Annotated in this window: 113 protein-coding genes, 1 tRNA gene and 2 pseudogenes (1 of these 116 cut by a window edge); 47 read left to right on the forward strand and 69 right to left on the reverse strand. The window is 62.1% G+C overall.

Annotated features, from left to right (window positions below; genetic code table 11):
* Positions 1–111: 111 nt before the first annotated feature.
* The gene (locus tag Q4G32_RS00475; protein WP_303348424.1) at positions 112–630 is read right to left on the reverse strand and encodes a ferritin; all 519 of its coding nucleotides are present in this window, start codon (positions 628–630) and stop codon (positions 112–114) included.
* A gap of 122 nt (positions 631–752) precedes the next feature.
* Between Q4G32_RS00475 and Q4G32_RS00480 the strand changes: the two genes are divergently transcribed.
* The 3 genes from Q4G32_RS00480 to Q4G32_RS00490 all read left to right on the forward strand — a co-directional run bounded on the left by Q4G32_RS00480 (position 753) and on the right by Q4G32_RS00490 (position 2,566).
* Positions 753–1,652, forward strand: a complete 900-nt coding sequence (locus tag Q4G32_RS00480; protein WP_303348425.1) for a CHAD domain-containing protein — start codon at positions 753–755, stop codon at positions 1,650–1,652.
* Entirely contained in the window at positions 1,649–2,110 is a 462-nt protein-coding gene (locus tag Q4G32_RS00485) for a phage tail protein (RefSeq protein WP_303348426.1), read from the forward strand. The genes Q4G32_RS00480 and Q4G32_RS00485 overlap by 4 nt, the downstream gene beginning before the upstream one ends.
* A gap of 90 nt (positions 2,111–2,200) precedes the next feature.
* Positions 2,201–2,566 (forward strand): GntR family transcriptional regulator, encoded by a 366-nt coding sequence (locus Q4G32_RS00490; RefSeq protein WP_303348427.1) that lies wholly within the window; start codon positions 2,201–2,203, stop codon positions 2,564–2,566.
* A 34-nt stretch (positions 2,567–2,600) separates the two neighbouring features.
* Here the strand turns inward: Q4G32_RS00490 and Q4G32_RS00495 are convergent, their stop codons facing one another.
* Positions 2,601–3,005: a winged helix-turn-helix transcriptional regulator gene (locus Q4G32_RS00495; RefSeq protein WP_303348428.1), complete on the reverse strand. Its 405-nt coding sequence runs from the start codon at positions 3,003–3,005 to the stop codon at positions 2,601–2,603.
* A 95-nt stretch (positions 3,006–3,100) separates the two neighbouring features.
* Between Q4G32_RS00495 and Q4G32_RS00500 the strand changes: the two genes are divergently transcribed.
* Positions 3,101–3,718: an NAD(P)-dependent oxidoreductase gene (locus tag Q4G32_RS00500; RefSeq protein WP_303348429.1), complete on the forward strand. Its 618-nt coding sequence runs from the start codon at positions 3,101–3,103 to the stop codon at positions 3,716–3,718.
* A 118-nt stretch (positions 3,719–3,836) separates the two neighbouring features.
* Here Q4G32_RS00500 and Q4G32_RS00505 read toward each other — a convergent pair whose 3' ends face one another.
* Complete coding sequence (locus Q4G32_RS00505; RefSeq protein WP_303348430.1) at positions 3,837–4,568, reverse strand: hypothetical protein; 732 nt, start codon at positions 4,566–4,568, stop codon at positions 3,837–3,839.
* Positions 4,569–5,076: 508 nt separating this feature from the next.
* Here Q4G32_RS00505 and Q4G32_RS00510 point away from each other — a divergent pair.
* Positions 5,077–5,436 (forward strand): SbtR family transcriptional regulator, encoded by a 360-nt coding sequence (locus tag Q4G32_RS00510; protein WP_303348431.1) that lies wholly within the window; start codon positions 5,077–5,079, stop codon positions 5,434–5,436.
* A gap of 44 nt (positions 5,437–5,480) precedes the next feature.
* Here Q4G32_RS00510 and Q4G32_RS00515 read toward each other — a convergent pair whose 3' ends face one another.
* Entirely contained in the window at positions 5,481–5,999 is a 519-nt protein-coding gene (locus tag Q4G32_RS00515; protein WP_303348432.1) for a phosphoribosyltransferase, read from the reverse strand.
* A gap of 110 nt (positions 6,000–6,109) precedes the next feature.
* Between Q4G32_RS00515 and Q4G32_RS13885 the strand changes: the two genes are divergently transcribed.
* Positions 6,110–6,307: a GNAT family N-acetyltransferase gene (locus tag Q4G32_RS13885; protein ID WP_368660349.1), complete on the forward strand. Its 198-nt coding sequence runs from the start codon at positions 6,110–6,112 to the stop codon at positions 6,305–6,307.
* 104 nt (positions 6,308–6,411) lie between these two features.
* Here the strand turns inward: Q4G32_RS13885 and Q4G32_RS00520 are convergent, their stop codons facing one another.
* The 3 genes from Q4G32_RS00520 to Q4G32_RS00530 form a co-directional block, all read right to left on the reverse strand.
* A complete protein-coding gene (locus Q4G32_RS00520; RefSeq protein WP_303348433.1) occupies positions 6,412–6,783 on the reverse strand; it encodes a nuclear transport factor 2 family protein in 372 nt (123 codons plus the stop codon).
* Between the two features lie 122 nt (positions 6,784–6,905).
* Positions 6,906–7,394 carry a GNAT family N-acetyltransferase gene (locus tag Q4G32_RS00525; protein WP_303348434.1) on the reverse strand — a complete coding sequence of 163 codons (489 nt, stop codon included), beginning with the start codon at positions 7,392–7,394 and terminating at the stop codon, positions 6,906–6,908.
* Positions 7,395–7,435: 41 nt separating this feature from the next.
* On the reverse strand, positions 7,436–7,615 hold the full coding sequence (locus Q4G32_RS00530) for a hypothetical protein (protein ID WP_303348435.1): 180 nt from the start codon (positions 7,613–7,615) through the stop codon (positions 7,436–7,438).
* 165 nt (positions 7,616–7,780) lie between these two features.
* On the opposite strand from Q4G32_RS00530, the pseudogene Q4G32_RS00535 reads away from it, so the two are divergent.
* Positions 7,781–8,228, forward strand: a pseudogene (locus Q4G32_RS00535) (GNAT family N-acetyltransferase).
* Between the two features lie 184 nt (positions 8,229–8,412).
* Here Q4G32_RS00535 and Q4G32_RS00540 read toward each other — a convergent pair.
* Positions 8,413–8,751, reverse strand: coding sequence for a putative quinol monooxygenase (locus tag Q4G32_RS00540; RefSeq protein WP_368660342.1), 339 nt, complete (start codon positions 8,749–8,751; stop codon positions 8,413–8,415).
* A 120-nt stretch (positions 8,752–8,871) separates the two neighbouring features.
* Here Q4G32_RS00540 and Q4G32_RS00545 point away from each other — a divergent pair, with 120 nt between their 5' ends.
* The gene (locus Q4G32_RS00545; RefSeq protein ID WP_303348437.1) at positions 8,872–9,267 is read left to right on the forward strand and encodes a hypothetical protein; all 396 of its coding nucleotides are present in this window, start codon (positions 8,872–8,874) and stop codon (positions 9,265–9,267) included.
* Between the two features lie 119 nt (positions 9,268–9,386).
* Here Q4G32_RS00545 and Q4G32_RS00550 read toward each other — a convergent pair whose 3' ends face one another.
* Positions 9,387–9,944, reverse strand: a complete 558-nt coding sequence (locus tag Q4G32_RS00550) for a hypothetical protein (RefSeq protein WP_303348438.1) — start codon at positions 9,942–9,944, stop codon at positions 9,387–9,389.
* 199 nt (positions 9,945–10,143) lie between these two features.
* Here Q4G32_RS00550 and Q4G32_RS00555 point away from each other — a divergent pair, with 199 nt between their 5' ends.
* The 4 genes from Q4G32_RS00555 to Q4G32_RS00570 all read left to right on the forward strand — a co-directional run bounded on the left by Q4G32_RS00555 (position 10,144) and on the right by Q4G32_RS00570 (position 12,292).
* On the forward strand, positions 10,144–10,782 hold the full coding sequence (locus tag Q4G32_RS00555; RefSeq protein ID WP_303348439.1) for a class I SAM-dependent methyltransferase: 639 nt from the start codon (positions 10,144–10,146) through the stop codon (positions 10,780–10,782).
* A 391-nt stretch (positions 10,783–11,173) separates the two neighbouring features.
* A complete protein-coding gene (locus Q4G32_RS00560; protein ID WP_303348440.1) occupies positions 11,174–11,650 on the forward strand; it encodes a GNAT family N-acetyltransferase in 477 nt (158 codons plus the stop codon).
* Between the two features lie 115 nt (positions 11,651–11,765).
* Entirely contained in the window at positions 11,766–11,978 is a 213-nt protein-coding gene (gene relB / locus Q4G32_RS00565) for a type II toxin-antitoxin system RelB family antitoxin (protein ID WP_303348441.1), read from the forward strand.
* The gene (locus tag Q4G32_RS00570; RefSeq protein WP_303348442.1) at positions 11,978–12,292 is read left to right on the forward strand and encodes a type II toxin-antitoxin system RelE family toxin; all 315 of its coding nucleotides are present in this window, start codon (positions 11,978–11,980) and stop codon (positions 12,290–12,292) included. Before relB ends, Q4G32_RS00570 begins: the two co-directional genes overlap by 1 nt.
* 157 nt (positions 12,293–12,449) lie before the next feature.
* Here the strand turns inward: Q4G32_RS00570 and Q4G32_RS00575 are convergent, their stop codons facing one another.
* From Q4G32_RS00575 to Q4G32_RS00590, 4 genes are all read right to left on the reverse strand, one after another.
* On the reverse strand, positions 12,450–12,770 hold the full coding sequence (locus Q4G32_RS00575) for a HigA family addiction module antitoxin (protein ID WP_303348443.1): 321 nt from the start codon (positions 12,768–12,770) through the stop codon (positions 12,450–12,452).
* On the reverse strand, positions 12,745–12,951 hold the full coding sequence (locus tag Q4G32_RS00580; RefSeq protein WP_303348444.1) for a type II toxin-antitoxin system RelE/ParE family toxin: 207 nt from the start codon (positions 12,949–12,951) through the stop codon (positions 12,745–12,747). Before Q4G32_RS00580 ends, Q4G32_RS00575 begins: the two co-directional genes overlap by 26 nt.
* A 138-nt stretch (positions 12,952–13,089) precedes the next feature.
* On the reverse strand, positions 13,090–14,892 hold the full coding sequence (locus Q4G32_RS00585) for a DUF262 domain-containing protein (RefSeq protein WP_303348446.1): 1,803 nt from the start codon (positions 14,890–14,892) through the stop codon (positions 13,090–13,092).
* Between the two features lie 57 nt (positions 14,893–14,949).
* Positions 14,950–15,408, reverse strand: coding sequence for a hypothetical protein (locus Q4G32_RS00590; RefSeq protein WP_303348447.1), 459 nt, complete (start codon positions 15,406–15,408; stop codon positions 14,950–14,952).
* A 529-nt stretch (positions 15,409–15,937) separates the two neighbouring features.
* Between Q4G32_RS00590 and Q4G32_RS00595 the strand changes: the two genes are divergently transcribed.
* The 7 genes from Q4G32_RS00595 to Q4G32_RS00625 all read left to right on the forward strand — a co-directional run bounded on the left by Q4G32_RS00595 (position 15,938) and on the right by Q4G32_RS00625 (position 22,897).
* Positions 15,938–16,234, forward strand: a complete 297-nt coding sequence (locus Q4G32_RS00595; protein ID WP_303348448.1) for an excisionase family DNA-binding protein — start codon at positions 15,938–15,940, stop codon at positions 16,232–16,234.
* A 428-nt stretch (positions 16,235–16,662) separates the two neighbouring features.
* The gene (locus Q4G32_RS00600) at positions 16,663–19,224 is read left to right on the forward strand and encodes a hypothetical protein (RefSeq protein ID WP_303348449.1); all 2,562 of its coding nucleotides are present in this window, start codon (positions 16,663–16,665) and stop codon (positions 19,222–19,224) included.
* A gap of 195 nt (positions 19,225–19,419) precedes the next feature.
* Positions 19,420–20,025 carry a recombinase family protein gene (locus Q4G32_RS00605; RefSeq protein ID WP_303348453.1) on the forward strand — a complete coding sequence of 202 codons (606 nt, stop codon included), beginning with the start codon at positions 19,420–19,422 and terminating at the stop codon, positions 20,023–20,025.
* Positions 20,026–20,213: 188 nt separating this feature from the next.
* Positions 20,214–20,558 (forward strand): hypothetical protein, encoded by a 345-nt coding sequence (locus Q4G32_RS00610; protein WP_303348455.1) that lies wholly within the window; start codon positions 20,214–20,216, stop codon positions 20,556–20,558.
* Positions 20,559–20,728: 170 nt separating this feature from the next.
* Complete coding sequence (locus Q4G32_RS00615; protein ID WP_303348456.1) at positions 20,729–21,139, forward strand: hypothetical protein; 411 nt, start codon at positions 20,729–20,731, stop codon at positions 21,137–21,139.
* The gene (locus tag Q4G32_RS00620; RefSeq protein WP_303348458.1) at positions 21,136–22,341 is read left to right on the forward strand and encodes a relaxase/mobilization nuclease domain-containing protein; all 1,206 of its coding nucleotides are present in this window, start codon (positions 21,136–21,138) and stop codon (positions 22,339–22,341) included. Before Q4G32_RS00615 ends, Q4G32_RS00620 begins: the two co-directional genes overlap by 4 nt.
* Positions 22,313–22,897, forward strand: coding sequence for a hypothetical protein (locus Q4G32_RS00625; protein ID WP_303348460.1), 585 nt, complete (start codon positions 22,313–22,315; stop codon positions 22,895–22,897). Before Q4G32_RS00620 ends, Q4G32_RS00625 begins: the two co-directional genes overlap by 29 nt.
* Before the next feature lie 67 nt (positions 22,898–22,964).
* On the opposite strand, the gene Q4G32_RS00630 is transcribed toward Q4G32_RS00625, so the two are convergent.
* A complete protein-coding gene (locus tag Q4G32_RS00630; protein ID WP_303348462.1) occupies positions 22,965–23,717 on the reverse strand; it encodes a hypothetical protein in 753 nt (250 codons plus the stop codon).
* Between the two features lie 110 nt (positions 23,718–23,827).
* Between Q4G32_RS00630 and Q4G32_RS00635 the strand changes: the two genes are divergently transcribed.
* On the forward strand, positions 23,828–24,124 hold the full coding sequence (locus Q4G32_RS00635) for a helix-turn-helix domain-containing protein (RefSeq protein ID WP_303348464.1): 297 nt from the start codon (positions 23,828–23,830) through the stop codon (positions 24,122–24,124).
* A 180-nt stretch (positions 24,125–24,304) separates the two neighbouring features.
* Here Q4G32_RS00635 and Q4G32_RS00640 read toward each other — a convergent pair whose 3' ends face one another.
* The 3 genes from Q4G32_RS00640 to Q4G32_RS00650 form a co-directional block, all read right to left on the reverse strand.
* Positions 24,305–24,496, reverse strand: coding sequence for a hypothetical protein (locus tag Q4G32_RS00640; protein WP_303348466.1), 192 nt, complete (start codon positions 24,494–24,496; stop codon positions 24,305–24,307).
* An 18-nt stretch (positions 24,497–24,514) separates the two neighbouring features.
* The gene (locus Q4G32_RS00645; RefSeq protein WP_303348469.1) at positions 24,515–25,063 is read right to left on the reverse strand and encodes an antirestriction protein ArdA; all 549 of its coding nucleotides are present in this window, start codon (positions 25,061–25,063) and stop codon (positions 24,515–24,517) included.
* 126 nt (positions 25,064–25,189) lie between these two features.
* Positions 25,190–26,764, reverse strand: coding sequence for a recombinase family protein (locus Q4G32_RS00650; RefSeq protein WP_303348471.1), 1,575 nt, complete (start codon positions 26,762–26,764; stop codon positions 25,190–25,192).
* Between the two features lie 119 nt (positions 26,765–26,883).
* Here Q4G32_RS00650 and Q4G32_RS00655 point away from each other — a divergent pair, with 119 nt between their 5' ends.
* Both Q4G32_RS00655 and Q4G32_RS00660 read left to right on the forward strand, forming a co-directional pair.
* Positions 26,884–27,309 (forward strand): hypothetical protein, encoded by a 426-nt coding sequence (locus tag Q4G32_RS00655; RefSeq protein ID WP_303348473.1) that lies wholly within the window; start codon positions 26,884–26,886, stop codon positions 27,307–27,309.
* Positions 27,310–27,333: 24 nt separating this feature from the next.
* Positions 27,334–28,023, forward strand: coding sequence for an AbiV family abortive infection protein (locus tag Q4G32_RS00660; protein ID WP_303348936.1), 690 nt, complete (start codon positions 27,334–27,336; stop codon positions 28,021–28,023).
* A gap of 6 nt (positions 28,024–28,029) precedes the next feature.
* Here Q4G32_RS00660 and Q4G32_RS00665 read toward each other — a convergent pair whose 3' ends face one another.
* The 5 genes from Q4G32_RS00665 to ychF all read right to left on the reverse strand — a co-directional run bounded on the left by Q4G32_RS00665 (position 28,030) and on the right by ychF (position 33,275).
* Positions 28,030–29,151: a hypothetical protein gene (locus tag Q4G32_RS00665; RefSeq protein WP_303348475.1), complete on the reverse strand. Its 1,122-nt coding sequence runs from the start codon at positions 29,149–29,151 to the stop codon at positions 28,030–28,032.
* Positions 29,148–29,921, reverse strand: a complete 774-nt coding sequence (locus tag Q4G32_RS00670; RefSeq protein WP_303348476.1) for a TIGR02391 family protein — start codon at positions 29,919–29,921, stop codon at positions 29,148–29,150. The genes Q4G32_RS00665 and Q4G32_RS00670 overlap by 4 nt, the downstream gene beginning before the upstream one ends.
* Positions 29,922–29,989: 68 nt before the next feature.
* Positions 29,990–31,147, reverse strand: a complete 1,158-nt coding sequence (locus tag Q4G32_RS00675) for a DNA methyltransferase (protein ID WP_303348477.1) — start codon at positions 31,145–31,147, stop codon at positions 29,990–29,992.
* Between the two features lie 50 nt (positions 31,148–31,197).
* Positions 31,198–32,178, reverse strand: a complete 981-nt coding sequence (locus tag Q4G32_RS00680) for a Bpu10I family restriction endonuclease (protein WP_303348478.1) — start codon at positions 32,176–32,178, stop codon at positions 31,198–31,200.
* Entirely contained in the window at positions 32,178–33,275 is a 1,098-nt protein-coding gene (gene ychF, locus Q4G32_RS00685) for a redox-regulated ATPase YchF (RefSeq protein WP_303348479.1), read from the reverse strand. Before ychF ends, Q4G32_RS00680 begins: the two co-directional genes overlap by 1 nt.
* Positions 33,276–33,374: 99 nt before the next feature.
* Between ychF and Q4G32_RS00690 the strand changes: the two genes are divergently transcribed.
* The 5 genes from Q4G32_RS00690 to rmuC all read left to right on the forward strand — a co-directional run bounded on the left by Q4G32_RS00690 (position 33,375) and on the right by rmuC (position 38,305).
* Positions 33,375–34,346: an ABC transporter ATP-binding protein gene (locus Q4G32_RS00690; protein WP_303348480.1), complete on the forward strand. Its 972-nt coding sequence runs from the start codon at positions 33,375–33,377 to the stop codon at positions 34,344–34,346.
* A gap of 78 nt (positions 34,347–34,424) precedes the next feature.
* On the forward strand, positions 34,425–35,195 hold the full coding sequence (locus Q4G32_RS00695) for an ABC transporter permease (protein WP_303348481.1): 771 nt from the start codon (positions 34,425–34,427) through the stop codon (positions 35,193–35,195).
* A complete protein-coding gene (locus Q4G32_RS00700; RefSeq protein WP_303348483.1) occupies positions 35,192–36,316 on the forward strand; it encodes a sensor histidine kinase in 1,125 nt (374 codons plus the stop codon). The genes Q4G32_RS00695 and Q4G32_RS00700 overlap by 4 nt, the downstream gene beginning before the upstream one ends.
* Entirely contained in the window at positions 36,313–36,927 is a 615-nt protein-coding gene (locus Q4G32_RS00705; protein ID WP_303348484.1) for a response regulator transcription factor, read from the forward strand. Before Q4G32_RS00700 ends, Q4G32_RS00705 begins: the two co-directional genes overlap by 4 nt.
* Before the next feature lie 73 nt (positions 36,928–37,000).
* Entirely contained in the window at positions 37,001–38,305 is a 1,305-nt protein-coding gene (gene rmuC, locus Q4G32_RS00710) for a DNA recombination protein RmuC (RefSeq protein WP_303348485.1), read from the forward strand.
* An 85-nt stretch (positions 38,306–38,390) separates the two neighbouring features.
* Here rmuC and Q4G32_RS00715 read toward each other — a convergent pair whose 3' ends face one another.
* Complete coding sequence (locus Q4G32_RS00715) at positions 38,391–39,473, reverse strand: 4-hydroxy-3-methylbut-2-enyl diphosphate reductase (RefSeq protein ID WP_303348486.1); 1,083 nt, start codon at positions 39,471–39,473, stop codon at positions 38,391–38,393.
* A gap of 148 nt (positions 39,474–39,621) precedes the next feature.
* The gene (locus tag Q4G32_RS00720) at positions 39,622–40,695 is read right to left on the reverse strand and encodes a hypothetical protein (RefSeq protein ID WP_303348487.1); all 1,074 of its coding nucleotides are present in this window, start codon (positions 40,693–40,695) and stop codon (positions 39,622–39,624) included.
* A gap of 226 nt (positions 40,696–40,921) precedes the next feature.
* On the opposite strand from Q4G32_RS00720, the gene xseA reads away from it, so the two are divergent.
* Both xseA and Q4G32_RS00730 read left to right on the forward strand, forming a co-directional pair.
* The gene (gene xseA, locus Q4G32_RS00725) at positions 40,922–42,208 is read left to right on the forward strand and encodes an exodeoxyribonuclease VII large subunit (protein WP_441327434.1); all 1,287 of its coding nucleotides are present in this window, start codon (positions 40,922–40,924) and stop codon (positions 42,206–42,208) included.
* Between the two features lie 140 nt (positions 42,209–42,348).
* The gene (locus Q4G32_RS00730; RefSeq protein WP_303348488.1) at positions 42,349–42,615 is read left to right on the forward strand and encodes an exodeoxyribonuclease VII small subunit; all 267 of its coding nucleotides are present in this window, start codon (positions 42,349–42,351) and stop codon (positions 42,613–42,615) included.
* A gap of 37 nt (positions 42,616–42,652) precedes the next feature.
* Here Q4G32_RS00730 and Q4G32_RS00735 read toward each other — a convergent pair whose 3' ends face one another.
* Positions 42,653–43,192: a TetR/AcrR family transcriptional regulator gene (locus Q4G32_RS00735; protein WP_303348489.1), complete on the reverse strand. Its 540-nt coding sequence runs from the start codon at positions 43,190–43,192 to the stop codon at positions 42,653–42,655.
* 285 nt (positions 43,193–43,477) lie between these two features.
* Here Q4G32_RS00735 and Q4G32_RS00740 point away from each other — a divergent pair, with 285 nt between their 5' ends.
* Complete coding sequence (locus Q4G32_RS00740; protein ID WP_303348490.1) at positions 43,478–45,082, forward strand: MFS transporter; 1,605 nt, start codon at positions 43,478–43,480, stop codon at positions 45,080–45,082.
* Positions 45,083–45,177: 95 nt separating this feature from the next.
* On the opposite strand, the gene Q4G32_RS00745 is transcribed toward Q4G32_RS00740, so the two are convergent.
* The 3 genes from Q4G32_RS00745 to Q4G32_RS00755 are packed head-to-tail and all read right to left on the reverse strand — an operon-like array spanning position 45,178 to position 48,002.
* The gene (locus Q4G32_RS00745; RefSeq protein WP_303348491.1) at positions 45,178–46,404 is read right to left on the reverse strand and encodes a pyridoxal phosphate-dependent aminotransferase; all 1,227 of its coding nucleotides are present in this window, start codon (positions 46,402–46,404) and stop codon (positions 45,178–45,180) included.
* A gap of 60 nt (positions 46,405–46,464) precedes the next feature.
* Entirely contained in the window at positions 46,465–47,472 is a 1,008-nt protein-coding gene (locus tag Q4G32_RS00750; RefSeq protein WP_303348494.1) for a glycine betaine ABC transporter substrate-binding protein, read from the reverse strand.
* Entirely contained in the window at positions 47,469–48,002 is a 534-nt protein-coding gene (locus Q4G32_RS00755) for an NUDIX hydrolase (RefSeq protein WP_303348495.1), read from the reverse strand. Before Q4G32_RS00755 ends, Q4G32_RS00750 begins: the two co-directional genes overlap by 4 nt.
* Before the next feature lie 148 nt (positions 48,003–48,150).
* Between Q4G32_RS00755 and Q4G32_RS00760 the strand changes: the two genes are divergently transcribed.
* Complete coding sequence (locus Q4G32_RS00760) at positions 48,151–49,227, forward strand: magnesium and cobalt transport protein CorA (protein WP_303348496.1); 1,077 nt, start codon at positions 48,151–48,153, stop codon at positions 49,225–49,227.
* On the opposite strand, the gene Q4G32_RS00765 is transcribed toward Q4G32_RS00760, so the two are convergent.
* Positions 49,228–50,010: a DedA family protein gene (locus Q4G32_RS00765; RefSeq protein WP_368660343.1), complete on the reverse strand. Its 783-nt coding sequence runs from the start codon at positions 50,008–50,010 to the stop codon at positions 49,228–49,230.
* Between the two features lie 100 nt (positions 50,011–50,110).
* Between Q4G32_RS00765 and Q4G32_RS00770 the strand changes: the two genes are divergently transcribed.
* Positions 50,111–51,088, forward strand: a complete 978-nt coding sequence (locus tag Q4G32_RS00770; RefSeq protein ID WP_303348498.1) for a mechanosensitive ion channel family protein — start codon at positions 50,111–50,113, stop codon at positions 51,086–51,088.
* 67 nt (positions 51,089–51,155) lie between these two features.
* Here Q4G32_RS00770 and Q4G32_RS00775 read toward each other — a convergent pair whose 3' ends face one another.
* Together Q4G32_RS00775 and Q4G32_RS00780 are read right to left on the reverse strand one after the other, a co-directional pair.
* Positions 51,156–52,061, reverse strand: coding sequence for a hypothetical protein (locus tag Q4G32_RS00775; RefSeq protein WP_303348500.1), 906 nt, complete (start codon positions 52,059–52,061; stop codon positions 51,156–51,158).
* A gap of 214 nt (positions 52,062–52,275) precedes the next feature.
* Positions 52,276–53,256 carry a LysR substrate-binding domain-containing protein gene (locus Q4G32_RS00780; RefSeq protein ID WP_303348502.1) on the reverse strand — a complete coding sequence of 327 codons (981 nt, stop codon included), beginning with the start codon at positions 53,254–53,256 and terminating at the stop codon, positions 52,276–52,278.
* Between the two features lie 132 nt (positions 53,257–53,388).
* Between Q4G32_RS00780 and Q4G32_RS00785 the strand changes: the two genes are divergently transcribed.
* Positions 53,389–53,461: transfer RNA gene (locus Q4G32_RS00785), tRNA-Ala, on the forward strand.
* Between the two features lie 102 nt (positions 53,462–53,563).
* On the opposite strand, the gene Q4G32_RS00790 is transcribed toward Q4G32_RS00785, so the two are convergent.
* A complete protein-coding gene (locus tag Q4G32_RS00790) occupies positions 53,564–53,833 on the reverse strand; it encodes a ribbon-helix-helix domain-containing protein (protein WP_303348504.1) in 270 nt (89 codons plus the stop codon).
* Positions 53,834–54,095: 262 nt separating this feature from the next.
* On the opposite strand from Q4G32_RS00790, the gene Q4G32_RS00795 reads away from it, so the two are divergent.
* Positions 54,096–55,769, forward strand: coding sequence for an ABC-F family ATP-binding cassette domain-containing protein (locus Q4G32_RS00795; protein ID WP_303348506.1), 1,674 nt, complete (start codon positions 54,096–54,098; stop codon positions 55,767–55,769).
* Between the two features lie 94 nt (positions 55,770–55,863).
* Here Q4G32_RS00795 and Q4G32_RS00800 read toward each other — a convergent pair whose 3' ends face one another.
* The 8 genes from Q4G32_RS00800 to Q4G32_RS00835 all read right to left on the reverse strand — a co-directional run bounded on the left by Q4G32_RS00800 (position 55,864) and on the right by Q4G32_RS00835 (position 65,574).
* Positions 55,864–56,718: a hypothetical protein gene (locus Q4G32_RS00800; RefSeq protein ID WP_303348508.1), complete on the reverse strand. Its 855-nt coding sequence runs from the start codon at positions 56,716–56,718 to the stop codon at positions 55,864–55,866.
* 233 nt (positions 56,719–56,951) lie between these two features.
* The gene (locus tag Q4G32_RS00805; RefSeq protein WP_303348509.1) at positions 56,952–57,590 is read right to left on the reverse strand and encodes a DUF6318 family protein; all 639 of its coding nucleotides are present in this window, start codon (positions 57,588–57,590) and stop codon (positions 56,952–56,954) included.
* Positions 57,591–57,808: 218 nt separating this feature from the next.
* Positions 57,809–59,395 (reverse strand): Na+/H+ antiporter, encoded by a 1,587-nt coding sequence (locus Q4G32_RS00810; RefSeq protein WP_303348510.1) that lies wholly within the window; start codon positions 59,393–59,395, stop codon positions 57,809–57,811.
* A 311-nt stretch (positions 59,396–59,706) separates the two neighbouring features.
* Positions 59,707–60,570 (reverse strand): helix-turn-helix domain-containing protein, encoded by an 864-nt coding sequence (locus Q4G32_RS00815; RefSeq protein ID WP_303348511.1) that lies wholly within the window; start codon positions 60,568–60,570, stop codon positions 59,707–59,709.
* Positions 60,571–60,706: 136 nt separating this feature from the next.
* Positions 60,707–61,180, reverse strand: coding sequence for a type 1 glutamine amidotransferase domain-containing protein (locus tag Q4G32_RS00820; RefSeq protein WP_303348513.1), 474 nt, complete (start codon positions 61,178–61,180; stop codon positions 60,707–60,709).
* A gap of 305 nt (positions 61,181–61,485) precedes the next feature.
* Entirely contained in the window at positions 61,486–61,887 is a 402-nt protein-coding gene (locus Q4G32_RS00825) for a nuclear transport factor 2 family protein (RefSeq protein WP_303348515.1), read from the reverse strand.
* 124 nt (positions 61,888–62,011) lie between these two features.
* Positions 62,012–64,435 carry a transketolase-like TK C-terminal-containing protein gene (locus tag Q4G32_RS00830; protein ID WP_303348516.1) on the reverse strand — a complete coding sequence of 808 codons (2,424 nt, stop codon included), beginning with the start codon at positions 64,433–64,435 and terminating at the stop codon, positions 62,012–62,014.
* 116 nt (positions 64,436–64,551) lie between these two features.
* Positions 64,552–65,574 carry a 1-aminocyclopropane-1-carboxylate deaminase gene (locus Q4G32_RS00835; RefSeq protein ID WP_303348518.1) on the reverse strand — a complete coding sequence of 341 codons (1,023 nt, stop codon included), beginning with the start codon at positions 65,572–65,574 and terminating at the stop codon, positions 64,552–64,554.
* 105 nt (positions 65,575–65,679) lie between these two features.
* Here Q4G32_RS00835 and Q4G32_RS00840 point away from each other — a divergent pair, with 105 nt between their 5' ends.
* Positions 65,680–66,384 carry a GntR family transcriptional regulator gene (locus Q4G32_RS00840; RefSeq protein WP_303348520.1) on the forward strand — a complete coding sequence of 235 codons (705 nt, stop codon included), beginning with the start codon at positions 65,680–65,682 and terminating at the stop codon, positions 66,382–66,384.
* Positions 66,385–66,436: 52 nt separating this feature from the next.
* On the opposite strand, the gene Q4G32_RS00845 is transcribed toward Q4G32_RS00840, so the two are convergent.
* From Q4G32_RS00845 to galU, 6 genes are all read right to left on the reverse strand, one after another.
* The gene (locus Q4G32_RS00845; RefSeq protein ID WP_441327435.1) at positions 66,437–67,369 is read right to left on the reverse strand and encodes a dihydrodipicolinate synthase family protein; all 933 of its coding nucleotides are present in this window, start codon (positions 67,367–67,369) and stop codon (positions 66,437–66,439) included.
* Positions 67,348–68,808 carry a TIGR01777 family oxidoreductase gene (locus tag Q4G32_RS00850; RefSeq protein ID WP_303348524.1) on the reverse strand — a complete coding sequence of 487 codons (1,461 nt, stop codon included), beginning with the start codon at positions 68,806–68,808 and terminating at the stop codon, positions 67,348–67,350. Before Q4G32_RS00850 ends, Q4G32_RS00845 begins: the two co-directional genes overlap by 22 nt.
* A gap of 19 nt (positions 68,809–68,827) precedes the next feature.
* Complete coding sequence (locus Q4G32_RS00855) at positions 68,828–70,609, reverse strand: CYTH and CHAD domain-containing protein (protein WP_303348526.1); 1,782 nt, start codon at positions 70,607–70,609, stop codon at positions 68,828–68,830.
* A 21-nt stretch (positions 70,610–70,630) separates the two neighbouring features.
* Complete coding sequence (locus Q4G32_RS00860) at positions 70,631–71,455, reverse strand: hypothetical protein (protein WP_303348528.1); 825 nt, start codon at positions 71,453–71,455, stop codon at positions 70,631–70,633.
* 283 nt (positions 71,456–71,738) lie between these two features.
* The gene (locus Q4G32_RS00865; protein ID WP_441327436.1) at positions 71,739–72,347 is read right to left on the reverse strand and encodes a GNAT family N-acetyltransferase; all 609 of its coding nucleotides are present in this window, start codon (positions 72,345–72,347) and stop codon (positions 71,739–71,741) included.
* Positions 72,348–72,373: 26 nt separating this feature from the next.
* A complete protein-coding gene (gene galU, locus Q4G32_RS00870; protein ID WP_303348532.1) occupies positions 72,374–73,288 on the reverse strand; it encodes a UTP--glucose-1-phosphate uridylyltransferase GalU in 915 nt (304 codons plus the stop codon).
* Positions 73,289–73,504: 216 nt separating this feature from the next.
* On the opposite strand from galU, the gene Q4G32_RS00875 reads away from it, so the two are divergent.
* Both Q4G32_RS00875 and Q4G32_RS13890 read left to right on the forward strand, forming a co-directional pair.
* Positions 73,505–74,137, forward strand: coding sequence for a 5-formyltetrahydrofolate cyclo-ligase (locus Q4G32_RS00875; protein ID WP_303348534.1), 633 nt, complete (start codon positions 73,505–73,507; stop codon positions 74,135–74,137).
* Positions 74,138–74,180: 43 nt separating this feature from the next.
* A pseudogene (locus Q4G32_RS13890) lies at positions 74,181–74,378 on the forward strand (FmdB family zinc ribbon protein); the annotation flags it as partial.
* A 62-nt stretch (positions 74,379–74,440) separates the two neighbouring features.
* Here the strand turns inward: Q4G32_RS13890 and Q4G32_RS13895 are convergent.
* Positions 74,441–74,722 (reverse strand): hypothetical protein, encoded by a 282-nt coding sequence (locus Q4G32_RS13895; RefSeq protein ID WP_368660352.1) that lies wholly within the window; start codon positions 74,720–74,722, stop codon positions 74,441–74,443.
* A gap of 194 nt (positions 74,723–74,916) precedes the next feature.
* Here Q4G32_RS13895 and Q4G32_RS00885 point away from each other — a divergent pair, with 194 nt between their 5' ends.
* Entirely contained in the window at positions 74,917–75,651 is a 735-nt protein-coding gene (locus tag Q4G32_RS00885; RefSeq protein ID WP_303348537.1) for an SAF domain-containing protein, read from the forward strand.
* 351 nt (positions 75,652–76,002) lie between these two features.
* Here Q4G32_RS00885 and Q4G32_RS00890 read toward each other — a convergent pair whose 3' ends face one another.
* The 9 genes from Q4G32_RS00890 to groES all read right to left on the reverse strand — a co-directional run bounded on the left by Q4G32_RS00890 (position 76,003) and on the right by groES (position 90,716).
* Positions 76,003–80,232, reverse strand: a complete 4,230-nt coding sequence (locus tag Q4G32_RS00890) for a hypothetical protein (RefSeq protein WP_303348539.1) — start codon at positions 80,230–80,232, stop codon at positions 76,003–76,005.
* A gap of 55 nt (positions 80,233–80,287) precedes the next feature.
* Positions 80,288–81,928, reverse strand: coding sequence for a glutamine-hydrolyzing GMP synthase (gene guaA, locus Q4G32_RS00895; RefSeq protein WP_303348939.1), 1,641 nt, complete (start codon positions 81,926–81,928; stop codon positions 80,288–80,290).
* Between the two features lie 96 nt (positions 81,929–82,024).
* Positions 82,025–82,627 (reverse strand): DUF3817 domain-containing protein, encoded by a 603-nt coding sequence (locus Q4G32_RS00900; protein ID WP_303348540.1) that lies wholly within the window; start codon positions 82,625–82,627, stop codon positions 82,025–82,027.
* Positions 82,624–83,601, reverse strand: a complete 978-nt coding sequence (locus Q4G32_RS00905) for an SURF1 family cytochrome oxidase biogenesis protein (protein ID WP_303348541.1) — start codon at positions 83,599–83,601, stop codon at positions 82,624–82,626. Before Q4G32_RS00905 ends, Q4G32_RS00900 begins: the two co-directional genes overlap by 4 nt.
* A gap of 36 nt (positions 83,602–83,637) precedes the next feature.
* On the reverse strand, positions 83,638–84,759 hold the full coding sequence (locus Q4G32_RS00910; RefSeq protein WP_303348941.1) for a GuaB3 family IMP dehydrogenase-related protein: 1,122 nt from the start codon (positions 84,757–84,759) through the stop codon (positions 83,638–83,640).
* A 62-nt stretch (positions 84,760–84,821) separates the two neighbouring features.
* Entirely contained in the window at positions 84,822–86,363 is a 1,542-nt protein-coding gene (guaB, locus tag Q4G32_RS00915) for an IMP dehydrogenase (protein WP_303348542.1), read from the reverse strand.
* Between the two features lie 63 nt (positions 86,364–86,426).
* Positions 86,427–88,634 (reverse strand): acyltransferase family protein, encoded by a 2,208-nt coding sequence (locus Q4G32_RS00920; protein WP_303348544.1) that lies wholly within the window; start codon positions 88,632–88,634, stop codon positions 86,427–86,429.
* A gap of 166 nt (positions 88,635–88,800) precedes the next feature.
* A complete protein-coding gene (groL, locus tag Q4G32_RS00925) occupies positions 88,801–90,402 on the reverse strand; it encodes a chaperonin GroEL (RefSeq protein ID WP_303348547.1) in 1,602 nt (533 codons plus the stop codon).
* Between the two features lie 17 nt (positions 90,403–90,419).
* Entirely contained in the window at positions 90,420–90,716 is a 297-nt protein-coding gene (gene groES, locus Q4G32_RS00930; RefSeq protein ID WP_047689510.1) for a co-chaperone GroES, read from the reverse strand.
* 523 nt (positions 90,717–91,239) lie between these two features.
* Between groES and Q4G32_RS00935 the strand changes: the two genes are divergently transcribed.
* From Q4G32_RS00935 to Q4G32_RS00955, 5 genes are all read left to right on the forward strand, one after another.
* Complete coding sequence (locus Q4G32_RS00935; protein WP_303348555.1) at positions 91,240–92,220, forward strand: siderophore ABC transporter substrate-binding protein; 981 nt, start codon at positions 91,240–91,242, stop codon at positions 92,218–92,220.
* 8 nt (positions 92,221–92,228) lie between these two features.
* Positions 92,229–93,260: an ABC transporter permease gene (locus Q4G32_RS00940; protein WP_303348557.1), complete on the forward strand. Its 1,032-nt coding sequence runs from the start codon at positions 92,229–92,231 to the stop codon at positions 93,258–93,260.
* A 25-nt stretch (positions 93,261–93,285) separates the two neighbouring features.
* Positions 93,286–94,332, forward strand: coding sequence for an iron chelate uptake ABC transporter family permease subunit (locus Q4G32_RS00945; RefSeq protein ID WP_303348559.1), 1,047 nt, complete (start codon positions 93,286–93,288; stop codon positions 94,330–94,332).
* Positions 94,329–95,084, forward strand: coding sequence for an iron ABC transporter ATP-binding protein (locus Q4G32_RS00950; protein WP_303348560.1), 756 nt, complete (start codon positions 94,329–94,331; stop codon positions 95,082–95,084). The genes Q4G32_RS00945 and Q4G32_RS00950 overlap by 4 nt, the downstream gene beginning before the upstream one ends.
* 110 nt (positions 95,085–95,194) lie before the next feature.
* Positions 95,195–96,511 (forward strand): THUMP-like domain-containing protein, encoded by a 1,317-nt coding sequence (locus Q4G32_RS00955; protein ID WP_303348943.1) that lies wholly within the window; start codon positions 95,195–95,197, stop codon positions 96,509–96,511.
* A 69-nt stretch (positions 96,512–96,580) separates the two neighbouring features.
* On the opposite strand, the gene Q4G32_RS00960 is transcribed toward Q4G32_RS00955, so the two are convergent.
* Together Q4G32_RS00960 and Q4G32_RS00965 are read right to left on the reverse strand one after the other, a co-directional pair.
* Complete coding sequence (locus Q4G32_RS00960; protein ID WP_303348561.1) at positions 96,581–96,844, reverse strand: hypothetical protein; 264 nt, start codon at positions 96,842–96,844, stop codon at positions 96,581–96,583.
* Between the two features lie 1,117 nt (positions 96,845–97,961).
* Positions 97,962–99,428: a glycoside hydrolase family 3 protein gene (locus Q4G32_RS00965; RefSeq protein WP_303348562.1), complete on the reverse strand. Its 1,467-nt coding sequence runs from the start codon at positions 99,426–99,428 to the stop codon at positions 97,962–97,964.
* A 118-nt stretch (positions 99,429–99,546) separates the two neighbouring features.
* Here Q4G32_RS00965 and Q4G32_RS00970 point away from each other — a divergent pair, with 118 nt between their 5' ends.
* The gene (locus Q4G32_RS00970) at positions 99,547–100,692 is read left to right on the forward strand and encodes a glutamate--cysteine ligase (protein ID WP_303348564.1); all 1,146 of its coding nucleotides are present in this window, start codon (positions 99,547–99,549) and stop codon (positions 100,690–100,692) included.
* Between the two features lie 150 nt (positions 100,693–100,842).
* Here Q4G32_RS00970 and aceB read toward each other — a convergent pair whose 3' ends face one another.
* Both aceB and aceA read right to left on the reverse strand, forming a co-directional pair.
* The gene (aceB, locus tag Q4G32_RS00975) at positions 100,843–102,579 is read right to left on the reverse strand and encodes a malate synthase A (RefSeq protein ID WP_303348566.1); all 1,737 of its coding nucleotides are present in this window, start codon (positions 102,577–102,579) and stop codon (positions 100,843–100,845) included.
* A gap of 131 nt (positions 102,580–102,710) precedes the next feature.
* Positions 102,711–104,009, reverse strand: a complete 1,299-nt coding sequence (gene aceA, locus Q4G32_RS00980) for an isocitrate lyase (protein ID WP_303348567.1) — start codon at positions 104,007–104,009, stop codon at positions 102,711–102,713.
* A 261-nt stretch (positions 104,010–104,270) separates the two neighbouring features.
* Between aceA and Q4G32_RS00985 the strand changes: the two genes are divergently transcribed.
* Positions 104,271–105,809 (forward strand): helix-turn-helix domain-containing protein, encoded by a 1,539-nt coding sequence (locus tag Q4G32_RS00985; protein WP_441327437.1) that lies wholly within the window; start codon positions 104,271–104,273, stop codon positions 105,807–105,809.
* On the opposite strand, the gene Q4G32_RS00990 is transcribed toward Q4G32_RS00985, so the two are convergent.
* From Q4G32_RS00990 to alr, 8 genes are all read right to left on the reverse strand, one after another.
* Positions 105,810–106,028 (reverse strand): hypothetical protein, encoded by a 219-nt coding sequence (locus Q4G32_RS00990; RefSeq protein ID WP_303348571.1) that lies wholly within the window; start codon positions 106,026–106,028, stop codon positions 105,810–105,812.
* 27 nt (positions 106,029–106,055) lie between these two features.
* The gene (locus Q4G32_RS00995; protein ID WP_303348573.1) at positions 106,056–106,889 is read right to left on the reverse strand and encodes a GAF domain-containing protein; all 834 of its coding nucleotides are present in this window, start codon (positions 106,887–106,889) and stop codon (positions 106,056–106,058) included.
* Positions 106,890–106,943: 54 nt separating this feature from the next.
* On the reverse strand, positions 106,944–108,071 hold the full coding sequence (gene tsaD, locus Q4G32_RS01000) for a tRNA (adenosine(37)-N6)-threonylcarbamoyltransferase complex transferase subunit TsaD (RefSeq protein ID WP_303348575.1): 1,128 nt from the start codon (positions 108,069–108,071) through the stop codon (positions 106,944–106,946).
* Positions 108,061–108,606 (reverse strand): ribosomal protein S18-alanine N-acetyltransferase, encoded by a 546-nt coding sequence (rimI, locus tag Q4G32_RS01005; protein ID WP_303348578.1) that lies wholly within the window; start codon positions 108,604–108,606, stop codon positions 108,061–108,063. The genes tsaD and rimI overlap by 11 nt, the downstream gene beginning before the upstream one ends.
* On the reverse strand, positions 108,603–109,364 hold the full coding sequence (gene tsaB, locus Q4G32_RS01010; protein WP_303348580.1) for a tRNA (adenosine(37)-N6)-threonylcarbamoyltransferase complex dimerization subunit type 1 TsaB: 762 nt from the start codon (positions 109,362–109,364) through the stop codon (positions 108,603–108,605). Before tsaB ends, rimI begins: the two co-directional genes overlap by 4 nt.
* A 178-nt stretch (positions 109,365–109,542) precedes the next feature.
* Positions 109,543–109,827 carry a hypothetical protein gene (locus tag Q4G32_RS01015; protein ID WP_303348582.1) on the reverse strand — a complete coding sequence of 95 codons (285 nt, stop codon included), beginning with the start codon at positions 109,825–109,827 and terminating at the stop codon, positions 109,543–109,545.
* Positions 109,828–109,892: 65 nt separating this feature from the next.
* Complete coding sequence (locus Q4G32_RS01020; RefSeq protein ID WP_303348584.1) at positions 109,893–110,426, reverse strand: hypothetical protein; 534 nt, start codon at positions 110,424–110,426, stop codon at positions 109,893–109,895.
* Entirely contained in the window at positions 110,416–112,290 is a 1,875-nt protein-coding gene (alr, locus tag Q4G32_RS01025; RefSeq protein WP_303348586.1) for an alanine racemase, read from the reverse strand. The genes Q4G32_RS01020 and alr overlap by 11 nt, the downstream gene beginning before the upstream one ends.
* 152 nt (positions 112,291–112,442) lie before the next feature.
* On the opposite strand from alr, the gene Q4G32_RS01030 reads away from it, so the two are divergent.
* Positions 112,443–113,753 carry a glycosyltransferase gene (locus Q4G32_RS01030; RefSeq protein WP_303348587.1) on the forward strand — a complete coding sequence of 437 codons (1,311 nt, stop codon included), beginning with the start codon at positions 112,443–112,445 and terminating at the stop codon, positions 113,751–113,753.
* Positions 113,750–114,583 carry a phosphatase gene (locus Q4G32_RS01035; protein ID WP_303348588.1) on the forward strand — a complete coding sequence of 278 codons (834 nt, stop codon included), beginning with the start codon at positions 113,750–113,752 and terminating at the stop codon, positions 114,581–114,583. Before Q4G32_RS01030 ends, Q4G32_RS01035 begins: the two co-directional genes overlap by 4 nt.
* Before the next feature lie 80 nt (positions 114,584–114,663).
* Here Q4G32_RS01035 and mgrA read toward each other — a convergent pair whose 3' ends face one another.
* A protein-coding gene (mgrA, locus tag Q4G32_RS01040) for an L-glyceraldehyde 3-phosphate reductase (RefSeq protein WP_303348589.1) crosses the window boundary here: on the reverse strand, positions 114,664–114,679 show its final stretch. 1,082 nt of this gene lie beyond the right edge of the window; the window shows 16 of its 1,098 coding nt (coding positions 1,083–1,098); its start codon lies off the right edge, out of view; its stop codon occupies positions 114,664–114,666.

Consider the following 114,679-nt stretch of genomic DNA (forward strand, 5'->3'; position numbering starts at 1 on the left):
GGGGGGCGGGCGCCGGCGGGGGGGCCCCCCCCCCGGGGGGGGGGCCCCCCCCCCCCCCCCCCCCCCCCCCCCCACCTCTCTGCTTGCTCCGTTTTGCGTTCTCCGTGCGGGTCAGTGGTCGTTCTCGGTGGTGGCCACTGGACGAGCGCCCAGCTCATCATCCAGACGCAGGAGGCCGGCGCCGTCGTCGCCAGCGCGTTCCAAGCGGCCCACAATTTCACTCACCGTGGCCTCTTCTTCAATCTGTTCATCCAGGAACCAGTTGAGCAAGGGGCGGGAATCCAGGTCACCGGCAGATTCGCAAGCCCGGTAGAGCTCACGGATGGATTCGGAGACCTTCTGTTCGTGTGCCAAGGCGGCCTTGAAGATTTCCACGGCCGTGGGGGCCTGCGGCACCTGCGGCGCAGCAATTCCACCGATGGTGGCGTGCCCGTCCCGGTCCGTGACGTGGTCAATGAACTTGTTGGCGTGCACAATCTCTTCATCTGCCTGATGGCGCAGCCAGGCAGCCATTCCCACCAGATCCTGCACATCAGCTTCAACAGCCAACTGGCGATAGACCAGCGAAGCCTCAAACTCCATGGTGATTTGTTCGTTGAACTTGGTTTCGAGTTCCGGTGTCAGCTTCATGTTTCCACTGTACCGAAGGCGCCACCGGACCCGGGACAAGTACCGGCCCTCCCCTCCTCACCGCAGTACATCCCCCGATACATTGGAGGGCAGAGGTGTGGTTTCCAAGGAGTGTGATGGGCATGGGCGCGCAGCTTCCAACTGCCGGGGATGTGATCAGCGACTATCTCAAGGCGCAGGTGGATGCGATTCACTCACGCCAGGACGCCTTACGCGCCGATCAACCTGACGCGGTTCACAAGACTCGTGTGGCCACTCGCCGATTGCGCAGCACACTGCGCAGCTTCCGCACAATCTTCCATGAAGACGCCACGGACCCCCTCCGCGCCGAACTGAAGTGGTACGGGGAGGTTCTGGGCGGCCCCCGGGATGCCGAGGTTCTCAGGCAGCGCCTTGTGGAGACCCTTGGCACCTTGCCCCACGACGCCGTCGTAGGTCCGGTCCGCGAGCGCTTGAAGTCCGAGCTGGACGCTTGGCACACCCGGGCTCATGCGGAGCTGGTGAAAGCCATGAACTCCACCCGCCACCGGGAGTTGCTGAATGCACTGACCGAGCTGGCGACTGCCCCTCCCACACGGCCGGTGGCCGATGAACCTTTCCGCAGAGTCTTGGACCCACTGCTCAAGAAAGCCACCCAACGGGTGGTGAAGCGGTGGCGGGCCACGCAGGCGGCTGAGCCGGGAGCTCAGATGGAGTTGGCGCACGAAACTCGAAAGAAAGCCAAAGCTGCGCGCTATGCTTTCGAGGCCCTTGCCAAGACCAATCAACGCTATGTGACTGGCGCCAAAGCCTGGGAACAGGTCACGGAAGCTCTGGGCACAGCACAGGATTCCGTGGTGGCTTGCACCCACTTGAAGGAACTGGCAATGGCTGCTCGGTCTGCCGGAGAGCCCAGTTTCACCTATGGTGCCTTGTACATGCGTGAATTGACGCAACAGGGAGATGCCCATGACACTGCAACTCTTGCCATCAGCAAGGCGCAGGAAGCATCACGGGCAGCGCTGGCAGAGGAGAAACCGTGAGCACAGCCGTTGATTTCAAAGACGTTTCCACGCAAGGCCTGGAATCTTCACCGGTTGCCGAAGCCCTGGCGGGCTTACGGGCCAACGAGGCCCGCTACTTTGCCAACAAGTACAAGCATTCGTATGAGGTCACACCGGCTACTGAAGCTGCGGACACCCTGGAATGGGTGACGCGTATCCTGCGGGAGGAGCGCGACATTGTGATTGGCGCCCGCCCGCTGGAGGTGAGCGTCAACGACGTCGAAGACATCCACTGGGTGCATGTGTTCTACGAATCCGGGCTGAGCATCAATGTCCTGTGGGGCCGGGAGGCCGGCAGCAAGCGAGCCGTTGGCTTCAAGCTCTCGGAGGGCATGGACGTTCCGACGGAGCTGTCGAATTTCAAGTTCGCGCGGCAAAAGTCCAAGCTGGCGGGGACAATTCGCGGTTCGTACTTTGTGATCAAGGGTGACTACTGACCAGCCGCTTTCGGAAAACGGTGGACAACACCTGGTCAAGGCCCCGGATTGTTAGAGTCAACTCACAACTGGCTCCCGGAGTGAGGCCCCATGTTCCAGATCAACCAGCTCTCCACCGTCCCGCCGTTTGAGCAGATCAAACAGCAGATCACTGCTGCGCGGGAGTCCGGGGAATTACCTGCCGGTCATCACCTGCCACCGGTGCGAAAATTGGCGGAGCAGCTGAGCCTGGCCCCCAACACGGTGGCCCGTGCCTACAAGGAACTGGAGGTCGAGGGAGTACTTGAAACCCGAGGTCGGCACGGGTCATTCGTGACCGGAACGGCAGAGTCCGCTGACCGGGCCGCAGCCCATGCCGCCCGTCAATTTGCGGCGCAGATTCGCAGACTCGGAGTGGATGACACCGTGGCTGTGGAGTTGGTCAAGGTGGCCTTGGCCGCACAGCGCCAGAGTTGAACATCCATCCGCCCACGGGGAGTTGGGTCCGTTGTCATCGGAGTTCCCGGGCGTCGTCGTAGCGGTTCCGGTTTTCCTGCACTGCATCGACGTGCTGCTCAGCCCATGATCGCAAGGCTGCCAGCGGTCCCACAGTTGATGCCCCCAGTTCAGTCAACTGATAGTCAACACGCGGCGGCACACTGGCTGTGACCTGCCTCAGCACCAAACCGTCACGTTCCATGGAGCGCAGTGTTTCCGTGAGCACTTTGGGAGAAACGCCCTGGATGGTGCGCCGCAACTCGGTGAAACGGACAGGCTCACCATGGGCCAGGACTGTCACGATCATGGGAGTCCAGCGATCCGTCAAATGACGCAGAACCGTTCGTGACGGGCAGTCCTGATTCAACACATCAGCAGGGAGCTCCGCGCGATCCAGAACAACTGTTGCATCTGTCACAATCGTGCATCCTTCCATTAGTTACATTGAGGTAATCAGTTACCAATCCATACTATTGATTCAGTTGGTCAAAGCCAAACACTCAGGAGGACATCGTGAAGATCGCAGTCATCGGCGCAGCAGGCATGGTCGGTTCTGAAATGGTGGCGGAAGCCGCCGCTCGCGGACACCAGGTCCACGGGTACACCCGCAGCGGTCGCAGCGTGGGTGATACGCCCACGCAGAGCCTTGATTTCAACAACACGGATGCCGTGATGGAGGTCATCAATTCTTCCGAAGCCACCGTGATCTCCGTGGCGGGACGCGACGATTACGACGCCGTCGTCAACGCTCACCAACGCCTGATCGCCGCCGCACCAGCGGGCCGCTTATTGGTGGTTGGCGGCGCAGGCGCTCTCCAGGCCGGCGACGGACTATTGCTGGACTCCCCCGATTTCCCAGCCGAATACCTGCCGGAAGCCAAGTCCTTTGCCCAGGTGTTCGCCGACTACTCCGCGTCGAACAGCGCGCAGTGGACCATGATCGCCCCGTCTCCTGAGATCGCCCCGGGTGTGCGCACGGGCAAATATCTGATCGCCGAGAACACCCCCGCCGGCGGATTCGTGTCCACCCAGGACTTTGCCGTGGCCGCACTGGACGAGATCGAGAACCCGGCGCACCGGGGAGCACGCTTTACCGTAGCTTCGGCTGACGAAACCGCAGCCCGCGGCTGACAGCCTGAGAGCCCCGCCTCACCAGTCGGCCACCTTCCGTTGCTGGTTGAGGTGTTGCTGGTTGAGGTGGGGCTCCGCCGTCGCCCGGGGCAAAAGATGGCTTCTACCCAGAAGCGCATCACCCCAGAGTGGGGGCCGTGTAAACGGGGACGTAGCCAGCCGGGTAGCTCACACTGGGGATGGTGCCGTACTGCCGATAGAACACGGACGTATCCAGAGTTCGGTTGTCCCACAGGCTCCATCGGCCCACCATGGGCTCCGTGCGCACCCACACGGAGCTTCGATTGGCCATCAGAACGTCGTTGCCCGAATTGTCGTCGGCCGTCTCTCCAGTGGGGGACGGTAGGCGCTGGGTGATCTCAAAGGTGTATTGCCACGTCCCATTTACTCCATTGCGATCTGGCCAGTTGATCTGAAAATCTGCTGACCCCGCGGAAGTAAAACCGGCGGGCAATGTGATGGTCTGCTGCCAGGTGTTCACCGCACGTGGGGAAGTTTGCGCAGCCCCTCCGCGGTAACCCGTGTCCGTGGTTCGGATTGGCGCCCCCAGGGTCAAGACGGAGCTACTGGTTTGCAGCATGGGAGTAACCCCGGCGGCATTGAGCGCCCTGTAAATCTCATACGCCCTCAGGGTGATCACCAGACCGGAGGTAGGCCGATTTGAGCTACCCACCCACGCCAGCCGGAAAGTGTCAGCACCTGCAGCAGCAGGCAAATGGTGGTTGGTCTGCCATAAAGCCAAGTCCATAGACTGGGAGGCTGCGTAAGCCGGTGCCGCCGTGGCAACAGCGACGGCCGGAACCGCCCATGCAGCGTGCCCCAGCACGGCCCTGCGGTCGATTGAGCTCATCGTCGCATCCACTCGTAGACATCAAATCGATGCGAATGTATCAAAGGTTCGATTCTTGAACTACATCAGCATCCATGACACGTCCGTGGGGACCATCACCAGAAACACAGCGCCCCTGCCTGTGGCGTGTTCAAGATCAGGCAACTACTAGGGTCAGTGCACCGTTCACAGCAGGAGTGGGTTCGTGTTCACCATAGAATCATCGCCCACTACCCCGCCATTCGAGCAGATCAAACGGCAGAGCAGTTGGGGCTGGCTGCCATCATAGTGGCTCGCGCGTACCCGGAGCTTGAAGGCGCCGTCGTGATGAGACCCATGGGCGGCAGGGGCTTGGGAACGCGATTGATCACCTTCAGTCCGTCTCAATCATTCCTTGCTCACACCGCCGCACGCACGGATTCTTGAATCGAACGCAACGGGCGGCCCACCAACTCAGCCAAAGCCTGAGATTCCGTGTGCATTTCACCGGCGCGAATGGAGGCATCCACACCAACCCACAAGCCCGCAGTTGGAGGCGGAAGTCGACCGAGCGCGGGTCAGTGCTGAAGCTGATGATTCCTGGCAAGCCCTGATGGACTACCTGGAGGAGAGCATGCGCCTCCAGGCTGGGAACAAGGGCTTGCGGGCCCTCATGTGCCCAGCGGGGTCGGTTTTTGACTCCGTCCGCGAGTGCAAAGCAGTGATGAATCCGTTGATCGAACAATTGGTAACCAACGCCCACTCGCAAGGCACATTGCGCCAAGACTGTACGGCGCGGGACATTGCATTGCTGCAACTTGCTCTGGTGGGAATCATGGACGCCACCCCCCAAGAGCCGGAGGCTTATCGGCGGCATCTGGAGCTGTTCCTGGATGGCGTACGGGCTTAACTCGGCCGATCATCGCCGGTGGCCGGATATTTCGGCAGGGAAGCTCAGGCGTCAGGCGTCAGCTTGGCCACGTACGGCAGGTTGCGCAATTTGTCTTGCCAGGGCAACCCAAAGCCAACCAGCATGTCATCGCTGGCCATCTCACGAGCAAAGTACTGACGGACCGGTATCTCAACCCGTCCGGGTTTCACAAAAAGGGTTGCCACAGAAATCGACGCCGGATTAAATCCGGCAATGTGCTCCACCAAGCGCTTCATGGTTCCGCCTGATTCAATGGCGTCATCAATCAAAAGGACGTCGCGGCCCTCAATCTGCACGTTCTGGTAATAGACAATCGGTGAGGCATTCTGGCGTTCACCAGGTGTGTGCGGGCAAGAAATCCAGTCCATGGCCACGTCAAAGGTCAATTGCCGCACCAGATCTGCCGTGACCAGAATTCCGCCCGGTACCACTGTGATCACCACCGCTGAGTCAAAATCGGCATTGAGACGGGCAGCGACGTCGTCGAGCCCAGCCTTGATCTCCTCTGCGGTGAGTACTGTTTCGCCGATGTTCTGGCTCATGTCCCATCCCCTCTCCAACGATCTACTGCAACGCTACTCGCATGAGGTGACTCAGCAACGTTGCCGAACCAGTACCTGGGCCGAATCCCGTCAACTGGGATGTATGGGTCATCGGTAAACCTTGGCAGGGGCGCGACCACGCGACCTGCGCGGCGCAACAGCTTGTCCGACATCTCCGTGCGCAAGGCATCAGCCATTTGGTGGCCCGCATTCGCCCCGAGCACTACGCCTCACAGGCAATCGCGCGGAAGTTGGGCATGACACCAACGGATGCGACCGTTGACGGGGAAACTCAATGGGAGACCTGATGTGCACACCATGATTGGGTTAAATGAGACATTTAACCCAGAACACTCGTTGGGGTTGCAAGCTGTCAGCTCAGGCCAAGAGTGGGCGCCTCAGCTGCGACAGATCAGTGTGTTGCAGTCGTCTGGGTATACAGGGCGAGGCGTGGAGCCCCATCTACCGTGACGTAAACACTCGTCATGGCCGCGTCGAAAGGCAGATCACCCGCCCGGTGAGCTCTTGCCCTGTATACCAGCGCGGCCGATTCAGATCCCAGTTCCACGCGGCGAGGATCACTGATCTCGTAGCGGTCCCACCCCGGCGCTTGGTCAAGGGACTGCACGACCTCAGTTTTGTCCATCACCAAACCGTTCACTAGTACCATCACAGCGTCCTCGGTCATCAATGCCCCGTAGAAGGAGGCGCCAGACTGACGGCAAAGCGCGTCCCAGCCTTGGCGCTCCAGTGCCATCAACTCGTCCATGGTCATCACATCCATGGCATCAGGCTAGCGCGGACATCAGCCTCACAGTGCGGCTACCACCTCGGCCACATGTCCTCCCGCAGCACACTCATCCGCAGCTTGGAGGACGTCGTGATTGTTCGGGCAGACTGGGCGCCTCAAAATCGGTACAGGTCTTCAACACCAGGCGTTCCGCCTGCAGGATCGCGGTGCATACCTAATGTGAGTGCCAGACGCACCGATGCTGCGTTTGAAGGGTCGATCACCGCAACGATGGGCCGCTTGGCACTGACCCCCTCAGCCCATGCGAGGACAGCTCGCGTCGCCTCTGCGGCATAGCCGTGCCCCTGAGCACGGGGCGCGAAACGGTAATAGAGGTTCAACACTGCCTCGTCCTTCTCCACGGATCGCCTCGCTCCAGCAAAGCCAATCCGGTCGCCCGCCAACGTGGACACCACGAAATAGCCGATCCCATCAGCGGTCCAGTCAGCTTGCCACCCTTCAATAAGCGCTACAGCTTGCGCTCGTGAGCGCATCACAAGGTCAGGACGGTGCCTAGAGGTCCGCAAATCCGAATGAATCTCGAAAACCGCGTCCACATCAGCGTCCTGCGGCACAGTGAGCCGCAATCGGTCAGTCGTGATCACCGGCTCCGCGCCGTTAGAGGAAAGATTCTGCGCACGGTAAGTCAAAGCGCTAGCACCAGACGCAACGCTGCATCGACGGCGCGTTGTTCGTCGAACCCCAAGTAGTTCCCCACCCGGTCACCGAACCGGCTGGGGTCAACGGCTGCATCCTGGTTGACCAGCACGCGCGTGTGGTTGCCATCGAGGTTGATGGCTGGTCGGAAAGTGATTGTGGAAGCCATACCCCAATGTCTCACAGGCGGTAAGACAAGGGAACAATTTAGAGCTGACGCCCGTAGTCACCCTGTTCGGGGCGGGTACTTAGAATAAATTAGGTAACTCCGATTCTCACCGAACGCCTCCGCTTCCGCTGTATGGGCCCCGCCGACATCGATCTCATGGCAAGCATGTTGGGAGACCCAGAAGTCATGCGCTTCTACCCTGCGCCAAAGACTCGCGAGCAGACAGCCGCATGGATCGCCTGGAACGAAAAAAAATTATGCGGACCATGGATACGGCCTCTGGATCGTGGAAACCCACGACGGCGATTTCATCGGGGATTGCGGACTCACCTGGCAGAAGGTGAATGGAATACCAAAATTGGAGGTCGGGTATCACATCGTCACCCGGGCCCAGGGCAATGGATACGCAACAGAAGCTGCCATGGCATGCCGCGACTACGCACGCGATGTTGTGGGTGCTACAGAACTCGTGGCGATCATTCACCCCGACAACACGGCATCTGAGCGCGTCGCCCGAAAGCTCGGCATGCAGCAACTCGAAGATGATTACGGCGGCAACATCCCCGTACGAACGGTCCTTGGAATGGCATTTGATGTCTCTCCTAAGCGGTAACGATCTCACCATTCCGGTGAATTTTCCACTCAGCCGTTGCAATCACAAACGTCAGCGGAGTCGCCCCGGAGATGGGCGACGACGTACTGCCCTGTGATCAGGTTCTGAGTCGTGTATCTATATCATCTCGTCCGAAACTGGCCACAAAACGGCAGCACCGAAACCCGCGATAGATTCCGGAGACTCAGGCCTGAGAATCGAGGCCCACGACTTCTATGACGTAGTCCCTCTTGATATGTGCAGTCACTCGACCCCATTCACTTGATCGTACGCGCTCCTGGTGTGCGTCGAGGGATTGCTGATCCTCAAAACGTTCGGAGACCTGCCAGACATAGTGTTCATCTGCCGGCTCAACGCTGAAATACAGACATCCAGGCTCGGCACGAGTCAGGTTTACGTGCCGATCAAGATGGCGGCGGACCATAGAGGCTTCTTCTGCGTTCGCACAGATCAACCTACCCCTGAGCACGACCACACCCATGTGGCCTCCATCAGCTCGATCACTTCGTTCAAGGCCCACCATGAGCCAGATCGTAGCGGAGCTACAGCTCTTGCGCTAAACCACCAAAGATGACAAAGTTAGCGCATGTTTGCACTCGCACATTAGGTCGGATTGGTCGGCCACAACTTGGAGAGACGAACCATGAGCCAACCCTATGACCAGACCGGCCCTCACAATCCCTACGGTCAGTCGCCCCGCAATCGTAATCAAGAGCCCAAGAGTGCTTGGGGCAAGATTCCCGTTGGTCTTTGGGTGGGACTTGCCGCCAGCCTGGTGGGCTTCTTCCTGCGGCTCTCCATGTATTCAAGAACCACCACCAACGGTGTCGTAACGCAGTGCACGTATTTCGATATCGGCGCAATGATGATCGCTGTCATTTGCTTCGTGAGCGCCGTCATAGGGGTAGTGGCCTGGTCGCGCCGCCCCCGGGAAACACGCATGACTCCCGCCCTGATCGTGCCACTGACTGCACTGATCGGTTTGTTGGGTGCGGTGCATGTGTTACGTGGGTTTGGAATCATCGGCGGCCTCTGCTGAGTGGGCTGCCGGCCAGCGCTTAAACCTTCTGGGTTAGACCGGTCTCACACCGAAGAAGCCCCGCCACCATCAATAGCATGACTGCCTGGCCATGAGTGTCGCGGAGTCTTACACGCACGCTAGATACGCTGATAAATTCCTGCCCAACGACCAGGAAAGCGCTCTCGTAATGCATCGCGGAGGTTGTCCCGTACATCCCACAGCTCTATGGTGACAGCCAGAGTCCCGACGGCGACTCCGCTGTCCAGGCCCCAATAGTCCATGGGGATCGTTGTTCCGCATGCAGGACAAGTCAGCTCCGGGGCAACGCGGGTGCGCATCCACTCATCGCCCAATTCATAGAGATCCCAGTCGTCGTCGCTCACCATAAAGTTACAGCGCAGGCAGATGACACCTTCTAGAGCCTGAGCGCCGTCGTACATCTCCCAGGAGTCATACACAGTCAGAGTTTCGTCGTCGTAATAGTCCATATCCAGACTCCGAGCCAGATCCTTCATGCGCGGTCCGTAACGGTCCGCTGGAATCGCCCCACTACTCGGCGAGAGCCAATCGGACAGCCCTTCCGCTTCGATGGACCAGCCTTCAGAACGCAACCACTCGCGCAGTTCTTGGGACAGGCGCCCAACGTTCTCGGACGTCGCTTCTAGATAAACCAGGTGGTAGCGCTGATCGCTCATGTTTGTAGATTGTACCTAGTGAGCCGGATGTTCAATTGAATAGCGCGCAACCTGCTAGCGTTCAGCGGCACGAACGCTGGCGCCCCTGTCGAAGCTCACGGTGATGGTCATGACTTGAGTCTCCCATGATACGAACGGCACTGGACCGAGCGTCGTCGTGCTTACCGTGACGAACACGTTGCACTGACACACTGTGTGGATGACCTTGAACGAGCACGCGGCATCTCAGTCGGGCGCACACACCCGAGAACACTGGGACGAGCGGTATTCCGGTGAACAGGTGTGGAGCGGGCAACCGAACGGCACCTTGATCAGTGAAGTGGCCGATCTTCCGGTGGGGCGCGCCTTGGACGTGGAGTGCGGAGAGGGCGCCGACTCCGTCTGGCTTGCGGAACAAGGGTGGGAGGTGACTGCCCTGGACATTTCTTCACAGGCGATCGGGCGGACCCTCACCGCAGCTTCGACGGCCGGAGTGAGCATCACGGGTGTTGCCCAGGGGCTGCTTGAATCCAAGCTCCCATCTGGCGCCTTTGACCTTGTCAGTGGCCAGTACCCCGTGCTTCCCAGAACGTCGCAACAGGTGGCCGAACGCCGCTTACTCGACCTGGTTGCGCCGGGCGGAACGCTGTTGGTGGTGCATCACGACGTCGACTGTGAGCACGCCCAGGCGCACGGTTTCAATTCGGACGAATTCATCACGCCGGGTCACGTCAGGGATTACGCGGTAGCTACGGGCGAATGGAAGGTGGTCACAGACGATCGCCGCGAGCGCGACGTGGCCGGTGGCGCTGGGGCTCACCATTCCCACGATGTGGTAGTCCGGTTGAGGCGAGTCTGAGGTGCGGTGACATCGACCCTATGGACACAGTTACACCGGAGGAACGACTACCGATCGTCAGCATGATGCCGCCGGTGAAGCGCTCCCCAGCAGGTCGCGCAGCTGCACGAGCTCGCGGAAGTCCTTGCCAGGAGCCCGCTCGCTGGCGTTGACATCGAAGGCGACGACCCGACCGTCGTCGTTACTCGACGACGGTCTCCAGCAAATGTGAGCGATCTAAACCGACAAAACGAGCGGCATTGGCGCGAAGTTGAAATCCGTATGGGGGACGGGGAGCTCGGTCTCCGCGCAGGCCGCCGCAGCGGTCCGTACATCGAGCTGACCCTCCAACGCCTGAGCGGCACAGGGAGCTCTGGTTGCCGTACAACAGTGCCAATGGTCCACTGTCCCTATGCCAAATACCGTGACACTGCGCCCCATCACGATCCAAGACGCCGAGGTGATGGTTGGGGTGTTGTCAGACCCCACGCTCTACCAATTCATGGGTGGCGAACCGCCGACCGTCGCGGAGCTCGAACAGCGCTACACAATTCAGACCCGAGGCCAATCACCAGATCGGTCCGCGGAATGGATCAACATGGCAGTTGTCCTTGATCCCGGCCAAAAGCTCATCGGCTATGTGCAGGCAACGGTGCCCCACGACGGCGGACCGACCGAGATTGCATGGGTCATCGGACGGCCCTGGCAGGGTCAGGGTCATGCATCCCGTGCAGCGGAACTGCTCTTTCAATATCTTCGCCAGCGAGGCGTCTGCAATCTGGTGGCCCACGTTCACCCGGAGCACGCTGCCTCCCAGGCAATCGCATCAAAACTAGGTATGACACCGACCGAAGTCCTGGTTGATGGCGAAACTCGATGGGAAACCTGAGTCCACTCGCGCGGGTCAGGTCAGCCACTCCCGGCACCGCCCACGCCAGTGGCGGCACACTTGCCTCCACACAACCTGGTGAATACAGTGTATTCAAGTGATGCAAGGGGGAACGATGAGCACCATGACAGTGCGCATGAACGAGCAGGACGCCGAACTCGTCCGCAAGTTCGCCAAGTTCGAGGGGGTCACGATCTCCGACTTCGCCCGTACGGCGATCTTGGAGAAGATCGAGGACTCCTACGACCTCCAAGAGCTACGCGAGGCCATCGCGCAAGACTCCGGCGAGCGCTACAGCATCGACGAAGTCCTCGCCGAAATCGCCTGATGACCGCGCGGGTCGGCACCTACCGCGTCGAGCTCACCGCCCGAGCCCGCAAGCAGCTCAGGAAACTGGATCGATTCGACGCAAAGATTTTGGCGACGTGGATCAAGAACAACCTCGATGGATGCGCCGACCCTCGCGCCTGTGGCAAGGGCCTGACCGCTAACCGCTCAGGCGAATGGCGCTACCGCGTGGGCTCCTACCGGATCCTCGCCCTCATCCACGATGACGTAGTCACGATTGAAGTATTCTCCATCGGTCGCCGCGACAAGGTCTACGACGACTCAAAACGAGGTAGTGTCAACCGATCCACTTGAAGTAGCGCGTAACGGACCAGCGTTCGCACCCGGCACAGGTTCCCTCACGCCTACGAAAACGGGCCTCACGACCGCAGAGCGACGTCTAGCGCAGCGTCCCTATGGGCCGAGTCATAGCGGACGATCGACTGGCCCCATTCCGGCTGACGAGGATCGGTCATGCCCGCTGTAGCGGTGCAATGGCTTCGATCTGTGCCTGAAGAAGGCGCCTCTCCAGCCGCAGTTCGTAGTTCGACTGCAAGTTCATCCAGAACTCTTCGGATGTCCCGAAGTATCGGGCGAGCCGGATCGCCGTGTCCGCCGTGATGCCTCGCTTGCCATGCACTATCTCGTTGATCCGCCGCGGCGGAACACCGATGGAGACAGCCAGCTTGTTCTGGGTGATCCCAAAGCCCTCAATGAAATCCTCCATGAGGATCTCACCAGGGTGAATCGGCTCGATCCGGTCCACGTCAGTGGTAGTCGACGAGTTCGACATCCTCTGCACCCCCATCCCTCCAGACGAAACAGATGCGCCATTGCGCATTGACGCGGATGCTGTGCTGCCCCACACGATCGCCCTTGAGTGCTTCCAGCCTGTTCCCTGGTGGCACTCTGAGTGACTTCAGATAGCGGGCAGCTTTGGGCTGCGACAGCTTACGGATCGTAGTGTTCTGCACCCGGGGATCAATGACGCACCCTTCCCTTCATCGAAGGCCACTTGAAAGCGCTCGGTCGATTCAATCCCGCGATCCCCACCTAGGTGAAGGATGCCCGCTAATGCGGACTCTAGTTTGCCCCTTCGCGACGTCCCGGTGTCATGGACGTGAGGTATTCCCAACTCCAAGAAGTGGGAAGCGTGCCATCACCCGTTCCGCTAGTTCGTTCGTGCGGTTCTCGATGTTCTCGGCGGTCCAAGACTCTCTTGCGGCCAGTTCTTCATTGAGCGAAAGGCCGTTGCGATATCCAATATGCCGCCCCTTGGAGTCTTTACGGTCGCGTTTCTCGACAAAGGACTTGTTACCTAGATTGCTGTTGTACGCAGTGATCGTCAGGTTCCCGAGCGTGTGCCTATGCTCCTCCTGCACCTGGGCAGCATGATCTGCACCTCCGAGCATCTCCTGCCACGCAGTAGGGAGATTCTCGCCCTGTGGAAGGATGTGCTCAATCGTCCAGACGAAGTGGTTCTTCTCCTGACGCCAAAGGTCAACCTTGGTTTCTTTGGTCATAGCGTCTTCAGCCAGTGTCGCCAGAATAAACCTCGCAATGTCAGTGTTCTCCTCGTAGATGCGACCCAGGAGGCGTGCCCGGAACTCCTCGTCGGACGCCGAGACGGCGTTCAGTCTCGCGTTGATGATCTCCGGCACCCCAGCCCCACGGGAATCACCCACGGCATCGATGGTCGTCATGAATAACTTCGACAGAGCGTATGTCGGCGGGTGCCCGGTCAAGTTGCGGCGCACGAAGAAGCTGGTTAGGTGATCCACGATGGCCTCAAGCTGCACTTCACTCAACTGAAGCTGTTGTTGCTTCGCCATGAGCCACATCAAGAGAACGTAGGACGGCGCGCCCTGAGCATGCATCAGCCGCTGGAAGGCACTGTCGAGCGATATCGCATCATCAAGTTCAGACACGCAGTTGATGCGTCCGTATATCTTGCTCGCTTCAATGAGATCATCGACGATTCGCTTGAGGTCCTGCTCTAGGAGAGTCTCGTATATCCGAATCAGACTTGACTTGGTGGCGACGGGCGCATTGGGAACATCCGGCAGTTCTGACTTGAACGCGTTGTAGTAGTGCCGCAGAAATCGCTCCTGAGTGGAGTAACTATCACCAAGGCTGGTCAGCATGTTGTTCCAGTGCTTGAACGCCTGATCGACGTTCATGACCTGCTTCTTCTCAGACTGCGCGAGAAGGTTGTTCTTGATCAAGTCCACCGGTGAGAGGGGCATACCCCGGTTATTGAGTGATTCGAAGAGCACGAACGCATCAGCGTGGCTAGCCACCTCGATCTTCACTATGACGGCCTTGAGCGCTGCCTCGTGCACTTTCAGAGCCGCTTTTGGCTCCGTGAGAGCTTCGGCCTCGGCCAGCTTCAGAATGGCCAAGCGAAAGTAGCGGTAGCACTTTGCGATCCTACGGCTGGGGTAGTATGCCTTCCACTCACCCTCAACCGGGAGCCCCGCACCTTCAAGTACCTTGCGGTAGTCAAAGAGGTTTTGCCCCTGCCTCTGCGGGGTCACCCGAAGTTCATGATCAGACTTGCGCACTAGCAGACGACCGAGGTTGGTGACGTCTGTTCGGGTGTCGTCATCAAGTTCGTCTATGTGCTCCTTGAGCACCGAATAGACGGCCGCAAGTAGAAGCGTCAGTGTTGTAAGACGCTGCTGGCCATCAACTACCTGAAGGATGCTTCCTTCAAGTGCGTCCTTGGTCTGATCTAAAGTTATGATCGTGCCCAAGAAGTGTGCACCGTCGGCTTCCACCAGGTCCTCGAAGAGATCCTCCCATTGAGCCTTGTACCAGGAATACTCCCGCTGGTACGGCGGAATCCGGTACAGCACGTTCCCCTCGTGACTGAAAAGCGTGTGGACGGGGTACTGGTTCGCGGACTTGATCACCGGTAGTCTCCAAGATCGATGAGGGGCGGCTCACTTCTTATCTCCTGCACGTTAAACCTAAACTCCACCACGTCGCCGGTTCACGGCCGACTTGCCCTGCGGGCGGCGTTCCATTCGGAGGTTGTAAGGTCGGTCCAGGTCGCACGCGGGCAGCCCAAGCTCACGCCTCAGGCTCGAACGAAGAGCCATGATGACCTCGTTGAGGTTCGCCTCTCCACTCTCAGCCATCCCCACCATGAACCGGCGCGCGGCTTCCACTTCTTGGGTCTCGCCCAGAAGCATGACGTCCGATAGTGAAGCCTCCAGCCCGGCGATCTGCTCGTCTGTCGGGCCGCCAGGACGGTTAGCCGCGTCGATCAGACGGCGATAGGCATGGACAAGGTAATCAGTCCGCTGCGCCCTACGCGCGCCCCGAACTTCGCGAACCGACGCGAGGTGGTGGACTAGAAACCCTCCGACTAAAGCCCCGAGACTCGCCGAAAGAAGGGGAACGAGGACATCCAGCCAATCGGTCACTTCTCACCTCTCACACGTTAAACCTAAACTCCACCGCGTTCCGAACAAGACTTACGTATCTTTCGCTGGGTCTTACGCTCTCAACTGCCAACACGCGCCCCACCTTGCTACACTTGATAGCCTAGTCGAACGTCGACTACTACCCCGACCGGAGCAGTGCTCATCCGGCGGAAAAGCTGAAGACCCCGGCACGAGCACACCGGGGTAAGAAGGACTGGCGGGCGACCCACCACCTTCGGATAACAGGGCAGGGTCGCGTGCCGGATGCCAGGGATGGGCTCCTCCGACTGCCACTGATGACCCACACTCGCGGGACCGGTGTGACTCCCGGCGCGAGAACAGAGGCCAGAGTCACGGGTTCCGAGCGAGATGGACGCGCGCGGGTAGACCGGCCGATTGCGAACCACACTCGTCGGTCCTGGTGCTCCAGCGACGAGGACAGAGGCCAGAGCGCAACCGCCCTCATCGGTAGGTGAGGGACCCAAGAGGCGGCCACGAGTACACGGGTACTGACTCCTAGGGAGTCCCTGTGTCCTCGGCACCTCACGTCCAACCTACTTTTCTCACCCTCCAGCAGGCAGCCGCCGATGGCTATGCCGCGTACTCCACACTTCGGAAGTACATCGCTGACGGCCGGTTGCCCGCCGTCAAGGTCGGTTCCCGCGTCAAGGTGCTGCGCACCGACCTCGACGCTCTCGCGGTGGCCGTCAGGCCTGCGACCTTCGAGGAGATCGAGGCCGCCGCACGACGGCTCGCCGCTACCGCTCCCCCACTGAGCGACGCCCAGGTTCGTCGCCTCAGCACGATCTTCGGCGATGCGTCATGAGGGCCGCGGCTCCCGGTTGGGAGCGTCACGAGATCACCGATGGCGCACGGCACGGCATCGTCTTCGAGGTGCTCGTGCGGCGCCGTGCCCGAGCAACGGTCAGCGGGGGCGTGAACGTGCCCAACAACGCCTCGACCGGCGGGGCAGCAGGGTCTCAGCCTCACGTCACCGGGTGTGACAGTTCCGAGCTGTCACACTCTTTCGACCCCTCCGAGACCACTGTTTCCCCTGGTCAGGAGGCAGATTGTCGGGCACGGTCATTAGCCCCTATGGGGAGCCCCGCGTTACGACCGTATGACCGTGGTTCCGTCACCGGCTCGACGACGTCCTCGCCGAGCTGTGTCGGTGGGGGCGCGCCTGTGCCTACGACCGCGTTCCGCGACCTTCCGTCGGTGAGGGCGATGGGGACGGGTCGGCTCGGGATCATCGTGGGCTTCGACACTGAGTTCACGACCATCGACGTGGAACGGGTGATCGACTCGTACCAATTCGCGGTGCCTGACCCACTCGATCCGTCGGTAGTCGTCGAGGTCGTCATTCTGCCTCCGCTGGGCTCTGATGCTCGCATCTCATTGCACACGGCGCTGTGGACCGTGGTGGTGGCCGCTGAACTGTGGCGCTCCCCGCTGGTGCCAGACGAGGTCGGTCCGCGTGGCGTGTCGCGCGGTGCGTTCTGGTCGGATGACTGGTGGGAGCGCCGGGAGGCGCTGGCGAAGCTGCGCGTGCCCATCGTCCTCGCTTGCCACTACGGGGCAGCGGATCTCACGGCCTTCCGCTCAGGTGGGCAGGCTCGGGAACTGGACGCCCTGGTCCGCCTGACTTCAGCTGCCGGTGGTCTCGTGACGCTGCTGCCGTTCCGCTCGCAACGCGGTAACGAGAACGGGTATTGGTGGGAGAGTCTCTCGGTGTCCGTCCGCGACACGATGTCGCAGGCCCCTGCCGGGAAGAAGTCGCTCGCTGTGCTTGGCAAGGCGTGCGGGGTGGCGAAACTCGACGTTCCGGAGGGTTGGGTCTCCCGGATGACCGAGTACCGGCGCGAGCATCTGGCCGAGTTCCTGGAGTACGGGGTCAACGACGCCTACATCGTCCTGGAGTACCTCGCGAGGCTCTGGGGCGATGGCGTGGTGCCTCCCATCACGCTGAGCGGAGGTGCCGCCGCTGCCCTCGTGGACTCGGGAAGCGCTTACCTCGGCGCGTCGAGCCCGGCAGAGTTCCGACGGAAGTTCGCTGGCCTCGTAGACGAAGATAACGGCGTAGAGGCCGTCGAGGAGGGAGACCGGCTGAGCTTCTACGCGAAGCGAGGCCGCAACCCGCTTGATGGTTCGGCGGCGCAGCTGTCGTCGGCATTCGCCCGCGCCTATCACGGTGGGCTCAACTCGTGCCCGATGCCGGGCTACTACCCGATCCCCACCGTGGACATCGACGCGCAAAATGCCTACCCCACCGCGATGGCGCTGGTGCGCGATCTCGACTGGGAGGCCGGTGCCATCGAGGAGGTCGTGCACGAGCGTTTCCTCACCATCGACGACCTGCCGACTGCGTCGACCCCGTTCGTCGGGTTTGTGTCCTTCGAGTTTCCTGCCGAGGTCGCTCACCCGTGCCTGCCTATCGTCGCCGACGGCACACTTGTCTACCCGCGCACCTCCGAGGGCGTGGCGGGTTCGTGGTCGGGTGGCCCCGAGGTGTGTCTCGCGCTCCGCCTCGGCGCCGAGGTCTATTGCCAGATCGGCTTCTTCGGGCGCGAACTGAGGCGGGACGGGAGGCCGAGCTTGTCCCTGCGTAACGGCGTGAAGCAGCTCATCGACGATCGGAACGCCGCCAAGGCGCTCTTCGGCAAGGGTTCTCTGGAGGAACAGACCCTCAAGACCGGTGTCAACTCCGTGTATGGGAAGACCGCGCAGGACGTGGCTGAGCAGCGGTCCTGGGATGCTCTTTCGCAGGAGATGGACAACGTCGGGGGTTCGGCGATTTCCAGCCCCTACCATGCGGCTACCACCACGTCCTTTGTGCGGGCACAGCTCCTGGCGACTATGAATCAGATCGTCGATCGGGGTGGGTGCGTCTACTCGGTGACCACGGACGGGTTCATCACCGATCTCTCAGTTGACGAGGTCGCTTCTCTCGACCTGTACGGACTTGCGGAGCCGCTCCGCGAGTCGCGCACTGCCCTGACGGGCGACCCGTCCATCTGGGAGACCAAGCACCAGCAGGACGATCTGGTGAATTTCACGACACGGGGCAATGCTTCGTTGTCCTTTGGCGGGGTGTGCGCTCACAACGGTCTCAAGGTCCCGAAGGGGGTCGTTGAGGATAGCGCTGAAGACCGGGAATACCTGCTGCGCGCTGTCGTCACCCGCGAAGGCCGGGTCCCGAATGGCTATACACGGTTCCCGTCCTTCCAGGAGCTGTCGCGGACGGAAAACCGCAGGGACTTCATTCCGTCCCGCGTTGAGCGGTCCGTTTCGATGGACTACGACCTCAAGCGCAAGCCAGTCATGTCGTCGATGACTCCTGAGTTTGTACCGCTTCCCGACGGAACGATGCATGAGGTGGCGACCTTCACCACCGAGCCCTGGGAGACCGTCGAGGAGTGCCTGCGGGCTCGACAGATCGCCCGCGAGATGGCGCAGACCAGCTGTCTGCGCACTGTGGCGCAGTGGCGCGACTGGGATGTGCGGTATTCCCATGGCAAGGGACGTCGCATCGTCACACCGCAGCGCGCTGTTCTCATGTCGATCGTCATGGCCCACCGGCAGGGCGTGGTGGAGATCCCAACTCTGGCAGAGGGCGCGCTGAGCGTGCAGCAGCGCCTCGACTGGCTCGCCGAGTGGGGGCTCGGGACGGTATCCCGTGGGGACTGGGACAACGCGCGCCGACCGGAGAGGACCTCACAGATGCTGCCTCGGGAGACGTTGGAACCGTACCTGAGTCGTATGCGGCAGATGCCGTCCGGCGAGCATCCCGGCCCGGCCGACCGGCTGCCGCTGTAATGCTTCCTCGATACCTAGCCGTCGAGCCCATCGGCTCATCTCCCCACCGGCCCCCAGCACAGCGATGTTCGCGACAAGGGCATTCCCGCGAGCGTCCATCAGGGTCTACCCCGTCGGACAACTCAGGACACCTCTGATTCGCCGTTCAACGAGGTCCATCAGCAACTCATTAAACACATTCGTAGGAGGGTCCAAATGTCATCGAACACTACTGGGCAGGTGGTCGGCTACGTGCGCGTGAGCGCCGCCGACCAGAACGAAGCGCGGCAGCTCGAAGCGGTCGGCGACGTCGACCGGCTGTTCTCCGAGAAGGTCTCTGGGAAGAACACCGCTGACCGCGAGCAGCTCCAGGAGATGCTCGCGTACGTCCGTGCGGGCGACAAGGTGCGGGTGAAGTCGCCGGACCGGCTCGCTCGCTCGACGACGGATCTGCTCTCAATCGTCCGGGGCCTCGCCGCGAAGGGCGTCGCCGTCGAGTTCGTCGACAACCCGGCGCTCAACACCGACACGCCTCATGGTGAGTTCATGCTGACGATCCTCGCGGCCGTCGCCGAGTTGGAGCGGGCCACGATCCGAGAGCGGCAGGCCGAGGGCATCGCGATCGCTAAGCGACGAGGTGTGTATGACCGGGGACCGAAGTTGTCGGTTAAGCAGATCGATTCTGCTCGGGAGCAGGTCCGGGGTGGGGTGGCGAAGGCGGTCGTTGCCCGTGATCTGGGCGTGAGTCGGTCGACGCAGTATGACGCGCTGAACGGCAGGGGCCGCTATGCGAGGCGGTGGCTCCCTCTCCCTGAATGTTGACGCCGCCGTGTCAACAGTTTGCAGCGGTGCGGTGGTCGCGCCGTTCGTGGGGTGGGCGGCCAGGGACCGCCCCGGGTGAGGGGGTGAGAGGAAAGCAAACATGAACGGCGCTCTGAGCAATCCGAACATTGCAGTCCAGCAGCGTTCACAAGAGCACCGGCATCGCCGGGTGAAGAGAGGAGACCAGCATGGCGAACCAGACGAAGGCACAGCGGATCGAGGCGAAGGTCGACAGCGGCTTGTCGCATATCGAGGCGGAGATCGAGGTCGAACAGGAGGACGCCGCTGCTCGTATCGCTCGGCTGCGGAAGCGGCAGGAGAAGGAGGACGCGAAGGTCCGTGGGATCGTCGTCGACCTCTTGGAGGAGGAGCACTCGGAGGTTTTCGAGCGTCTCCAGGCCAAGGCGCGGGAGCGGCTGGTCGGTGAGGCTCAGCGTCGTCGGGAGCGTGCGAAGCGGGCGGCGCGTTCGCCTCGGGTCGCGGCACCGGTTGGCGAGGAGACCGAGCAGTCGGTGTATTCCACCGGGGCGTGAGGCCGGTGGTCAGGAGGGGTCGAGGGGAGGGCGCAGCCCTCCCCCGCAAGCTCCTTTGAGGAAGACGAGCGCCTGCGATGTCTGACGAAAAGGTTGCTTGCACCTCATGTGTCTGGGTCACCGGGCAGAGCAGGCATTTGAAGCACGACGACGAAGGAGGAGGGATTCACATGGCAAGCAACAACCCAGACACGCGGCCACCGAGTAAGGGTAAGCGACTCACCGTGCGGTTCGACGAAGGAGAACTCGCACGCGTGAGGCGGCGCGCCCTTGCGATGGGGGTCGCTCCGTCGGCACTGGTCCGGGCCTCCGTCCTCGACGTTATCGGGGCCGGGGCTGTGCCGACGGCGATCGCGGCAGCGATCGCGGACCCCGAAGGGGTCACTGCGGACACTTCTGCTCTGCGAGAGCTGCGCATCGAAGTGAACCGCATCGGCGTGAACTTCAACCAGCTGGTGCGCAAGGTCAACCAGCACGGGACTGCGGCGTTCAGTCCAACTGCGTTGGCGGTGCTCGCGCAGCTGACAGACGCGCTGCGTCGGGTCGAGGACGAGCTGGGCGGGACGAGGCGGGCGGCATGAGCGTCACCAACTCCAAGCGCATCGCCAAGACCCGGCCCAAGGTCGAGTACGAGTTGTACGGGGCCAAGGGCACCGAGAAGTACCGGCGCAACAAGGCCGAGGGCACCGACCGGGTGGCAGCGCTGCGTGTGGACGCCGAGAGCCCTGATGAGTTCATCGAGCGCGCCGACGCACTGGCGAGGGCGCACGGCCGCCGGATCGAGGCTCGCTCCTTGATCCAGAGCTTCGAGCGCAGCGAGTTCGACCCGAACGATCCCGAGGCTGTGCAGCAGGTCAACGACTTGGGCTACGAGTTCGCCAAGACGCTGCACCCGAACAGCGACGTGCTGGTGATCACGCACGTCGACGGTGCGGGCGGTCACCCGCACAACCACATCACGGTCATCAACCACGACAACGTCACCGGCCGTGCACTTCAGGGCAACAACATGCACTGGCACGTGGCAAAGCAGAACGACGAACTGATGCGGGAGTACGGGCTGCGTGTGGCCGAGCGCGGTTCGCGCAACGTGGATCAGCGCTCGCTGTGGGAGCACCGGCGTGAAGGCGAGGCTGTCTCGGAGTTCGACCGACAGCTCGGCGACCTGATCGAGGAATCGCTTGCCGATCGGCGCTCGGTCGACCTCGAAAGCTTCCGGCAAGTGCTCGCGGAGAAGGGCATGGAGCTGGAGCAGAAGGTCCACAAGATCAAGGCCAGCGCCGACGGATCGGCCCAGGACCGCGAGTCGATCGGGTGGACCTACAAGGCCGTCGATACCACGGGTGAGAAGCCGAGGAAACGACGCAGGAAAGCCTCGTCGCTCTCGGATGAGTTCACCTATCAGGGTGTTCAACAGTTTTTCAATTACAACCAGGAAAGGACGGTGCGTCATGAGCACTTGGGACAAGATTGCACAGCAGGAATTCGAGGAGTCCAGGAACAGGCAGGAGGAGCTGTCGAGCACGAGTCACTCGATCGAACCGCAGAACGACGCCGCACAGGCGGCGGAGCCGGTGAACAGCTCGGTGGGCTCAAGTCAGAGTTCGGCTCCGGGGGCCGACGGGTCGCCGATGAGCAGGCAGGAGGTCGTGGCTCTGGTGACGACGTTGCTCGGCGCGTCCAACGTGAAGCAGCTCGGCGAAGGCTCATCGAAGATCTCCAACGAGGAGATTCTGACCAGGATCGAGAAGCTCATGGAGCAGAACGAGGGCCTTCGCTCTGATCTGAACCTCCTCAAGGAGGAGGTTCATGCCAAGGCACGTGCAAACATCGATCACAATCAGCTTGCCGAGCGTATCGGAGACTATCTTGCACCTCAGCTGGAGAGGCGTCTTAGCCCCCAGTTTGATGCTAGTGAAAAGCGTATGGCAGCGGCTTTCAAGGCTCAGGAGCGCCACCTCGAAGAGCTGGGCCGTACGAAGACTGCCGAGATGAGGGAGACGCTTCAGGACTTCACCAAGGGCCTGGACAGGGGCGAGAGGATCGTGGCGGGGCTCAAGAGCGCACTGACCTGGGCAGGTATCGGGAAGATCGCTGTAGCGTTGCTGCCGTTTGTATTTGCCGCAATGGTATGGGGGATGCTTGTGGGCATCGTCGCGCAGATGTTCGGTATTCCCCAGATCTTCCACTGGGCCTGGACGTCATTCCTGGAGGCAGAGGCGTGGTGGTCGAAGTTGCTCATTTTCCTCGCCACGACTGGTAGTGCTTTCGGTTTCTGCTGGCTCGTCTACTGGTCCGGCAATAGGGCGGCAAAGAGTCTTTCCCGGATGATGACCTGATGCATCGAGAAAGCAGCAACCCCGCAGCCATTCGGCTGCGGGGTTGCTGCTCTTATTGGTCTCCTGATCAGTCCTTGATCCAGTTGCCGGAGCTGTCGCGCATCCAGTCGCCGGTATCCACCGAGGCAACCGAGACGCTGCCGTCGGTCATGACGGCGAGGTTCGCAGTGGCGAAGTTCTTGTAGATCTCATGCGAGCCGCCGAGAGAGTTTCGCGTTCCGAGGTAGCTGAAGCCGAGAGTGATGTCGGCGTCGTCGTCCTGGGGCGAGGATGCGCAGTCAGCGACCTGGACGATCTGCGAACCGTCATCAGAGGCGTAGATGCCTTCCTCCGGGTCGGTTACATCGAGTTCGTCGAGTGTGGCGATCTCGCCCCGGTACAGGGTGGCGTGGGCGATCTTCTGCCCCTCTGTGTCGTCTCCGTGGTTCTCCAACGTGCTGTAGAAGTCCAGGAGCTCCGTCTTCGCTTGGTCAGAGACGAGTTCAACGCGGATGTCCACGGCGCAGTACTCGGCCGTTTGCAGGTCGTGGGAGGAGACGGTGAAGCTCTTGACCACGACGCTGCTGGCTTCCTCACCCGCGGCCTGCTTGAGGTCGTCAGGCAGGACCACGGTCAGCTGCTCGCCCTTGCCCACGGGCTCCATGCCGTTGAGCGGGAAGTCGTAGACGGCGGCCGACTGTCCCTGCGAGGAGTCCTCGCCGGTCGAGCTGGAGCTGTTCGTGTCGTCCCCCGTGGGTGAAGACGAGCAGCCGACCAGCATCAAGGCTGTGATGGCAGCGGCTGTGGTGAGGGCGGTGGACAGGGTCTTGCGGCGTGGCATATGGGCTCTCTTTCTCGTCTCTAGTCTGGTGTTCCGCTCGAACGGGCACAGGTCTACCGGGTATCAGAATACCCTGGTATAAGGCAGGAATCGGGCTGACTCTTGAAAGAGTGCCTAAAGATGAACGTCCCAATGCGGAGCGAGTCGACCTCCCCGTCCTCGCCCGCCCCCTCCAGGAGTACGTAGGCCGCAACCTCCGCGCCTACCGCAGGCACAAGGGCATCACCCAGGAGCGCGCTGCCGAGCTGCTCGGCTTCGACGTCCGCTACCTCCGGCGCATCGAGACCGGGCAGATGAACCTCCAGCTCCAGACGATCGACCACATCGCCCGGACCCTGGAGGTCGACCCGCTGGAGTTCTTCACTGGCGGCCCCTGGGATGAGGACGCAGTCACGGATCAGGGCTGATGCCCAGCTCCTCGTCGGTGTCGTAATACCCGAGCAGGTCACGCTGATCGCGGATCAGCTCGACCGTCGCCCTGTGCAGCGCCAGCAGGTCGTGCAGGCGCGCCTACTCGTCGGTGAGCTTGGGGCAGCCGCGCCACCAGTTGAATGCCAGGGCATGGCTGCTCGCGTTGGACTCTGCACTCATTGCTGTCCCCTCCTCCGGGCACGGATAGCGCGCATGTCGACCACGACGGCGATCGACAGCGGCCCGTGCACCGGGCAGTAGTAGACCCGGCTCACGCTCATGTCCTCAGACATGACGAGCGCCCGCTTGGCAATATTTGGCAGCTCACACTGCACGCACACGCGCAGCTCCCAATCCTCATCAGTCATCAGCACAACTCCTTCCCGTCACAGGTTGCGGAAGACGAACACGCCGCCTCCCGGCGCGTCCTCGACCGTGTAGTCGAACGCGAGATCACGGGTCCACGCCGCCCAGTCGAAGTACCGAGCAACGTCCTCCGGTACTCCTGACAACAGGCCGGTGCTGTCAGCCAGCTCCTCTGCGTACTCACGGAACGACTCCCACTCGCCGCAGTAGCGGTCCTCGAAATCGGGGATGCTCGGCAGGTCACCCGTGCCCTCAGCTACGTAGTCACCGCTCCTCACCCACGCGCACAACGCCTCGCGCTGGTGCTCCGGAACCGACGCCAGGGAGCTACCCCACTCAGTAGCCTCGTGCGGGCTCATCTCGCCGCGCACGGGCAGATTCTCGTGGTCGAAGCACCACAGCTCCTCGCAACCGGCGCTGCTACCGCCCGCGCCCCGGTGCACGTCGGTCAGGGTGACCTCGTCGGCATCGACCGCGTCGAACCACTCACCGACGAGGCGTCCGGTGTTGTAGCAGTGCAGGCAGCCGACCCACACTCGGGGCGCGCTGTCCAAGGTGCTCGTGTCCATGGATCTCCTCCTCATGTCGAGGAGAGCGGCGAACGCGACCGGCAGTCAGGCTCTGATGAAATGACGCGCTTACGCCGCGTCAACCGCTCTCAGGAGACACCCCGGGTCCGCCTGCGGCGGACCTAGTCATTTCCAGACGATTTCGACGGATGCTGGATCAAAGCCTTTTCGCCCTCGGGGCTGCGGCAACAGCAAAACAGTTGCCAGAACATCAATTATCTGACGCCGCAATTCGAGCGAAGCGTGCTCAAAAGCGGCAGCGGGGTTGTCGACCCCGAGGATCGGTAGAAGAGCGCCCGTACGACTTTGGAGCATCTTTTGGGCTTCCAGTTCTTGGATGCGCGTGCCGGCGGCATCACGGACACGTTTGAGGTCGTGTCCTTCGATGATCTCTGCATCGTAGTCGTGCTGTGCACGGGTTATCCTCGCGCGCTGGTCGCTTATCGCGGCGTCAATAGACTTAGTCTTGGGCGTATCTACAGGCGTTATGATCTTCTTCACGGCATCTTTTTTGGCGAGACGGACACTGATGACCCGCGTCACAAAATCGTCAATGGCTGGACCTGATCGGACCATGTGACCTGGGCACGTGTACCCGCGAGGCGCGCCTGTAACCTTCTTGCCGCACGCCTGACCAGTCTCGGAATCGACGAGTCCGCAACGGTACAGCCCACTCCCGAGGCGCTTGCGTTTGGTAGCGCCACTGGTGTTGGTGACGCGCTTCTTATCGTCGAGGATCTCCTGAACTTTCCACCATATTTCGTCGTCCACGATCGCGTCCCACTGACCCCGGATAGGCTCCCCGGCCTCATCACGAATGATCTGGGCTCGCCAAGTTCGTCGACGGTTACCGTCCTTCTGGTATTCCTTGGGCGTGTACGTCGACAAGGCCGCATATCGCGGGTTGCGGAGGATGCCGAGCACCGTCGAAGGTGACCAGGGGCCGTCAGGTTTGGGTTCTCGCGGCTCGTACGGCCGATTCTCGTCCTCGGCCCGGATCTTCCGCGCTTGCTCGCGTTCCATTGACACCGTGTGGGTATGTTTCGGGAGCGCGGGCAACTCTTTGATGACCTCGGTGCCGCTGAGGGCTCGAGCTAGCGAGCGCAGCGACTCCGGATGTTCTGGTTTGCTGAATAGTGCATAGATTGCTCTCACCGCGTCGGCCTCGTGCTTGATCACGTCGCCGTTAACTGCGTACCCGAGCGGTCGCATACCCTTCGGCGCGCGGCCCATCTTGGCTCGCTGCTGCTGCGCCTTGGACTGCCGCTTGCCCTTGCGCACAACCTCTGCGCGCGCCACCTGGATCTTGATCCCGGCGATCAGCAGCCCGTTTTCGTTCGTCAGGTCCACATCACCGGACACTGACTTAAGCAAAAGCCCGCGGAACCGAGCGGCGTCAACCCAGTCCTCCATCTGCCGGGGCTGACGAGTGAGTCGGTCTAGGTCCCAACACACGATCGCGTCGAATGCACCGGTTTCATAGTCAGAGACCATGCGGTCGTAGTCAGGTCGAGACTTAGTGGCGTCTGTGGCGCTGATCGACTGGTCGATGTATGTCTCCACAACGGTCCACCCTTCGCGCTCAGCGAGCCGTTCGCAATCCTCACGTTGACGCTCAATGGCGAGCCCGTCCATCTCGCGGTCGAGGGATATGCGTAGGTAGATGGCAGCACGACGAGGGGCGGCTGACGGCATCTTCATGAATCCAGTCTACCAACAACACGTAAGACGTGTACGAACTTCTTTTCAGTGTCCGTCCGACTGCAAGTGGTACTCTCAAATTGTTCGCCCGTCGTCACAACGTGCCACAGGAGCCTGCCATGCCGCAGATAACCCTTCGAGTCCCAGATCTGGTTGAGTGCACGCACCGAGTCCATCCCGACTTGGGGAGCGTAGTTGAGGAATTCTGCGACGCCGACCAGAACAATCTTGCAGAGGCGGCATCTCTATGTCAGAAGTGGATTGCTCCCGAGTTCATGAAGCTCCTCAACGAGCTTGAGCTCGATGGGCGCCTCCCTGACATCGACTTCGACATCGACGCTACCGATGCTTCTAAGCGCGTACTGACGTTTAGAGCGCATGAGGGCACGACGACTGAGGATGTTCGCGGCCTCGTCCAACGCGCATGGAAAGCAACACTCAACACCTATGCGGATGCCCTGTACTATCGCGCGCAAGAGTTGGCGACCGGACACTCCACACCGGATTGGACCCCCGACAAGGCCGTGGGTTCCCCGACGCTCTAGGTGTAGGAGAATCGTCGTGTGAAGATGCATCCGAACACGGCGCGCACGTTCTGGAAGGCCCTCATGGACAATGCCTCCGGGCTCATCGCTGACGCCCACACTCTGCTCGAGCGCGGGTCGTTCGGTCGCGCCCGATCGCTCGCCGTCCTCGCTCAGGAGGAGCTGGGCAAGGCGCTGTGGATCTATGAGACGTTCGAGCATGACTGGAGTACCGGGACCGAGCGCGCGTGCGATGTGCCACGGCTGACGTCAGACGGCCGTCGACATGCGATCAAGTACATGGAAGCCTTCGTTTTCGGACAGGAACTCGCTGCGTTCTGGGGCGACTACGAGTCCTACGAACTACCGGAGGACGAATCCCCAGAAGGCTGGAAGACTTACTTCGCGAAGAAGAGAGACGAAGCACAGGCCGCGGGTAAGCGAGCCAACGAGGAGAAGATGGCCGGGTTTTACGTCGACCTTAGTGACAAGGAGGTCCGCTCTCCCGCCGACATTTCCGCGGGAACGATCAATGCCGACCTCCAGACAGCGGCACAGGTCGTCGAGATGCTGCTCATCAAGGACCACAGCCGGATGAAGCTCGAGGCCACGACGCCTTACGACAGCACGCACGCGCAGCAGCACCGACTCCTGCCGATCTCGCACCCCGAGGACTGGGCTGCAGCGTCGCAGGAGTTCCGAGACGGTGACTACCTCAAGGGCAAGGAGGTTTGAGCAGCGCTATCCGGCCCCTCGGGCCAGCCGGTCGGCGTAGCCGATGAGGCTCGTGACGAGCATAAGCACTTGGATGCAGTTGCGCTTGCTGAACTGACGCGAGGAGACGCCGTGGACGCTGGCGTGGCGGGAGTAATAGTGCGGTGCCTTGTCGCCCTTGTGACTCCAGAACTCCTCGTGCGCGTTCCAGATCGGCAGCCACACGAACGCTTCGCGGACGCCCATCTCATCAATCTCCTCGGGGACGTCCGCTCCTCTCTTGCGGTTCGTGATAGCCCCGCGGGCCTTCCGGTCGGGGTAGAAGCGGTAGATCAGTGTGTCCAGCGTGACGGTGAACATGGCCTGGGCCGAACGGGCATGGCCGGCGCGCATCGCGCCGAGACCGTCGAGCGCGAAACCGAGCTCGTCGCTGACCGCGGCGTGGTCTGCCCGCTCCAGCACCGCCGCGCAGTCCTCCATGAGCGACTCATAGCAATCGCTGAGCACCCGTCGTCGCCCGGCGCGGTCCTTCGCTCGCAGCAGCCGCAGGGCCGTCCGGCCACGCGGCACGAGGTAGAGCGGGATGCCCTCCTGCTCGACGAACTCGTGGACCTGACTGGCCCTGATCTCGTCCGCATGATCTTTGAGGTTGGGCGGCAGCAGGGCGCGGTTGAGACCACGGAGTGCCTCGGGTTCGAAGAGGGGCCCGAGAGACCTTCGCAGGCCTTCCATTGCCTGCGCCTGCTGCTCCGAAATCCGCTTGAGCATCTCCTGGGTCGCGGGATCGAGGACCGGTCCCTTCCGCGCGGACAGGTCGAACGGCGGCATCGAGAAGGTGGGAACGCTCGCGGCGGTCGACGCCATCTGCTCCCGGAGCCGCTCGTTCATCGGCGCGAGGGCCTCGCGGACTATGGCGCTGTAGTCGGGCATCGACGAGCGGATCCGCTCCTGCAGGGGCGCGAGGACGCTGGCAACGAGATCGTCCATGTTCGGCAGCAGCGACCGCGAGAACCCCGCTGGCATGCGGAAGCCGACCCTTCGATCCTTCTGATCGCCCTCGGACGGCTCTTCCAACTCCGACGCTCCTTCCCCGGCACGGGAGGCGTCCTCGTCTTCAGGTTCGACCCCGTGGCCGTCGTCATCGTTCACGGCGAACTTCCGTTGGACGCCGACACGCCGTCAAGTCTTCGATGGACCGTGGAGACCATCGTCAGCACTTCGAGCAGCTCGTCGTCGCTGATCGTGCGGCTCAGCCGCGGGTCGTGAGCTGTCGGGTTCCGGTAGAGGCCGTTCAAACCCTTCACGAGATTCGCGAGCCCGGTCTGCTCGTCCTTCTCGGTCTGCGTCCGCAGCGAGTTGATCGCGAGCATCGGGACGCCAGACTTGCCGAGCGCCAGAGCGGCGTCGATAAGGGCGGCTCCGTCGCCCGACGCTCCGGTCAGGCTACGTAGACGATCGAAGATACTCTTGGTCGCTTCGAGGCAGGCATGAAAGTGCGCCTGCTTTAGCACCTCCATGGAGCAGTACCGGAGCACTTCCGGATGGCACTTGCGGCGGCGAAGCTCGTCGCGGAGCGACGTGGCGATGCGTGAGGCTTCATCCAGGGACTGGGCGACTGCACCCTTGGCAACCTTGCCCTCGTCGTTGACCCGCAGCCCGACGAACGCGAGATGCTCGTTGAGGCCGTCCTGGCGGAGGGAGAACAGCTCCGGCTGGCTCCGATAACGCACTGGCTCCATCGCCGTGACGATGAAAGTAATGATGCGCTTCGGACTCCCGAATCGGTTCTGCGCCACGACGAAGGCCTCGGCGAGGCGAACCCGCTTGGTCGCGCCAGGAAGCGGGTCCTGCATGTCAAGGCGCGCCAACAGGTCTTGGATCTCACTCCCGGTCAGTCCATCCTCAGTATCGGCGAGCACTGCCGCGACCGACTGCAGGACCGAGTACGACCACGGCGGTAGCGGCGGCTTAGACGCGGTCCCTTCTGTCAACGATCCAAGCACCGCTGACCGGAAACCCGTCCGTGATCTGGTAGAGCAGAGGGATTCACTTTGTCGGCCAGACTCACCGCTTCGGCAATCTCGGACTCGGTCTCATCGCTTGAAGCAATAAGCCCTCCAAGGACGGCGCATCCGACCTCCCTGCCCAGCAGCGTTGGGTTGACTCCCTCAATAGCGCGAGCGACGTGCCTGAAGACGAGAATGTCTTCATAAACGAGCGCCCCATAACGACTCCGGAACTTACGCTCATGCTTTCCGACTAGTTCTAGGCCACCGCTACCAGTTGCCATTTCATACACTATCTGCGGGTTCGGAACTGCAGACCCGCGGACGCTAGACTCGCGTCCAACCACCCAAACAGAAACGCCGCCATTTCTCACCGCACGCAAACTCTCGCGCAGAGTCTCCCCAATGTCTTGCGCGTACTGAATGATCGTTAGGAAGCGATTCTGTCGATGCTTCCTGTTCGACCCGAACTCCGCCCGGGCCGCGGGCAGAACCCCGTAACCAAGCAGCTCCACAGCCTTGCGATAATTTTGGTGGTAGTTGAAGACGTTCACGTACGGTGGAGACGTCAAAACCATCCCTGCTTGACCGTCCGGGACAAAAATTGATCGGGAGTCACCTAGTTGGATAGAAAGCTCAGGCCCGGCATCGGGCAAGCTCTCCACCAGATCTGATACAAGTCTGAGCGCGCGATCAAGATTCCTCCTCAAAACCGTGTCACCATTCTTTAGAGCAAGAAGGAACACAGCATTGGCGACGAGAGACTCAAGCGGTTCGTCGGACTCCTGCACCACTCTGAGAAGGGAACCCGTGTCGCTACTGGCAGCGCGATCGGCAGCGAACCTCGTGAACACGCGATTGAGTGCTTTTTCTCTTTCACTCGGGTGGAAATTGACCAGCAGATAGAGACTGGCAAGAATCTGCGCCGCGGGATTCACCTCTACCCCATGGCTGGGAAGTCCAGCGCGCGCAGCCTCGATCATCGTAGTGCCGCTCCCGCAGAAGGGATCGACCACCAAGCCACCTTCAGAGTATGTCTGGAGGAGTACCTCGACCAACCCCGGGCTAAACTGCCCTCGCCATGGGAGCGAGTTGACGCGCCTTCCGGGCTCGATATCGAGGCGACTCTGCGGGATCACGTCGCGAGAGTACGCAATTTCTGAGTAGGACACAGCTTCAGCCACAACCATCAGAAATAGCCCCGCTCCACAGCATCAGAAAGGTCGGTCGTCTGATTCTGAAGGATAGCCCGGACCCTGTGGACGAATCGCAAGACGACATCGGTCCTTACCGGAGTATTTCGGAGACGTGCAACGTACGCCTGGCGATTCTCACGCCGATAACGGGCATTACTATAGTTCTTCCGGTCTTGAGAGCCTGTTCGTTTGCCCCGCAAGACAAGCACTTCGGAGATGTCTGTGCCAGCCGAACTGATAGGCGTCATATCCAGATACTCGCAAATCAAGAAATAGTGAGACCCGGGAGCCGCAATAGTCAGATCATGGCTTGTAGCCGAGGCTTCCTGAAACATCGTTTTGTCGAGATTCGTCTTAAGTTCCGCGGCAATATAAGCCACATACGTCGAAACTTCGTCAGTCATCGACGAGTCGAAAGAAGAACTAAACGACGCCTTCATATATGCCGGCCGACCAATCGTGAAGTCTTGGTCCTTGCTCCGCACGACCAATCCTGGGCGGCCCGTCCCATCAGTTAGCGCTGACTGGAACCGAGCCGCAGCGAACGCCTTCGCCGGCCCGACGACCAAGTCGATATCGCCAAGTTCAGGCATAATGACCGGATCGACGAGCCACGGGAACCATTCTTCGAGCACCGAATTGTCGAGCTTCAACTGTCCTTTTTGCCTATAGAGGAACGATTCATCGCTATCCCAGATGAGATCGACTTCGATCTTCTCCTTGTAGGCGTTGAGAAGGCCCACAAGGTCTTCAACCTTTGCATCGCCAGTTGAAGTCAAGTTGGACATGTCTTCGATCCATTGCGCGTAATGCCGAACCAGTGACTCGACCTTCGGCAGGTCCGAACCGGGGAGCTTCGCATTATTGACAAGTTCACGCAGTTTGTCCCCGTGCGGCGTGGGGCGACGGTATGGAGCAGCAGCAACTTCCTCGACTGGGACGGTCTCCTCGAAGGCGTCCTGATCTTCACGCATCACTTCTTGCCTCCAGACGTAAGACCTGTCCTGAACTCCACCACGTCCCCATCCTTCATGACGTAGTCCTTACCCTCCATCCGCACCTTGCCCGCCGCCTTGGCCTCCGCCATGGACCCCGCAGCCATCAAGTCTGCAAAAGACACCACCTCAGCCTTGATGAATCCCCGCTCAAAGTCCGTGTGGATGACCCCGGCGGCCTGCGGCGCGGTGGCACCCTTGCGTACGGTCCACGCCCGGGATTCCTTGGGACCGGCCGTCAGGTAGGTCTGCAACCCCAAGGTGGAGAAGCCCACCCGAGCCAACTTGTCCAACCCAGATTCTTCCTGACCGGACATCTCCAGCATCTCCCGGGCCTCGTCCTCGGAGAGCTCCACCAGCTCGGACTCCAGCTTGGCATCCAAGAACACACACTCGGCAGGTGCTACCAGCGCAGCAAGTTCGGCTTGACGCTCAGCGGAACCCAGCACGCCGTCGTCGGCATTGAACACAAAAATGAATGGCTTGGCGGACAGCAGCGTGAGGTCACGCAACTGCTCCATGTCCAGGTCAGCGGCACGGGAGAACACCGTGTGCCCCTCCCCCAGAACCTCCAACGCGGCCTGGTAGGCAGCCAGCTTGGCGGGGTCGGCCTTCTTGATCTTGACCTGCTTCTCCAGGCGCGGAATCGCGTTTTCCAGGGTCTGCATGTCCGCCAGGATCAGCTCGGTGTTGATGGTTTCCATGTCGGAGGCCGGATTCACGGCGCCATCCACGTGAATCACGTCGGGGTCCTCAAACGCCCGAACCACCTGGGCAATGGCATCAGCTTCACGGATGTTGGCCAGGAACTGGTTGCCCAGCCCCTCGCCCTCGGAAGCACCCTTCACAATGCCCGCGATGTCCACAAAAGACACCGTGGCCGGAACTTCACGCTCGGAACCGAACACGGATGCCAGCTGGCCCAGACGCTCGTCCGGCAGGTTCACCACGCCAACATTGGGCTCAATGGTGGCGAACGGGTAGTTCGCCGCCAGCACGGTATTACGGGTCAATGCGTTGAACAGGGTTGACTTGCCCACGTTGGGCAGTCCCACGATTCCAATAGTTAAAGCCACGGAAGCCGAGTCTACCGGCCACGGACCATGCCAAATGTCATGCCCAGAACGTGACACTCGCCAGATTCGCTGCAGCGCCACACCGGGCAGTCTTGGACCATGAGCACTCCAACCACACCGCAGACACAGGCCACACGGCCCGCAACGCCACCCGCCATCCAGCTCACCGATCTCCACAAGACCTTCACCACCCGCGGGGGTAAAATCCAGGCCGTCAAAAGCCTGGATCTGCGCGTTGACTCCGGGGAGGTGGTGGCGTTCCTAGGACCCAACGGGGCAGGAAAAACCACCACCTTGGACATGATTCTGGGTTTCACCTCCCCCACGTCGGGCTCCTGCCAGGTCTACGGCACCTCACCTCAGACCGCGGTCAAACAGGGAAGAATCTCAGCGGTCCTCCAGTCGGGGGCTTTGCTTGACGACCTTTCCGTGCGGGAGACAGTGGCAATGATCGCCTCCCAGCACGCTCACCACATGCCCGTGGATCAGGCCCTGGAGCGAGCGGGAGCCAACACCTTCGCCTCCCGCAAAGTCTCCAAATGCTCCGGTGGCGAACAGCAACGTCTCCGCTTTGCCCTGGCGCTGCTGTCCCAACCAGACCTGTTGATCCTGGACGAACCCACCGCCGGCATGGACGTCACCGCGCGCCGCGAGTTCTGGGCCACCATGCACGCGGAAGCCGAGCGCGGCCGCACCATCGTCTTTGCCACCCACTACTTGGAAGAGGCAGAGCAGTTCGCGGACCGCATCGTGGTGATCGCCGCGGGCAGCCTCCTGGCAGATGGCACCACGGAGGAAATTCGCGCGCTGGGTGGCCTGCGCACCGTCTCGGTCCTGTGGCACGACGACGCCGACCCCTCCGCCGTCGTCGCCCAAGTCCCCGGCATTGAGAAATGGCACCGCGATCACCAGCGTGTGGTGTTTTCCGGCGCGGATACGGACGCCATCGCCCGCCACCTACTGACGCACACCAACTGCACCGACCTTCTGGTGACCCAGGTACCTCTGGAAGAAGCCTTTGTGGACCTGACCCAAAACTCCGCGACTCACAGCACGCCCGGGAAGGACTGAGCTGCCATGACCACCACAGCCAATTCGCCACGTCAATCCGCCGGAGCAACATCGGGACCATCACCCCGGCCCAATTGTGTGAGCACCACCCTTCGCTATGCCGCCTACGACTGGCGCCGCCAGATCCGCATGGTGGAATCCCTGATCTTTGTGGTGGTGCTGCCCACGGTCCTGTTCTGGATTTTCGGCCTCAACGCCGACTACGCCACGTATCCGGCGGGCAACGGAAACGTCTCCGGGGCCACCGCCACTGGTATGGCGCTCTACGGTGCGGTGATCGCCACGACCAGCATTGCGGGATCGGCCGCTGTGGAACGCTCAAAAGGGTGGGGTCGCCTGTTGGCACTGACCCCCATGCGGCAGTGGCAGTACATTGTGGCCAAAGTGCTGGTGGCCTGCGCAATCGCCGCCATGCCCGTGGCATTGGTCTTCACCATTGCTGCCTTGACCAACGGAGAACTGGGCTCCACAGCCAATTGGTGGGCCACGGGCGCCATCATCGTGGTCGGCTCAGCAATGTTTGCCCTTTACGGATTGATGTTCGGTTTGATCTTCAGAACGGAGGGCGCTGTGGCTGCAGCAAGCGGACTGTTGGTGGTGTTGGCCTTTTTTGGAAACCTGTTCATGCCGCTGTCCGGAACCATGCTGGAAATAGCCAAGTACACACCACTTTACGGTCTGCGAGGACTGGCCTCCTGGCCCCAGATGGAAGGCGCACTCAACAGCACGGATGGAACTGCGCTGACACCTGACTCCATGGGCCTGCTGATCGCTAATGTGGTGGTGTGGACCGTAATCTTCGCCATCATTGCACTGCTGGCAGCCCGTCGGGGAACGCAACGGAAATGAACACTCCCGTCGCACAAGAAACCGTCCCGGACCGATACGGCCGCTCCATTGGAAATGCCCTAGGTGGCGTGGGCTACCCCTCCATTTGGCTGCTCTTCCTGACATTCCCCGTAGTAGCGGTGTTTCAGTCGGAGGCCGGTGCTGGTCCCCGGGCACTCGGTGCCGCAGCAATCCTGCTCTTTGCAGTGGTCTACGTTGCCTCCTGGTGGTGGACCACTCCTTTCCCCGCATTGGGCAACACCGTTAACACGCTGCTGTGGTTTGCCGCGCTGTCATTGCTGATGGTGGCCATGATTCCCGCCATTGGTGCCGGTGCCATGTCCCCCGGGCCCTTCCTGATCGCCACCTTGGCTTTCAAACTGTCGCCGCGAACATCCATTCCCTTGATTGTGGTGCTGGCCACCACCTTTGTGATCATTGCCGTCCGGGCGGGTGCTCCATTCACCTACTGGGTGCCGTCCATGATGATCTTCTCCGCTTTTCTGATGCTGAGTATTTCCACATTGATTTACCGCGAAGAACGCGCTCAAGCCATGGCCCATGACCTTGACTTGGCACGACAACGCGAATCCATTGGCAGAGATGTTCACGATCTCCTGGGCCACTCTCTGACCGTGATCACCGTCAAGACCGAATTGGCTCGCAAACTCCTGGATCGGGACCCCCAGCGGGCCGCCGTGGAACTGGACGAGGTCCTGGCATTGTCCCGCGAAGCCCTGGGCGAAGTCCGTGCCACGGTTGGGCAGTTGCGGAGCCCGGAATGGTCCGCGCAATTGGCCTCTGCACGGACCGCATTGCGTGCGGCACGGATAGAGGCCACATTGCCCGGTACGGCCGTTGACATCCCGGAGCATCACAAGCCGCTACTGGCCTGGTGCCTGCGGGAGGCTGTCACCAACGTGATCCGCCATTCTCAAGCCACTCAGTGCACGGTGGAGGCTGGGCCGGGCCACCTGCGGGTGGACGACGACGGCGTTGGCGCACCTTCCGCCTCCGCCTTTGGCAACGGGCTGCGCGGCATGTCAGAACGGGTACAGGAAGCTGGCGGTAATCTGTCCGTGCGCCCCGTCGATCCGGGGCAGCAACGCCCTGGAACTCGACTGGAGATACTGCTTCCGTGACCACATCCATCCGGCTGTTGCTGGCCGATGACCAAGCCCTGGTGCGTGGTGCTCTGGCTGCCCTTCTGTCCTTGGAAGATGACCTGGAAGTGGTGGCCCAGACGGGGACGGGTAGCGACGTCGTTGAGATGGTCCGTGCACATCAGGTGGACGTGGCGCTCTTGGACATTGAAATGCCTGGCCGCGACGGAATAGACACCGCCCGTGCCATTCGTGACGCGGGGGTGCCTTGCAGGAGTTTGGTGGTGACCACCTTTGGTCGCCCCGGGTATTTGCGCCGCGCGCTGGAGGCAGGTGCCAGCGGGTTCGTGGTCAAGGACACCCCAGCGGATGAACTGGCTGCGGCCGTCCGGTCAGTCCACGCGGGACAGCGCATGATTGACCCGTCGCTGGCGGAGGAATCGCTGGTTTCGGGAAACAACCCGCTCACGGTCCGCGAGCAAGATGTCTTGCGAGCAGCCTTGAGCGGGCGGTCCATCAAGGAGTTGGCGGCACAGTTGTGTTTGTCCCCGGGTACGGTGCGCAATCACTTGTCTTCAGCGATTGGCAAGACCCAGACCACCAATCGCGCTGAAGCCGCTCAGAAGGCACAGCGCAACGGCTGGCTGTAACTCTTGGAGCTTGTCAGACAAACTTCAACGCTTGATTCCTTGTGTTGTCTGAGGTGCCTGGCACGCTGTGGGCATGGAAACTTCAACCGTCACCGTGCTGGTCCTGCCGCTGATCTTGTTGGCGGTGGGGCTCGTGGCCGGCATGGCCGTGGGATGGGGATTGGGTACTCGGCGCACCACAGCTCGGTGGGAAGATGAGCAGAACACAGCACAACGCCAGGTGGAAGCACTGTGGAGTGAAAACACTCGTCTGACTCAGGAGCGCGCCACCGCGGTGGAAGCATCACGGTTGCAATCAGCCCGCGTCCAGGAGTATCAGGACCGCGCAGATCAGGACCACGATCTGCTGCGTGCCTTGGCCCCTTTAACGGAACGGATGCGTCAGATGCAGGACCACGTTCAACGTCTGGAGCGGGACCGCGCAGAACAGTTCGGGGATGTGTCCCAGGCTTTGCGGGAGGCACGGGCAACAGACGTGGAGCTGCGGCGGGTGACGGGCGCACTGGAAGGTTCGTTGAGGTCCAACTCGGCGCGTGGCACCTGGGGAGAGATGCAACTGCGGCGCGTGGTGGAAGCCGCCGGAATGCTGGCGCACGTGGACTTCACGGAGCAGGTCCATCTCACCACCGATCAGGGTGCACAGCGCCCTGACATGGTGGTTCATCTACCGGGGCAACAGCGCATGGTGCTGGATGCCAAAGCGCCTCTGGCTGCGTATTTACGCGCTCAGGAGTCTGGTGTGGCCGGCACCGGGTCCAACAGTTCGGGCACTAGGAGCGCCGGGTCGGTTGCAGGTGATGGGGACAGCGCCACCCATCTGGCCGCCCATGCCAAGGCCGTGCGAGCTCACGTGGATGAACTGGGTAAGAAGAAGTACTGGGAGGCTCTGGGCCACTCCCCTGACCTGGTGTTGTGCTTCATTCCGGTGGAATCAGCTTTGGCAGCCGCTCTGGAGGCCGACCCCAGTCTCCTGGACCATGCGGCCACACGCAATGTGGCTCTGGTTTCTCCGGTGTCTCTCTTGGCCTCGTTGAAAGCGGTGGCCTTCTCCTGGCGGCAGGAGTCTCTGGCGCGGGAGGCCACCGAGCTGTTGCGACTTTCCCGGGAGCTCTATGACCGTCTGGGCACCATGGGAGGTCACCTGAGCAAGATGGGCGGCTCTCTGCGGCGCAGCGTGGAACAGTACAACGAACTGGTCGGTTCCTTGGAACGGCGTGTGCTCCCCACCGCACGCAAACTGAATGACCTTGATCCAACCGCCGCTCCGGATCAACGTCTGGACACGGTATCCGTGGAGGCCCAACTAAAAGTCATCACGGCACAGGAGTTCTTGGACACCTCAGTGTCAGTAGAGGCCCCAGATCATGCTGACCGGTGAACACAACCGGTGCAGCGCTCAGACACCAATAGTGCGCCAGGCAGCCGGCAGGAGATCACCTGAAATCCCCTGAATGGTTCCGGGATCAGCGGTTGGGCCTGGTGCCGCGCCCGCCCAGGTTGCGGTCGGCGTCGCCGTCTGCCGTGAGACGTGCTCGCAGTTCTTTGGGCAGGGAAAACAGGATGTCTTCCTCAGCTGTGACCACTTCTTCGATCTGGCCGTACCCGTAGTCCGCCAGCAAGGCCAGAACATCCTGAACCAGAATCTCCGGTACGGACGCGCCGGAGGTCACCCCCACGGTGGACACCCCTTCAAACCAGGCTTCATCCACCTGGTTGGCGTTGTCCACGCGCTCAGAGTGGGCGGCACCGTACTCGGCGGCCACTTCTTTGAGCCGAACCGAGTTGGACGAGTTGGACGACCCCACAACAATCACCAGATCGGCTTGCGGGGCAATCTCCTTGATGGCGCCTTGCCGGTTGGATGTGGCGTAGCAAATGTCATCGGAGGGGGGATCCTGCAAGTTGGGGAAGCGCTTGCGCAATCGGGTCACCGTTTCCAGGGCCTCATCCACGCTCAGTGTGGTTTGGGAAAGCCACACCAGATTGTCCGGATCATCCACCTCAATGGTGTCAGCCTCTTCCGGGCTGTTGACAATGATGGTCTGATCGGGCGCTTCACCGTACGTGCCCTCAACCTCTTCATGCCCCACGTGACCGATCAGCAGAATCTGCTGACCCCGCTTGGCAAACCGCACGGCCTCGCGGTGCACCTTGGTGACCAGCGGACAGGTGGCATCAATGGTTTCCAGATTTCGCTCGGCAGCCGAGCGAACCACTGCCGGGGACACCCCGTGGGCGGAGAACACCAGGAGTGAACCCTCCGGGACTTCCTCCACTTCCTCCACAAAGATGGCACCTTGCCCTTCCAAGGTCTCCACCACGTGCTTGTTGTGCACAATCTGCTTGCGCACGTACACGGGAGCACCGTAATGATCCAACGCCTTTTCCACTGCGATCACCGCGCGGTCAACTCCCGCGCAATAACCACGCGGGGAGGCCAACAGGACCTTTTTGGGTCCGTCAACGGGTGCGGCAGCTGCAACTTCCTCGGGCGTACGGCGGATGCGCGGGACGGTAGGCATGGCAAGAGCGACGGGCGTGGACATGTCCACCATCGTACGGGGTGGCGTCTCAGAAGAAACCTGCCCCGGGTCAGTCGTGATGAGGATCGCACAAGGCTTCAGCCCGTCATCGGCTGGGCGCCCGGGATCGGCCGGGTTCACTCAGCCGGCCTCAGCACACGGTGAGGGAGAGTCAGACCTCGACCACGCGACGTCGTCGTTGGGCATCCGTGGCGCCATGGGCCGCTTCCCAACCATCGCGCGAACCGGAGCGCCAGAGCACGCGCGTGGCCGCCAACAGCAAACCGATCACGGCCACCACCACACCACCCCACAGCCAAGGGTTCAAGGTGGCATCCATGCCGGCCAGCAAAATCTGGAAGACCCGATCCACCACGCTGCGGCCCACATCCTGCAGATCAGGAGAGGCCAGCACATCCGCGGTCAGGGCATCAGCGGCCCGGTTTGCCACGACGACGGCGATCACCGCCCCCGCACCAGCACCCACCAGAGTCCATTCGCGGTGTCGAGCCATCAGCACCGCAATGAGCAGTCCGGCCACGCCACTCCACGTGAACAGCGGTGCCTTGACCGCCAGATCGGCAAGGGCGTCAAATGCAGGCCCCGTGGCCGAGTCACGAACCACCAGGATGCCGTCCGGGCCACCCAAGGCTTCTTGTTCGCCCAGGTCCAAGTTGAGCCGAATCCCGATCAAACTCTGGAGGCGGTCTTCAATGTGAGCGCCAATCGAATCCACCACCGGCCCCACGTAGAGCTCCAGGTCCTCCGGAGCGCCGTCGCCCGAAGTCTCCGGAGTGCTCCCGGCGGACTCGATGTTGAGTTCGTGGGTGGTCAGCAGCATGCTGTTCCAGTCATCCACGTACTGATCAGACTCCACGTACTCCCGGATATAATCCGAAATCCGCCGATCCGCCATGTCCTTGACGGTTCCACTGAACGGGATCGCCCCCAGATCTTGCTGCTGAATGGCTTGCGATGCCTGGGTCACCGCGGTGTCCACCAGTTCGTCTTGCAACGCCTGATCCTGGACCAGCTCTTCAGAAATCCGGGCAAAACCATCACGTTCCACCACGGAATTTTGCAACCACTGCAAAGTCACACCAGTGACCACTGCGGCAGCACCCACCAGCGCCAGCACGCAGGCCATCACAGTGCGCAATCGGCCGATCCACCCGCCAGAGAGCCGCGGGTGCGGGTTGCGGTTGAAGCCAAGCAATAGTGCCTCCGGGCTGCGATGACGCGGCATCAGCTGAGTGTCTTGCGGGGCCAGTCGTGTGACCTCCCTGCCTACCATCCACCCTACGCGGCCCCAGCTACACCGGCCCCACGGTTGGAGGCCACGCTCAAACTGTCTCCAGGCGCCCTCCACCGGCAGCCGTGCAGCTTCCTGAGCACGCGGGTTCGCACAGTTTCTGAGATTTTTGGGTCGGGCCACCGCTGTGCTGTCTGCTTCAGGTGATAGTCATGTGCTTATGAGTTCTGACGACGCCGATCAGCCCACCGTAGAGCGCATGCTGCCACCGCGTGCGGGCCTGACCACGCCGGAAAACCCATGGCCACTGCGCCTGCTCTCCGAAAACCTCCATGCCTACATTGCACGGTGTGATCCCACCTGGGTTGAGGGACAGGTGGTGGAGCTCAATCAGCGTGCCCGAGTCACTTACCTGACCTTGCGGGACGTGGAGGAGGAAGTCTCCGTGCCAGTGACCCTGTTCGCTCGCGAGATGGCCCAGATGGAGACTCCACTGGAACGCGGAATGCGCGTGATTGCGCAGGTCAAACCCGATTTCTGGACCAAGACCGGCCGCTTGTCCATGATCGGCCAAGGAGTCAGACCGGTGGGGCTGGGCGATCTGCTGGTGCGCATTGAAAAGCTGCGCCGAGCGTTGGCTGATGAAGGTCTGTTTGACGCTGACCGCAAGAAGCCCTTACCCCCGTTGCCACACCGGGTGGGATTGATCACCGGACGCAATTCCGATGCGGAAAAGGACGTGGTGCGCAATGCAAAACTGCGGTGGCCGGCCGTGGAGTTTGAAATCCGCAACGTGGCCGTACAGGGCACCAGCGCTGTACGCGCCGTGATGGGCGCCTTGGAAGAACTCGATGCTCTCCCTGAGATAGATGTCATCATCATTGCCCGCGGCGGCGGTGCCTTTGAGGACTTGTTGCCCTTCAGCGATGAATCTCTGATTCGCGCCGTTGCGCAGGCCCAGACTCCCGTGGTCTCGGCGATCGGCCACGAAAATGACCAACCGCTGCTGGATCATGTGGCCGACCTCCGTGCCTCCACACCCACGGATGCCGGAAAGCGCGTGGTCCCGGACTTGACTGAAGAGAAGGCCAATGTGGCCCGAGCCCGAGTGGTACTGGATCGCGCCATCATGCAGTTCCTGGACCGGGAACAGGACGCGCTGGAGGCCCTGCGGTCTCGCCCCGTTCTGGATCAGCCCGAAGGCATGATTCTGGTGCGGGAAGAAGACCTGGACCGGCTCCGTGAGCGTTCCCTGCGCACCGTTACGCATCGCACGGAACGTGAACAAGAAACCATCCGGCAGATGAAACACCGCGTTCGAGCCCTTTCACCGCAAGAGACTCTGTCCCGCGGCTATGCGGTGGTCATGACCCAGGACGGCGGCGTGGTGCGGCAGGCTGACCAGGTTGAGGCCCACGACTCCCTCAAAATCCGCTTGGCGCACGGGGAGCTGGCTGCCACCGTCACGGGCACTTCCAGCCGTCAGCCCGGTGAGCACTCGGATTGACGTGGCCTGCCAGGAGCAGTTCCTCTTCATACCCGAACCAGACCCACCCATAGCCCATAGACCTGAGCTAGACCCGCCCATAGACCTGAACCACACCACACACCAGACCCGAGCTAGATCAGACCCAAGGAGTACACCTCATGGCCCAGAAGAAGGCCCCCACCAACCCATCCACCGGTCCGGATCTCTCCGACATTGCGGAGATGGGCTATGAACAAGCCCGGGAGGAACTGGTCCGCACCGTGGCACAGTTAGAAGCCGGGGGCACCGCATTGGAAGAGTCTTTGGCCCTGTGGGAACGCGGGGAGGCACTGGCCAATCGCTGCGAACAGTGGTTGGACGGAGCCCGCGAGCGCCTTGAAGCAGCCCGCGACCGCCGTGAGGAGGCCGTAGCAGATCAGGACTGAGAATTGGTCAGGGCCGAATTGATCAAGGCCGAATTGGTCAGGGCCGCAGCCGCTCCAGGACATCCAGCAGTTGCTGCAAGATCGCCTGACTCTCAGCCTTGTCGGCCGGTAGCCACCCTATGGTGGCGTTGTAGTAGAGCCCGTCCCCCATGTGCAGCACGGCATTGGCCACGGCAGGCTCACCCAAATCTGCCAGCAGGAGTTCATACCACTGTGCTTTGAGGGCCTGCAGTGCTGCCCGGGCGGATTCTTCCCCGCCCTGCGCCAAGCGGGAGACCGCCACAATCGCCAGGTCAATCTCCGATCCGGCCCAGACCGAGTTACGCAAGAACTGGCGGGCGGCCCCGTCCGGTGCCTGTGCCATGGACTGGCAATCCGCCTCCCCCAAGGTTTTCATCCGGTCCAGGAGTGCTTGCACCAGATCTTGGCGGCTGGCGAAATGGTAGAGCAGCCCGCCTTTGGAGACCCCCGCGCGGGCGGCCACGGCATCCAGGGTGGCGGCGCGTTCGCCGTCGTCTACCAGGATGGCTTGGAAGGATTCGACCGCACGGTCACGGGCCACCGGCTTGCGTCCCACGGTGGGCCTCCCTTGTGAATTGAACGTCAGGCATGCGGATCGAATTTCAGCCACACGGATCATGTGTTGCGCAAATCGTGAGCGCCTTGCGCTCGCGCTGCGCAGGTTCGAGCATACGGGTAACACCAGCAGCCACAACATCATTGCCGAGGTGGGCAACGGCACAACGGCCAGGTGTTGCCTGAAATCACTTCAAACTGTACCGTCTGGTCGGTAAAGGTTCGATGACTGCCAAGGCGCCCGAACCACATCACGTCAACTCTTGTCACCCGTGGGGAGGTTTCCATGTCCGCAGCATCCACCAGCACCGAACAGGCAAATCAGGTCTCCGGCGTCACCAGTCGCCGGCCGCGCACCATCCGTCCGTGGCTGGCACTGGCAGCCCTGATGTTCCCGGTCCTCACGGTTTCCGTGACCACCACCGCGTTGAGCTTTGCCTTGCCGGACATCGCAGCTGATCTGCGCCCCACTGCCGCTCAACTGCTGTGGATCGTGGACATTTATCCCCTGATCCTGGCCGGGTTGCTGATCCCCATGGGTACCGTGGGTGATCGCGTGGGCCGCCGCCTCCTGCTGATCATCGGCTCACTGGGCTTTGCCGGCGCCTCCGTGTTCGGTGGCCTGGCCACGTCCGCGGAAATGCTGATTGCAGCGCGCGTGGCCATTGCCATTTTCGGTTCCATGCTGCTGCCCGCAACGCTGTCCCTGATCCGCGTGATTTTTGACGACGACGCCGCCCGCCGCACCGCCATTGCCATCTGGACCGCAGGCTTCAGCGCCGGTGCCGCTCTGGGACCGATTGTGGGCGGAGCGCTCATGCAGGTGTTCAGCTGGCACGCAGCCGTCCTGGTTGCGGTGCCCGTCTGCCTGGGCTTTGCCCTGGTGGCACCGTTCACCCTGCCCGAGTCCAAGGACCCCCGCCCCGGCAAGCTGGACATCATCTCTGCGTTCCTGGCCATCTTGACCATGACCCCCATTGTGTACGGCATCAAGACGCTGGCCACGGGTGGTGCCCCTCTGTCCGGTGCAGTGGCCATGGTCTTGGGCCTGGCCGTTGGAGTGATCTTTGTGCTCCGCCAAAACCGTCTGGCCAGCCCCATGGTGGAGCTGGGCCTGTTCCGCAGCGGTCGATTCACCGGGGGCGTCCTGGTGAACATCATGGGCAACTTGGTGCAATTCGGTTTCCTGTTCTTCATCACCCAACATCTGCAACTGGTTGCCGGGCTGGAGGCATTCACCGCCGGCCTGCTGATCATCCCCGGGATGACGCTGGCCATCATCGCGGGTCTGTACGGTGCCCGATGGGCAGGCCGTGTGGGCGCGCGCACGGTGGTGGTCACCGGACTGGTCCTTTCGGCCTCCGGCTACCTGGTGGTTGCCGCCACCGTGAACACCTCCGTGTGGCCCATGGTGATCGCCTACTGCGTGCTGGGTGTGGGCATCGGTTTTGCCACCACGCTCTCCACGGAATTGGTGGTCGGTTCGGTCCCCGCCGAGAAGTCGGGAGCGGCCTCGGCCATCTCAGAAACCGGCTACGAGGTGGGCGCGGTGCTGGGCACCGCCGTCGTTGGTGGTCTGGTGACCGGGTTCTACCAGAGGTTTCTGGCCGTCCCCACGGGCATTGACGCCACCTCCGCCGCAGCAGCCCGCGAAACCCTGGGCGGTGCCTACGCCGTGGCTCAGAACATTCCAGGAGGTGCGGAACTGACCGCCGCGGCAGCCCTGGCCTACAACCAGGCCATTGCGATCACCGGCCTCAGCGTGGGGATCACCATCCTGGCCTTCACCGCGCTGGTGTTCTGGTTGCTGCGCACGCCCCGGAAGGTCATGGAACTGGACACCCGCACCGGTCAGCTCACCATGGTTCCGGCTCCGGGGCTGAAGGACTGATCCGGTACGGGCTGACGGGCCCGACTTGAGCATGGAAAATGCGCCTCAGATCAGTCTGGGGCGCATTTCCCATGCTCAAGTTCGCAGGTCCCGATTCAGTTCACCTGGTGATACCCACCCAGGAACTCCTCGATCCGATCCAGCGCCGTACTCAACTGCTCCACGGACGGCAGGAACACCAGCCGGAAGTGATCCGGGGCGTCGTAATTGAATGCCGAACCGTGGCTGATCAGGATTTTCTGCTCCTTCAACAAGTCCAGGGCAAAGCGTTCATCGTCTGTGATGTTGAACTTCTCCACGTCCAGTTTGGGGAACAGGTACAAGGCACCGTCAGCCGGTTGACAGGTCACACCGTCAATCTCATTGAGACGTTCATACGCAAGATCCCGCTGAGCCTTCAACCGCCCTCCGGGCAGGATCAGGTCATTGATGGACTGATACCCACCCAGCGCCGTCTGAATGGCGTGCTGGGCCGGCACGTTGGCGCACATCCGCATGTTGGCCAGTAATTTGATGCCCTCCAAGTAGGACTCAGCCTTCCAATTCGGTCCGGTGATGGCCAACCAGCCGGCGCGGTACCCCGCCACGCGGTAAGCCTTGGACAAACCGGAGAACGTCAGACACAACACGTCCTCCCCCGTCAGAGTGGCCAAATTGATCATGTGGGCGTCGTCGTACGTGATCTTTTCGTAGATCTCATCGGAGAACACCACCAGTTCGTGTTCCTTGGCAATGTCCACGATTCCCTGCAACGTTTCGCGTGAATACACGGCACCCGTGGGGTTGTTGGGATTGATCACCACAATGCCGCGGGTGCGTTCGGTGATCTTGGAACGGAGGTCCTCCAGGTCTGGGTTCCAGCCATCCGCTTCATCGCAGAGATAGTGCACCGCCGTACCACCGGACAGTGTGGTGGCTCCGGTCCACAGCGGGTAGTCCGGAGACGGGACCAGGATTTCATCGCCGGGATTGCACAGAGCTTGCAGGGACAGGGTGATCAGTTCGGAAACACCATTGCCCAGGTAGACGTCATTCACATCCAGGTTCATGATGCCCTTGGTTTGGTAGTACTGCACCACGGCGGTGCGCGCAGAGTAAATGCCGCGAGAATCCGAATAGCCCTGAGCTGTGGGCAGATTCTTGATCATGTCCACCAGCACCGCGTCCGGGGCTTCAAATCCGAAGGGCGCGGGGTTGCCAATGTTCAGGCGCAAGATGCGGTGCCCCGCATCTTCCATCTTTTCCGCCTGTTCCAGGACCGGACCCCGGACGTCATAGCGAACGTTGGCAAGTTTTTCTGACTGCGTGAACTTCTTTGGCATGCAGTCACGATACCCCCGCACAGGCCGTGCCCCGTTCCCCCATCACCCGAACACATGCACTCAGGGACGCACGGTCCCGTACCAATAAGCTGCGGCATCCTCCGGCGAATAGGGGGTGGATGCGGTGGTCATGCGGGTCAGCAGAATCAGGGCATCCGTGTCCAGGTCGCTGGAAATCCCATTGATCTCCTGCCCAGCTGCGTCCGGAAGGTTTTGATCCGCTATGGGAATCACCCGCTCCGGGACCAGGGCATCCCGGTTGTCGTCCAGGGCCTTCAGGGAGTTGTCCCCCACCTCCGGTGTGGCTGAGAGCAGACCGGCCACATCAATCTGGCCGTCCAGCAGCGCCTGAGTCACCTCCTCCTGGGAAGCAAAGTCCTTCACGTCCTTGGGAGTGCAGGAATAGGTCTGTTCCACGGCCGCAGCGGTGACCGCAGCCTGGTCCTCCCCCACCAGCGCACCGAACGTGAGATCGGAACAGTACTGGGACAGTTCGCTGAGGCTGTTCACGGACAGTTTGGCCTGAGTTGCAGAAGTCACCGCCAGAATCCTCTTGTTCTCCGCGGGAGCCGGATTGAGCATCTGCACGCCGGTGGGCAGTTGCTCAGCCAAGGCCGATTCGACGTCGTTGTCCGTCACCCCCTGCTGCCCCTGCCCCAGCAAATTGGCCAACGAATCCACAAAACTGCCCGGATTCGCAGAGGCCGTGGCCTCCTGTGTGGGGGACGGCGTGCTTGATTCAGTGCCACGCAGCTGCAAGTAGAGATCACCGGTGTAATCGGGGTAAACGTCGATCTCCCCGTCTTGAACCGCTTGCAGATAACCGGCACGGCCACCGTCAACCTCACGGACCTCCACCTGCACGCCCGCATCTTCCAAGGCCAGAGCCCAGACCTGCGCCACAGTGCGGCTCTGGTCGGTGGGCCCCACACCAACGACGACGCTGCTCACCGTCTCGCCGTCACTTCCCGTCGGCTGGGGGTCCGGGCTGCCGGAATCGCCGCAGGCACTCAGCAGCAGCACGGCGGAGGTCAGCGCGGCTGCGCGGGTCACGTCCCGGCGTCTCATGCGTTCACTCCCTCAGCTGCAGGAGTTTCGGTTGACACCCCGGCCAGTTCCAGACCGACGCGCACCAGATCCAAGGTTGGATGATCGCTGAGCGATTCCAGGGGGAACCAACGGGCGTCGTCGGAAGAACCATCAACTTCCGGGGTGAGGGTGCCCCCGGTGACCGTGGCCCGGTAGACCACGCGCAAAGCGTGGAGAGCAACCGTTGACGGTGACTGCCGCAGCTCCGGTTCAATGTAGAAACTGCTCACACCCAGCAGTTCTTGCAATTCCACCGTGTAACCGGTTTCCTCCCGGACCTCCCGCACAGCGGTTTGCGCCGGTTGTTCCCCCAATTCCATACCGCCACCGGGCAAGGTCCAGGAGGGTTGCAGTGTGGGGATGCGCGGCACCCAGCGGGTCAACAGGACGTGGCCTTGATCCACGATCACCGCATACGCACCTGCACGAGTGTCCATGGGAGTGCGCACCGCAGCTGGAGTGGAGGCTGACCAGGATGATGCGGGCTGGGCTGGCTGCTGTGTGGACATGGCATTCAGTGTAGGCAGGCCAACGCCACGCAACCCCAACGGCCACGGCATGGTCCCTGGCCCGTCATGTGCAAGTGCTGACCGATGATGTGCAGGTACTGGCCCGTAGTGTGCAAATACTGGCCCGCGGTGGGCAGATAATGGTGTGGTGAGCATTGTTGACAACGCCGTGTACAAAGCCGGAAACCGTGTTGCCTCCCCCGAGTCCCTGGAGGAGACTTTCAAGCTGCTGGCCGAGCTGGATCAGCTGCCTCCGCCTGATGCGGACTGTTACGTGGCGCCACACACCCCCTGCACGGAAGCAGATCATCACCACGAACACAGCGCGCTGGCGTGGATCGGTCTTTACCGCCCGGGCAAGCACGAAATCATGGCGATCAAAGAGCAATTTGGGCTGCACGATCTGGCCATCGAGGACACCGTGCTGGCGCACCAGCGCCCCAAAGCAGAGCGCTACGGCAAGACCCTGTTCACAGTTTTGCGCCCGGCCTCCTATCACGATGCCGATGAAGCGATCAGGCTGGGCGAAATTCATGTGTTCACCGGCCCCAATTTTGTGATCACCATCCGGCACGCTGAAACGGCAGGTGTTGGCAAAGTACGCAACCGCGTGGAGCGTGAACCGGAGCTGCTGGCCCGTGGGCCGGAGGCCGTTCTGTACGCGCTGATTGACCAGGTGGTGGACGATTATTTTCCCATCCTGGAAGCTGTTGAGGACGACATTGATCAAATCGAAGACAGCCTGTTCGCCGATGCCACGGATGTTTCCCAGCGCATTTACGAACTCGCCAGACAGGTCAACATCTTTCACCGTGCGGTGGCTCCGCTGACCCTGCTGGCGGATCAGTTTGAGGCCGGGTTCAAGAAGTGGCACACGGACCAGGAGCTGCAACACATGCTGCGCGATGTCCGCGACCACGTTCTGGTGGTCAATTCCCGGGTGGAGTCTTTCCGCGCCCAACTCAACGACGCCATGCAGTTGGACGCCACTCTGACGGCCGCCCGCCAGAATGACGCCGCCATGGAGCTGAACGAACAGACCAAGAAGATTTCTGCCTGGGCTGCCATCCTGTTTGCTCCATCCATGGTGGGCTCCATCTACGGCATGAACTTTGAGCGAATGCCGGAGTTGAGTTGGGAGTACGGGTATGCCTACTCCCTGGTCCTCATGCTGGCCGTTGCCGTGGTGCTCTACGTTGTCTTCAAACGCAAAGACTGGCTCTGATCAACCGCGCCGCCGCGCCGCCTTGCGCTCCGCAACCTCTTGGGCATGAGCTGCGATCGTCTGATCCCGCCTGGCCAGAACCTCATCCACAGTTTCCTTCCGAACGCCGTCGGCAAGACCCCGCCGGTTACGGATGATGCGTTTGGTCACCCACCACACCACAAAGGCAATGACCAGGACGTACACAATGTTGGAGAAGGTGCCCGCGTACTGTTCCGCAATATGCCACTGGGAGCCCAGGAACCAGCCGGCCAGCACAAAAATGGTGTTCCAGATCAAAGAACCCACCAAGCTGAGACCCACAAACAGGCCAAAGTGCATCCGTTCAATGCCCGCCGGAATGGAGATCAAGGAACGGAACAGAGGAACCATCCGGCCAAAAAAGATGGTGTAGGGACCGTACTTGTCAAACCAGTCTTCGGTACGTTCAACATCGTGAATGTCCACCAGAGGCATCTTGTCCACAATCAGATACAAGCGGCGGCGCCCCAGGGCCGCACCCAACCAGTAGAGCGCAATGGCACCCACAATGGAACCCAACGTGGTCCAGAACAGGGCCTCCCACAAGGTGAAACCACCCTGCGCTGCAGTGAACCCGGCCAGTGGGAGAATGATCTCCGACGGCAATGGCGGAAACAGGTTCTCCAGGGCCACCAACAGTCCTGCACCTGGGGCACCAATGGCCTCCATGATGTCAACGGCCCAACCGGCAATACCGGTCAGCCCGGACTCTTCGGAAGCACTTTGAGCTTGAACAGCGGCGGGGATCAGTGAGGTATGCACGGGGCTCCTTGAGAGTCTTGGCAGTACCAGCAGGGTGGTCTGCGCCGTCGTTCGGTCGATACTAAGTTGATGTTGAGGTGAGCTCACTACCGTGAGGCCCATGGATTTATTGGCGAATGCGAGCACAACCATGCCGAATGTGGCTACCTGGGAGTTCTGGCTGGGAGTCCCCGCAAGGGTCCTGCTGATCATAGTGATTGCGGGGGTGGCATCCGCTGCGATCCGTTTGATTATCCACCGACTGGTGCGCGGGATCGAGCGTGGGACGCGCTCCCGGGTGATTCGTAAACTGGATTCGGGCAAAGCCAAATGGGTGGAGGACGCCGGATTGGCGCGGCAACGTCAAGCTCAACGCGCCCGAACCGTGGGCTCGGTGCTGGCTTCTGTGGCCACTTTGGCCATTTGGGCCATTGCCCTGCTCATGATCATTTCTGAACTTGGCTTCAACATTGCCCCGGTGATCGCTTCCGCCGGTATAGCCGGTGTGGCCCTGTCCTTTGGGGCTCAGTCCCTGGTCAAGGACTATCTCTCCGGGATTTTCATGGTGGCTGAGGATCAACTGGGCATTGGCGATGTGGTGGACCTTGGGGAAGCCTCCGGCACAGTGGAGGATGTGGGGCTACGTGTGACTCAGGTCCGCGATGTTCAGGGCACCCTGTGGCACGTGCGCAACGGTGAGATTCTGCGAGTGGGCAACTCCTCCCAGGGCTGGGCGCGGGCTGTACTGGATGTGCCGCTGCCGTATGACGCGGACCTGGACTCCATGACCACCCTCTTGAAGGAAACTCTTTCTGATCTCAAGGAAGACCCCACGGTGGGTGAGTTTGTGCTGGCCGCCCCGGAAGTTTGGGGCGTGGAGTCCCTGACCGGCGAATCAGTCACGGTGCGCGTGGCGGTCAAGACCGCGCCCTCTCAGCAGTGGGCCGTGAGTCGAGTCATGCGCGTGCGGGTCAAGAAGATGCTGGATGAGCACGGTTTGTCCGTTCCGTTGGTCAACCAAACGGTGGTGCGCGACGGTTCGGCAACGGATCTGCGCGGAGGAAGCGCGCCGTCGTCGTCTCCGAGCTCGGGGACCTGAGCCGAGATCATGGGGGGAGGTAGCGATTCGGGCCTGAATCGCTACCTCCCCCATGATCTCAACCACGTCAGACGCTGAGCGCTTCCGCCAGCCACCGCACCAACTGCGCCCGCCGGTAAGGGTCCCTCAAGTCCTCCGCCACCACCAGGCGAATTTTCCACCCCATGTCCTGCAACTGGTGCAGTCGGTACATTTCGTCCCCATAGGCCTTGCGGTCCCGGTAGTGGATCTCACCGTTGTATTCCACCCCCACCTTCTTGGCCGCCCAGGTCAGGTCAATAATGGCGCGGCGGCCACTGGGCAGTTCAAGAACGGTGTTGGTTTCCGGAACCGGGAATCCCAGGTGAACCAGCAGCAATCGGAGGACTGTTTCCATGGGAGACCAGACGTTCGGCACGGCCAACTCCAATGCTCGCCGCGTCCGCGCCAGCCCGCGAGTACCGTGCGGCAGCTGATCCAAGATCCCTGCCACCTCTTCCGGCGTGGCACATCCCGGCCCGCCAAGGTATTCCAGCCCGGTGGAAAGCACATGGTCCATGGCCGCCACCCCGCGCCACCCCATCAGATGGTGGTGCATGGAGACAAGGGTTTCCACCGGGTGGGTGACCTGAATGTCCCACGGTCCTGATGTGAACGGCAGCCCCAGACTCTTGTGCATCACAAAGGTTCGGCTGGATTGATTCCGCCGACTACCCGCGTAGGCAAAGTGCGGCCCTGGGAGGACTTCCCTGGGCCTGATGGGTTCACCCAGGAGTTGATCCACCCACTCCATGCCCTGAGACAGCGGAATCTTCCACACGTGCGCTGCGGAGGCGTGGGCCACGGCAACCCGGGGGCCGAATCGCGGCTGCAAAACAGCTGCCAGTTCCCATGGCTCCACGTTGTTGGGGTCCATACCTCTTGGGCAACGCATCCAGTACCCCGCCGGCAACCAGATCATGGTGGGGTCACGTTCGAGTTGCCAGCGTGTCATGTTCCACTCGCTGGCAGTGGCGACCCGGGGTTGCCGGTACCTGGGGATTGCCCGTTGAAGCGTCATGTCCCGACCGTAGAGACTTCTCACCGGCCGATCGGGGTTATCCACAGGCTCGATTCGGTCGAACCGCTGTGGCGTGGGTTCAGATCATGGGGGACGTCACGATTTCCCCCTGAATCACTACCTCCCCCATGATCTCGCCACCGGGACCTCAACCCCGTTTGCGCCCACCACCGCCGCGGGTGCTGGGACGGCCTGGTTTACCGCCAGGCTTTGACCCCGGTTTGCCTCCGCGGCGTTGCTTACCACCGGCCAGGCGCTTGCCCTTGAGCTGATCGCCCCGGCTGGTGCCCTTTGCCGTCCGAGTTGCCGTCGCCCCCGGTTTCAGTTTGGTGGTGCCCGCTTTGGCCTTGGGCTGCTTGGGTTTGCTTTTGCTCTCCATCCGCTCAGCCGGGGCTTCCCCAGCCACCACGGCGGTAGCCTGGCCGCGCGAGCTGTCTTTTTTCCTCCCCCGCACCACTCCCACCAGGTCTTGCACCATGGCTTCAGTTTCCTCCGGCAAGTCCTGCGGCCACACGACGACGACGTCGATCCCCGGCACGTCCGTGACCGCCCGGTAAGTGAGGTCCTTACGGTGGAAGAACCGTGCGATGGACATGGGCACCACTGCCAGGCCGATGCCGGCTGCGACATATTCGATGACATCCTCATAACTGCGCGCTTCAAGGGGCGGGAGGGGTGCGCCGTCGTCGTCCGTGCCGGCGCCGGTGGGTGACGCGCGGTATTCGGGGAGGTCCGTGAGTTCATGGACCAGGCGTTCATCCGTGAGGTCGGCGATGGTCAGTTCATCCAGGAGAGTGAGTTCGTGATCCGCGGGGAGGACCGCCACCTGAAGTTCCTGGTAAGCGGGGATCGCTCGATAGTGTCCGCGTAGCCCCGCCAAGTCCTGGCTCCCCGGCTTGGGGTGGGCGGGCAGGCGGATCAGGGCCACATCCTGTGTGCCCCCGATGTGTTCCGACCAGGTGGTCGGCGTCAATTCCGTCTCAACCAAGCGGGCACCTGGGATGCGGTCACGCCAACGGTCGAACCATTTGGCGGGCATCATGCCGGTCTCATACCCCACGCGGAGGGTGGGTACATCCGGTACGTCTGAGTGCTCTGGGCGATCGGGGGAATCGGCTACCTGGTCCATGGGATTCAGCGTAGTGGCGCGCGGGGACTCGGTGCCGCGCGGGGTGCACGGTGGTTGATGGCTGTCGGTTGGTGGCGGTCACGGGACGGGCGTAGCATGAACGGCGTCGCCACGGGCCGAATGCCCAAGCGCGGGGCTATAGCTCAGTTGGTAGAGCGCGTCGTTCGCAATGACGAGGCCAGGGGTTCGATTCCCCTTAGCTCCACCCTTCCCACTAGGGGCAACACGCGCCGCGTCTGTTTTGTGTGGGACGCCATGTGTTCAGGCTGCTTGATAGCTTCGAGCCGGAACACGACGCTGTAGCCGTTCACCGGCGTGTGGCATGCCTTGCCGCAATCTGCACACGAACATCATCAGCGTTTGCGACATCGTTCGGATCGGCCACCAGCGCATCGTAGGAGGCAGCGACTTCCTCGCGTAGCCACGCTTCAACTGCTTGGTCTCGAACGAACAGTGCGCGCAGACCGTCACGGATGACCTCGCTCTCACTGGCGTAGGCACCAGATCGCACCTTTTCACGCAGAGCATCGGCCATGTCGTTGGGAAGCGTGATGCTCAACTGTCGTGTGGTCCGCATGATCAACCTCGGGTCATTGATAGGACTCAGTTCTATTCTGGCCGTGCTTCGGCGCTCACTGCCGAGCCCGGGTTTGAAATGTGCTCGACGCCGGGATGTTAGGCTGATCGGCATGTTTGGTATTGCCTCGATGAAACTGTGGACTCGCCGCTGACGGCGGCAGAGTCGACTTTTAGAACTCATCCTCTGTTCGCCGTCCTGACCCTGTCGGGCGGCTGAATCTTGTGCTGCCCGGCTTCTCAGACGAGCCGAAGAGAGCACAGTGCAAAACTCATACCGTAAACATTCCCCATTTTCGGGTGGACTCCCCGCAGGTACCTCCGCCCATATTCGAGCCGAAGACATCAGCGTCACATTAGGTGAGCACCACGTTCTCCAGGGTGTGGACGTCGTCGTATCGGCAGGATCACGCCTGGCCATCGTCGGTGAGAACGGAAGGGGTAAGACCACCCTCCTTCACGTTCTGGCCTCCCTGCGAGAACCGGATTCTGGCACGGTCAGCCGGGTTGGTACTTTCGCGCTGGTGGAGCAGGCATTGGACGTTCTAGCTGATGAGACCGTCGGCCAATTGATTGATACCGCAATCAGTGACTCCATCTTGGCGCTGGAACGGCTCGACAGTGCCACGGCAGCACTCGCGGAGGGGCGTGCGGGTGCGGAAGAGGCGTATACCGAGTCACTGGAGCTGGCAACCACACTGGACGCATGGGACGCCCAGCGGCGGGTGGATGTGGCGCTGGCGGGCCTGGACGCCTGCACAGATCGGGGCCGCCGGCTGTCCACGTTGTCAGTGGGTCAGCGTTATCGGGTTCGCCTGGCCTGCGTACTGGGGTCCAGCACAGACCTGTTGCTGCTGGATGAGCCCACCAACCATCTAGACGCGCAAAGTCTGGCGTTCCTGACCGAGAACCTACGATCCCGCGCCGGTGGGTTCGCCCTGGTGAGCCATGATCGCGCGTTGTTACGCGACGTGGCAAGCAGCTTCTTGGACCTAGACCCCAGCGAGGACGGCCTACCCCGCCAATACTCAGGAGGCTATGACACCTGGATCGAGGGACGACGTCGCACCCGGGCACGTTGGGAGCAGGACTATTCCGATCAAGTCGCCGAAATGGCACGCCTGACCCAAGCTGCGGAAGACGCCAGAGGGCGGCTTCAGTCCGGCTGGCGACCGGAGAAAGGCCACGGCAAACATCAGCGGGCGACCCGAGCAGGCAGCGTGGTCCAAACCTTCAACCGCCGACAGGAGGCACTGGAGGCGCACGCGATCACGGTCCCTGAACCGCCGACGCGCCTACGGTGGCCTGATCCGGGAGTCCCGGCCGGACGTCCGGTGCTTGCCTGCGATGCCGTCACCGTGGAAAGCCGTTTGGTGTCTCCGATTGATGTTTCCCTCCAGACCGGTGACCGGTTGCTCGTGACCGGAGACAACGGCACCGGCAAGTCCACCTTGCTCGCGGTGCTGGCCGGGCAGCTTTGCCCCACCACCGGGGTCTGCCACGTCCAGCGGTCTGCCCGGATCGCCTATCTGTCCCAAGAAGTGCCCGATTGGTCTCCGGACCTCACGGCTCATCAGGTCTACGAACGACACCTGGCATCCATCCCGTCACCGTCGCAGGAACAAATTTCTGCGGCGCAGACCGGTCTCCTGCAAGGACCCACGTGGCGCACTCCGGTGTCTCGCCTGTCTCAGGGACAGCAACGGCGCCTCCACCTGGCCCTGTGCCTAGCCACACAACCCGACTTGCTCATCCTTGATGAACCAACCAATCACCTCTCTGCGAGCCTGGTCGACGACCTCACCGAGGCTCTTGAGAACACCAGCTGCGCCGTGGTTGTGGCCAGTCATGACCGACAGCTTCTCCAGGATTTGGGGAGCTGGCCCTCGCTACACATCGAGAGAGGCGGGGCGGCTCCGGGACCAGAATTCGCATGACCCAGGTCAGGGAAGCTGTGACCTTGAAGTCGTCGCTGCCCTCCGGGGAGTTCAACTCGTACTTCTACTGCGGGGCAGGTTGGTGGGTGTGGTTTCAGCAGCCGGCGCCGTGAGGGTTTTGGATGCAGTCATCAGCATAGTTACGTACCTTGGCCCGCCATACGGAGAGCTCCACCGGGGTGCTGGTCACCGTGGAGGTACCCTCCACCGCCAGCCAGGGACCACCGGCCACGGAGTACTCACCTTCAAAGACAGTGGTCAGGGTGACCTGCACATCCCCGGTCTCGGTGTACCGGTGACTGGTATCAGTGGGGGTGTCCCACTGGTCTTCATCCAACGGGTACCCCGACAGCGGGCTGGGACCAAAAGCAGTGCCGTCACCGTAGTCCCAGGCGTACTCGATGGGGTAGACGCGTACGGTGACGGGGTATCCGGCCAGGGTGGTGGTGAATTCCTGGGCTGTGGCTTCTGCGTAGACGTTGGTGTTGTAGTTGATCAAGGTGTGTGGGGCCGGTTCCACCACTGATACCGCTGCGGCGATGTCCAAGCGTTGTAGGTCTTGCACGGTGAAGACGGGGAGGGGCATGGACCCTGATTCCGGGACTTCACCGGTAGGTAGGCACAGGGGCCGGGAGACCCGTTGGGTGTTTGATCCTTGATCGACCTCGACGTAGTAGTTCTGCCCGGTGGAACCATCTTCCATGGTGCAGGACTCTTGTTCTTGGCATGCTGCTTGGTCCGGGGCGTCTGCGCAGGTGTCGACCACGGCGTACTGGCCAGAGCCAGCGTCTGGGAGGGCACTGAGAACACCGGAGCTCTCGCCTTCCTCTGCTCGGACTTGGGTGGCGAATTGCACCAGGGTGGTTTCGTACTGTTCCAAGGAGAGTTCCTGTCCGCTGCCGCTGCTTTCCTGGGATGCCATGACCCCCGGGGCGATCTCGATGGCCATGGAGCCGGTCTCTGCACCAGAGGAATCTGGTGAGGATGGTGTCCCAGGACGAGAGTCAGATCCCCGCACGATCACAGACCCGCCATCAGCCTGCGCACTCGTCTTAGGACTTGTGTATCGGTCCGCGAAACCTTCCCCCGTCAGACCGAAATCGTTCGCATTAGCCGCTGAAGGTATAGAAATGATAGCGAAAATGCTGATGGTCATAATTAGAAACTTGAGCGACATCATTATCAACCGACCGGTGCTCCGGTGATGTACGTCCACTCACCGTCTAGATAAGCGAGATGCATGGCAAGACTTTCATCGCTGGATTCCTCGCCGCTGACTTCTTGAACGACTTCTCCACCTGGCCCCCAGGCGGTGATGTCTTCTGCATCCACACTGACCTCGGGTGCGTAGAAACCGTACGAATCCACCGGCAACTCTTTACTAATGACGGTGACTTTCTCATATCCTCTCGATGCCCAACCGCCAGCTTCATATAGATCGTCGATGGTGTCGTACAAATTCATACAGGATTGGCACTCCTTGGCGGTCACTTCCCGCGCCAGAGAGGTATCACCGGTCTGTTGGGCGTAAGCCCGAGCATCCGACAGGTAATCCAAAAACGCCTGTGCACCCTCAACGGACTCCTCATCCGCCAGAGCCGGTTTGGTGGGCTCGGGAACGTTCTGGGCAGGGCCCTCAGCAGAAGCCTCCACATATTCACCACCAGAAGCAGAGGCAGAGCCACTACCAGACCCCGAAGCAGAGGTGGAGGTAGCCGAAGGATCACCACCGGCGTCGTCGTTGGTGTCACCGCAGCCGGTGAGCACCCCGACCGTGAACACCACTGCGGAAAACCCCAGCACAACCCCACCACGTACCATAACCAGCCCCCTGATCACAAGACTCAATCCCGGGCAAGACCACGCGGGGCAGAGCCACCGAGCGCACTCACCAGGGCGAACGTGATTCGACCCTAAACACCGCCACCCCGCGAACGGAACCTGGACCCACCAAACTGTGGAAAACCACCCCGGATTCCCCGTCACGGACCGTCATCAGAGACCAATTCATCAACCCCCTCCACGGAGGCCTACTGAGCTCAATCGGATTGGGCTGCCTGAAAACGCAGTTCATCGGCGTCAAACCGGGCCTGGAGCGTTTGCAATACGGGGTCATCAATCACGCCGTCGTCGCGCAGCTTGACCACCGCGCTGCGCTCCAGGTCAATGGCTGCCAAACGCAGACTGATGAGTTGCTGCGCCTGAACCTGAGCACCTGGGGCGGATGGCTCAAGCGATCCGTCCAACGCTCGCAGGTTTTCCTGAACGCGCCTGAACTCCTCCACAATCACCTGGGTGATGTCATCCGAAATACCCCGTTCACGTGCCATCTCAGGGAGTTCGTCCAAAACCTTTTGGCAGGCAACGTCCTGGGCAAGGTGAATCTCCTCAGCCTCGGAGCGGTCCTGGGGAAGATCAGCCCAGCGGATCACACGCGGCAAGGCAAAACCTTGAATCACCAAGGTGAGCACAACCACCAACCCGGTCACAAAGATCACCAAATCACGTGAGGCAAACCCTCCAGCAGCCACGGTGGCAGGCACCGCCAAAGCCATGGCCAGCGAGATCCCGCCGCGGAAACCCGCCACCGTGCTGATCAGCCGGGCCTTGTTGGTGACACGCAAAGTGCGTTGATAGGGGCGCCGGTCCACAAGCCGAATGATGTAAGCGCTGGACACCAAAAATACAAAACGCGTGAGCATCATGGTGGCGTAGGCGGCAATCACCAGCAGGATCGCGTGCCCCACGGTATCCGTGGACAGCCCCGCCACCGTACTGGGCAATTGCAGACCCACCAAAACAAACAGGGCACCATTGAGCAGAAAGGTGGTCATGGCCCAGAAGCCCGCACCTTGCTGCCGGGCTTCTGCGGTGACAAAGGTTGGCGCAAATCGTGCCGTCAGCAGTCCGCAAGCAACGACGGCGAGCACCCCGGAGGCGCCCACTTGTTCCGCCAGTAGATAGGCCAGAAACGGTGCCACGATCGCCGCAGCGTTGGCCAAAACCGGGTCGGGAATCCGACGCCGTGCCTGCCAGAACAGGAGGCCAATCGCCACACCGATCACCAGGCCACCGCCAAAGGAAATCCCGAACTGCCCGGCTATGGGCAGCGCCCCGGTGTCTGCCGTCCCCGTGACCAACCCCAGGGCCAGAGCGTAGAGCACCAACGCCGTGCCGTCGTTGATCAGACTTTCGGCTTCCAACACAACCCGCGGGCGCCGCCCCAGCCCCCGACCAAAGGCCGCCACCGCGGTGGCATCTGTTGGGGCAAGAGCGGCGCCGATCAGCAGTGCCACGCTCCAGTCCACCCCCATCCAGTTGAGAACCAGGGCAATGCTCAGGGCTGTGATGATCACCAGCACCACGCCGGTCAGCAGCACCCCACGGATGAATCGGCGGACCTCACGCAGGGAGGTGGTGAGGCTCTCCCAGTACAACAGGGCAGGCAAAAAGAGCATGAGGACCAGTTCCGGTGGCAGTCCCGTGCCGTCAAGCGCCGGGATCAATGCCAGGCAACATCCGGCCAGCACCAGCACCACCGGTTGGGGGATTTTGAGCCACCGCGCCAGCAGGCTGCCAAGCACAATGGTCAGCCCAATCGCCACCACCATTTCCAATGCCAGCACGGCGGCCCCACCCTTCAGCAGTCGCTCAGGTGATCAGACCTGCCCAGCCTGATGGACCTGCATGTTGATTTCAAAATTACCGGTCACCGAAACCATGGTGAAGTACAAAACCATGTACGTCTCCGTGCCCCCGGACCCCACGAATACCGTCAAGATCAATCACGGAATCTTCCGTCCAGCCAAAATCGCGCAGGATGCGGCGGCCAACGTGCGGCCCACCATTCCGGTTCCCAGTACGGCAATTTTCATGTTGAATCCTCATGTTCTTGGTGTGTTGGTTTACTGCCGTGGTCAGGGCACAGCTTCCCAGATCAGCTCAGCGCGGCGAGTTGTTCGAGTCGGCTCCGACTCTCTGTATCGGCCTGCGCGGACCAGGTGATGATGTGGATGGAAGGGTCGGCGTTCCAGGTCAGGGCATTCCAGTTCAAGTGCAAGTCCCCCACACAGGGATGCCTCAGATGTTTACGCCCGGAGGTTCGACTGTCCACTTGATGACTCTCCCACCACGTACGAAAATCAGGATCGCGCTCCACCAACTCGGCAACCAGACCATTGATCGTGGCATCCCGTGGATGTAATGCGTTGTGGCGCCGCATTTGCTCCACCGCCATCCGGGTGACCTCTGGCCAATCCGCGTAGAGCGCACGCATGGCCGGATCTGTGATGAGAAGACGGATGAAGTAGCGCTGGTGGGCTGGAATTTGCCCAAAGTCGGTGATCATGGCAGCTGCCAGGGAGTTCCACGCCAGGATTTCGGTGCGTGGGCCAATTGCAAATGCCGGAGTGATTGGCATGTCAGCAAGAAGTTCTTGGACCAGCCCCACCTGCACTGGATCAGGTGTGGAGGACTCGGAAACCTCCGGATAACCATGTTCCCGGGCCACCAGCTCCGTGAGATAGCTAGCCTGCGCTTCATTGAGTTGCAAAGCGCGAATCAAGGAGGCCAGAACATTGGGAGATGCCTTGATACGTCCCTGTTCAAGCCGGGTGTAATAGTCCACACTGATCGCAGCCAGTTCCGCCACTTCTTGGCGGCGTAACCCCGGAACACGACGCCGCCCGCCCACGTTGCCCATGAGGCCCACATCTGCGGAATGCAGTTGGCCACGGCGAGCGCGCAAGAACTCGCCCACAGAGTGCGCCGGTTTCCGCGAATTACTGTCCGGCTGGGTCATTGATGGTGACTGACTACGCTCCATACTCGCCATCATGCCGCATGATTGCACAGTTTGTCCCCGCTCTCACTTGCGGGGACACTCCCCTACCCGAAGGTCTGGGAACGCCCCCACATTCTGAGATGGCGAGCCTTGCTCAGCGGAGCGCGTTCAGCACAGCGTGGGCCAATGGCGTGGCTGAGCCCGGGTTTTGACCGGTGAACAGGGTCCGATCAATTTCCACGTGCGGCTCAAAGGGATCGACTTCCACATAGTCTGCCTTCAAGTCATCAATCAAGCGATCCTGTAGCAGCCAGCGCGCCCGGTCAGCCAGACCATTTTGGATTTCTTCCGCATTGGACAACCCGGTCAAGCGGTATCCCTGGAAGGGAGAGTTGCCGTCGTCGTCAATCGTGGCCAGCAAAGCGGCCGGCCCGTGGCAGACCAAAGAAATGGGCTTTCCGGTCGCCAACCACTGCTCCAAGAGGTGAGTCGATTCGGCATTGGTGGGCAGATCTTCCATGGGGGCCCAGCCACCCGGGTAGAAAACGGCCTCATAATCCTCAATCCGGACATCTTCAATGGCCATGGGTGCGCGCAGCTCCGTGGCCTCCTCCAGGGCTTTCCGCATTGCGGCAGCCCCTTCTCTTCACCTCCGTTGAAATCTGGCGTCAGACTCATGGGGTCAGCGGTGGGCACACGGCCCCCCGGTGTGGCCACCGCAATCCGATATCCAGCTTCCTTGTAAGCCTGATACGGACCAAGTGCCTCCTCGGCCCAATAGCCTACGGGTTGTCGGGTGCCATCGGCCAATGTCCAATGATCGGCAGCACTGATCACAAAAAGAATACTCGGCATGGTGTTTTTGATTCCCTCATTGAAGTGGTTTCCCCGGCTGACGGTCTCCTCTGAAATCCGGGGCAAGTGCATACTGGATCAGGCGATCAGCTGTTGCAGCACATGACTGTCCGCGCTTTGAATCAGCTGAGCCAATTTCCCGTCCTTGATCGTCCAGTCATGAGTGAACCGGATATCGGCAGTCTGACCTGCATGGGAAACAGCGTGATAGTGCCCGGATACAAAAACGTGGTCCTCCGAGCCGTGGAATGCGTGCGTCACGGGACCATAACTTGCCAGTTCGGGCATGATCCTGCCAAAAAAGTTCTCCGCAACATCAGGCCATCCGTTGTAGACGCCGCCGAAAGGAAAGCCCGGCGTGATGTCAAAAACCAGGTCCTCGGCCATCACTTCCGCCACTACTTCCGGAGCCATCCCGGATTCATAGAGACGGCGGACCAGGGCAACGTTGGAGGATTCTTGATTCAGTGTTTCAGTCATACTCCACACCGTAGACACCGCAACCAAGTCCAACCAGGGAAGGATGCTCCCTCCCTGGCCGGTCATGACACAGCACCGGAGGGGCCGCGGATCAGCCAGCAGACCGGAGCCAGCCGGCCCGGCCTCACCTTCCAACAGCATCCAGTGCTGCGTTGATGATGGAATCGCTGTCAATTCCGTGGAACCGGTAGGCCTCCTGAACGGAGGAAGCCCGCCCGAACTGGGTCACTCCCAGATTTGTCATGCGATCACCGCGAACTCCCGCCAAGAAAGCCAGCGTGTGCGGGTGGGCGTCCTGGACGGTCACCAACGGCACGGGGGCATCAGCGGGAAACAAGTGCTCCAACACACCGCCGCCAGCCCGACTCGGTCCACCCCTCAAACGCAGTGCCTCATACACCTTATCCGGGCTGCTCAGACACACCACCCCGGCCTGAACTCCGTAGCGCTCCAGGGCATCGGCGGCAGCGCAGACCTCGGTCATGATCGCACCAACCCCCACCAACGTGACGGCGTCGTTGTGGGCGGGGTGCTCGGAAATTCGGTAACCGCCTGCCAAGACTGCACGACGACGCCGCTCACGCAACACCGGATCTTCCGGAAGCCGTGCCAGTGATTGATCCACCGGGCGCGTGGTGAGTCGGAAGTAGGCAGAAGTGCCTTCAGGCGAATGCAGGGTTCGCATGGCCTCCAACATTGACCACTCCATATCTTGCGCAAACGCCGGCTCCCAGCTGGTCAGCCCGGGCACTTCCATGGTCACCGACGGTGTGTTGAAGGACTGGTGCGCCCCGCCCTCTGGGGCCAAAGTGACCCCGGACGGGGTCCCCACCACGATGGAACGTCCCCCGGCGTAAATCCCGAAAGTCCACGGCTCCAAGGCTCGGTTGATGAAGGGGTCATAGATGGTGGCCACGGGAATCAACGGTTGACCCCAGCGGGAATAGGTGGCGCCCAGCTCACCGGCCAATCCCACCAGGTTGACTTCGGCAATGCCCAACTCAATGTGCTGTCCGCGCTGAGCATCCTCTTGCCAACGCAGAACCCGCTCACGGTCATCGGCAAACCAGTCTGCTCGTTCGGTCAGTGACCACACCCCGGTCTTGTTGATCCAACCACCCAGATTGGTGGAGGTGGCCACGTCCGGGCTCAGTGTCACCACACGCTCCGCAACCTCCGGCGCCGCCCGTTTGAGGTCAGACAGGAAACGGCCCAAGGTGGCTTGAGTGGAGGTCACGTTTTTGTGATGCCATCCGAGTTCGGCCGGAACGGGTGCCGTCTCAGCAACGCGGTATGGGGTTCGCCTGAGCCGCTGGGTGGTCTGCTCACACACCTGACCGGCGGCACTGTCCGGGTGGAACCGTTGCCACGGCTCCTGAAGGTCCATCCCGGACAGTTCGGCCAGCTCTTGCATCTGCTCGGCGGTCAACTGCGCCGAATGGTTGTTCGGGTGTCCTTCCGTGGCCAGACCCTTGCCTTTGATCGTGTAGGCAAAAATCACGGTGGGTCGGGTGTCCTCAATCTGCTCAAAAGTCTCGATCAGGCGTTCGACGTCGTGTCCGGCCAGATCGCGGACCACCTCCGCCAGCTCACGTGCCGAGAGCGTGCTCAGAAGCTCGGCCAACGCACCGGCTTGGCCACCCTCAACCCCTGCCAGCAAACGCTCCCGCACCTCATCCGGGTGGGAGCGCAAAATGCGCTGGTATTCCTCGTTGGGCATCTGAGTCATCCGCTCGCGCAGCGCCTCTCCGCCGGGCTGGCTGAACAATCTCTCCAGGCGCCGCCCCCAGGTGCAGGTCAACACCTGCCAGTCCGCTGCGGCAAACATGCCCTGCAACCGTTGAATCTGTATGTCCGGGATCACCCGGTCCAAGGACTGCCGATTGAGGTCAACAATCCAGACCACTTCACCGAGCTGCCGGACCTCCGGGTCAATGATCGCTTCCCACACTGCGCCTTCGTCCATTTCGGCATCCCCCAACAGGGATATGAACCGACCAGCCTCCGGGCTCTGCGGGAAACGATCCTTCAGGTAGCGGTGGGACAGAGCCGCCCACAGGGGTGCAGTGGCCCCGATCCCCACAGATCCGGTGGAGAAATCAACGGTGTCCGGGTCCTTGGCGCGGGACGGATAGGGCTGCAATCCGCCCTCCCCGCGCAAAGTGGGCAAATAGCGTTCGTCCAAATCTCCCAATAGGTAATTGATCGAATGCAGCACCGGAGAGGCGTGCGGTTTGACAGACACTCGATCATTCGGCCCCAAGCTGGAGAACCACAGAGCCGTCATGATCCCCACCATGGATGCCGACGACGACTGGTGTCCGCCCACCTTCACCCCGTCCTGGTTGGTGCGGCCTCGGTTGGCGGCATCAATCATGGCGGTGGACAGCCACAGAACTCGCTGGGCAATTTCATCCAGCACCGAACCGTCCAGGGAGGAACCCGCCGACAATGGTCGGGAGTTCACGCTGGGTGGATCAACCTGTGTGCCGGTTTCAAACTGTGGTTCATCGGCATCCGATACCTCATGGGCATTCACTTCAGTCATCCTGGTCTCCTTTGACCCGTTGACGTTCACACCATCAGTCACTCACACGGCAGACCATCAGGCACGGGAGGTGCAACGTCGTCGTGCCCCTCGGTGGTCACGCGTGGACGCTGCCCTCAGTCGGCAAAAATCGACGAGTACGCGTTGAGTGCCAACTGTCCACCGAGGTGAGCATAAAGAACATTGGAGGCCTTGGGGATTTCACCACTACGGACCAAATCCATCAGCCCCGCCATGGACTTGCCTTCGTACACGGGGTCCAGGATCACACCTTCCAATCGTCCCGTGGTGCGGATGGCATTCACCGTGGACTCCACCGGGATGCCGTAGAGGTCACCGGCCCAACCCTCCAGAACGGTGACCTCATCATCACGGATCTCCCGCCCCAGACCGATCAGCTCCGCGGTGTTTTGTGCAATGCGCCCCACCTGGTCCCGAGTTTTGGCCAGGGTTGCAGAGGCATCAATCCCCAAGACGCGGCGCGGACGGCCGCCGGCTTCTTCCAGTGCTGCAAAACCGGCAATCATGCCTGCATGGGTGGACCCCGTGACTGTGCAAACCACAATGGTGTCAAAGAAGACACCCAGTTCTTCTTCCTGCTCGGCAAGCTCATAGGCCCAGTTGGCAAAACCCAGTCCACCGTATTTGTGTTCGGAGGCTCCGGCAGGGATCGGATAAGGCTTGCCGCCCTGCTCCTCCACCTCAGCCAGGGCTGCCTCCCAGCTGGAACGGATACCGATGTCGAACCCGGCCGGGTCCAAGCGGACATCAGCGCCCATGATCCTGGACAGCTCGATATTTCCCACCTTGTCATTGACGGGGTCATCCCAGTCCACCCACTTTTCCTGCACCAACCGGGCCTTGAGCCCCAGGTGTGCGGCCACGGCAGCCACCTGTCGGGTGTGGTTGGACTGATAACCCCCAATGGAGACCAAGGTGTCTGCCCCGGAGGCCAGGATGTCCGGGACAATGTACTCCAGCTTGCGGGTCTTGTTGCCGCCAAAAGCCAGCCCGCTGTTGACGTCCTCCCGCTTGGCCCAGATCTGAGCACCCCCTAAGTGCGCGGTCAGGTTCTTGAGCTGATGCACGGGACTCGGTCCAAAGGTCAGCGGATATCGGGAAAAATCGGTGATGGACACAGGTGCTCTCCTGGTAGCTCGGCGCTGATTCGATATGCAATATATTGCGTATCGAATCAGTAGACTGTCAAGGAACTTCCTGCACCCAAACCCGTAAAGGCTCCCGTGCCGATCCCCGCAACCCGTGGCCTCCATCAACGTTCCCTCCTGCGCGAGAACGTCTACCACACGCTGCGCGATGCCATCATTCGCGGGGATTTGGAACCCGGAGAAAAGCTGCGCGACTCAGAACTGGGCCAGTGGCTGGGGGTCTCCCGCACCCCCATCAGAGAGGCGCTGCTTCGTTTGGAGCAGTCCGGGCTCGTGATCTCCACTCCGGGGAAGCTCACCATGGTGGCCCCCGAAAACGACGACGCAGTCCGCCACGCCCAGCAGGTGGCCGCCCAACTGCACGCGCTGGCCATCACGCTGGCAGCCCCCAGGCTCACCGCCGAAGACCTGGCGGAGATGGAGCGGGCCAATCAGATCTTGGCCACCTCCCTGGCCAAGATTCCTGCCAGCAGTGAATCGGCATCAACCACAGACCGGGAGCAGGCAGCTGACATGGCCCAAGAAGCCATTGCCGCAGATGATGCCTTCCACAATGTGGCAGTTCACGCCTCCGGCAATCCTTTGATCCCCGAGCACCTGGAATCGGTGACGGCCGCCCTACGGCGTCGTGAATACCTGCATTTCGGCTCCCTCACAGGCTCCGACTCCCCCACCCAGCACGCCCGGATCATCCAGGCTCTCCGGGACGGGCACACCTCAGCCGCAGCAGAACTGACCCGGCAGAACTGGCTACGGCTCATCGACTCAGCAGCCGAATGAACAACCAGCGCCATCCTTCTTTGTGGGATGGTGCGTTCGCCTACCTGAAACCTCACGAATCGGTGAGTGTCCGTAAGTAGTTTTGGACCGCCAGCCGTTGCGCATCGTCCAACCCCAGCAGGGGTTGAGGCAAGCAGGGCCGCCGCACCAGACCCAGCTCCTCAGCAACGGCGGCAATCACCCGCAAGCTGCCGTATTGAGCAAACAGGTCCCACAACGTGGTCAGGCCGTGGTCCCGGTTGATCTGGTCTTCGGATTTTCCGGTATCCGCTGCAGCCACTATCTGCTGTGCCAGTTCGGGCAAGGTGCCGCCCAGCACCGAGTACCACGTGTCGCAACCAGCCCTGAGCCCGCGTACAGCGGCAGCATCCCCGGAAATCCCCACCACAACCTCATCTCCGACTGCGTTCCGCACGTCGGCCACGTGAGCATCCATGGCCTTCTGATCACCGGGAATCGGGGGAATCTTGATGGCAGCCACCCCCTCCAGAGCAGCTACGCGGCTGTAGAGGTCCAGGTGAAAGGTGAACCCTGTGGTGACGGGGTTGTCATAAAGCACCACGGGAAGGTCCGTGGAATCGGTGACAGCGCGGAAAAGTTCCAGGACGTCGTTATCGGTCAAGGGCTGATAGCTGACCGGGGCCAGCAGGACACCGGAGGCTCCGGCCTGCTCAGCCTGCCGGGCGTGGGTCATCACGTGAGATGTTCTCAACGCGCCTATTCCGGCCAGTACGGGGATGGCCCCGGCAGCTTCCAAGGCGCAGTCCAGGACCGCTTGGCGTTCGTAAGCGTCCAGGTAGGCATAGCAGCCCGTTGAGCCCAACACCGTTATCGAGTCCACTTCCTCTGACTTCAGCCGTTGAACCAGATTCCCGAGAGCCGAAAAATCAATGTGGTCATCCACCATGGGGGTCAGAGGAAATACGCTGAGCCCGCTCAGCTTGAGTCGCGGTTGCACTTCTGTCACCGCGGCGGCAGGGTCCATTCCAAGGCCTGCCGCAACTGAGCATGCCGGAAGGGGAACCCTGCGATCTCCAGAACCTCGGGGGTGACCCGTTGATTGGCCAGAGCCAGTTCACGCGCGCCATCACGCCCCAGAAGCAGCGCGGGTCCAAAGGATGGCACCGGCAACACCGCGGGTCGATGCAACGCACGCCCCAGGGTCTTGGCAAACTCCTTCTGACGTACGGGCTCAGGGGCCACCGCGTTGACCGGCCCGGAGAGGGATTCATCCAGCACCGCCCAGGCATACATGCTGGCAATGTCATCCAGTGACACCCAGGAGAACCACTGCTGTCCGCTGCCCAAGGGTCCACCGGCACCGGCCAGGTACAGAGGGAGTTGTAATTTCAAAACTCCACCGAGTGTGGAGAGCACAATTCCCGTGCGGATAGACACCCACCGCATGCCGAGGTCTTGGACCCGAGCCACCTCCGCTTCCCACTGCCTGCACACATCGGCCAAGAACCCCTGACCGTAGTCATCTTTTTCGGTCAGCACGGCGTCCCCGCGGTCCGTCCCGTAGGCGCCGATGGCCGAGGCGCAGATGAAGGCTCGCGGCCGCTCTGAAGGCTCCAGTGCCGCACAGGCCTCCACCAGCAGGCGAGTGCTGTTGATCCGCGACTCCAAGATCTCGCGCTTGTTGGCTTCCGTGAAGCGGGTGGCAATCGACTTTCCCCCCAGGTGGATCACCACATCAGCCCAGACCACAGCACCCGGGTCCAGGACGCCCTTGGCGGGGTCCCACTGCACCTGGTCATCACGACGACGACGCCCACGAACCAACGTCCGCACCTCATGTCCTGCGGTGGACAGCAAAGCAGCCACCTGGGAGCCGACCAGTCCGGAAGCTCCTCCGATCAGTATTTTCAGCTTCTGTGGGCCGAAGCGCTGTTCCAGATGTGACTGAAATTCCAGGTCGGCACGCAAACGCCTGGTGCGGTCGGCAAAAGTCTTGGCCAGGGTCGATTCCATGGCACGCCCCGTGAAGGCACCGGCCATCTTGTCCCCGGCAGCGCTGAGTCCACGGAGTTTCTGGGGTACCACCTGGTATTCGATCCGGTCATGAACCACGCACGCCTCGCTGCCATCTCGACCCGATCCCGTACTGGTGCCAGGATCGGCAAAGGTGTGCGTGTGCGTCCAGGAAGCCAACGGCCCCTTGACCATGCGGTCCACGAAAGACCGGGGCACGGGGCCGTCGTCGTGCTCAGAAACGAACGGAACACGAACGGTGCCGGCAGTCCCAGGTACGGAGGTTTTCAGCTGTGCACGGGTACCGGGCTTCAGGGGCGGGTAGGACTCGCTGATCACGGTCTGGGCCCATTCCGGGCTCAGCCGGGTCAACGCCCCGGGCCTCTGATGCCAGGCATATACCTGGTCCAGGGGGTACTCCAGGCGTTCGGTGGACTCGAATACAGCCATGGGAGGCTCCCTACGGTGCTCAGGCTTCAGGTGATGTCTCTGACAGTAGCCTGTTGATCAGCTCCGGAGCACGTACTTCATAAGACTGCACGCGGGCGCGTTCATATCCGTGCAGCAGTCCAACCACGTAACGGTCACCTCCCGTGCGGATCAGCGACCGTGCCGCAAAAGCGAACCAATCGTCCATGACGGCGGCATCCATCATCTCTGAAAGTTCCGTCTGGAGCTGTGCCGAACCATCCAGCAGGCCCCGCCAGGATTTTTTGGGTACCAGGCCGGTGGTCACGGCCAGACCATCCAGGCCGTAGCGCAGATTGCGCAGTGCCTTGCGATGCACGTGGACCAGGTCAACGGCATCTGAGATCTTGGCTGCTGCCTCCGGGGTCTGCGGATTCTGCACATCCTCTGACATTGCCTCAGAAGATGGGTCCGCAACCGGCCGGTCCGAGTCTGCGGCCTCCTCAGCGGTGGACTCCAGCGTGGCCTGAGCCTGAGCCAGAGCCTTGCTCCACCGTTTGACCGCGCGGGTTGCTATTTTCTTGGCGGAGAACTCCCGCGCCTTGGGATCAAGCTGCACGGATTCGGCCCACTGGGTCAGCTCCTCCAGCAGGCCCAAATGCTGAGCGCTGTTGAGGTGGCGCACCGCGGCGGCTCGCGTGGACTCCTTGTTGGTCTGGGCCAGAGCATTGAGCTGCCCCAGACCCGCGCTGCTGACCTGCTCCCCCACCACGGCAGCCCGTTGCGGCAGCAGTTCCACCACAACTTCAGCATCCCGAGCAGCAGAGAGGTGGTCGCTCAAGGCGGACAGTTGATCGGAGAGCTCCGGGTGGGAAACACCTGCCAGCTCCGGACCCACACCTTCGATCACTGCAATGAGGCGCCGCGCCGCCACACGAACGGCATGCACGCCCTCCGGGTCCCCAATGCGCAGCAGGAAATCTGCGTAGAGCAGCCCTGCCACGCTGGAGTTGATCAGGACCCACACCTGATCTTCCGCGGACTCAGGCGCAGTCTGTTGCGGCTCACCAGCAGCAGGATCAGCCCGCACATCCTCAGCGGCCTTGGTGCCCTTCTTCGACTTCTTCTTGGCGCCGGCCTTTTTCTTGGACTTCTTCTTGCCGTCCTTGTCCGAGCCCTTGGAAGCGCCCACGGGATTGTTGTCCAGATCCGTGACGGTCACGGCCGGAGCGTCGTCGTCGGCCCCCAGTGCGCGGGCGATCTTGGCGGAGGAGGCAGAAGCTGTGAGCCCAGCGGCAAACAGCACTGTTTCAATCTCTTCAAAAACCGCGCCAACATCTGCGCCGGAGCCGTTGACCAGCTCCACCTCGTACTCGACCCACGCGCGTTGAAGCCCGGCCCGCTCATCTGTTGCCACGACGTCGTCAAGGCAGACCTCGGCCACACGGCCAAAGTCCGGATGCTGCACGTCGAGCACCCGCCGGTTGTTGACCACCGTGGCAAGGGGCGCCAGTTCCTGACCCGCCACAAGTCCGGCCACATACTGTTTCATCTGCGCGGGCATCCGGTCCGAGGTTTTCAGCAACGGCACGTGAAGTTCGTGCTTGCCCAACTGATCCCGATACTTCAGGTGCCATCCGGCATCCGGGCCGCCCTTTCGCCGACGCAGAGCAATGCCAAAACTGGCCAATCGGTTTCCGGGAGTGTCAAAGTACACGGCCTCAAGATCACGGCCGGTGGCTTCCGGTACCACACTCAGGGTGGGCAGCGCGGCCCAATCCGGTTCGGCTCCGGCCGGCACTTCATACTTGCGCTCGACCTCCAACTGCACGTTCGGGGTCATGAGAATCCTTAAGTGTCAGGATCAGGCGCGGCGACGATTCAGGACGTCATCCAAGTTGATGCCTGCGGTGTTGGTTTCTGGCTGGGGAGCCTTGGCGGCATCTTTCAAGCTGAGACCGCGGTCCGCAACGGGAGTCTTGGGAACCTCCAGGGCTTGCGGTGCCTGGCGGTGAACGACGGCGGTGCGTGCGTAGGTGGGTTTGGGCACGGGAACCGGCTCCCAGGTGCTGCCCGCCGACTCGGCGGACTTCTGCGCCACCTTACGGGCCGCGGCCACCAATTCGTCATGGGTGGGAATGTCCCGGGCAACCTTGGTGGAGGCTGCGACTTCCAGTTCCGCGTCCGTCAGACGCTCCGGCAACTGCTGCGGAGCAGGCTGTTCAGCCGGAAGGTTGTAGGGGGAACGCTCCGAGTCTTGGGAATCCTCCGCAAAGTGAAGATTGTCCAGGAAGGTCTGATCTTCGGGGAGGTCCAGGTCCGCCCGCTGCTGTTGTTCGCGGCGCACGGATTCAGCTTCCACATGCGCCTGATTGTTGAACACGGCTGCCCGTGCTGTCGTGTTGTTCTCCACCACGCTGTCCGTTGCGGTGCCGTCCGTGGCTCCAGCGGCGCGCTCACGGCGTTCCTGGACTGCCAGGTAGCGCAAGGCCGCAATGGAGCCTGCGCCAACCAGCATCAAGAACACCGGCCACGGCCAGGTCACCGCAACGGTCAGCGGTGCCAAGATTCCCGTGATGATGGCCAGGAAGAGAGCAGCGCAGCCCAACAAAAAGATGATGGTGCGATCCCACTTGATGTTCAGGCCCTCAAAGGTGGACTCCACCTTTTTGGTCGCGCTGATGGCCATATCCTGACTCCTTGGGGGTCATCAGTCACGGGCTCAGGTGTACCCGTGACTGGTTGTGTAGAGAATGCTCGACGTTGGTGGGAAGTGGACCCGGAGTGATGCCCGCACAGCACAGCAAGCTGGCTGCCGGTATCACCGGATCGGGGACAACTTTAGCGGAGAATCACACGCGTGTAATGCTGGCTGACAGGTGTGTCCGCACTGAACCCCATCAGGCCGCCGTCGTGGTTCCTGCATGGCCCGTATCTGAGCGCTCCCGGAGACTTCGCGGCACGGTCACAGGTCAGCCCGAGTGCACCGTAATTCCCGTATCCGTTCCGGTGAATGGACGCACCAGACCATGTGGCACCTCCGGAGCCGTGAGCGCAAAACACCGGTGGTCCGCCCACCGTCCGGCAATGTGCAGATAGTCCTTGGCGTACCCCTCTTCCCGGAATCCCAGCTTCTCCACCACCCTCAGAGAGGCCGTGTTCTCCGGGCGAATGTTGATCTGCATCCGGTGCAGGGCCCTGTGGTGAAAGCAATAATCGGTGGCCATGGCAACCGCCATGGGAGTGATTCCCCGCCCGGCCTCCCGGCCATCCACCCAGTACCCCACGGTGGCTGAGCGGAAAGCTCCCAGGATGATTGAACTCACGGTCAGCTGCCCCACCATCCGATAGGTGTCATCCGTAGCGGTTCGTTCGGTGATCAACCACGGCAGACAGTGCCCAGCCCGGGCATCCCGGTGCTGTTCACGAACGAACCGTCTGAACGACGGCAGCCGTTCAGACGGTTCAGGTTGGGAGCCCTCCCAGGGCGCCAACCAGTCCCGGTTGTGCCACCGCACCGCATCCCATTCGGCGCGGTCACGCAGGTGCATGGGCCGCAGTAGCAGGTCTCCCCAGGACAAGCTGACGGGCCAAACGGCCCCCACGGTCACTTGGAGTCGAGCCCTTCCACAAACTCCACCAACCACTCGCGCAGGTCAGGACCAAGGTCCTCGCGCTCGGAGGCAATGGTGATGTTGGCCTTGAGGTAGGAGAGCTTGTCTCCGGTGTCATAGCGGCGGCCGCGGAAAATCACGCCGTACACCCCACCGCCTTCACCGTCGCGGGCGGCCAGTTCCTGCAGAGCATCGGTCAACTGAATCTCGTCACCGGCGCCGGGTTCGGTGTGCTCCAGGACTTCAAAAACATCCGGGTGCAGGACGTAGCGGCCAATGATGGCCAAGTTGGACGGTGCTTCCTCGGCCTTGGGCTTTTCCACCAGGCGATTGACTTTGACGTAATCCTGGCCCTCCACCGGGGTCACGTCCGCACAGCCGTAGGCGCTGATGGCCTCCGGGGCAACTTCCATCAGTGCAATCACGGTGGCGCCGGTGGACTCCTGAACGTCAATCATCTCGGAGAGCAGGGTCTCCTTCTCGTCGATCAAGTCATCACCGAGCAGAACGGCGAATGGCTCCTGGCCCACGTGCGTCTTGGCACGCAGCACAGCGTGGCCCAAGCCCTTGGGGTCTCCCTGACGCAGGTAGTGCAGATCCCCCAGGTCGGAGGCGTGCTGCACGGCCTCCAGCAGCTTGTGCTTGCCGGATGCCTCCAGCTGATGCTCCAGCGACGGAATGCGGTCAAAGTGGTCTTCCAACGCACGCTTGGAGCGGCCCGTGATCACCAGCAGGTCATCCAGCCCTGCATCCACGGCTTCCTGCACCACGTACTGGATGGCCGGACGATCCACCACTGGCAGCATCTCCTTGGGAGTGGCCTTGGTGGCGGGCAAAAAGCGCGTACCCAACCCGGCAGCGGGCAGGACGGCTTTCCGAACGGGGTGCTTCACGTTTTCATGGGTCATGGGCCTGAGAATATCGGAGATGCACCCCTATCCGAGCGTGCGCTGTGTCTCTGTCACCACGGGACGGCCTACAAGTCGGCAACGGACACTGAGATCACCCCCACGCACTGAGCAAGCCTGCTAGCACCAGAGGACAGTCGACGTGAGCCAGAACGCACCAACCGGTGGCGTCACGTCAACCACACTGGGGACGAATCGGAATGGAATATTGAGTTCATGAACGTACATCTTGACGCCGATGACCCCAAGAGGGCCTTGCGCCGCAGGCTTCAGGCTCTGCGTCACGCTCTCACACCGGCGTTTCGCAGACGGGCCGAGGTTGGATTCGATCAGGCGTTGGCCCACCTGGCACAGTCCCACCCCACCGGTGCCGTACTGGCTTATCTTCCGAGCGCCGTCGAGCCACCGTTACGCCCTGCCCTGGAACGCCTGACTTCCACCCGGGACGTGTGGTTGCCCGTGACCGGTCCCCAGCGCAGGCTGACCTGGGTCAGGTGGCAGTCACAGACTCAATTCGCTCCCAGCGGTCCCGGCGGGCTCCTCCAACCGACTGGACCCGCACACCCAGCACCCCGGGACATCGGCATGATCCTGGTTCCTTGCTTGGCTCTGGACGACGACGGCCTGCGGCTGGGCATGGGCGGAGGGTTCTATGACACCTTCCTGGCCACCGTGGATGCCGAGATTCCGCGCGCCGGATGCGTATTTGCCCGTGAGATCTTGCCCGCGGGCAAAGTTCCCGCTGACCCGTGGGATGTCAGACTGCCGATGGCGCTGACCGAGCGCGGGCTACGCCGTCTGCCTGGGTTCCAGGCTGGCTGTCCAGCCCCACCGTCCGGCATAGAATGACCAGTCGATATTCCGGCCACTGCGCAGGTGAGCCCTGCGGCACATGTGCCGCCCGTGGACCATCTGCTGTGGTCACCCCGTCCTCAATCAGGAGTTCTCAGTGCCCGTTTACGCCTATAAATGCAAGGACTGCGGCCATCAGTTCGATGTCCGGCAGTCCTTTTCGGATGAGCCCCTGAAACTCTGTCCGGAGTGCGGCGGCACGTTGCGCAAGCAGTTCAATTCAGTGGGTGTGGTGTTCAAAGGCTCCGGGTTCTACCGCAATGATGCACGCCAAGGATCGGGCAGTTCCGGTGGCTCGACTCAGACCGGAGCCAAGGACGCCGCTGATTCCGGCAGCTCCGGCAAGGCTGCAACCTCCGGCACCAGCGGCTCGTCCGGCGCGGACTCAGCCTCATCGGGTACCAACGGCGCTACAGGCTCCGGGCAGAAATCTGCCTCCACGCCTTCGGGTTCCAACTCGTCAGGTTCCGCGAACAGCACTTCCTGACGGCTGACGTGGGCATCCCAGACCCGGGCGGCTACAGCCTCCCGTACCGATGTCTCCACAGCTTGGGCTGACACGGACAAAACTTCCTCAGTCATCCACAGATTCCGGTTTGCCCTGGTGGCGGTGTGCGGAGACTGTTTAGCGTCAGGTCATGCGGCTCTTTGGTTCATCTGATTCACCTTCTGCGGTCCGCGGACGCACCGCCTCACCTCGGACACGCTCTGCCCGCGGACGTGGACATTCCCGGCCCAGAAGGTTGCGTCCCACGCGGCCCAGCTACCCGTTGGCATTGCAGTTACGGACGGCGATTTCGCGCAAACGTCGGTTGGTTGCAGCCGCGCTGATCAGCATTGCTGCCGCCATTGTGGTGCTCCAGATCAGTCCAGGGGAGCGGGAGACTGTCCCCGTGGTGGTTGCCGCCAAATCCTTGGGCGCGGGAACGGTGCTGTCTGCCGGTGATCTCACTGTTGCCCAGTACCCGGTGGCCTTGGCTCCGGCCGGCCATGCGGACCCACCACCGGACCCCACCACAACAACCACAGCTGACACGGTGGACTTGGCGGCCTCAGCAACCACACCGGAGTACCGCCGCGATCCATCACCTGGCCGGATTGAGGACTGGGCGGGGCGCACCCTCTCAACAGCCGTGGTGGAAGGTCAGCCCCTCACGGTTTCCAGCGTGGTCGGTCCTGATCTGTTGGCGGGCCAGCCCGCCGGGACCACCGCGGTGACCATACGGGTGGCTGACCCCGGTGCCTTGACCCATGTGCGTCCGGGCCAGGGGGTGGACCTTGTGCAACGCTCCGGGAGTGCCACCGATTCACAGCCGCGGGATCGGGTGGTGGCACGTGACGTCACGGTGTTGTGGGTGGCTGATCCGGTGGAGCCCAGCGGCGGTCTGTTGTCTTCGTCAACTGGTGGGTCCGATCAAGACCTCTTGGTGGTGGGCACCGATGCGCACACCGCACAGAACATTGCGGCCAGTGACAGCCAGGCGTTGGTTCCCGTTCTTGTAGCCCGCTGAGCTCCAACGGGCTATCTGCACTCCATCACGCGGTGGATCATCCCCAGTGGGGAGGTTTCTGGGAGCGCAACCACTCCGCCCGGGACTCAGCGTGGTTCTGGCCAGCTGAGGGGTGGTCTCCCCCATGCTCCGGGGTGGTCAAGCCCGCCCACTGAGGTTCGCGCTGCACGGGGATTCCAGTGGGCCCCTGTTCACCAGCTTGCTCACCGACTTGCTCACCGACCTGGCTCTCCCGCCGATCCACCGGCGCGGGAGTCCCTCCCGTGGCTCGGCGCGACCCTTTCGGTCGGCGCACCGGTGACGGTTTCTGCCCGCCTAAGGATTTTTGCCCGGAGCTTTGCTCAGGACACATCACACTTCCTGCCCGTCGGTCCGCTCCACGCGATGAGCAGTGTGCGGTCCATCCGTGGAGGCAGTGTCGCTGGGCAGCCCAAGGTATCGGCGGATCAATTCAGCCACGGTGTCCGGATCAGTGAACACCTCAATGGTCCACAAGGTCAGGTAGTTCCAGCCCGCTCGTTCCAGGCTTTGCGGGCGTAACCGCGCCCGTTCGCGCACGGAAATCTGCGCCGAGGCCTCTGATCCATCAGATTCCACGGCCACGGGAATCCGCAGCGGATCACCTTCGGGACGCCGTCGCCGGTTCACCACTGCCCCGGCGGCCATGGATTCTGCGGATTCGGACCAGGCCACCAGATCAATCTTGTCCTGGAAGTGATGACGGACCACGGCTCCGCGCTGGACCAATCTGCGGGAGAGGTCTTGCACCAGAGCATCTTCATGGACGGCGGCGTCGGCAAGTTCCATGGGGTCGTGCACCACGGCGCGGGGTTGCTCCTGCGCCGGCTGGTGGTCATCTGACGTGTCTGTGACCGGATGGGTCACATCCGCAGTTTCCTGATCCCGTTCGGACCGGGTCTCCTCCGGCGCGGAGGGCCGACGGCTGATCGTGGGTTCATCGGAATCGGAGTCACGGACCAGTGACAGCACGGGCCGCCCCGTGGGACCGGTGGCTGCGACCTCGGCCTGGTATGCAGCCGGTGGCACTGCGGGGTCGTCATCCGGCGAGATGTCCTCACCGCGTACGGCAGCACTCTGAGCGGCGTTGCTTGGGGTGAGGTTCGGTGCGGCGTCGTCGTCGGTCTCGGGCTCTTCCTGCGGCGCCACCAAGGGTGCCAATGCCACCGCTTCCCGGACATAACCGGCCTCTTCCAGACGGTGTAGGAGCCGGTGAAAGTCGCGTGCTCCGTGCTGGAGCGAAAGCCCGTCAAGGTCCTCGGGACGAACGGAGGAAACCACCAATGTCTGGTGGCGCGCCCGGGTCATCCCCAGCACAAAGTTCTGGCGTCCTTGGCGTTGGGAGAGCTCGCCAAAATGCGGGCGTACCTGGCCATCTTCCGTCCGGCCGAAACCCAAACTGAAGATGATCGTGTCCCGCTGCAATCCAACGGCACGGTGCAGATCCACCACGCGGAAGGACTCGGGTCCGGCTTTGAAAAACTCCGCGGCCTCCGGGCGCTGGTCCAGGACGGCCCGGATCCCCTGCGCCAACCGGCTGGCGTGAACAGCGCTGGGGGTCACCACGGCCAAAGAGCGCTGCGGTGTGCTTTCAGCGTGCCGTAGTACCAGCTGGATCACGCGACGGACCTCCGCGTTGGGCGACTGCACGCCCTCACGGCCTGCCGTTTCTACGCCCACACCGTCCTCCACGTACTCCACCTGCATGGTGGGGGTTCCGCCGATCACAGCAGAAGCGGTGGGCATCAGAGTCAGCCGGGAATCATAAAAGTCATGGTTGAGCTGATCGAACAGCTCGCCATCCATCTCCCGGTACAGCGTGGTGAGGACACGTTCCGGGACCACCCGCGCCATGGCGTCATAGGCTGATTCAACCTCAGCCGTCGCCGGACGCTGGGCAGCGGTGGAAGTCATGGGCGCCACTGTGAACGGCTGCGGCACACCCAGGGCGGGATCACCGAACACCACCACCTGCTCAGCCCGTGTCACGGCGGGCAACACGGCGGCCAGGGGCGAGGACTCACCGTCCAAGACCACCACGGCATCCACCTCCGTGTCCTCCGGAAGGGCGGCGGAAAGCACCAGGGGGCTGGCTGTCCACACCGGAACCAGGGAACCGACCAGAGGGTGGCACGCACGCAACAGTTGGTGGAGGGGTGCGGAACCGTGGCGGAGCATGTCCCGCAGCTGTCCCGCAGCTTCCGGGTTGTCACCCGTTGCCCGGTGCCACCGCTTGGCCAAGGACCACTCCAGACGGGAAGGCCCGGAGGAGATGTGAGCCCAGTCGGCCCGCCGGAACTGCTGTTCGGCCGCCCGCAGGGATGGGCCGTCTGTCATGGGCAGGAAGTCATCTCCGGAGACCATGGCTTCCAGAATCGACTGCCACCAGGCAAGATCAAATTCCTGGGAGACCTTGTCCCGCGGGGTGCGGTGTTTGACCAGATTGTCAATGAATTCCCCCAGACCGCGATCCCGTAAACCCTCCAACAACAGGATGCGCTCGGGGATGGTGGCCAGATTGTCCTCGTCATCAATCAGATCATTGAGAACTTCCCGCAGGGCAGAGGCCTCCCGGTCCATCAGTCCACGGCCAGTCTCCGAACCCTCCAGGGCAACGGCCAGACCCTCCAAATCCTGCATGAACCGGGCGTGAACTGCTGCAATGCTGTCAATGTCTGCGGAGACGCTGGGGTGTTCCAGGGTGGATGACCAGGAACGCCAACGGTCCCGTTCCGACTGCACCTTGACCAGCGCCGAGTGCAGATCCGGCAGGTGCACGCCGGGACGGATGTACTCTTTGGCGGCTTTGCGCAAGCGCGAGCGCTGCAATCCGGACATGGCAATGGCGTGGTCTTTCCGCCATGAAGAACCTGCGGTGGCCGCAATCAGATCCGTGACCGGGCGGTCAAAGATGTCCGGGGTGAAGCGTTTGAGGGAATCCCTGACCTCCTGCAGCAATCGCAGCTGTTGACCCCATTCGGGGACGGTGGCAGCGGGTGGGAGGTCGGAGACAGCCAGGACCTTGCGCATGCCGGTTTCCAGGGTGGTCAGCTCCAACAGGAGAGATTGGGCAAGGTGGCGGGCCTGCTTGGTCTCTTCCTCATTGATCAGCCGCGCACCCTCCCACGGGCCTTCCAGGGTGCTGGCCTCAAAGGCGCCCAGTTCTGCGGCACGTTCCAGCTGCCGGGTGATCTCCTGGCGGTGGGCGGAAGCATCCAACACCCCGCGCGAAAAGCGCACCTTGGTGCGGGGACCATCAGGCCGAGAGGTCAGATCGGCCAGAGCCTGCATGGCTTGGTAAGGGGATGCTCCCCAGCGGTTGCGGTGGGCGTGCAGTGACTCCATGTGCCCGGCCAGCTTGGCCCGGGTGGAACGCAACTGATCATGCAGGGCACCCAGATCAGGTTCCTCAGCACGTTCATTGCGGGTGATGGCGGCAATCAGCTGTTGAGCCACGTCCTCACCGGTCAGATGGCTGCCCAGTTTCAGCACGGTGGAACTCAAACCCAGCATCTCGAACCCGCGGTGGAAGTCCGCCAACGTGGCTCGCCGTTCTGCAAGCACCAGGACGGAACGCCCCTGCGCCACCAGGGCCCCCACGGTGTTGACGGCCGTGGCAATCTGGCCGGTACCGGGTGCTGCTTTGACCACAAAGGAATGGCCCTCCGTGGCCAGATCCACCACGTCCTGTTGGGAGCTGTCTGCATCCAGCAACAGCAGTTCGTCCTGGGGGTCGCGGTGATCAAGCGGTGCCGCCGTGGAATGAATGGGCTGCACCTGGGCCACCGGGGCGCCGGATTCTTTGAGCCGTGCCAGATCTTTGACCAGCTCGCTGCGGGCCGGCACTTGATCGTCGCTGGGACGGTCATGCAGATCGGCAAAGGTGGAGACCAACAAACGGTGTTCCACGTGCATCCCGGGCACATGCGCCGCTACGGCACGCAGGGTCTCCAGCACGGGGGCTGGGTCCAATCGCCTTGTGCCGTAAGCCAGGCGGGCAAGCTCCCCGGTGCTGAGGTCGACGTCGTGATCCGCCAGCAGACGCCGCACCAATGCGGGGTTCAGACGCGCGGGCCCCACCAGTTGAAGGTCAAAATCGCCGTGATCGGCCCGGGGCTTGATGGTGACCGGCGCCAACAGCACGGGGGCAATGAAGCGCTTTTCCCCGCTGAGGCTCCCGCCTCCCTGACCTGCCATGGAGCCCTTGGGGCCTTTGCCCGCAGGCCCCTGGTACAGCCACGACGCCGTTCCGGCCGCCAGATAGGCAGCGTCCAGCCCGTGCTGTGTGGACAGTTCATGGACCTTGGTCCGTAGGGCCTGCGCCGCCGTGGCGGCCCGGGAGAACTCTTGCGGCTCACGCAGGATGGTGGACAGCCGGGTGGGGCGACCCATCAACAGCTGCGCCTGACCGGAGGAATTGGCCTCCGTGAGGTCAATGCAGACGTTGTCCACCTTGTTGAAATCCAGCAGGGTGTCCGGACCCGTGTACGCATCCATCTGCCGAGTCCAGGCATGGAGAGAGACGGTGCCCTGGGTGACGGGCGTGGTGGACGAGGGGGACAATGCTTCTCCTGATGAATTCATTTGCGTGAGTCGTCAAGCGGGTGGGGTAACCGCGTCACTCCCATTCAATGGTTCCGGGGGGCTTGGACGTGATGTCCAGCACCACCCGGTTGATCTCCTCCACCTCATTGGTGATGCGGTTGGAAATCTTGGCCAGCAATTCGCTGGGCAGCCGGGACCAGTCAGCGGTCATGGCGTCTTCGCTGGACACCGGGCGCAGCACGATCGGGTGACCGTAGGTTCGGCCATCGCCTTGGACACCCACGGAGTGCACGTCTGCCAGCAGCACCACGGGCATCTGCCACACTTCATCATCCAGACCGGCGGCCGTCAGTTCCGCACGGGCAATGGCATCAGCCCGGCGCAGGATCTCCAACCGTTGCTCCGTGACCTCACCGATGATGCGGATTCCCAACCCGGGTCCGGGGAATGGCTGGCGGCCCACGATTGATTCCGGCAAGCCCAGTTGGCGGCCCACCTCACGGACTTCATCCTTGAACAGCTCACGCAGGGGCTCAACCAGCTCGAACTCCAGGTCTTCCGGGAGCCCTCCCACGTTGTGGTGGGATTTGATTGTGGCAGCCCCTTCACCGCCACCGGATTCCACGATGTCCGGGTACAGGGTGCCCTGCACCAGATACCCCACCTTGGCGCCGTCGGCCTTGGCCTCCAGCAGCACCGCAGCTTCCGCGGCTTCAAAGGCGCGAATGAACTCACGGCCGATGATCTTGCGTTTGGTCTCCGGATCGGTGACCCCCGCCAGGGCGCTCAAGAAGCGCTCGGGCTCACGGGCGATGTGCAGGTTGACGCCGGTGGCAGCCACGTAGTCCTGCTCCACCTGCTCCACTTCTTCCTGCCGCATCAGGCCGTGGTCCACCAGCACGCAGGTCAGGCGATCCCCAATGGCTCGCTGCACCAGGGCTGCGGCAACCGCTGAATCCACCCCACCGGAGAGACCGCAGATGGCACGGCCATCCCCCACCTGCTCACGGATCTTGGCGACTTCACGTTCAATGATGTTTTCCGTGGACCACGTGGGTTTCAGCCCCGCCGTCTGGAACAGAAAATTGCGTAGCACCTGCTGGCCGTGTTGGGAATGCCGCACCTCCGGGTGCCATTGCACACCGGCCAGCTTGCGATCTTCATCGGCAAAGGCGGCCACGGGCGCACCCGGGGTGGAGGCCAGTACCTCAAAGCCCTCCGGAGCCTGGGTCACGGAATCCCCGTGGCTCATCCACACCACTTGGGTGGCGGGGGTGTCCGCCAGGATCGACGACGGTTCGGCACCATCCGTGACATCAACGGCTGCGTCCGTGGAGCCGTACTCCCTGGCTCCCGTCTGAGCCACCGTGCCGCCCAGGGCTTGCGCCATGACCTGGAATCCGTAGCAGATGCCAAACACCGGAACACCGGCCTGGAACAACGCAGCATCGCGCTGCGGGGCGCCTTCGGCCCACACGGAGGACGGCCCACCGGAGAGAATCAACGCGGAGGGCTTCTTGGCCAGAATCTCCTCCGTGGACAGGGTGTGGGGAACTATCTCCGAGTAGACATCTGCCTCCCGCACCCGCCGGGCAATCAACTGTGCGTACTGGGCACCGTAGTCAACAACAAGGACGGGGCCTTGCTGGTCCTGGTCCGGTGCGGCACCAAGCTCGGATGCGGCATTCGGGTCGGCTGAAGTCTCTGCGTCCAATGGGGTGCGGGCGGGGTCTGAAAGCTGCGAGGTCACGGCCGTCATTCTAGGCCACGTCAGCACCCAACATGGGTCAGGACCGTTGCCCGGTGCAGGTCAGTACCGTTTGGCGGCCTTGGGGTTGGCGGCAAGCTCCGCGGTGGTGGTGCGGTGAATCTTGCGTTCCACAAAAAAGGACAGGAACGGCACCACGCCGCCCAAGGCCATGACAATCAGCTGCGGGAAGGGCCAGCGCATCATCAACCAAATGCGGAAGCAGGAGAACAGGTAGACCACGTAGAACCACCCGTGGATGATCAGAATCCAGGTGGAGATGTTCACTCCACCGTCAATGGTCATGAGCTCGTTGTTGCGCATGCCCAGGACATTGGACTCGCCGGTGGCGGCCCAGGTCCCGCCTGCAATCAAGTCATAGCCAAAGCCGTAGCGGGTGATCATCTCCGCCACCAGCAACAACAGGAAGGTGCCGGAAACCCAGGCGCAGACCATGTAGAACCACAGCGCCCCCCGGATCTGAGATTCGGTGCCGCCAAAACGACGTCGTGTGCGGATTGCCGTGGAATCCGGACCACCCGGGCGCGCAGCGTTGGCCGGAGTTGCGCCTTCGGGCACCGGCACGCGAACACCATCGGTGCGCTCCTGCGGACGCGGGGTTTCACCGTCTGTGGGCAGGCCGTTGGAGTCTGGGGGCTGGGTCATGATCGTTGGTCACTTTCTGTGGGCGTCATCTCTGCTGCCGTGCCGTCGTGCGGCTGTTGGCCGTCAAAGAAGTAGTAAGTCTCAGCCACGGGGTCGTAGTAGTAGTAGCGGCCGCTGGATTCGTCCCAGTAGTAGGGGGTTTCCTCCCCGCCCAACACAAACCAGGATTCGGGGTCGGTTTCACGCCGGTGGGTGTCCGCCACGGAGCGGAACCAGATCCACAGAGCAAAAGCTGCGAACACAATCCATTCCACGGCGTAAAACAGGTTGAGCCAGTTCACGGAGGTGTCCGTGGGCTGCTGATCCACCTGCACCACATCCAGTTGCGGACTCAGCAAGGTGCCGTCCGCGGGCAGCGTGCCATCGGCATTGAGCTGCGGACCGTCGGCAGCCAGCGACTCGGCATCGGCGGTCACAAAGCCCGAGTACACCGGAGCGGCCCACACGTTGGTCAGCTGCGCCGGGGAGAGCGTGCGGTAGGCACCGTTCTCCGTGCGCTCCGTGGACAGCGGCGCTTCCGGTGGCAGGAAACGGCCCACCACAACGACGTCGCCTTGGGGCACCTGAATCTGCTCGGCCGCCTGCGGCTCGGAGACCCAGCCGCGCACCACCGGAATGATCACGTCCCCGCCTGCATCAGGCCAGTCCTGTGCGGAGTCACTGACCGTCAGGGCATCCACCACCCACCAGCCGGTGTCACCGTCCTGGAGGCGCCCCGCCACCAGAACCTGCGAGTCCGGCCGGTAGGTGCCCTCTACTTCAACGGCTTGATCGGCAAAGGAGGCCAAGGCTGGTTGCCCCGCCGGAATGGCCTCCTGCAGCGGCTGAACCACCTCTTTGCCCGGGTCAAAAATTGTGCGCCCTTCTTCACTGGAACTCAGCTGCCATCGGCTGAGCAGCACGAACACAGTGGCGATGCTCAGACAGACCAGCAGAAGGATCAGCGACTTGGGTCTGAGAGCGGTCCGGAGCACCGTGCCAGTCTAGTGAGCCTGCCACACGGGATCGAATCAGCCCCGGACCACAACCTCCGAGCGCTGGAATGATTTGAGGTCCGTGTATCCGGTGGTGGCCATGGCGTGACGCAGGGAACCCACCAGGTTGGAGGTGCCGTCCACGCGGTGGGACGGTCCGTTGAGCAGTTCTTCCAGGGGTGCCACTGCCCCCAGGTGCGTGCGGGCACCGCGTGGTAGTTCCATGTGGTGGGCCTCCGCGCCCCAGTGGAATCCCTGGCCTGGGGCCTCCTCCGCCCGTGCCAGTGCCGTACCCAGCATGACCGCATCCGCACCCATGGCCAAGGCTTTGACAATGGAGCCAGAGGTGCCCAGACCGCCGTCGGCAATGACCTGAACGTAGCGGCCACCGGATTCATCCATGTAGTCCCTGCGGGCTGCGGCAACATCGGAGATCGCGGAAGCTCCGGCGGCGTGAATCCCCAGAACCTGCTCCGTTCGCATGGCAGCCCCACCCCCCAGGCCCACCAGCACGCCCGCAGCACCCGTCCGCATCAGGTGCAAGGCCGGTGTGTAACCCGCAGCCCCGCCCACGATCACGGGAACGTCCAGGTCATAGATGAACTTCTTGAGATCCAGCGGCTCCTGAGCCTCGGAGACGTGCTCGGCGGACACCGTGGTCCCGCGAATCACGAACAGGTCCACACCGGCTTCCAGCACGGTGCGGTAGTGCTCCTGAGTACGCTGCGGGGTCAGCGCCCCCGCCACGATCACCCCGGCTTCACGAATCTCCCGCAACCGCTCGGTGATCAAGGCCGGCTGGATGGGTTCGGCGTAGATTTCCTGCATTCGCCGGGTTGCTGCAGGAAGGTCCTCCTGGGACAGAGCCGCAATCTCATCCAGCAACGGCTGAGGATCCTGGTACCGGGTCCACAGACCTTCCAAGTTGAGCACACCAAGAACACCCAGCTTGCCCATCGCAATGGCTGTGGCCGGGGAAGTCACCGAATCCATGGGCGCGGCAATGAACGGGGTGTCAAAGCCATAGGCGTCAATCTTCCACCCGGTGGAGACTTCCCGTGGATCACGGGTCCGCCGGGAAGGGACCAAGGCGATCTCATCCAGGGAGAACGTCCGGCGAGCGCGCTTGGAACGCCCAATTTCAATGTCCAGATTCATGTTCACGGTGCTTCAGTCCTGATCAGTTCGATACTGCTGCGAATGCGGGCTGGGGTTGGGGCTCAGCGCTTGTAGTTCGGGGCTTCCACGGTCATGGAGATGTCATGGGGGTGGGATTCCTTCAAGCCCGCCGGGGTGATGCGCACAAACTGGCCCTTGTACTTCAACTCCGTGATGTCTGAGGCACCCGTGTAGAACATGGTTTGGCGCAGGCCACCATCCAGTTGATGCAGCACGGAGGCCAGCGGACCGCGGTAAGGAACCTGACCCTCAATGCCCTCCGGAATGAGCTTTTCGTCCGAGGCCACATCCGCCTGGAAATACCGGTCCTTGGAAAAGGAGGTGTTCCCGGCCCGGGTCTGCATGGCACCCAGGGAACCCATGCCGCGGTAGGCCTTGAACTGCTTGCCCTGGACAAAGATCAGATCCCCCGGCGACTCATCCGTACCGGCCAGCAGAGAGCCCACCATGACCGAGTCGGCCCCAGCCACCAGGGCTTTGCCAATGTCTCCGGAGTGCTGCAGCCCGCCGTCGGCAATCAGAGGAATGCCCGCGGGAATCGCGGCCTTGGCGGATTCATTGATGGCGGTCACTTGCGGGACGCCCACACCGGCAATCACGCGGGTGGTGCAGATGGAGCCCGGCCCCACCCCCACCTTGATGGCGTCAGCTCCGGCATCAATCAAAGCCTGGGCACCGGCGCGGGTGGCAGCCTGCCCGCCGATCACGTCCACGTGGTCAGCCACGGAATCGGCTTTGAGGCGCGCGATCATGTCCAACACGCCCTGGGAATGCCCGTTGGCGGTGTCGATGAACAGCGCGTCCACACCGGCTTCGATCAGCGCCATGGCACGCTCCCAGCCATCACCGTAGAAACCCACTGCAGCACCCACGCGCAAACGCCCCTCTGCATCTTTGGAGGCATGCGGGTACTGCTCGGCCTTGGTGAAGTCCTTGATGGTGATGAGCCCGGTCAAACGGCCGGACTCATCCACCAGTGGCAGTTTTTCCAGCTTGTTGGAGGCCAGCAGCTTGAAAGCCTCTTCCTTGTCCATGCCCACGTGACCGGTGATCAGCGGCATGGGAGTCATGATTTCGCGCACCGTGCGGGTCTGGTAGTCCGCTTCCGGCAGATAACGAATATCACGGTTGGTGATGATGCCAACCAACTGATTGTCATTCTCCACCACGGGCAACCCGGACACCCGGTAATAACCACACAGGCGGTCCAGCTCCGCGATCGTGGCCTCCGGGCCCACCGTCACGGGGGCCGTGATCATGCCCGATTCACTGCGCTTGACCCGGTCAACGTTCTCCGCCTGATCCGCGATGGACAGGTTGCGGTGCAACACGCCCATGCCCCCCAGGCGAGCCATCTGGATGGCCATTTTGGACTCCGTCACCGTGTCCATGGCGGCTGAGAGCAAGGGAACTTCCAACTCGATCCGCTTGGAAAGCCGGGTACGGGTGGATGCTTCCGACGGAATCACGTTGGTGTTGCCGGGCAGCAGAAGGACGTCGTCGTAGGTCAGTCCTGTCAGACCGAAAGGATCCTGGGACAGAGCTGTGGGCACGGGGGTTTGGGACACTACGGCACCTTTCATCAAGACTTTCCCTCATTCTAGAGCGGTGCTCCGTCACGGGTTTCCGGGACGGTGCCGCCCCTGTCATGACCCGTCCAGATCCACCTGATCGGGTGCCACGGGGTCCGCCGTGGGATTCCGTGTTCCGTCCGCATCGGTGGGCAAGGTGAAATCTGGTTGGACGGGCACCTCAAAACCGTCCTGGGCCAAGGCTGCCGTCATGCGTTCGGTGAACACCGGCGCCAAGGAACGGGAATACGGGAGGCTCAAATGGTCCCGGTCACGTTGCACAAAGATGTTGCCCACAGCCGGACGGCACTGCTCATCCGGGCAAATCTGATCCAAGAGATCCACTTCAGCAAAACGTGGGTTCTCCTGTCCCATCTCCGCCATGGGGTCTTCCGTACCCAGCATGGAGTGGGTCCGGAAGCACTCAGGATCATTGATGTCCGGGGCGGTCAGGGCGCAGTCCACCAGGGGCTCGTCAAAACGCGGGATGTCACGGATACCCAAGATCTGCCGTCCCTCATCCGTGTAGCGCTGCATTCGTTCCCGGAAGCCGGCACGTTCGTACTCCACATCCACATTGGTGAACGTGGATTGGGTGACTATCAGATCCGGATCCACTGCTTCAATGATCGGATCAACGCCTTCCAGCCACGGCTTGCAGTTGTCAAAAGCTTGATCTTCCGGACTGGTGATGAAGCAGCCCAGGCCGATGTACGTCACGATCCGCCAGTTGTTGGCCTCAGCCACCGGGCGCAGAGTGTCCAGCCAATGCTCCGTGTGGGAGTTGCCCACCAACAGAACTGTCCGGTCCGGGTCCGTGATGGCGGGGGTGGCATCCGTACATTCAACTTGTGCGCTCTCCGGGATGTCCCACTCCTGCGGGCATTGCGGACCACGTTGTGGAGTCTGCCAATCCAACTGGGCAGGCAGCGGAATGGTGACGGCATTGGGGTTCCCCGTGTCCTGGTAGCCCGGCTGGAAAATGTACGCCCCGGGATTGTTGACGTTGGGTCCCACCGCAACTGTTGCCAGCTGCCGGTCAATGGACTGTTGCCAGGCCACGGCCGGGGTGATTCCCACCGCCATACACAGCACCACGGCACCGGCCAGGCGGGGTTTGGTCAGCTCCGGCCACTTCCAGGACTTCAGCGGTTGCTCAATGAACTTGGTTGCGGCAATGGCCAAGACCAAGGAGAGCAGAATCAAAGCGATTCCGGAGATGGGGCCCGCGTAGGTTCGGTCCCGGATCACCAGGTAGGTGATCAGCAGGGGCCAGTGCACCAGGTACAGGGCATAGGAGGCATCCCCTAATTTGACCAAGGTGCGTGAGGCAAAAATTCGGTCCAGACCCAACGGGGAGTTGGACTGGCCGGCCACCATGATGGCGGCGGCTGACAGCAGCGGCCACAGGGCGATCCACCCGGGGAAGGCACCCTGTACGTCCACCACAAGACCCACCAGGATCATGGAGACAAAACCCAGCCAGCCCAGCACCACGCGTGCCCATTGGGGCGGATTGAGGTAAGGAATGGCCAGTGCCAGCAGGGACCCCAGGGCAAACTCCCAGAGCCGGGTGCGGGTGTCAAAGTAGGCAAACTCTTGCTGGCTGGCCGTGGTGATCACCGAGAAGGTCAGGGAGGCCACAAACACCAGGCCGAATGCAGTGGCCAGCACCGGTACCGCCCGCCAACGGGTCCGCCGCACAATCAGCCACGTCAGCCCAAAGATCAGGGGCCACAGCAGGAAGACCTGCCCCTGCACAGACAGCGACCAGAAGTGCTGCAGCGGGCTGGCGGTGGAGCGATCCACGGCGTAATAGTCCACCTGGGTGAACGCCAGTTCCCAGTTCTGGGTGTAGGTCACGGTGGCTATGGCCTGATCAATGACCTCCTGGTAGCGGGAGGCCGGAAGAAACAGCGCCGTGAGACCCAAAGTGCCCAAGACAGTCAGAACGGCCAGTGGGAGCAGGCGTTTGAAGGTGTGCAACCAGTAACGCACCAGTTGCAGGGGACGCCCGCCTTCCAGCTTGCGCACAAAGGACAAGGTCATGAAGAAGGCGGAGATCAGCAGGAAGATGTCCACGCCACCGGAGACTCGGCCCAAGAAGATGTGGTAGAAGACCACCATGAACACGGCCACCGCGCGTAGGCCCTGGATTTCCGGACGGAAGCCGGAGTAGCGGGCCACACGGTCCACCGCCACCGGGTCCGGTTGTGGGTTGCCAGCCGCATCGGTGCTGGCTGAATCTTCTCCCCGTGCCCAGGGCAGAGCTTTCTCACCCATGGATAACCTCAATCACTGTGCGACATCTCTGGGTGACCACGCCCCAGGGCACCCGGGGCATGAACCTATCAGCGAAAAGCCTCGCCTCCCCGTTATTCGGGGAGGCGAGGCTCATCACGTCACAATCCGTTCATCCGATGCTCACCGCATCAGCGAAACGGGCGGCTCAGTGCTGGTGTCCGTGCTCGTCCTTCTCAGCAGGCTTGTCCGTGACCAACGTTTCCGTGGTCAGCACCAGCGCTGCAATGGAGGCGGCGTTCTGCAAAGCGGAACGGGTCACCTTGACCGGATCAATGATCCCGGCAGCCAAGAGGTCGGTGTATTCACCTGCCTTGGCGTCGTAACCCTGTCCCGGCTGCATGTCCGCCACCTTGGAGACCACGACGTAACCGTCCTGACCCGCGTTGGCAGCGATCCAGCGCAGGGGCTCGCGCAGCGCGCGGCGCACGATGTCCACGGCCACCAGAGCGTCACCGCTGAGGCCCAGGTCATCGCCGTCGAGCACCTTGGCGGCGTGCACCAGCGCGGAGCCGCCACCGGCCACGATGCCCTGCTCCAGGGCGGCGCGGGTGGAGGAAACGGCGTCCTCAATGCGGTGCTTGCGTTCCTTGGCCTCAACCTCGGTGGCGGCACCCACCTTGATCACGGACACACCGCCGGAGAGACGGGCCAGACGCTCTTGCAGCTTTTCCCGGTCCCATTCGGAGTCGGTGCGTTCCACCTGAGCGCGAATCTGAGCCACACGATCCGCGATGGCTTCGGCACTGCCGCCACCATCCACGATCGTGGTTTCGTTCTTGGTCACCGTCACGGTGCGCGCGGTACCCAGCTGATCCAGGGTCACCTGTTCCAGAGTGATCCCCAGTTCAGAGGTCACCACGGTGCCACCGGTCAGAGCGGCCAGATCTTCCAAGATCGCCTTGCGACGGTCACCGAATCCGGGAGCCTTCACGGCCACCACATCCAGGTTGCCGCGCAGCTTGTTGACCACCAGCGTGGACAGGGCTTCGCCCTCAACGTCCTCCGCAATGATGGTCAGCGGCTTCTTGGCCTGCAGCACCTTCTCCAGTACGGGCATGATGTCCGCGGCGGAGGAGATTTTGCCCTGGTAGAGCAGGATGTGGCCGTCAGACATCACGGCTTCCTGGCGCTCGGCGTCCTTGACGAACGACGGCGACAGGTAGCCCTTGTCGAACTGCATACCTTCGGTGACATCGAGCTCGATCTCGGTTCCCGAACCGTCCTCAATGGTGATCACACCGTCCTTGCCCACCACGGAGAAAGCGCGAGCGATCAGCTCACCGATTTCATCCGACTGGGAGGAGATGGCAGCAACCTTGGCGGTCTGCTCCCCCTCCACGGGACGGGCGTCTTCCAACAGGCGGTTGGAGACGGCCTCCACGGCAGCCTCAATGCCCTTCTTGATCTGGGCGGGGGCTGCACCGGCCGCTACGTTGCGCAGACCTTCGGTGACCAGCGCTTGGGCCAGCACCGTGGCGGTGGTGGTGCCATCGCCTGCGACGTCGTTGGTCTTGGTGGCGACTTCCTTGGCCAACTGCGCGCCAAGATTTTCGTAAGGATCATCAAGTTCGACCTCACGAGCAATGGTCACGCCGTCGTTGGTGATGACGGGCGCGCCCCACTGCTTGTCCAGGACAACATTGCGCCCACGCGGGCCCAAGGTGACCTTGACGGTGTCAGCCAGCTTGTCGACTCCCGCCTTCAGGTGGTTGCGGGCGTCCTCATTGAAAATGAGTTGTTTGGCCATGGTGTTGTGCGCTCAGCTCACTTCTCGACGACGGCGAGGACATCACGGGCCGGCAGCACCAGGTACTCCTGGCCGCCGTACTTGACCTCGGTTCCGCCGTACTTGGAGAAGATCACGACGTCGCCCTCCTTGACATCCATGGGCAGGCGGTTGCCGGATTCGTCAAAACGGCCCGGGCCAACGGCCAGAACCTTGCCCTCCTGGGGCTTCTCCTTGGCGGTGTCCGGGATGACCAGACCGGAAGCGGTGGTCTGCTCGGCTTCCACGACCTGAACAACAATGCGGTCTTCCAGCGGCTTGATGGAGATCGACACGATGTCTCCTTTTCCTGGGCTCGATCACGAGCCCCAGTTGAGTTTTTGTGCTTGTCATGTCCCACCCACATGAAGCTGCTGCCCCCGGCTGCGGCAACCACCCGGAGGTGGTTGGTCACGGTGCCGGGGATCCTCACGCGGGAGTTGACCTGCGGGTGCGCCGATCGTCGTCGCGGTGCCGACCGACCCATTTTCCCTTAGCACCCTCCCGAGGAGAGTGCCAACGCTCACTGTAAAAGCCCCTTAGCAGTCGGTCAAGGTGAGTGCCAAAAGGGTCGCCGTGAGCGGAACTCACAGGGGTTACCACGAACTTTGCGCCGTTCGCAATTAGGTCATAGTTATATAACGTAATTGACCACGCGGGGTGAGTGGTGCCAAGTAGTTAGGCTAGCCTTCCCTGTGTAATCCGCGCGCACCACACCTCCCCGGCTTGACCGGTGGCCGAGCACTTACCCGAGCCACCGGCCCGTGTGGCCACTGATCAGGCATACATGGCGGCCGGTTCACGCAGACAAGGATCACCATGCTCTCCACCCGTACCCGCTGGGTTGCCGTGACCGGCGCCTTGGCCTTGGCACTGTCCGCCTGCAGTGGCACCGACGGCTCGGATGACGCCTCCGGGGAAACCACCACCATTGAGGTGGAGGACAACCACGGCACCCAGACCGTGGACGTTCCGCCCACCACGGTGGTGGCCACCGACAACCGCACCTTTGAGACTCTGGACACCTGGGACATCCCGCTGGCAGCAGCACCCAAGGCGATCATGCCGGACACGGTTTCCTACGTTGACAATCCCGATGTGATTGACCTTGGCAATCACCGCGAACCCGATCTGGAAGCCGTGGTGGCAGCCAATCCTGATCTGATCATCAATGGTCAGCGCTTTGCTGATTACTACGGAGATTTCCAGCAGCTGGTCCCGGATGCCGCCATCGTGGAACTCGACCCGCGCGATGGTGAGGAGTTCGACTCGGAGCTCAAGCGTCAGACCTCCACCCTGGGCGAAATCTTTGACAAAGAAGATGAGGCCGCTGAGATCAACGGGGAGCTGGATGACTCCATGGAGCGGGTACGCAACTCTTATCAAGAGGGCGACACCGTCATGGCAGTCAACGTCTCCGGTGGAGAAATTGGCTACATTGCCCCTGACGTGGGCCGCACCTTGGGCCCGGTCTTTGCACTCTTTGGCTTCACCCCTGCCCTGGAAATTGAAGGTGCCAGTGATGACCACCAGGGCGATGACATCTCCGTGGAAGCCATTGCCGATTCCAACCCGGACTGGATCCTGGTGATGGACCGTGATGCCGCTGTGGGCGCAGACGAGAACTACACCCCGGCCCAGCAGGTCATCGAAAACTCCGAGGCCCTGCAGAACGTGACGGCTGTCAGTGAGGGCAATGTGGTCTACATGCCCGCAGACACCTACACGAATGAGGGCATCCAGACCTACACGGAGTTCTTCAACACCTTGGCTGACGCTTTCGAGCGGAAGAACGGCTGAGAGCACCCATGACGCAACCCCGAGCAGCGCTTTCCACCAACGGACCGGCACCGGAGCGACCATCCCAGCAACCAGCTGCGGATCGGCCCAAGGGCAGGTTGTTCGATTGGAAGCTGCTGCTCGGGGTTCTTGGCGTGGGCATTCTGCTCCTGCTGTCCCTGACCACCGGGGTCTATGACATCTTTGGCGCTCAAGATGGCTCTCAAATGTTTGCCATCACCCGGGTGCCGCGAACCATCGCACTGGTTCTGGCTGGAGCCGCCATGGCCATGTCCGGTCTGGTCATGCAACTGCTGACCCAGAACCGGTTTGTGGAGCCCACCACCACGGGCACCACCGAATGGGCCGGTTTGGGCCTGTTGACGGTCATGATCCTGTTCCCCACCGCCTCCATCATCGGGCGGATGACCGGTGCGGTGATCGCCGCCTTCATCGGCACCATGGTCTTTTTCCTCTTCTTGCGCCGCGTTTCCCTGCGGTCCTCCCTGATCGTGCCGATTGTGGGCATCATGCTGGGTGCGGTGGTTGGCTCCATTTCCACGTTCATTGCCCTGCAGACGGACACCTTGCAAAACCTGGGTGTCTGGTTTGCAGGTTCCTTCACCTCGGTACTGCGGGGGCAGTACGAACTGCTGTGGATCGTGGCTTTGATTGCCGTTGCCGTGTTCCTGGTGGCCGACCGTCTCACCGTTGCCGGGCTGGGTGAGGACATTGCCACCAACGTGGGGTTGAACTACAACCGCATCATCTTGTTGGGCACCGGATTGATTGCCGTGGCTACGGGAGTGGTGACGGTCGTCGTCGGGAATCTGCCGTTCTTGGGGCTGATCGTGCCGAACATTGTCTCCATGTTCCGGGGCGATGATCTGCGTTCCAATCTCCCCTGGGTATGTCTGCTGGGAATTGCAATTGTGACCGTGTGCGACCTGATTGGGCGGACCATCATCATGCCGTTCGAGGTTCCCGTGTCTGTGATTCTGGGCATTGTGGGAGCTGCGGTCTTCGTTTTCTTGCTGTTGCGCAGCAGGCGCCGTGCTTAAGGCCGGTGGAAAGCTGGAACGGGCCATGCGTAGACCGGGTCGGCCGTTGACCGCCACTGCAGCCCCCGTCAGACACGGTGCGGGAGCTTTTCCCGATGCCCGTGCCAAACGGCGCTACGTGATCATTGTGGTGGGGCTGGTGCTGGCCGCCGCAGCTTTCGGCTTCGGACTGCTGGCCTGGAACAATCCCGCCCCGTACGGCAGTTCCGGGTTCTGGCGGATTGCTGAAATGCGAACCACCAACGTGGTCATCATGGCGGTGGTGGCGTTTTGCCAGGCCATGGCCACCGTGAGTTTTCAGACGGTGACCAACAATCGCATCATCACCCCGTCCATCATGGGCTTTGAATCCCTGTACGTGGCCATTCAAACCTCAACGGTCTACCTGTTGGGGGCAGCCGGACTGGTGGCCTTCACCGGGATTCCGCAATTCCTGTTCCAGATCTGTGTGATGGTGACTTTTGCCCTGGTGCTTTACGGCTGGTTGCTGTCCGGGAGATACGGCAACATGCAGGTGATGCTGCTGGTGGGCATCATCATTGGCGGCGGGCTGGGTTCCGTGTCCACGTTCATGCAGAGATTGCTCTCCCCCAGTGAATTCGATCTGCTCACGGCCCGGTTGTTCGGTTCGGTCACCAACGCGGAGGCCGGTTATCTACCGATTGCCATACCGCTGTGCCTGGTGGCCGGTGTTGCCCTGTGGCTCAATGCCCGCCGCCTGAATTTGATCTCCCTGGGCCGGGACTCCACGGTCAATCTGGGGCTGAACCACCGCTTTGAAACCATCAAAGTGCTTTTTCTGGTCTCCATCCTCATGGCCGTTTCCACCGCGCTGGTGGGCCCCATGACCTTCCTGGGTTTCCTGGTGGCAACTCTGGCTTATCAATTCGCAGACACCTACGACCACCGCTACGTTTTCCCGGTGGCCTTCCTGACCGGCTTTGTGGTGCTCACCGGCGCCTATTTTGTGATGAACCACGTGTTCTACGCCCAGGGAGTGGTTTCGATCATCATTGAGCTGGTGGGCGGCTCGGTCTTCCTGTACGTCATCTTGCGAAAGGGACGCTTGTGATCACCCTGACCAACGTGGCCAAAAGCTACAACAGCGAGGTCTCCATCGGCCCCGTCAACCTGGATCTTCCAGCCGGTGGCATCACCGCGTTGGTTGGCCCCAACGGCGCCGGCAAGTCCACGCTGCTGACCATGATCGGGCGGTTGCTCGGCGTGGATCAGGGCGTGATCGAGGTGGGTGGTTATGACGTTGCCACCACCAAGTCCAAGGATCTGGCCAAGATCGTCTCCATTCTGCGGCAGGAGAATCACTACGTCACGCGGTTGACGGTGCGGCAGTTGGTGGGCTTTGGTCGCTTCCCCTACTCCAAGGGCCGATTGACGGTGACGGATGAGGAGATCATCTCCCGCTACATCGACTTCCTGGACCTGCGGGGGTTGGAGGATCGTTACCTGGATCAGCTCTCCGGTGGGCAGCGGCAGCGCGCCTACGTGGCCATGGTGCTGTGTCAGGAGACTGATTACGTGCTACTGGATGAGCCTCTGAACAACTTGGACATGCGCCATTCGGTGCAGATGATGCAGCACCTGCACAAAGCAGCCCGCGAATTGGGCCGAACGGTGATCATTGTGCTGCACGACATCAACTTTGCGTGCCACTACGCGGACCGCATCTGTGCGGTCAAGGACGGCCAGATCGCCGAGTTCGGCACCCCGGAGGAGATCATGTCTGATGACCTGCTCAGCCGCGTGTTTGAAACCCCCGTCCAGTGCATCAACGGCCCGCGCGGCCGGCTAGCTTGCTTTTACTGAGGCCGCTGCTCCCCCGGTAGCGTGGCCCTGTGACCGCTTCCCTCCCGTCTCCCCCTCCCGACAACGACGACGCCCCCGCCGGCCTGGCCCCGCTGCTCACCCCGGAGGGGATGCGGCTGTTGGATTCCCTAGGGCCTTACGCACCAGATCAAGTCCTGGCTGTCTCCACTCAGCTGCGGGCACAATGTTTTGCCCCTGATCTGGTGTCCGAGGCCCTGACTCAGTCCCGTTTACGCGCCGCCGGAGCGGAGAAGTTTGGGGAGTTCGCCTCCCGCATGCTGTTCACGCAGGCCGGTTTGGAACAGGCAACTCGGATGTCCGTGGCGGCCCTGCACGCTCAACGCTTTGTGGCCAGCGGAGTCACCTCTGTGGCGGATTTGGGCTGTGGGATCGGTGCGGATGCCATGGCGTTTGCCGGGTTGGACCTGAACGTGGTGGCTGTGGAGCGCGATCCCACCACGGCTGCGGTGGCCACGGTCAATCTGATGCCTTTCCCCAATGCTCGGGTGGTGGCAGGCGATGCCCAGGCCATCGACTGGGAGGCCGTCCCCGGTGGCCGCCCCGAATCCTTGTGGTTGGATCCAGCCCGGCGCACGGATGACAGGCCGCGTTCGGGGTCATCCCAGCGAATTTTTGATCCGGAGGCGTTCTCTCCGCCGTTGTCCTTTGTCCTGGAGTTGGCTGCCACCGGTGTCCCCATGGGGGTCAAGATGGGCCCCGGGATGCCGCACTCTGCCATTCCAGCCAACTGTGAAGCCCAATGGGTCTCTCACCGCGGGGACGTGGTGGAGGTGGTCCTGTGGTTCAACGCATTGGCCCGCCCCGGTGTGCGCCGATCTGCCTTGGTTCTGCGCCAGGATGGCCCAGCCCAAGAGCTCACCTCCACCACCGACTTTCCCGATCTGACTGACGAGCCCGAATCCCGTGACTCACTACCCTTCGCTGAGGAACACACCCCATCGGACCCTCTTGCCAGGCAGACTCACCCTGACGTGAGACCGGGCAGTGTGCTGTGGGAGCCAGATGGTGCTGTGATCCGCGCGGGTCTGGTTCAGGATGTGGCCGAACACCTGGGTGCGCAGTTGATTCATCCGCGCATCGCCTACCTGGTGGCCCCTAGCGCCTCTGAGCTGACGTGCGGAACCGGGGATGCGGCGTCGTCGTCAGGTGTAGGCGCTTCCGGGCTGTCCCGCGGTTACACGGTCCGGGAGGTGCTGCCGCACACCGTCAAGGTCCTGAAGTCCTGGGTCAAGACCAACAAGGTGGGCACGCTGGAGATCAAGAAGCGCGGTACGGACGTCACCCCGGAGCAACTGCGCAAGCAGCTCAAGCCCTCGGGTCCGAACAAGGCCACGTTGATCGTGACCCGAATGGCCACCCCGGACGGCGAGCGCCGCGTGATCCTGGTGGTGGACCCCATCCGTTGAGCATGTTCCGACGCGTCCCTCCCCATTGAGTGGTCACTTTAAGTTCCAGATGTGTAAGACGCGGACCAATTAGACGTCCGCAGAAATTCCACCATTTCGCCTTTTACCGGAGAGGGAGTACCCCGATCCCGCGACAATCAAACCCAATGCGGCTGCACCTGAGATAACCACACCTGCCAGCATTCCAGAAAGAATCCACTGGGGAGTGTAACCAGGATCCATTCCAACATTCTCCATTTGTCGATACTGCATCCCCGAAATCACCACGAAGAGGAATAGTGTTGAGATCCCCAAACCAAGCAAAATGGAGAATCCAATGAAGGTCTTTTTCACTTAAAATACTCCTATGGCTAATTCGATGTTATGTTTATCTAGTTTCAGCACGGCATTACATTCCTGGGGGGTGCCGAACGCTGCCCCAGAGCGTCGTTCGGCACCCCCGTCTTACCAGTTGCAGCGATGGAACCAGATATTGGAAATCCAATTTGAATTGTTTCTTCTGAACCTTTCTAAATTGTAGTCCTGAGTAAAGAAAAGTCCGGGCGTACTCGCCAGAACGTGACAGTTGTACTGCTGCTGAAGGGTGGCTTTATTGGAAACTCCCATCAAGATTTCAAACCATCGACCGGTATAGAATTTCCCGGATGGGCATGTTACCCATGGCCCGAAGGTACGTCTGACCAGCACCTAGATCAAGACCGTTATGGTAACGTTATCAATTTGGTCAAATTGGAGACACGTCCCCAAACCTTTGGGATCCCGCCGCCAATAAAATTGCGGCCACTTTGAGCATGAGCACAGCCAGGTCAAGGCAGCCCCTTCGCCAAAGATTCAAGGAAACTCAGATTCTGTATGGTTGCGGTATGGCGCCACAACACACCCCGCATGCAGGTCCTGCGGTTGTTGCCTCCGTCGAACAGCGGATGGCTGCACTCCGGCAAGTGGGGGTCGGTTCACTGAGCGGACGGAGAACTTTGGCTCGGCCGGGGTCACTGACGACTGTCCGGTACTCCACGGTGTTCCAAACAGAGCCGCAGAATGTGATGGATCTATGTTTGTCCAGAGAAGGGTTTCCGGCCATGATGCCGGGCCCCATCACGCTGGTGCGGTCATCATCGCTGAATGGAGAGCTTGCAGGCACCTACGAATTCATCTGGAAATTCAAGGGGGTGGTTCCTGTTCGGTGGGCGGCCTTCATCGACTCCTACACACCGGGTCTGGAGTTCAGTGATTTACAGCTCAGAGGTGTATTTCGGTACTTCCATCACACGCACACGTGTGCACCTCACGTAGCTGGGTGCAGGTATACGGATACCGTAAAGTTCCGCACCTTACTGGGCCCAGCTCTGGACGGCGCGTTGCTCAAACGTGAGATGCAGCGACTCTTTGCCTACAGGCACGATCGCATGCGTGAGCTGTTGACCTGAGACACCACGGGAGGGCCCAGCGCTCAGCGGGCGTCCTCAATCCGAGTGACCACGTCCTGGTGACTTCCCGGTTCGGAAGGCGGCACGGGGAGGTCGTCTTGCAACTGGCTGTAGCGCATCTGCATGGCCACCACCCGGGTGGCTGCTTGATCCAGGCGTTCCTGCGGGATGGCGCCGGAGTTCACGGCTTGGACAATGTCCGCGTGAGCAGCAGGTGTGTCGGCGGGCATCAGCAGCAGGTCAGCACCTGCCTGCAACGCGGCACCAGCCGGGGTTTGCACTCCGGTGTCCACTGGAAGTCCGGGCCCCACCAGACCAGTCAGGGCACCCATGTCCAAGGCGTCCGTGACCACCACACCGTGGAAACCCACATCCTCACGCAGCGCCTGATACGCGGCAGGCTCCAACGTGGCCGGCACATCGGGATTCCACTGCTCCACCGCAATGTGGCCCATCATCACGGTGGGCACCCCCGCCTCCACGGCGGCTTGGAAGGGTACCCAGTCGGTGGATTCCAGTTCCTCCACGGACATTTCTTGCAACGGCAATCCCACGTGCGAATCGGTGGTCACTCCACCGTGGCCGGGGAAGTGTTTGGCCGAGGACACCACACCGGCGTTGTTGTGGCCTTCCACGGAGGCAGCCGTCTGCTCGGAGACCAGGTCAACATCTGAACCGTAGGCCCGGTCCAGGATCACGGCGTCCCCGGGCATGGTGATGTCCGCGGTCGGGGCATTGTTCATGGTGAAGCCCAGCCCCGCGAGTTCGGAGGCCAGGCCTTCGGCCGCCAGACGGGTCAGTTCGGGGTCATCGGCTGCGCCGATCTCTGCTGTCACAGGCCATTCCGTCAGGGGTGAGCCCAGGCGGGTGACCGTGCCACCTTCCTGATCCACGGAAATGATGCCGGGCCATTCCTGATCTTCGTGGGTTTGGGACAGCGCCCCCTGCAAGTCCCGGATCTGCGCGGTCATGGCTGCCACATCCACGTTCTGTGCTCCACCCAGCGGGGTGTCCTGCTGGGTCTGACCGGTACCGGTGATGGTGGGTACGTTGCGACCCATCACGATCACCCCGGCCAGATGGAGGTCCTGAATCTGGTCAACCTGGGTGCCTATCGAGGCGGAATCGGCACCGTCGTAGGTGGCCACCATGACTTGGCCAGCTTTTTCCTCCACGCTCATCTTCTCCACGGCGGCTTGTGCCGCCTCCCAGGTGGCATCGTCCACGGCCCACGGACCCGAGTCTGGGCCGCGATTGCCCGCACCTGCTGCTGGTTGAGCGGTGGCACCATTGCTTGCGCTGTCTCCGGTGGGAATCCCCGATCCGGTGGAGCCGGCAGCCGATCCGGTGGTGCTGGTGGCAGATGCGGTGGGCGTCGTCGTTGTGGAGGGCTGTGATCCGCCGGTGGAGCATGCGGGTAGCAGTAAGAGCAACCCGGCAAGAGCCAAGGGGGTGCTGAGGCGCTGGAGGGGGGTTGAGTTACGGCGCATGTCCACCAGGGTAAGGGTCGGGCAGTCACGCGGCTCATCTTGCCTAAACTAGAGTGAACTTTTCTGGGTGCCCAAGCTGGCAGCCAACCACCGTAGGTCCACACGCCAGCGAGGTCCCGTGCACATTGATTTCGAGCACTCCTCCCAGTCCACCATTGGCCTGGAATGGGAGGTGGCGCTGGTTGACACCGAATCCGGGGCGCTGGTGCCCCGCGGCCAGGAGGTCATGAAGGCGGTGCACGCCGCTCTGCCGGAGCGAGCTGATGAAGGCTCCGATGGCCCCACTCTGACCGGCGAGTTCCTGGAGAACACCGTGGAGCTGGTCACGGGAGTGTGCTCCACCGTTGGCCAGGCCACGGGCCAGCTGGGCCAACTACTGAGGGACATTCAGGCGGTGGCCGAACCCCGGAATCTGGCGGTGTTCGCAGCCGGCACCCACCCGTTCTCCCGTTGGCAGGAACAGTCCGTGGTGGACAAGGATCGCTATTACACCGTGGTGGACCGTGCCCAGTACTGGGGTCGGCAGATGGTGATCTACGGGATGCACGTACACATCGGCGTGGATTCGCAGGAGAAGGCGCTGCCCGTCCAGGATCGTTTGCTGGCGCACTATCCGCACCTTCTGGCGCTGTCGGCAAACTCCCCGTACTGGAACGGTCAGGACACCGGTTACGCTTCCCACCGATCGCTGATGTTCCAGCAGTTACCCACCGCCGGCCTCCCGTACGCCTTCAAAGACTGGGCGGAATACGAACAACACCTGGGTGATCTGCTGGCCACCGGCGTGATCGACGACATCAGCGAATCCCGCCTTGACGTCCGGCCCGTACCCAAATACGGCACTATCGAGATGCGCTTCTGCGATGCCCCCTCCAGCCTGAAGGACATCGGCGCCATTGCAGCGCTCACCCAGTGCCTTGTGGAGGAAACCTCCCGGATTCTCGACGACGGCGGGGACGTGGAACAGATGCGTCCCTGGCTGGTCAAGGAAAACAAGTGGCGGGCAGCGCGCTACGGGCTGGATGCCCTCATCATCAAGGACAACTCCTTGCAGGAACCGCTGGTCACGGACCACCTGCGGGAAATCGTGGAACGCCTCACGCCCATTGCCCGCGATCTGGAGTGTGTGGAGGAGCTGGACTGGGTCAATCACATCATCGACCACGGTGCCGGGTATCAGCGGCAACGGGCAGTGGCCGAATCCCCCGCGGGCGATTTGAGGGCCGCCGCGCTGGACGTGGTCCGTCAGGTTCGACAGGTCTGACGCGCCGCAGTAGCAACGATCCCCAAGAACAGCACCAACGCCGCCGGGATCACCCAGACATGAGTGGTGCCGCCCATCATGACTGATGGGCGGCACCACGCTTGGTATTCCAGCAGACCGAGAACACTACAATCTGGGCCAGATCACGTGTCAGGCGGCCACTTCCGTCACAACCCGCTCCCGGGACGACGACGCCGACCCTGCTGTGTCATCCCCATCTTCCGCACGCTGAGCTTCAGCTGAGAGGCACTGCTGATACGCCGGAACTGTGAGGAAGGCCGGGAACTCATCGGCCAGAGCGGAGGCCACGAACAGCTGACGGGCGGTGTCGAACCGGTCACCTGCGCCACGCGGCAACTCGTTGAAGACTTCTTCCACCAGCTGCTGCACCCACTCACGCGTGACCTGGCGGGTGGTGGCGTCGTCGTCGGGTGAGGCTGGTGTGGTGCGGGCGTGAGCACCGGCGTCGATCCACTGCCAGATCTGCGAGCGCGAGATCTCCGCGGTGGCAGCATCCTCCATCAACCCGTGAATGGCGGCCGCACCAGAGCCGCGCAACCAGGACTCCAGGTAACGGATGCCAACGTCAATGTTCAGGCGCAGCCCGGCTTCCGTGATCTCCCCCTCAGTGGCCGCCACATTGAGCAGGGCCGCGGCATCCGGGACCACATCGGTTCGCTTCTGGGTCCGGATCTGGTGGGGGCAGGTGCCCAGAACCTCACTGAAGGCCTCCATGGCCACGGGAACCAAGTCGGGGTGGGCCACCCAGGATCCGTCAAAACCGTCGTTGGCCTCCCGCAGCTTGTCCGCGAACACCTTTTCCAGCGCAGCTTTGTTGGCCTTGGGGTCCCGTCGGTTGGGGATCTGGGCAGCCATGCCACCGATGGCCGCGGCACCGCGCCGGTGACAGGCCCGCACCAGCTGATCGGTGTACGCACGCATCATGGGGGCGGTCATGGTCACCTGGGCACGGTCCGGGAGCACGAACTCGGGGCCGCGATCACGGAACATCTTGATGATGGAGAAGATGTAGTCCCAGCGCCCGGCATTGAGCCCCGCAGCGTGGTCGCGTAGCTCGTAGAGGATTTCTTCCATCTGGAAGGCCGCGGTGATGGTTTCCATGAGAACTGTGGCGCGGATGGTTCCCCGGTCCAGGCCCACGTAGTCCTGGGCGGCGCAGAAGACATCGTTCCACCAGCGCGCTTCACGGTAGTGCTCCAACTTGGGCAGGTAGAAGTACGGACCGCGGCTTCGCTTGAGCAGTTCCTTGGCGTTGTGGAAAAAGTACAGCCCAAAATCCATCAGGGCACCGGAGATCGGCTGACCGTCCACCAGCAGGTGGTCCTCCATCAGATGCAGACCGCGCGGGCGCACGTTGATGGTGGGCACCCGATCCTGGGGTTCGGGCTCCAGGTGGTAGCGCTTACCGGCCTCCGTGGTGAAGTCGATGTCACGGCGGATGGCGTCGCGCAGGTTGACCTGCCCCGCAATCACATTCTCCCAGGCCGGCGTGGAGGAGTCCTCAAAGTCAGCCATCCAGCCCATGGCCCCGGAGTTCAAGGCGTTGACCGTCATCTTGCGGTCCACCGGGCCGGTGATCTCCACCTGGCGATAGTTCAAACCCTGAGCCAGGGGGGCCACCTGCCAGGAGTCGTCCTCCCGAATGGCCCGGGTCTCTTCCGGGTAGTCGGGGGTCCACCCCTGAGAGATCTGCTCTTTGACTTGCTCCCGCGCCTTCATCAATTCACGACGACGCTGCTCGAACTTCCGGTGCAGATGGGCCAGAAAGGCCAGTGCATCCAGGGTGAGCACCTGACGTTGACCGCTGACCTGGTGGCCGCGCAACGTGATGCCATTGACGGTGATTTCGCTGGTGTTCAACAACATGATGTGCTCCTGATCAATATGTGCCGAGCGGTATTGATGTCTATTGGTGGGTCCGGGCCCGCCTGCCTGCGGCGGACCCGGACGGTGCTGCGGTGTGAGGTGTTGGTACTGTTCAGCAGGTCCGGCCAGGCTCAGTGGAACTGGCCGGCCTCCGTGGACCCGGCCAGAGCCAATGTGGAGCCCTCCGGGTTCAGTGCGGTGGAGATGGCATCGAAATACCCGGTGCCCACCTCACGCTGGTGCTTGGTGGCGGTGTACCCGTTGACCTCATCCGCAAACTCGCGCTCCTGCAACTCCACGTAGGCGGACATCTGGCGCTCCTTGTAGCCGCGAGCCAGATCAAACATGGAGTGGTTCAGGGCGTGGAAACCTGCCAGGGTGATGAACTGGAAGGTGAAGCCCATGGCACCGAGTTCGCGCTGGAACTTTGCGATGGTGGCGTCGTCCAGGTTCTTGCGCCAGTTGAACGACGGCGAACAGTTGTACGCCAGCATCTGGTCCGGGAACTCGGAGCGCACGGACTCCGCAAAGTGACGGGCCAGCTCCAAGTCCGGAGTTCCGGTTTCCATCCAGATCAGGTCCGCGTACGGGGCGTAGGCCTTGGCGCGGGCAATGCAGGGATCCACACCGTTGCGCACCTTGTAGAACCCCTCAGCGGTGCGCTCACCGGTCAGGAACTCCTGATCGCGTTCATCAACGTCTGAGGTGATCAGGGTGGCGGCCTCAGCATCAGTACGGGCCACGATCACCGAGGGCACATCAGCCACATCCGCAGCCAATCGGGCCGCGTTCAGGGTACGCACGTGCTGGCCGGTGGGGATCAGCACCTTGCCGCCCAGGTGACCGCACTTCTTCTCCGAGGCCAGCTGGTCTTCCCAGTGGACGCCAGCTGCACCGGCGCCGATCATGGACTTCATGAGTTCATAGGCGTTCAACGGTCCACCGAATCCTGCTTCGGCATCAGCCACGATCGGCACCATCCAGTCATCCACCGTGTGGATGCCCTCAGCGTGTTCGATCTGATCGGCACGCATCAACGCGTTGTTGATCCGGCGCACCACCTGCGGAACGGAGTTGGCCGGGTACAGGGACTGATCCGGGTACGTGTGCCCGGACAGGTTGGCATCTGCGGCCACCTGCCAGCCGGAGAGATAGATGGCCCGCAGCCCGGCCTTGACCTGCTGGACCGCCTGGTTGCCGGTCAGAGCGCCCAGGGCGTTGGTGAACTCACCGTTGCGGTGTTCGGTGGTCAACTGTTCCCACAGTTTTTCCGAACCGCGGCGGGCCAGGGTCTGTTCCTCCTGGATTCTGCCCCGCAGCTTCACCACTTCGTTGGCCGAGTAGCTGCGTTCGACGTTCGCCCACCGCGGGTTGTGATCCCAGTCGTGCTGGATGTGCTCGGCGGAGGCGGGGGTGCGCTGCTGGTCCATGATCTTGCTCCTCTGGTCACTGAGTTGACGGGGCTGCCCAACCTCTCGGTGGGGCTGATGCAACAACTCTGATGGCCCATCAACCGCTCCACGAGGGGTTCCCCACAGAAAAATCCGCAACACCTGACGCCACCTCAAAAACCCCAGAACTTGCAGGACTTTCCAGCTATTCAGCGCACCTAGCACCCAGAGGGGTGAACAAAGAGCGTTTCTTGACGGGATCGCGTGGACAGTTGGGCTCACGCGTGTCATAGTCCTGGCATGTTGATCCCCCCGCCGTCGACGTCGGGCCCGCCCGCCAGTACTGCATCCCAAGCACCTGTGCGGACTGCATCCGGGCCACACACACCCCTGGAAGCCGAGGCTCCGCCGTGGGACGCCGTGGTGCTGGGCCGGCGGCTGCGGCACCTGCGCACCGCCAAAAATCTGACCTTGGACACCCTGGCCGAACGGGTGGGCGCCACGGGGTCTCATCTGTCTCTGGTGGAGAACGGCCGCCGGGAACCCCGGCTGAGCCTGCTCGCAGATCTGGCGCGTGCCCTGGAAACTGATTTGGATGACCTCTTGGCCCCGGAGGCGCCCAGCAGGCGCGCGGCCCTGGAAATTGCGGTGGAAAAGGCCCAACGTTCAGCTCATTACGCCTCCCTGCAGCTTCCAACCATCAAGATCACGCCCCGCACCCCAAGCGAGGTCCTGGAGGTGATCGCGGGTCTGCAGGGTGAGTTGCGACGTCGTATGGCGGAGCAGGCGGCCACGCCGGAGGAGGCCCGGCGTGCAAATGTGGAGTTGCGGCAGGAGATGAAGGCTTGCGGTAACCATTACCCGGCCATTGAGCAGGAGGCTCAGCGATTGTTGGAGGCGGTGGGGCATGCTGACCGCCCGCTGAGTCACCACGCTGCGGCGGACATTGCCGAGTATCTGGGCTTTTCGGTCCATCTGGTTTCCGGCTTGCCGCACTCCACCCGCTCGGTCACGGATCTGAAGAACCGCCGCTTTTATCTGGCCCGTGCGGGCACCCCCGGACACGAACCACGTTCAGTGCTCCTGCAGGCCATCGGGGCGTATGTGCTCAACCAGGGGGAGCCGGAAGACTATTCGGACTTTTTGCGCCAGCGCGTATACACCAACTACTTTGCGGCGGCCCTGATGATGCCGCAAAAACAAACCGTCCGGTTTCTGAAAGCGGCCAAAGACCACCGTGACCTGGCCATTGAAGATTTACGGGACGTTTTTGGCGTCTCCTACGAATCAGCTGCGCACCGATTCACCAATCTTGCCACTGAGCACTTGGGTATCACGTGCCACTTCCAGAAGGTGCACGAATCCGGAATCATCCACAAAGCCTACGAAAACGACGCCGTAACCTTCCCCTCCGATCACATCGGCGCCATCGAGGGCCAACAGGTCTGCCGCTACTGGACATCACGGGAGGTATTTGGCGTGAGCGATCACTTCCGGGCCTTCAACCAGTACACGGACACCCCCAACGGAACCTACTGGTGCACGGCAGTGGTGGAAGGGTATTCCTCCGGGTTGTATTCGTTGTCCATCGGCGTTCCGTTCAAGGACGCCAAGTGGTTCCGCGGTAAGGACACCCCGCACCGGTCAGCGTCACGGTGCCCGGAGCCCACGTGCTGCCGACTACCTTCCCCGGAGCTGGAGTCGGCCTGGGGCGGTAACGCCCGGCCAGCTGCCCGAGCCAATGCTCATCTGCTGGCAGCCATGCCCTCCGGTGCTTTCCCGGGTGTGGATGAGGTGGAGGTCTTCAAGTTCCTGGAAGCTCAAACACAACAGAACTGATCAGGACGCCTTGGGGTTGTTCCGGGGTTCGCGCAGGTCCAAGGGCTGTTTGCCAACGTTTGAGGGTTTGCCAACATTGGACTGCTTGCCAACGGTGCCCCGACGATCCGTGGCGAGCGCGGCAGACGATTCGGTCTGCTGCACCCGGGGGCTGAAGGGGACGCTGCGCTTCAAGGACGTCACTCCGTTGCGGGTGGTCACACTGAATTTCTCAGCCATGAGCCTCTCCTTCCGTGGTTCCTGAGTCTAACTGTCTTGGACCAGGTTGGCTGCACAAGCAGCCAGGCCAGCAAAAATGACCAGCGCATTGGCATCGTTTCTGTCCAGCGAGCCAGTCTGGGGCACATCAAAGGTCAGCATCCCGAATGCTTCATCGTCAATGACAACGGGGCAGGCCACAAATGCTTCGTACCCTGATGCCGTTCCGTTCCAATGTTCCGGTCGCTCAGATGGGTTGTTGACATCGTTGCAGATCAACGGCTGTCCGCTGAGCAAGAATTCCTTGACCGCAAACCATCGCGGGGTATCTGGCTCAAAACGGCGCGGCTGGTCCAAGCGGCCGCTGGAGACCACGGCTTCCAGAGCCAAGGTTGAGTCGAGCCTGTAAAGCACCACACGGCCGCTCACGTGGCGTGTTGCCAAGACGCCCAGAAGGTTGCGTGCAATCAACTCATTGATGACCTTGAACTGCGAGCGGCGTTCAGGCTCGGGCTGCACCATGACTGCTCCGATACGGTTGACCACCTCACCAACACTTTCGCCCAGCCGATCAACCAATCCCTCCTGGGACTGCATGCGTTCCTGATGCGATGCCTCTAATTGTTGGTGGCGGTTCTTGGATTCACGTGCGTCCAAACGGCTACGAATTTCCAGTAGAACAACGCTGGTGGCTCCTAGTACGAATACTGCAATGGCCAGGAGCATTGCCACAGAGGGTGGCCACAAGCTGTCCATTCGGCCGATCCAAAATGTAGCCACTGGAGCCAGAACCGTACCCAAGGCCCGCAAAAGCCACGCGGGAAGACGCCCCCACCAGGACGCTGGTCTGTGGTCGGCGGCAGGTATGGATGTGGTGCTCACTCAAACACGTTAAAACGCGGCTCTGACAACACAGTCAGGGCTGGTGAGCCGCTGTCAGCCCACGGTCACCGCAGTCACCGGCAAGCCAGGATCGGCAGCGAACCCCAACGACGACGCCCCTACTCCCCGGGACACCAACCTGGCGCCCAGGGCTGCCACCATTGCCCCGTTGTCCGTGCACAAGGACAGGGGTGGCACCACCAGACGGATGCCGCGCTCGGAGCATCGTTGCTCCAGCAGTTCACGCAACCGTGAATTGGCCGCCACTCCCCCACCCAGCAGCAGCGTGGTGATGTTGTTCTCCGTGGCAGCCAGAACAGCCTTCCGGGTGATCACATCCACCACAGCTTCCTGAAAGGATGCCGCAATGTCCGCCACGGGTACTCCTTCCCCCGCTGCCTCATAAGCCTCGACCACCCGGGCCACCGCAGTCTTGAGCCCGGAGAAGGAAAAGTCGTACCGGTGCTTGCCGGGAGCTTCCGCTGAACCCATGTACTTGGCGTTGGACAAACCCCGCGGGAACCGGAAAGTAAGGGGATCACCGGATGAAGCAGCTTGGTCAATGGCAGGCCCACCCGGATAACTCAAACCCAACAGCCGTGCCACTTTGTCGTAAGCCTCACCAGCAGCGTCATCAATGGTGGCGCCCAACAACGCGACGTCGTCCGCCACATCTCCCACACGCAAGATTTCGGTGTGCCCACCTGAAACCAGCACAGCACCCAGACCGGGCACCAGCTCGCCGTCGTCGTCGATCAATTCCCGGGCAATGTCCGCGCCGCTGTGTTCCAGCAGCCCCACGGACACGTGCGCCACCAGGTGATTGATTCCGTACAGGGGTTTGCCGCTGGCCAAAGCCAGCGCCTTGGCTGCGGAAACCCCCACCATCAGGGCACCGGCCAGCCCGGGACCAGCCGTGACTGCAATGGCATCCACTTCATCCAGGGTGACCCCGGCCGTTTCCAGGGCCTGGTGGAGCGTGGGCACAAAGGCTTCCACATGGGCACGGGATGCAATCTCTGGAATGACCCCGCCAAAACGCACGTGTTCCTCCATGGAGGAGGAGACCGTGTTGGCCAAAAGTTGGCGGCCGCACACAATTCCCACACCGGTTTCATCACAGGAGGTTTCAATCCCCAAGACCAAAGGTGCGGACACGGACGGGATGGTTTCAGTGGTCATGAGTGGTGTCCTGAGTTTCAGTGCCGGAGCCCACGCCCATGTGGCTGGTCAGATCGGTGGTCGTGGACGGGGTGGCCAGGGCCAGTTCAGCGCGCATGATCAAAGCGTCCGCTCCGCCGGGGTAGTACCTGGGCCGCACCGTCAGAGCCACGTAGCCGAACCGCTGATACAGCGCCTGCGCCCGGTGGTTGTCCACGCGTACCTCCAACAGCACCTCCCGCGCACCGCGCTCCTTGGCTTCCCGGTGCAGTGTGGTCAGCAGCGCCGTCCCCACACCCTGCCCTTCATGCTCCGGAGCCACCGCAATGTTCTGCACATCCGCGGTGTCCGCCACCACCATCACCCCGGCGTAGCCCATCACCTGGCCGTGTGCCTCAGCCACCCAATAGCTGCGCGTGGGGTGAGTGATTTCGGACAGAATCATCTCCAGGGACCAGGCATCCTCCGGGAACAGTTGTTGTTCCAAAGTCTCAATGGTCGCCACATCTGCCACCGTGGCCGCCCGCAGATTCCATTCCGGTGCCCCTGGCTTCACGAGGTGGCCTTTTTACGCGGGCCCGGCACCTTGGCATCCGATTCACGCAAGTACAGCGGCGTGGTGTTCGTGCTCAACACCCCACCACTGTTGACGACGTCGCCCGCAGCCAGTCCCAGCGACGCCGCCGTGGGCTGCCATTGCGTGGGAGGGGCGGCCAGTCTTGCCCCGGGAATGGGAGCCAGGACAGCACCCGCCAACTCTTCCGTGTAAAGCCCGGCACCACGCCCGTAGACAGGCAAGGCGGGCAAATCGGCGGCCGGACCCACGGACGGCCCCTGCACCACCGTGGCACGGGCACCACCCATCAGGTACTTACCAACGGGATTACCTGATTCCGCATCCCGCTGGGTGGTCCGGTAAACAGCCCAGTAAACCTCGCGGCGTCGTGCATCCGTGGCCACCACAAACTCCGCCGGACGCGCAGCGGTAGGTAGCACGGCAACGTCATGCGCTATTGCTTCCAAGCTGCACATGCCGTACACCGGCAGCTTCCACGCGTACCCAAGGGTGCGGGCCGTGGCCAAACCGGCGCGCAGGCCGGTGAATGGCCCCGGGCCGGTTCCCACCAGAACACCATCCAAGTCGGTGGCCTGCAGATCAGCCGCGGCCAGGACGGACTCCACGGCCGGAGCCAGGACTTCTGCGTGGGAGCGGGTGTCAGCAGTTTCCCACTGAGCCAGAACACGGGGGGCGTCATTGGTGACGGGGGTATCCGTGTCAACCACAGCCACGGAGGCGGCAGCGGAGGAATCCATACACAGCACAAGCACCCGCTCAGTCTAGAGCCTGCGTTGGGTGCTGAAGGGTGTCAATGGACTTAGAGCGTGCAATGGAACGCAGCGCCTGCACTGCGGCGGTGGGAGCTGCGGCGGTTGAGAGCAGTGCCCCGTGAGCCCCAGTAGCACGTCTAGGGCAGCACCGGTACAGAGTCAGTCAGGGAGTCCGGAGGACCGTGAGCACCAGGATCAATACGGGCACCAGGCCCACTCCCCACGCCACGGAAATGATGGCCCAACCGGCAAAACCCTGGCGTCCCGCTGCCAATGCGCCCAACACACCGAAGGCCGAAGGCAGCATCATCAACCAAGCCGGGCGGGCCGTGCTGGTTCCGGACCAGTCAATCAACACGAACAAGGAGACAAAGGCCGCGATCATGCACAGCAGCGTCAGCACGGGACATTCCCGGCGCGGTTCAGGTTGGTCATAGTGCTTCAGCACACCGTTGCCCTCCCGCCCGCAGCATCTACCGGGCTGTGCCCAGTACGTGCACCGAGACTAGCTGCTCAGGCAGAGCCTGTCAGGGCGATCACAGAGATCAGCCCCACGAACAACACCAATCCCAGCCCTGCCGATCCCCACGCCAAACGACGACGCTTGTCCAGCAGGGCGAACAACGCTCCGAGCACACCAAAGGCCAGTGGCGCAACGTAGAACCACCTGGGCCACGGGTTTTCGGGATCTCGCCAGTCCGGGACCAGAAACACAATCAGGACCGCCATGATCATGCAGGCGTAGACCTCCCAGGGCTTTCGGTTGGGGTCCCTGGGTGGACGCCGACTGGGCGGAAACAATCCCGGCCGCACGGCCTGCTGGGAGTCAGTGGGCCGGCTTTCCGAATGTGCTGATCGGGACGTGGCTCGCTGACGGGCGTCCTGCACGCTGTTTCCGCTGCCCGCTCCTGAACCGGTTGGACCTGTTTCTGCGCCGGCTGGGGCCGCTCCGGAACTGGTTTGTTCGCGCAGCTGTTGTTGCCGGGCGCGCTGCTGGTCAGACATCTTGCGCCCGCGTCTGGCGTTTTTGTTGCGTTTATTGGACACCGGGTTCAGCCCTTCCGCAGCTCAGGTCAGTCAGGTCAGTCAACGGTGCGTTGGCCCAGCGCGGGCCAAAAGCACGAATGATCATTCTGCGTGGCTCATCTCCGTCCGCATCAGACTCCTCGGCATCCGGTTCGGCCTGAAGCTCTGCCACAACGGAAGCCAGGTTGGCACCCGCAGCCATGGCGTCAAGAACCCCGGCGTGCTGCGCTTTTCCGCCCACTGCACGGTCGATGGTGATTTCCAACCGGGAATCAGTGAGGTGTTCCACCTTGCCATGCCCCCACTCCACCACGGTGACGGAGCTGGGCAGTGTTTGCTCCAGATCAATGTCATCCACCTCTGCCAGGGTGGCCAGCCGATAAGCATCAACATGGACCAGCATGGGTCCCCCCGGGTTGGAACCGGCAGGATCATTGGGGTGCTGACGGGCCAGCACAAAGGTTGGGGAAATGATGCCCTCCCGGACTCCCAAGCCAGCACCCAACCCCTGGGTGAACGTGGTTTTCCCCGCACCGAGTTCTCCGGACAGGATGACCAAGTCGCCGGGTTTCAGGTGCGCCGCCAGGTGTTGGGCCACACGCTGGGTGGCAACAGCAGACTCCGGATGGAAAGTCAGGGACCAGACGGGCTCACGGGCGGCGTCGGCGTCGGCGTCGGCGTCGGGCGCATGATCGCGGCCGGTGTCCACGTATTCGCGCGGGACGCGAGGGGAGATTCGGGTGACAATCTCATAGTCAATGGTCTGCGCGGCCTGCGACCACAGGCGCACGGAGGGATTCTCATCCGCACCGAACAGGACAGCTTCCGCCCCCACCAGCCCGTTCTGCGAGTTCGCCGCCAGACCGGGTGCGCCCAAGTCCACCACCATCTGATCCATGGCCACCCGGCCCACTTCGGCATAGGTGACCCCCTGGATCTGGACGGGGCCACCAGTGCCGATCCGGGGAACACCGTCCGCGTAACCCAGCGGAATCAGCGCCAAGGTGGTGGGCCGCTCAGTTCGATAGTTGAAGCCGTAGGAAACTCCCTGACCAGCGGGAACGTCCTTGACGTTGCTCACCGTGGTGCGCAGGGTCATGGCGGGGATCAGACCCAGATCGTGCGCGGAACGGTCCACAAAGGGAGAAATCCCATACACGCCGATCCCCACGCGGACCAGGTCACACAGCATGGCTGCGGGATCGTCCATCTCTTGCGCGTCAAAGGTGCCGGGGGTGTTGGCTGCGTGCAGAAGCCGTGGATTCAGCCCCGCCTCACGAGCCATGCTCACAGCCTGGCGAAAGGTGCTCAGCTGTTGGTCATTTTCGGGGGCGGCAGGATCATCGGCAGCACCCAGGTGCGTCATGATTCCCACGACGTCGATCGCCCCCGCCTCCACCGCCACAACCGCCGTGCGCAACACGGCTGGCCAATCCGCCATGGTGTACCCGTTGCGGCCCAGGCCGGTGTCCACTTTGAGGTGAAGCGCGGCGGTGCGTCCCATCCCAGCGGCAGCCTGAGCGATTTCCTCCAGTTCCCAGCCTGAGACGCCCAACTGGATGTCCTGGTGGATGGCCGCTGCAAAGTCCGTAGTGACGGTGTGCAGCCAAGCCACCACGGGTGCGGTGATCCCGGCCTGGCGCAACTCCAAGCCCTCGGACACATGCGCCACACCCAGAAAATCTGCCCCAGCCTCCACCGCCGCCCGTGCCACCGGCACCGCACCGTGACCGTAGGCATCCGCTTTGACCACCGCCATGAGCTGGGCCGGTGCAGCCAAGCTCTTCAAATGCCGGACATTGTGCCGGATGGCAGCCAGATCAATCACGGCGGACCGTTCTGGGCGGCGTACGCGGTTTAGAGGTGGTTGGCTTTCTGAGGTCACGCTCCCATTGTGGCACTGGTGGACAGTGGGCTCAGCGCCGGTCCGCGAGTCCGGCCCTGAACTCTGAACACGGCAAATGCGTTTTTGCGGCTGCTGAAGCGCATTCCCCACGTCCAAAGTTGAGTTCAACCACCACCACGTACCGTGGTGGCGTGACCACTGCGCTACACATCTCCACTCAGCCCCCAGGGCGGCTGCACATTGCCCTGCTGAGTGTGCACACCTCGCCCCTCATACAGCCCGGCCAAGGGGACGCCGGAGGAATGAACGTGTACGTCCGCCAGCTGGCAGATGCGTTGGTGAAGTTGGGGCACCGAGTGGATTTGGTGACTCTGTGGCGCCGTGCAGAGCATCCACATGAAACCGCACCGCAGAGCCTGTGGACCTGGTCCGAGCTGGGCAACCACCTTCACTTGCTGGAAATTACGCTGCCGCAAACCGTGGACGCCACCAAAAATGAGCTTCCCGAACATCTGGGGCTGATCGCCAACACCGTGCAGGCGGCCTACCGGGACATCGGCCAGGAAACTCCGGATGTGGTGCACGGACACTACTGGCTTTCCGCCGTCGTGGCGCTGATGCTGGCACAAGACTGGGACGTTCCTGCGGTGGCCACATTTCACACGACGGCGCTGGCCAAGAACCAACGTGCTGGTGTTGACGAGGCCCCTGAGCCGCAGCTGCGGGCGGATGCTGAACGTACGGTCCTCCAAGAAGCTGCGGGCATTGTGGTCAATACGGACACGGAGGCTCGGGCTCTGATCGAGCTGTACGGGGCAGCGCCGGAAACGGTCAAGGTGATTGCCCCGGGTGTGGACACTACCGTTTTCCACCCGGCGCCCGAACCCGGTGAGCCAGGGGTGGCTCCCTCTCCGGCCCCAGAAGAACAATCATTCACCATCGGATTTGCCGGACGGTTGCAAGCGCTCAAAGGCCCGCACATCCTGATCAGCGCAGTCCACGCCCTACGCCAAGACAGACCGGAATTGGCGCCACAGGTGTGGATTGCCGGTGTGGGGCCGCAGCAATTCACAGCCGACCTGGAATCCAGCATCCGGGATGGGCACCTGGAGGATGTGGTGAAGCTGGTGGGGTCCATATCCGTGGGCGAGTTGGCGCAGAGGTTCCGGAACTCGGATGTGGTGGCGGCGCCGTCGTCGTCGGAGACTTTTGGTTTGGTGGCCCTGGAAGCGCAGGCGTGTGGGACGCCGGTGGTGGCCACGGATGTGGATGGATTGCGCCATGCCGTGGTGGACGGGGAGACCGGGTGGTTGGTGCCCGAGCGCTCAGCCGCCGCTTGGGCCAAGACCCTGGCGGAGGTCGCGGCAGATCCGGAAGAGCGGGAACGGCGAGGCAAGGCTGCAGCAGGCCGGGCGCAGAGATTTTCGTGGTCCGCCAACGCCCGCGCGCACGTACAACTCTATGCGGACCTGCGCGCCCGTCACCCTAGAGTGGAGGGGTGACTGAACCCAACGCAGCCCACTCAACGCCCTCAGCCCTTCACCACAGTGCACCCATGACCCGCGACCTGCTGATGGAGCACCTGGACAGCACCCGGATCACCGGGCACGTGGCCACCCCCAGAGAGGCCAATCTGGCCAATATTCACGACTTCCTGGCTTCCTCCGAACACCAGTACATGGGCATCACCCCGGAGCCTGCGGACACGTGGGAGTCCGTATTCCAGCTCATGGTGGCCGCAGTGGGAATCAACCCTGATCCGGCTCATGAACACGGCCAGGACACCATCAGCGCCCAGTCGTGCGTGGATGCGCTGGAGCGCTATGCACAGGTTTTTTCTGAGGTTGTTCGTGCGGGTGGGAACGTTCTGTTTGCCACCGCGCATCCGGCCGCCATGCCGGCTGTGTACGGACCCATGGCCGCAGCCGCACGGCAAGCAGGCGCTCACGTGTTGACTGTGACCGGCGGAATCCCTTGGGACACGGGGGATGTCAGGGCCGTTGGGGACATTGTGATGGTGGAGCAGTACGGGGGTTTGCGTCACACGCATCGGCCGGAACCCATGGAGTTGGCGCTGGACCAATTGGAGGCCGCCCACGCCGCTGATCCAGCGCAGCCCCTACCCGATCTGATCGTCACGGACCACGGAATGGCAGGTGCCGCCGGAACACGCGGCTATCGCGTGATCGCGGTGGGAGATTGCAATGACCCGGCGGTGTTTGTGGGCCAAGCCCAAGGACTGATTGACGTGGTGGTACCGCTGGACGACAACGTCCCGCCTCATGCCTACGCCCCCATGACTCGCTACATTCTGCGCCACGCACGGCTCTGAGCGGCAGCGAACCCTCACGCCACTCGGCCATCACGGGCTGATCGCCGAGTGGCGTGAGGGTTCGTCATCCGGGTGTGGTGTCAGTCCGTGGATTCC

The organism is Kocuria sp., assembly GCF_030538595.1.
Taxonomy (GTDB): domain Bacteria; phylum Actinomycetota; class Actinomycetes; order Actinomycetales; family Micrococcaceae; genus Kocuria.

Coding starts and splice junctions, on each gene's coding strand:
- Q4G32_RS00475 (WP_303348424.1), bottom strand. CDS start 630: ATGAAGCTGACACCGGAACTCGAAACCAAGTTCAACGAACAAATCACC.
- Q4G32_RS00480 (WP_303348425.1), top strand. CDS start 753: ATGGGCGCGCAGCTTCCAACTGCCGGGGATGTGATCAGCGACTATCTC.
- Q4G32_RS00490 (WP_303348427.1), top strand. CDS start 2,201: ATGTTCCAGATCAACCAGCTCTCCACCGTCCCGCCGTTTGAGCAGATC.
- Q4G32_RS00505 (WP_303348430.1), bottom strand. CDS start 4,568: ATGAGCTCAATCGACCGCAGGGCCGTGCTGGGGCACGCTGCATGGGCG.
- Q4G32_RS00515 (WP_303348432.1), bottom strand. CDS start 5,999: ATGAGCCAGAACATCGGCGAAACAGTACTCACCGCAGAGGAGATCAAG.
- Q4G32_RS00520 (WP_303348433.1), bottom strand. CDS start 6,783: ATGGATGTGATGACCATGGACGAGTTGATGGCACTGGAGCGCCAAGGC.
- Q4G32_RS00530 (WP_303348435.1), bottom strand. CDS start 7,615: ATGGCTTCCACAATCACTTTCCGACCAGCCATCAACCTCGATGGCAAC.
- Q4G32_RS00540 (WP_368660342.1), bottom strand. CDS start 8,751: ATGGTGGGCCTTGAACGAAGTGATCGAGCTGATGGAGGCCACATGGGT.
- Q4G32_RS00545 (WP_303348437.1), top strand. CDS start 8,872: ATGAGCCAACCCTATGACCAGACCGGCCCTCACAATCCCTACGGTCAG.
- Q4G32_RS00550 (WP_303348438.1), bottom strand. CDS start 9,944: ATGAGCGATCAGCGCTACCACCTGGTTTATCTAGAAGCGACGTCCGAG.
- Q4G32_RS00555 (WP_303348439.1), top strand. CDS start 10,144: ATGACCTTGAACGAGCACGCGGCATCTCAGTCGGGCGCACACACCCGA.
- Q4G32_RS00560 (WP_303348440.1), top strand. CDS start 11,174: ATGCCAAATACCGTGACACTGCGCCCCATCACGATCCAAGACGCCGAG.
- relB (WP_303348441.1), top strand. CDS start 11,766: ATGAGCACCATGACAGTGCGCATGAACGAGCAGGACGCCGAACTCGTC.
- Q4G32_RS00570 (WP_303348442.1), top strand. CDS start 11,978: ATGACCGCGCGGGTCGGCACCTACCGCGTCGAGCTCACCGCCCGAGCC.
- Q4G32_RS00575 (WP_303348443.1), bottom strand. CDS start 12,770: ATGTCGAACTCGTCGACTACCACTGACGTGGACCGGATCGAGCCGATT.
- Q4G32_RS00605 (WP_303348453.1), top strand. CDS start 19,420: ATGTCATCGAACACTACTGGGCAGGTGGTCGGCTACGTGCGCGTGAGC.
- Q4G32_RS00610 (WP_303348455.1), top strand. CDS start 20,214: ATGGCGAACCAGACGAAGGCACAGCGGATCGAGGCGAAGGTCGACAGC.
- Q4G32_RS00615 (WP_303348456.1), top strand. CDS start 20,729: ATGGCAAGCAACAACCCAGACACGCGGCCACCGAGTAAGGGTAAGCGA.
- Q4G32_RS00620 (WP_303348458.1), top strand. CDS start 21,136: ATGAGCGTCACCAACTCCAAGCGCATCGCCAAGACCCGGCCCAAGGTC.
- Q4G32_RS00625 (WP_303348460.1), top strand. CDS start 22,313: ATGGAGCAGAACGAGGGCCTTCGCTCTGATCTGAACCTCCTCAAGGAG.
- Q4G32_RS00630 (WP_303348462.1), bottom strand. CDS start 23,717: ATGCCACGCCGCAAGACCCTGTCCACCGCCCTCACCACAGCCGCTGCC.
- Q4G32_RS00640 (WP_303348466.1), bottom strand. CDS start 24,496: ATGACTGATGAGGATTGGGAGCTGCGCGTGTGCGTGCAGTGTGAGCTG.
- Q4G32_RS00645 (WP_303348469.1), bottom strand. CDS start 25,063: ATGGACACGAGCACCTTGGACAGCGCGCCCCGAGTGTGGGTCGGCTGC.
- Q4G32_RS00650 (WP_303348471.1), bottom strand. CDS start 26,764: ATGAAGATGCCGTCAGCCGCCCCTCGTCGTGCTGCCATCTACCTACGC.
- Q4G32_RS00655 (WP_303348473.1), top strand. CDS start 26,884: ATGCCGCAGATAACCCTTCGAGTCCCAGATCTGGTTGAGTGCACGCAC.
- Q4G32_RS00660 (WP_303348936.1), top strand. CDS start 27,334: ATGCATCCGAACACGGCGCGCACGTTCTGGAAGGCCCTCATGGACAAT.
- Q4G32_RS00680 (WP_303348478.1), bottom strand. CDS start 32,178: ATGCGTGAAGATCAGGACGCCTTCGAGGAGACCGTCCCAGTCGAGGAA.
- Q4G32_RS00690 (WP_303348480.1), top strand. CDS start 33,375: ATGAGCACTCCAACCACACCGCAGACACAGGCCACACGGCCCGCAACG.
- Q4G32_RS00700 (WP_303348483.1), top strand. CDS start 35,192: ATGAACACTCCCGTCGCACAAGAAACCGTCCCGGACCGATACGGCCGC.
- rmuC (WP_303348485.1), top strand. CDS start 37,001: ATGGAAACTTCAACCGTCACCGTGCTGGTCCTGCCGCTGATCTTGTTG.
- Q4G32_RS00715 (WP_303348486.1), bottom strand. CDS start 39,473: ATGTCCACGCCCGTCGCTCTTGCCATGCCTACCGTCCCGCGCATCCGC.
- Q4G32_RS00720 (WP_303348487.1), bottom strand. CDS start 40,695: ATGCCGCGTCATCGCAGCCCGGAGGCACTATTGCTTGGCTTCAACCGC.
- xseA (WP_441327434.1), top strand. CDS start 40,922: ATGAGTTCTGACGACGCCGATCAGCCCACCGTAGAGCGCATGCTGCCA.
- Q4G32_RS00730 (WP_303348488.1), top strand. CDS start 42,349: ATGGCCCAGAAGAAGGCCCCCACCAACCCATCCACCGGTCCGGATCTC.
- Q4G32_RS00740 (WP_303348490.1), top strand. CDS start 43,478: ATGTCCGCAGCATCCACCAGCACCGAACAGGCAAATCAGGTCTCCGGC.
- Q4G32_RS00745 (WP_303348491.1), bottom strand. CDS start 46,404: ATGCCAAAGAAGTTCACGCAGTCAGAAAAACTTGCCAACGTTCGCTAT.
- Q4G32_RS00750 (WP_303348494.1), bottom strand. CDS start 47,472: ATGAGACGCCGGGACGTGACCCGCGCAGCCGCGCTGACCTCCGCCGTG.
- Q4G32_RS00755 (WP_303348495.1), bottom strand. CDS start 48,002: ATGTCCACACAGCAGCCAGCCCAGCCCGCATCATCCTGGTCAGCCTCC.
- Q4G32_RS00770 (WP_303348498.1), top strand. CDS start 50,111: ATGGATTTATTGGCGAATGCGAGCACAACCATGCCGAATGTGGCTACC.
- Q4G32_RS00775 (WP_303348500.1), bottom strand. CDS start 52,061: ATGACACGCTGGCAACTCGAACGTGACCCCACCATGATCTGGTTGCCG.
- Q4G32_RS00780 (WP_303348502.1), bottom strand. CDS start 53,256: ATGGACCAGGTAGCCGATTCCCCCGATCGCCCAGAGCACTCAGACGTA.
- Q4G32_RS00790 (WP_303348504.1), bottom strand. CDS start 53,833: ATGCGGACCACACGACAGTTGAGCATCACGCTTCCCAACGACATGGCC.
- Q4G32_RS00800 (WP_303348508.1), bottom strand. CDS start 56,718: ATGGCCATCGAGATCGCCCCGGGGGTCATGGCATCCCAGGAAAGCAGC.
- Q4G32_RS00805 (WP_303348509.1), bottom strand. CDS start 57,590: ATGGTACGTGGTGGGGTTGTGCTGGGGTTTTCCGCAGTGGTGTTCACG.
- Q4G32_RS00815 (WP_303348511.1), bottom strand. CDS start 60,570: ATGACCCAGCCGGACAGTAATTCGCGGAAACCGGCGCACTCTGTGGGC.
- Q4G32_RS00820 (WP_303348513.1), bottom strand. CDS start 61,180: ATGCGGAAAGCCCTGGAGGAGGCCACGGAGCTGCGCGCACCCATGGCC.
- Q4G32_RS00825 (WP_303348515.1), bottom strand. CDS start 61,887: ATGACTGAAACACTGAATCAAGAATCCTCCAACGTTGCCCTGGTCCGC.
- Q4G32_RS00830 (WP_303348516.1), bottom strand. CDS start 64,435: ATGACTGAAGTGAATGCCCATGAGGTATCGGATGCCGATGAACCACAG.
- Q4G32_RS00845 (WP_441327435.1), bottom strand. CDS start 67,369: ATGGACCCTGCCGCCGCGGTGACAGAAGTGCAACCGCGACTCAAGCTG.
- Q4G32_RS00850 (WP_303348524.1), bottom strand. CDS start 68,808: ATGGCTGTATTCGAGTCCACCGAACGCCTGGAGTACCCCCTGGACCAG.
- Q4G32_RS00855 (WP_303348526.1), bottom strand. CDS start 70,609: ATGACCCCGAACGTGCAGTTGGAGGTCGAGCGCAAGTATGAAGTGCCG.
- Q4G32_RS00860 (WP_303348528.1), bottom strand. CDS start 71,455: ATGGCCATCAGCGCGACCAAAAAGGTGGAGTCCACCTTTGAGGGCCTG.
- galU (WP_303348532.1), bottom strand. CDS start 73,288: ATGACCCATGAAAACGTGAAGCACCCCGTTCGGAAAGCCGTCCTGCCC.
- Q4G32_RS00875 (WP_303348534.1), top strand. CDS start 73,505: ATGAACGTACATCTTGACGCCGATGACCCCAAGAGGGCCTTGCGCCGC.
- Q4G32_RS13895 (WP_368660352.1), bottom strand. CDS start 74,722: ATGACTGAGGAAGTTTTGTCCGTGTCAGCCCAAGCTGTGGAGACATCG.
- Q4G32_RS00900 (WP_303348540.1), bottom strand. CDS start 82,627: ATGACCCAGCCCCCAGACTCCAACGGCCTGCCCACAGACGGTGAAACC.
- Q4G32_RS00910 (WP_303348941.1), bottom strand. CDS start 84,759: ATGAATCTGGACATTGAAATTGGGCGTTCCAAGCGCGCTCGCCGGACG.
- guaB (WP_303348542.1), bottom strand. CDS start 86,363: ATGAAAGGTGCCGTAGTGTCCCAAACCCCCGTGCCCACAGCTCTGTCC.
- Q4G32_RS00920 (WP_303348544.1), bottom strand. CDS start 88,634: ATGGGTGAGAAAGCTCTGCCCTGGGCACGGGGAGAAGATTCAGCCAGC.
- groL (WP_303348547.1), bottom strand. CDS start 90,402: ATGGCCAAACAACTCATTTTCAATGAGGACGCCCGCAACCACCTGAAG.
- Q4G32_RS00935 (WP_303348555.1), top strand. CDS start 91,240: ATGCTCTCCACCCGTACCCGCTGGGTTGCCGTGACCGGCGCCTTGGCC.
- Q4G32_RS00940 (WP_303348557.1), top strand. CDS start 92,229: ATGACGCAACCCCGAGCAGCGCTTTCCACCAACGGACCGGCACCGGAG.
- Q4G32_RS00945 (WP_303348559.1), top strand. CDS start 93,286: ATGCGTAGACCGGGTCGGCCGTTGACCGCCACTGCAGCCCCCGTCAGA.
- Q4G32_RS00955 (WP_303348943.1), top strand. CDS start 95,195: ATGCGGCTGTTGGATTCCCTAGGGCCTTACGCACCAGATCAAGTCCTG.
- Q4G32_RS00965 (WP_303348562.1), bottom strand. CDS start 99,428: ATGCGCCGTAACTCAACCCCCCTCCAGCGCCTCAGCACCCCCTTGGCT.
- aceB (WP_303348566.1), bottom strand. CDS start 102,579: ATGTTGTTGAACACCAGCGAAATCACCGTCAATGGCATCACGTTGCGC.
- aceA (WP_303348567.1), bottom strand. CDS start 104,009: ATGGACCAGCAGCGCACCCCCGCCTCCGCCGAGCACATCCAGCACGAC.
- Q4G32_RS00985 (WP_441327437.1), top strand. CDS start 104,271: ATGTTGATCCCCCCGCCGTCGACGTCGGGCCCGCCCGCCAGTACTGCA.
- Q4G32_RS00990 (WP_303348571.1), bottom strand. CDS start 106,028: ATGGCTGAGAAATTCAGTGTGACCACCCGCAACGGAGTGACGTCCTTG.
- tsaD (WP_303348575.1), bottom strand. CDS start 108,071: ATGACCACTGAAACCATCCCGTCCGTGTCCGCACCTTTGGTCTTGGGG.
- tsaB (WP_303348580.1), bottom strand. CDS start 109,364: ATGGATTCCTCCGCTGCCGCCTCCGTGGCTGTGGTTGACACGGATACC.